Raw genomic sequence first — 114433 nt, 5'->3', positions numbered from 1 at the left:
GGCGTACTCGCGGCACGCGGCGGCGAAGCTCGACCCGCTCTCCGAAGAGCTGCGCGCCGAGGCCGGCAGCCGCGACGAGGTCGGGGAGGGCGCCAAGTGAGCCACGAGACCCTGTCCACGATCCTCTTCGTGGTCTTCGTCGCCCTCACGCTGGGGATCACGTTCTGGGCCAGCCGCAACACCAAGAGCGCGGCGGACTTCTACGCCGGGGGCCGCTCGTTCAGCGGCCTGCAGAACGGCCTGGCGATCGGCGGCGACTACATGTCGGCCGCGTCGTTCCTCGGCATCGCCGGCATCATCGCGCTGTCGGGCTACGACGGCTTCCTCTACTCGATCGGCTTCCTCGTCGCCTGGCTGGTCGCGCTGCTGCTCGTCGCCGAGCTCATGCGCAACTCCGGCAAGTACACGATGGCCGACGTGCTGGCGTTCCGGATGTCCCCGCGCCCGGTCCGTACGGCGGCCGGCGTCTCGACGATCGTCGTCAGCATCTTCTACCTGCTCGCGCAGATGGTCGGCGCCGGCTCCCTGGTCGGGCTGCTGCTGGGCGTCACCTCGCAGGCCGGCAAGATCTGGACGATCATCGCGGTCGGCCTGCTTATGATCGTCTACGTCGTCTTCGGCGGCATGAAGGGCACCACCTGGGTGCAGATCGTCAAGGCCGTCATGCTGATGGTCGGCGCCGCGCTCATCACCCTGCTCGTGCTCGGCAAGTTCGGCTTCAACCTGTCGGGCCTGCTCGGCGACGCCGCCGGCGCGAGCGGCAAGGGTGAGGCGTTCCTCAAGCCCGGCCTCAAGTACGGCACCGAGGCCCAGGGCATCTGGGGCAAGATCGACCTGATCAGCCTCGGCCTGGCCCTGGTTCTCGGCACCGCCGGTCTGCCGCACGTTCTCATCCGCTTCTACACCGTGCCGACCGCCAGGGACGCCCGCAAGTCGGTCCTGTGGGGCATCGGCATCATCGGCGTCTTCTACCTGCTGACGCTGGTCCTCGGCTTCGGCGCGGCGGCCCTGGTCCACGGCAAGATCGACAAGTCGGGCAACACGGCGGCGCCGCTGCTCGCCCAGGAGATCGGCACGCAGGTCTTCGGCGACGTCGGCGGCACGGTGCTGCTGGCGGTCATCGCGGCGGTCGCGTTCGCCACGATCCTCGCGGTCGTCGCCGGGCTCACGCTCGCCTCGTCCTCCAGCTTCGCCCACGACCTGTACGCCCACGTGTTCAAGCGCGGCCAGGTGACCGACCGACAGGAGGTCGTGGTCGCCCGGATCGCCGCCTTCGTGATCGGCGCGGTCGCGATCGCGCTGAGCATCTTCGCCCAGTCGCTCAATGTGGCCTTCCTCGTCTCGCTGGCCTTCGCGGTCGCCGCCTCGGGCAACCTGCCGGCGATCCTCTACAGCCTGTTCTGGAAGAGGTTCAACACGGCGGGCGCGGTCTCGGCCATCTACGGCGGCCTGATCTCCGCCGTGGTGATGGTGATCTTCTCGCCGGTCGTCTCCGGCGCGAAGACGGCGATGTTCCCCGACGTCGACTTCCACCTGATCGCGCTGTCGAACCCCGGCATCTTCTCGATCCCGATCGGCTTCCTGTGCGGCTACCTCGGCACGATCCTGAGCAAGGAGTACAACGCGTCGAAGTACGCCGAGATCGAGGTCCGCTCGCTCACCGGCATCGGCGCCGAGCAGGCCACCGGTCACTGACGCGAGCCACTGAGGTGAACCGCTGAGGTGAACCACTGACATGGGACGCCGGCCGCACCCCGCCGGCGCCCCCGTACGCCCGGCCGCGGGCCACCCGCCCGCGGCCGGGCGTATGACTGCCCTGTCCCTCGCGTCATGGTGCTGGAGCACCCGCTCTGGTTAGGGTTCGGTCCGTGGACCACCCCCTCCAGACCGCCAAGGCCTGGTCGCGTACCCGGAGAAGGGCGCGCCCGCAGGACGGCGACGCCCGCACCCGCATCCTCGACGCGGCCGAGGAACTGTTCGCGGGCGGCGGCTACGAGGCGACGCCGACGGCGCGGATCGCCGAGCTCGCCGGTGTGCCCAAGGGGCTGGTCTTCCACTACTTCCCGCGCAAGATCGACGTGCTGGTCTCGCTGGTGGACGAGCGCACGGTCGTCACGGAGGAGGAGGTCGAGGCTCTGCCCGGCGACGCGGCGGGCACGCTGTCGCGGCTCGCCCGCCGGTTGCCGCTGCGGGCGTCCCCCGCGATGCGGCGCATCCTGTTCCGCGAGGCCGACACCCATCTGTCCGTACGGGAGCGGCTGGGCCGCCTGAACAGCGAGATCATCCGCAGGGCCAGGTTCGCCCTGGAGCTCGCCCTGCCGGGCGGGCGCGGTGACGCCGCCCGAGTGGAGGCCGCCGCCGCCACCTTCGCCGCGGTCCTGCTCTACCAGGAGAGCATCTGCCTGCTCACCGGGCACCACATCGACCCCGACGCGGTGGCGGAACTGATCGCCAACGCGCTGCACTGATCAGACAGCGACCAGCCGCTGGTCTGTCGTCGGCCGGTCACCGGTCAGCGCACCCCTAAGCCGCACCAGTCGCCGGCCCAGATCAGCGGTATCGGCCGATCGCACCGGACGGCCCTCAGGCGGGCACCTTCTCCTCGCGCTCCTCCACCTGTTCGAGCTCCTCCGGAGACTCCCGCTCGCGGTTCCCGCGCGGTGGCGCCTCGTCGAGCAGCGTGACGAGCTCGTCCATCGCCTCGCGCAGGTGGCCGGTCACGCTCCACACGTCCGGCACCCGGGTGGGGCACACGACGACGCCGAAGTCCAGCCGGTCGTCGTACGACGCGCAGGTGATGCTGATCCCGCCGGTGGCGTCGGTGACCACCGACAGCGGGTGATAGGAGAGCATCCGCGCCCCGCACAAGTAGAGCGGCACGCGCGAGCCGGGCACGTTCGACACGATGAGGTTCACGCCCGCCCCCGCCACTCCCGCGAGCCGGAACACGAGCGGCGTGGCCAGCGCGGCGAACGCGTTCGGCACCAGCGCGCACACGTCGTCCAGCCAGCTGCGGTGGGAGACGGCGAAACGCCGCTTGGCGGCGGCCAGCGCGGACCGTACGGCCGCCAGGCGCTCTCCGGGACGGGCGACGTCGGTGGCGAGCGGCGTGATCATCGCCGAGATGCGGTTGCCGACCCGCCCGTCCGCGGGGCCGGGCGACGATCCCGCGGTGCGCAGCGCGACCGGCACGGCGGCGACCAGTGGCCGGTCGGGCAGCGCGTCGTGCGCGAGCAGCCAGCGTCGCAGCGCCGAGGCGCACAGCGTCATGACGACGTCGTTCGGGCCCATGCCGAAGGCCCTGGCCACCCTCCTGACCTCCGTGAGCGGCACCGACCCGAAGGCGACCGCACGCGCCCCCGAGATAGGGCCGTTGAACGGCGTGCGCGGCGCGGCCAGCGGCGGCGTCTCCGGCAGCGTGCGCGAGTCTCCGGCGAGCGCCCGGGCGGCCTGGGCCACCAGCCGCGCATCGGGCAGCGCCGACACCACCGGGATCGTGTCCAGGTCGGCGGCGGCGCGGGCGAGCGAGCACAGCGCCTCCACCGGCTGCACGATCGTGCGGGTGAGCGCCCCGGCGAGCATCGCGAGCAGCCCCGGCGGCGTGGGCGGCTCGGGGCGCGGGCAGGCGGGCGCGGGCGCCGCCTCCGCGAGACGCGGCTGCGGCGAGGGGTCGAGCAGCGCCGTCAGGATCTCCGACCCGGTCACGCCGTCGATCGCGCAGTGGTGCACCTTCATGTAGAGGGCGACCCGCCCGCCCGCGAGGCCGTGGATGAGGTGCGCCTCCCACAGCGGACGTGTCCGGTCGAGCCGCCGCGCGTGGACGTCCGCCACATACGCCGCGAGCTCCCGTTCGCCGCCCGGCGCGGGCAGGGTTGTCTCGTGCACGTGCGCGCCGAGGTCCACGTCCGGGTCGTCGATCCAGTACGGCCGGTCCAGGCCGAGGGGCACGTCGGCCAGCCGCATCCGCAGCGGCGCGGCGAGGTGCAGCCGCTCCCGCAGCAGGGTGAGCAGGGCCTCGCGGGTCAGGCCGCCGGAGGGCGAGGTCGACGGGTCGAAGACGGCCACGCCCGCCACATGGGCCGCGGTCGTCGCCGACTCCACGGACAGGAACTGCGCGTCGAGTGCCGTCAGCTGGCGCATCTCGTCATCCTCCTGGCACCCCTCCCCGGCGCTCGGCGATCGTCCGCCTGCGCACCGTGACCATCATGGCAGCGGCGCGTTACCGCCGCATTTCTCCCCCGTGCCGCCGGGGGATGTCGAGGTGCGGCCGTGACCCGCGCCAGACGATCGCCGCCGGCCCCGTTCCGATGCAACCGGTTGCATCCGGCACCCCACGAACAGTGATCCGATGTGGCATGGTGTTCGAAAGCGTGTACAAGCGCATCACTTGACCATGAACCACATGTGAACCGAGGAGAGGACAGAGATGATCTCGGCCGGAGCGGGGTCTGCGACCTACCCGGACGGACGACCGGGGCAGCCGCGGGGCGGACCGACGGTTCTGCGCATCATGCTCGGCGGGCAGTTACGCCGGCTGCGCGAGAGCAGGAACATCAGCCGGGACGAGGCCGGGCGGGCGATCCGCGCCTCCAACTCCAAGATCTGCCGGTTGGAGCTCGGCCGCATTCCGTTCAAGCAGCACGATCTGGCCGAACTGCTCACCCTCTACGGCGTCACCGACAGCTCCGAGCGGGAGGCGATGCAGGCGCTGGCGCGGCAGGCCGGCGTGCCCGGCTGGTGGCACCAGTACAACGACCTACTGCCCAGCTGGTTCGGGCCCTACGTCGGGCTGGAGGAGGCCGCGTCCACCATCCGCACCTTCGAGGCGCAGTTCGTCCACGACCTGCTGCAGACCGAGGAGTACGCCCGCGCGGTCTTCCGTGTACGCCACAGAAGGGCGTCGGCGTACGACATCGAGCGCCGGGTGGGCCTCCGCCTGCGGCGCCAGCGGCTGCTCGACCACCCCGACGGGCCCCGGCTGTGGTCGGTGATGGACGAGGCGGCGCTCCGCCGCCCCGTCGGCGGCCGTGCCGTGCAGCGCGGCCAGATCGAGCGCCTGATCGAGGTCGCCGCGCGCCCGGACGTCACCCTGCAGATCCTGCCGTTCCAGGCCGGTGGTCACGCCGCCGCCGGCGGCTCCTTCACGATCCTGCGCTTCGCCGAGCCCGATCTCTCCGACGTCGTCTACCTGGAGCAGCTGAGCGGCGCTCTCTACCTCGACAAGCAGGAGGACGTCGACGACTACACCCTCGTGATGAGCGAGCTCAGCGTGCAGGCCGAGCCGGCCAGGAACACCGAGTCCCTGCTCCACGCGATCCTCCGGGAGCTGTGAGAGCGCGTTCCGGAAAATGTCGGTGGCGCGCGGCAGGATCGAGGGATGACGCACTTCCTCATCTCCTTCCCCAGCGCCGCCATGGTGGTCTCGGACGAGGATTTTCCTGACGTGGTTCGCGAAGCTCACGCGGTCATCCAGGAGGCCAAGGATGCCGGTGTGTACGTCTTCGGCGGCGGGATAGACGAAGACGTCGCCCCCGTCCTCGTGGCCGGTGACGGCACGGTGACGCAGGGCACCTATCCGCAGGCCACGCGGTTGGACGGCGGATACACCATCCTGGACCTGCCCTCCCGCGAGGCGGCGCTGGAGTGGGCGAAGAAGATCGCGGCCTCTTGCCGCTGCGCGCAGGAGGTGCGGGCGTTCCAGTACGACCCGCTCGCCTGACGGCGTAGGGCCACCCCCGCGCCGTCCGCATGCTCTGGCTTCTCCCGTCCGGATGCCCCGGTTGCTTTCGGTCGGGCGGCGCGGACACGGTCGGCGGCGCCGACGCGGCCGAGGCGTTCGTTCAGGGCGAGGAGGTCCTCCAGGGCGAGGAGGTCCTTCAGGGCGTCGCGTGGTCCCCGCCGAGACGGGCCAGCAGCCGGTCGAGCGGCCAGGTGTTGACGACGTCGTCCGGAGTGAGCCAGGCCCGCTGGGCGATCCCCACGCCGAACCTCTGGTGGGCCAGATGCGGGATCGCGTGGGAGTCGCTGTCGATGGAGAACGTCACGCCGTGGTGGCGCGCGAGCCGCACGAGGTCGGAGGGCAGATCGGCCCGGTCGGGATAGGAGTCGATCTCCATGATCGTGCCGGTCCGGGCGGCGGCGCGGAAGACGGCGTCCCAGTCGGCGTCCACGGGGGGCCGCTTGCCGATCTTCCGGGTGGTGGGGTGGCCGATGACGTGGACGTGCGGGTTCTCGCACGCCGCGACGAAGCGGCGGGTCATCTCCTCCCGCGACTGGGTGAAGTGCGAGTGCACCGAGGCCACGCAGACGTCGAACCCGGCCAGCACCTCGGCCGGCCAGTCCACCGAGCCGTCGGGGGCGATGTTCAGTTCGCTGCCGTGCAGCAACCTCATGTCCGGATATTTGGCCTGAAGGTCGGCGATGCGGGCCCGCTGGGCGAGGGCCTTGTCGAGCGTCATCCGCTGCATGACCAGGTCGGGCGCGTGGTCGGTGACCGCGTAGTAGGAGTAGCCCCGGGCGGCCGCGGCGGCGACCATGTCCTCCAGCGAGGCGATCCCGTCGGTGAGGTCGGTGTGGGTGTGCAGGTCGCCCCGCAGGTCGCCCAGCTCCACCAGGCGTGGCAGCCCGCCGCGCAGCGCGGCCTCCACCTCGCCGCCGTCCTCACGCAGCGCCGGAGGCACCCACTCCATGCCGAGCGCCTGGTAGATCTCCTCCTCGGTTTCCGACGCGATCAGCCGCTCGCCGTCGAACAGGCCGTACTCCGACAGCTTCCAGCCCTTCCTGACCGCCATCTCCCGGATGCGGACGTTGTGCTCCTTGCTGCCGGTGAAGTAGACCATCGCGGCGCCCCACGACTCGGCGGGGACCAGCCGCAGATCGACCTGCAGGCCGCGGTCGGTCCGCACCGAGGTCTTCCGCTCGCCCTTGGCGATGACCTCCGTGACGTACGGCTGCCGCGCGAACAGGTCCATCAGGCCGGGGTCTCCGACGGCGAGGACGTCGATGTCGCCGATCGTCTCGCGCATCCGCCGCAGCGAGCCCGCGACGGCGATCCTCTCGGCGGGCAGCGAGCCGACGACCCGCTCGGCGAGGTCCGTCGCGATGCCGAGGTGGACCCGGTCGCCCGACCGCTCCATGTGCTCGATGCCCTTGAGCAGGTTCTCCTCGGTCCTGGCGCCGAAGCCGCGCACGCCGCCGAGGCGGCCGGCCCGGATGGCCTCGGCCAGGGCGGCGGGGGAGTCGATGCCCAGCTCCTGGAACAGGAACAGCGCCTTCTTCGGGCCGAGCGAGGGGATCCGGGTCAGCCTGCGCACTCCCTCCGGCACCCGCGCACGCAGGTCGTCGAGCTGCCGGAAGCTGCCCCGCGCGAGGAACTCCTCGACCTTCTTGGCGATGGCCTCGCCCACCCCGGGGATCGACCGGACGTCGGTCTCCCCGAGGTCGCCGGGGAACCCCGCGATCGACTTGGCCGCCTTCTGGTAGCTGCGCACCCGGAACGCGTCCCCGCCGTTCAGCGCGAAAAGCTCGGCGTACTCCTGCAGCGCCGCGGCTGCCTCGTCATTGGCCCGTCCCATGAGTCTCAGGGTAGGAGAAGCGGCAGCGCGCGTTCGAACGAACGTATCCAGTACGGCCAGGTGTGGGTGCCCTTTCCGTAGAAATCCGTCGTCACCTTCACCCCGGCCTTCTCCGCGGCCCTGGCGAAGTTCCGGTTCTGCCGCATGATCGCGGCCTCGGTGCGATCGATCGCCCCGTCGCCCCGGTCCAGCGGACCGGGCTCCCCGTCGCCTGAGGACGCGTAGAGGCGCACACCCTTCAACCGCCCGACCAGGTCGGCGGGATTGTGCTCCGGCCAGGCGCCCGGGTCGCCCCACAGGTCCTCGGTGTCCACGCCGTTGTCCGCCATGAACGCCCGATATCCGGGGACGTCCTCGCGGGTGTCGAGCACCCCGGAGAACGACGCCGCGGCCTCGAACACACCCGGATGCCGGGCCGCGTAGCCGAACGCGCCGAGGCCGCCCATGGAGAAACCGGCGACCGCACGGCGCGTCCCGACGCCGTACCGCGGCTCGACCAGGCGGGGCACCTCGGTCATGTGGAACGTCTCCCAGGCGAGGCCGTCGCGCCAGTCGGCGTACCAGCCCATCGAACCGCCCTCGGGGACGATGACGACGGCGTTGAGCCGGGAGGTCAGCCGAGCCACCTCTCCCGTCCTGAGCCAGTCCCAGCCGCCGCCGGCGCAGCAGCCGTGCAGCAGGTACAACGCGCGCCAGCCGGTGGAACCCGGTTTCCAGGCCGCGGGTTTCAGCACCCACACCGATCGCCGCCCGCCCGTGGCTGGGGAGTCGATCACGAGTTTGTCCGTGCGCCCGTCCACGGCCTCCTGCTCGACGACCTTGGCCGGGTAGCCGGCGGGCACCGGTGTCGCGGACTCGGCGGTGCTCTGGCAGCCGGTCACCGTGACGACGAGGACGAGCCACGTCAGGATCTTCTTCACGAGGAGCTGCATGTCATACCGATCACCCGCCGTCAACCCTGGAAAAGGGCTCCGCGTAGGTGAAAGGCCCGCGCGGCGCGGACCGCTCGAAGACGCGCACCTGGAAGAACTCGCCCCAGGACGGGTCCGGCGCCGCGACGCCGTGCGCCGAGGCGGGCTCGAAGCCGAACCGCCGGTAGTAGGCGGGGTCGCCGAGCAGCCCCACCAGCGGCTCGCCGAGCGCCTCCGCCGCCCCGAGCGCGGCGTGCACCAGCGCCGACCCCACTCCCCGCCGCTGGTGGGCGGGATGCACGGACAGCGGGCCGAGGCCGACCACGGGCACGGTCCCCACGTGGGCCCTGGTGCACAGGACGTGACCCGCGATCCCGCCGTCCGGCGCCGGCGCGACGAGCGACAGCTCCGGCAGCCAGCCCGGGTCCGTACGCAGCTCGTCGAGCAGGACGACCTCGACCGGCGGCACCTGCGGCCGGCCGGGGTGGCGGGCCTCCTGGTGGGGAGCGAAGGCGGCGGTGACCACCTCACGCACGGCCTCGACGTCGCCGGGGTTCTCACGTCGGATCAGCACCCGTACAGCCTGCCGCCCGCCCCCGGCCCGGGCAACGGATTTAGGTCACGACCCGCACGCCGCTCCGGGACGGGCTTCAGTACTGCGGCGACCTGGCCTGGTACGGCTCCTCCAGGAAGGCGATCTCCTCCTCGGTCAGCGTGAGGTCCACCGCGGCGAGCGCGTCGTCCACGTGGTGCTCCTTGGTCGCGCCGATGATGGGGGCGGTCACGCCCGGACGGCTGAGCAGCCACGCGAGGGCGACGGTCGCGGGGGAGACGCCCCTGTCGGCGGCGGTCCGCGCCACCCGGTCCAGGATCGTCTCGACGGCCGGCCCGCCGTACAGCTGCCGCTGCCGGGCGCCGTCGCCGGTCTGCCGCGCGGTGTCGGCCGGCTGGCCGGCGCGGGCGAGCAGGCCGCGGGCGAGCGGGCTCCACGGGATGAGCCCCACGCCCTGGTCGAGGCACTGGGGGATCATCTCCCGCTCCTCCTCGCGGTCGAGGAGGTTGTAGTGGTTCTGCATCGAGACGAAGCGGGTCCAGCCGCGCCTTTCGGCGATGTGCTGGGCCTTGGCGAACTGCCAGGCCCGCATGCTGGAGGCGCCGATGTAGCGGGCCTTGCCTGCCTTGACGACGTCGTGCAGCGCCTCCATCGTCTCCTCGATCGGCGTCTCGTCGTCCCACCGGTGGATCTGGTACAGGTCGACGTGGTCGGTGCCCAGGCGGGTGAGGGAGGCGTCCACGGCCGACATGATGTGCTTGCGGGACAGGCCCCGGTCGTTCTCACCTTCGCCCATCGGGAAGTAGACCTTGGTGGCGAGCACGTAGTCGTCGCGCCGGGCGAAGATCTTGCGCAGCAGCCGCCCGGTGACCTCCTCGCTGACACCGGCCGAGTACATGTCGGCGGTGTCGAAGAACGTCACCCCGCCTTCGGCGGCCCTGCGGACGATGGGCTCGGCGAGATCCTCCTCCAGGGCCCAGCCGCCCCACTTGGAGGCCTCCCCGTAGCTCATCATGCCGAGGCAGAGCCTGCTGACCTTCAGACCAGTGGTGCCAAGTCGTCCATATTCCATGGCAGCACCTTATTGCTCCGGCCTGACCTCACCTGGAGGCGTTCCAGATGTTCGACGGGCCCCGGCCGGTCGGCACGGTCGGGCTGAACCGTACGGGCAGGGCCTCCAGGCTGCGAACCCACAGCGAAGGGCGCCACCGCAGCGCGTCCGGTTTCACGGTGAGATAGACGTCGGGCAGCCGGTCGAGGAGGACCTCCACGGCCGTCTTGGCGATGATCCCGCCGAGCTCGGGCGCGGGGAAGGGACAGCCGTACTCGCCGTGGCCGAAGGCCAGGTGCGCCCGGTTGGCGCCGGAGCCGGCATGGGCGGCCGGTTGCACCTGCGGATCGGCGTTGGCCGCGGCGACGCCGAGCACCAGCATGTCGCCCCGGCGGATGCGCCGCCCGGCCAGCTCGCAGTCCTGCACGGCCCAGCGTGAGGGCATGTTCGGCGTGGGCGGATCCTTCCACAGCACATCGTTCAGCGCCTCGCCGACGCTGCTGCGGCCGCCCTGCAGGCTCATCGAGAAGTGGTCGTCCATCAGCATCAGCCGCAGGGTGCTGCCGATCCAGTTGGAGCAGTTGTCATGGGAGGAGATCATCGTCATGATCAGGTCCTGGACGATCTCCTCGTCGGTGATCCGCGCGTGGTGTGCCAGCATGTGCGAGGTGAGGTCGTGGCCGGGCAGGGCGCGCTTGTCGGCGATGAGCCGGCTCACCTTCTCCAGAATCCGGGTGATCGCCGAGGGGGCCTCCTCACCCCCGCCCAACACGATGTTGACGTCCTCGACCAGCTCCGGCAGGTCGGTCTCCGCCAGCCCGAACAGCCGGGTGATGACCTGAGCCGGAATCCGGTCGGCGTACTGGGAGATCAGGTCGGTCTGGCCGTCCCCGGAGATCTCGTCGATCGCGCGGTCGGCGATCTGCTCGCAGATCAGGGCGAGCTCGGTGCGGTCGACGCTGTCCAGCGCGTCGCTGATGGCGCCGATCCGCCGCTGGTGCTCGGCTCCCTCGGAGTACATCACGGACGGTTGCCATGTCACGTACGGGCGCGCCGGCCAGTCCGGGGGGAGGTGGTCCTGCAGGTTCCAGCGCCTGGGGTCGCGGCCGAACAACTGCGGCTGGCTGGTGACATGGTGCAACTCGCGATAGCCGATCACGTACCAGACGGGCATGCCGTCGAGGAGAACGGGGACGACGGGGCCGTGCTCGCGGCGCATCTCCTGGAACAGCGCGGTCGGGTCGTCGCCGATCAGTGACGCGTGCAGTCGTACGGCATCGGCGTGGTCGTCGTATCCCTCCAGCGGCTCCCGTCTCCGCTCGGGATGCTGCGATGCGGGCGCGGCGGACGGGTCTGTGGAGTCGGGCAGGGGAGGGGAGTTCGTCACGGCATGCTCTCTCGGGCGGGCAACTGGTCGTAGGTGCGGGTGAGGTGCTCGATGAGCGTGATCAGCACGTGCTTGGCCGAGGACCGCTCTCTCGCGTCGCAGTCGATGAGCGGGACCTCGGGCGACAGTGCCAGCGCCTCGCGCACCGCATCCAGGGTGGGCCCGTCGGTGAAGCGGTTGACCGCGACGACGAACGGGGTCCGGTGGTGCTCCAGCCGGTCGATGGAGTACCAGGAATCCTCCAGGCGGCGGGCGTCCACCAGGACGACCGCGCCCAGGCTGCCGGCGAACAACTGGTCCCACAAGAACCAGAACCGCTGCTGACCGGGCGCGCCGAACAGGTAGAGCACCCTGCTCGCGTTCAGCGTGATCCGGCCGAAGTCGAAGGCCACCGTGGTGGTCGACTTGGTCCGTACCCGGCTGGCGTCGTCGATGCCCACGCTCGCCTGGGTCATGACCTCCTCGGTGCTCAGCGGGCGGATCTCGCTCACCGAGCCGACCATGGTCGTCTTTCCCGCTCCGAACCCGCCGACGATCACGATTTTCAGGGCGTCCGCGGCGGTCGTGCGTAGCGGCGTTCGCATGGTGTCCGCTGTCTGGTCAGAGGTTGTGGAGGGCAACGAGCACCTGCCTCAGGATTTCGGGATCCGGTCGTCCGGCCTGCGCGGCGATCGACGGATGACGGACGGTGATGCGACCGGTGTCCAGCAGGTCGCACAGCAGGATCTTCACCACGCTGACCGGCAGGCGCAGTTCCGCCGAGATCTCCACCACCGCCGTCGGCCGCTGGGCCATCCGCAGGATCTTGATGTGCTCGGACTGCATACCGGGGGTGGGGGCGCTCTCGCTGACGATGAGGGAGACGGAGTCGAAGGTCTTCTCATCGGCGCTGGTGCGCCCACCGGTGACCGTGTAGAGCCGGTCAGGGTCTTCTTGGTCGATGGCTCGCCGTGTCATCCGCGGTCGTCGCTGTTCTCCGTCTGCCGCGGCGCCGCAGTGAGGTACACCCCGATCTGCTCCACCAGTTCGTTCATGTTGTGCGCGATGAGCCCCACCTCGCCGTCCTCCTCGGCCACCACGGCCAGGTGGGCGCCGTCCCCGGCCGGCACGATGAGCAGCAGTCCGCCGGCGAACTCCACCATCGCCTGCCCTGCTCCGATGCCGTCCCCGAACTCGGCGGAGGCGCTCAGCGAGAGGCTCTGGATCCCGGCGGCCAGAGCGGAGAGCTGGTCGGCCCCGTCCCGGCCGAGGCCGGCGGTGAAGCTCATCTTCAGGCCGTCCCTGGTCAGCACCAGCACATGCCTGATCCCCGGGGTCTTCTGCTTGAGGTTCTCCAGCAGCCAGTCGAAGTCACGATCGGTGGTGTGCGAAGCGTCGGTTGTGCTCATAGAAACGACGGGGTGCCCCTTCGGCGCGGGAGGGACGCCCCTGCCTCCTCGTCTGTGAATCCAAAGATGTCCGGTGGTCGGCGGACGCGTGTCAGGAGTCGCCCGGGGCCGGGGGAGGGGCTGAAGAGGAAGTACGCCCACGGCCGCCGGCTTGGCGGAACGCGGCGAACCTCGCAGCCGAGTCAGGCCCCTCGCGCGCGGGCTTGGCCGGCGATGCCTGCCGCGCCCTGGTCGCCTCGGCCAGCGTCTGCCCCCGGCGCCGCCTGGGCAGCAGACCTTCGGACTCGTCGGCCGGCCCCTCCTGCGCGGGTACGGCCGGTGCCTGCACGGCGGTCCGTACGGCGGCCTGCACGGGGTGGCGGACCGACGCCTCGGCGCCGGGCGGCACGGTGGCCGGCAGGGGCTGCGTGATCAGCAGGCGCGGGATCAGCATCACGACTCCCGTGCCACCGCGGGCGGACGACCGGAAGCTGACCGTCAGGCCGTACTTGTCGACCAGACGTCCCACGACCGCCAGGCCCAGGCGGGTACCGGACAGCGTCCGCAGGTCGAGCGGCTCGGACACGAGCCTGGTGGCGTGCTGCCGCTCGCGCGGGCGCATCCCCAGGCCGCCGTCCTCGATCGTGATCACGACGCCGGCGTCCTCCTCGTCCACGTACACGTGGACCTCGGTGCCGTGCGCCGAGAACGTGGCGGCGTTGTCCATCACCTCGGCCAGCGCGTGCATCACGCCCTCGGCCGCGTACCCCGCGACGGCGACGGTGCTGGTGGAGTGCAGCCGGATGCGCCGGTAGGCGCTGATGCGGCCCATCGCGCCGCGCAGGACGCTCTCCATGACGATCGGCCGGGTCCATCGCCGCCCGGAGCGGCCGCCGCTCAGCAGCGCGATGTTGTCCGCCAGCCGGCTCATCTGGGAGACGCGGTGGTCCAGGTCCAGCAGGTCGGCGAACACCTCCTCATGATCGCCGTACTGCTCCTCCAGTTCGCGCAGCCGGGCGAGCAGGCTGGTGGCCTGTGCCTGTACCCGGGCCGCGGCCCCGGCGCACGCCGCCATCACGGCGGTGCCCCTGCGCTCGCTCTCGGAGAGCTGCCGCGCCGTCTCGCGCAGCAGGTCGCGTAGCGGGTCCTGCTCCGGCTGGCGTATCTCGGCCAGTGCGGCGCTCACCGGCATCCGGTCCGTCTGGATCCGCCGGAACAGCTCCGGCAGCGTTTCGTCGATCAGCCGGGAGATCTCGTCCTCGGTCGCATCGCGCGACACCTGGGCGACGGCGCGCTCGCGTTCGAGCAGGTCGAGCTCGTGCCCGGCCGCTTCGAGCAGGTGCCGCAGCGGGCCGTCCGGAGGCTGCGGCATCCGGGAGAGCGCGTCGGCGACCGAGGCGCCGTCCCGCACCTGACGTCCCAGCGAGGGCAGCGACTCCTCGGCCGTTCGCAGCGTTTCCCGCTCCAGCCAGGTGAACCGCGCGCCGGCCCACTCGGCCCGCTCACGCAGCCGGCGACCGGTGCCGGAGTAGTGGACAGCGGTCGCGACGGCGCCGGACAGGAGTACGGCCGAGACCCCGCCGACGAGCGCCATCAGCGCTCTGGCCTCATAGGGGGCGGCGGACATCGCCCACAACCACGCGCAGGCTGTGATGATCAGGGTGCCGAGAGAGGCGAGGGCCGCCAGTTCCCTCGGTGAAAACCTTCTCCGCGCCCGGTGGTGTACATCTACTGACATCGGCGTCCTCGGGGTGGCGGCAGAGCATGACAAGGCCGCGTCGAACCTGCTGTTCTCCCTGTAAGGCGGGACGGCCACGTGGTGCCGTTTCACAGCAGGGCGTGAACAGGCAGACACCGTAGCACCATGCCTACGACTAAGAACAGACAGTCACTCTGGAACCATGTGTTTCAGCTTTAATCAACCACGAGTCAATGCATCCATTGACTAATACTCACTTTCTGGACATTTATGGATTTATAGTGACGATTTTCCGTCGTGGAGATAGGGTACGGTGAGTACCTAATAAGGTGGCGTTCGGAGGGCTTCATGCGCGTGTTCGGCATCAACTACGACGTCGGCTTCTCGACCGGCGGGACGACAACCCACGAACCCTTCGATCCGGACGTCGTGCGCCGCGAGATGCGGATCATCCGCGAGGACCTGCGCTGCGACGCCGTACGCGTCACCGGGGCGGACCCGGACCGCCTGGAGATCGCGGCACGTCACGCCGCCGAGGCCGGGCTGGAGGTCTGGTACTGCCCGTTCACCAACGGGCCGACCTCCGACGAACTGCTGGAGCTGCTCGCGGACGGAGCCGAGCGCGCGGAGCGGCTCCGCCGGGAGGGGGCCTCCGTCGTGTACCTCACCGGCTCCGAGATCAGCCTGTTCAACGGCGGATTCCTCCCCGGTGACACCCACGAGGAGCGGCTACGCGCGCTGACCGACCCGGAGCGCAGGACGGTCACCATCCCCGAGGCGCGTGCCCGCGTCAACGCCTTCCTCGCCCGGGCCGTCGCCGAGGTCCGGCGGCGGTTCGGCGGCCCGGTGAGCTACGCCTCTCTGCCGTTCGAGGGCGTGGACTGGACCCCGTTCGACGTGATCGCCACCGACGCCGGTTATCTCGACGGGGCCGCCGACCCCGGTTTCCGTGCCGGAGTGCGCGCGCAGGCCACGCAGGGGAAGCCCTTCGCCGTCACCGAGTTCGGGTGCGCCCCCTACCTCGGGGCCGGCGACCGCGCCTCTCGCGGTTACCAGATCGTCGAGTACGACGAGCGCGCGCGCCCGGTCCGCCTCACCGAGGTGGTCGTACGGGACGAGGACGAGCAGGCCCGCTACGTGCGGAGACTTCTTGAGATCTACGACCAGGAGGGCGTGGACGCGGCGTTCGTCTACACGTTCGCCCGCTGGGACCTGCCGACCTCCGCCGACCCCGAGCGCGACTTCGACCTGGCCGGTTACGGCGTCGTCAAGGTCCTCGGAGAGGGCCGCACCGGGACGGCCTATCCGGGACTGCCGTGGGAGCCGAAGGCGGCCTTCCACGCCCTGGCCGAATACGGAAGCGCCAGGGCCGCCACCCACGGAACGCGAACCGCGTGACGTGAACCGGACCTCTGCCGCTCCACCGGCTCCGGCGCGCGGGCCGTGACGCTGTCGCGCGTACCGCCCGCCCGTCGGATCTTGTCGTCGGCGGACGGGGATGGCATCGTGTGCGGCATGAACGAGAGAATCGAGTTCGTCTCCGGCCGGTGAGCCTGGCCCCCGAGCGCAGGGCGCTCGGCAACCGGCCGTCTCTTTTCGACCACGCGTCCCGCCTGCACGCGCTGACACCCGACGCGCCCCTTCCCGACGGCGGACGCCCCTATCCCGACGACGCCGACCACCGGGGTCCCCGGCCCAGTGGCGGCTCCTTCTCCGTCGAGCAGGCCAGAGCCGCGCTGGCCGCGGTGCTCCGCGCCCGCTTCGACGACCCCGGCCGCTCCCTCGACGAGCTGCACGAGGACCTCCGCGCCCTGGACGTCCCCTCGTGGGCGATCAGGCCCGACGTCCTGGACGGCCTGCCGTGGCTCGCCACCGAGCCCGCCCGCGAGACGGGCCTCTGGCTGGCCCGGCACGCGAAGGACCGCCGTCCCGCGCTGACCGGCCTGTGCCTGCTGGCGGGCAGGGCACGCCCGGAGGACGTCCCCCTGGTCCGTACGCTCGGCCTGCTGCGGTGTCTCGGGCCCGTGGCCGTGGACGTGCTGGAGACGATCCCCGGCTCGGCCGGGGCGCTGGTCTGGCTGGCGGAGCGGTCGGCACAGCTCACCCTCAGCCGTGCCATCGAGGCGATGTGCCGGGCGGAGGATCCCGTCGCCGTCGCCTGGCTGCTCCGGCACGCCACCGACCCGGGCCCCACGGCCGGTGGGCACGCGCAGCGGGTGGCCCAGGCCGTACGCCTCGCGGACGTCCTCGAGGACGGCGAGGCCGACGGCGGGGTGGTCCTCCTGGCGGGCCGGCTCCTCCAGGCGATGGCCGGGGAGGACTTCTCCGCGCTGTGCGACTACGACGACGCCTGCCGGGCCCTCGCGGCCTTCGCCGTACGCGCGGGGGCCGTGCCTCCGGTGCTGGACTCGCTGGCCTCGGCCGTCGCTCTCGCGGAGGACCTGACCAGCGGTCACGCCGCGTGCCTGCCGTGGCGGCCGGGCGTCCGGGAGACGACGCTGGAGCGGCTGCGCCGCCTGCTCACCTCGGCGCGCGCGGCGGAGGCACTCGCGGAGGCGGCACGGTCGCCCGACCCGGTGACCCGCCGCCGGGCGGCCTGGGCGCGCCGGGCGATCGCCGCCCTGCCGGTCGTGTCGCGGTTCCCCTCGCGGCTCCCCGAGGACGGGCGGGACCGGCTGGCGATTCACGTGGTCGTCTCCGATCCGGCGCTTCCGGGCCGCGTGGAGACGAGGCCGCTGGTGAACGGCCGGCCGGTCGTCGCGCGGGCGTTCCGCAAGGGCCGGCCCCACCCGCCGGAACACGTGCTGAGCGATCTGGCGGCGTCCGGGGAGCCCCGGGAGGTACGGCTGGCCGAGGCGTACTGCACCGAGGGGTGCTGCGGGGCCCTCTACGTCACGGTCGTCCGTGACGGTGACACGGTCGTCTGGCGCGGCCGGCGCGACCCCGATACGACGGCGGTCGGGCTGGAGCCGTTCCGCTTCGCCGCCGGCCCGTACGACGAGGTCGTCGCCCGGGCCGTGGACGATCACGGCTGGGAGTGGCCCGCCCGTACGGTCGCCCGTGAGGTGCGCCGCTCGCTGCGCGAGGATCCCGGCCTCCTGGCGGCCTGGGAGTGCGAAGCGGGCTTCGTCTACGCGGAGGCCGATCGGCAGGACGAGACGCACGTGGTCTTCTGGCATCCACGTGAGCCGTCGTCCGACGGGGAGGACCGGCCGGACGACGAGCCGTGGGTGCAGCTTCAGTGGACCGTCCCCATCGACGACACGGACCCGGGCGGCCAGGCGGCGCGCGTGCTGGACTGGCTGCGCCACAACGACCCCAAGTCCCACGCCGAGGTCGTCGGCGGCAGCCGGGAGCTGGTCGAGAGGCTCGGTCTCCCCTGGCCGCACTGGGGCGACGACTACGAGGAGTGAGCGGGGTCCGGGGTGCACCGGTGGGGTGTCAGGTCGGGGGTGGCGGATCCCGGCGAGGCGGCATGGAGCACCAGATGGCCGTCACGGTCGTAGAGCTGCTCGTAACCGCAGTCGCGCAGCAGCCGTACGTCGGCCAGTTGAGCCGGCCGCGACGCGATCATCGGCTGCGGGCCGCCGGTGTCCGCGATCACCCACGGGGCGCGTAAGCGCCGCCCGGCCTGCCACCGCTCGAAGAGCAGCGCGGTGAGCAGCGGCATGAAGGCGAACTCGTGGAACTGGAACGCGGCCGCCTCGGCGATCGGCCGGCTGAGGGCGTAGGCGCACGCCATCGCGTAGGCGCACGTGGTGCCCAGCATGCGCCGCCCCACGACCCACAGAACGGGGACCGCGGCGGCGAACAGCACGGCCTGGGCGACGAGCAGCGTCGCGGGCCCGTCGTGTTCCAGTACAACGGCCCCAGCAGGGCGAGAATCGGCGAGACGTGGTCACTGAAAATCGGCAGGGGAATGCCGATGTGGTTCCACTGGCCCTTGACGAGCGACCCGGGCAGCGCGAACTCCGCGACGGGCCCAATTTTCAATTGTCAGCAGGACTGATAACCGTGCCGGGTTAGGCGGCGGTGCAGCTGATGGGGGACGGGACCCGGTTGGCGCCGGACCAGCTCGCGTTGAAGCCGGCAGTCGTCGAGGCATTCGGGGCCAGTGCGCCGTTGTAGGTCTCGTTCGCGACGGTCACCGTGGCGCCCGACTGGGTGAAGCGGCCGCTCCAGGACTGCGTGACGCGCTGACCGTCGGGGAAGGCGAAGGTGACGGTCCACGAGGTGATGGCCGCCGTCCCGGAGTTGCGCACCGCGAGCTCGCCCTGGAAACCGCCCTGCCACTGGTTCACGATCCGGTACGTCGCGGAGCACGCGCGGGGGCCGGCCGACGGGCTCGCGGACGGGCTGACAGACGGGCTCGGCGACGCCGAGGGGCTGCGCGACGGGGAGGCCGACGGGCTGGGCGAGGCGCTGGGAGAGGGGCTGGGTGACGAGCCGCCGGCCGGCGGGACCCGGAGGATCCGGTCGTCGCTGGAGGCGGGGGTCCCCCTGCCGTCGCGGTTGCTCGTGCCGACCCAGAGCCAGCCGTCCGGCCCGACGGCCACGGCGCGCAGCCGGCCGTACGTGCCCTGGAACTCGGCCACCGGGTTGCCGGTCCTGCTGCCGCCGCTGACCGGCACCGTCCAGAGCCGCTTCCCGGCCAGGGCCCCGGCGAAGAGCGTGCCGTTCGCGTACGCCAGGCCGCTGGGCGACGCCTCGGACGTGCTCCAGGTGACGATGGGGTTGCGGAAGCGCGAGTCGGTGCACACGCCCTCGCAGGTGGGCCAGCCGTAGTTGCCGCCGGGGACGATGTAGTTGAGCTCGTCCCAGGTGTTCTGGCCGAACTCGCTGGCGTACATCCGGCCGCCCTCGTCCCAGGCGAGCCCCTGGACGTTGCGGTGGCCGTAGCTGTACACGCGGGTGCCGTACGGGTTGTCCGGCGGAACGGTGCCGTCGGGCCGCATCCGCAGGATCTTGCCGGCGAGGCTGTTCAGGTCCTGCGCGTTGGCGGAGGTGCCGGCGTCGCCCGTGGAGAGATACAGCATGCCGTCGGGGCCGAACGCGATCCGCCCGCCGTCGTGGAACTGCGCCTTGGGCACGCCGGAGAGGAGCACCTGCTGGGTCTGCGGAGCGCTCAGCCTGAACCTGACCAGCCGGTTGTCGGAGGCGCCGGTGAAGTAGGCGTAGATCCACTGGTCCTGGGCGTAGGTGGGGGAGACCGCGATGCCGAGCAGGCCGGCCTCTCCGCCGGGGGACACGTTCGGGACGGTCGCCACCCGTACGGGCGACGAACCGGGACGCACCTGCATGATGTTGGCCGTGTCTCGTTCGGACACCAGGGCGCTGCCGTCCGGGAGGAAGGTCAGCCCCCAGGGCGTCTGCAGGCCCGTGGCGGCGACCTGGGCCCGCGTGAAGTCGAACCCGCCGGTCGCGGCCACGGCCGCCGTCGGGCGGGCCGTGGCGAACGCGGCCCCGGCGGCGAGCGCGGCGACGGCGGTCGCGAGCGCCACGGCGGGACGTACCCGGAGACGCGCCGCGAGACTCGCGGTGAGGTGCTTGGACATCGATGCTCCCGGGACGGCGGGCCGCCGTGCGGCTCGTGAACCATGCGACCGCCTCCGACTCCCTGCGGCCGCCTGTCACTGCGGGACCATGGAATCCAGACCCTCGCGCCCGGATCAACCGCGACGCGGATGTCTTTCGGTATCGCCCCCTCTGATCAGCGCCTACGATGGGCGCTTCGCCCACGTGACGCCCTGGGCGCGGGAAACTTTCATGAGAACACAAGGCTCCGGCAAGTCCCCCACAAGTCACGACACGTACAAATGCGATGTGAACGACTACGAAATCCGGCGACCGGCGGTCGCCGACGCGGCGACCGTGCACGAACTGGTCGCCGAGCACGACATCGAGGTGACCGGGGGACCCGACTGGACGCTCGACGACATCGCCGACACCCTGAAGGAGCTCGACCTGGACCGCGACAGCTGGCTGGTCCGCTCGGACGGGCGGCTCGTGGGCTGGGGCTACGCCAGGCGCAACGGCTCCAGCGAGAACGTCGACATCGACGTGCAGGCGCGGGAGCCCGGCGCGGCGACCCTGCTGTGGGACATGGTGCTCGGCCGGGCCGCCGATCTCGCCCGTGAGGCGGGGCACGACCACGCGGTGGTGGACATCAGCCTCTACGAGCAGGACAAGCCCATGCGCGAGGCCGCCGAGCGGCGCGGCTTCGCCCCGGCCACCAGCTTCCACCGCATGCGGACCGACCACTCCGGCGTACGGCCCGTCTTCGTGCCCGGGGTCGAGGTCGAGGCCGGCTCTCCCGGGCAGGACGGTCACGAGGAGGTGCTCCGGGCGGCGCACCGGGTTCACCAGGAGGGCTTCGCCGAGCACTTCGGGTTCGTGCCGAAGACGTTCGATGAGTGGACCGCCGAGATGGAGTCGTCCAGCGCGAACGACTGGGGGCAGCTTCTGCTGGCCCGCGTCCACGGCGAGCCGGCGGCGATGCTGCTCGGGACCGACCACTTCGTGTCCGACGAGAACTGCGGATACGTCCGCACGCTCGCGGTGCGGCCCCGCTTCCGCGGCCTCGGCCTCGGGAAGCTGCTGCTCACCAGGGCCTTCGCGGCCGACGAGCGGCGGGGGCGGGTGGGGACGATCCTGCACGTCGACTCCAACAACGTCACCCCGGCGCTCGGCCTGTACGAATCCGTCGGCATGCGGCCGGTCCTGGTCATCGACGTCTGGCGGGCCGTCGTCCGTCCCAGCGGATGAGACGGTCATTCTCACAGCTTTGACATCGTTACAGTGAGAAGGGATAAATCAGGCACAAACGAGGAGCGGTCGAGTGCTGCACGAGAGGCTCGAGGGCGTCTACGAGAACATCTTGCGGCGCAACCCGGGGGAGGCCGAGTTCCACCAGGCCGTACGCGAGGTGCTGGAGAGCATCGGTCCCGTCCTCGGCAAGCATCCGGAGTACGCCGAGCACAAGATCATCGAGCGCATCTTCGAGCCCGAGCGGCAGATAATCTTCCGCGTGCCCTGGGAGGACGACCAGGGTGAGGTGCACATCAACCGGGGCTTCCGGGTGGAGTTCAACAGCGCGCTCGGGCCGTACAAGGGCGGGCTGCGCTTCCACCCGTCGGTCTACCTCGGCATCGTCAAGTTCCTCGCGGTGGAGCAGATCTTCAAGAACGGCCTGACCGGCCTGCCGATCGGTGCGGGCAAGGGCGGCGCGGACTTCGACCCGAAGGGCCGCTCCGACCGGGAGATCATGCGCTTCTGCCAGAGCTTCATGACCGAGCTGTACCGGCACCTGGGCGAGCACACCGACGTGCCCGCGGGGGACATCGGCGTCGGGCGGCGGGAGATCGGCTACCTGTTCGGCCAGTACAAGCGCATCACCAACCGGTACGAGTCCGGCGTCATCACCGGCAAGGGGCTGAGCTACGGCGGGGTGCAGGTGCGCACCGAGGCCACCGGCTACGGCTGCGCGTTCTTCGTCGAGGAGATGCTGAAGGCGAAGGGCACGTCGTTCGACGGCAGGCGCGTGGTCGTCTCGGGCTCCGGCAACGTCGCCGTGTACGCGATCGAGAAGGTGCGCGAGATGGGCGGCGTCGTCGTGGCCTGCTCCGACTCCTCGGGCTACGTGGTGGACGAGAAGGGCATCGACCTCGACCTCCTGAAGCAGGTCAAGGAGGTCGAGCGGCGCCGCCTCAGCGCCTATGCCGAACGCCGCGGCGCCGAGGCGACGTACGTGGCCGGGCGCGGCGTGTGGGAGGTGCCCTGCGAGGTGGCGCTGCCGTCGGCCACGCAGAACGAGATCACCGGCAAGGACGCCGAGGCGCTGGTGCGGGCCGGGTGCGTCGCGGTCGGCGAGGGCGCCAACATGCCCACCACGCCCGAGGGCATCCGGGTGTTCCAGGAGGCCGGAGTGGCCTTCGGCCCCGGCAAGGCCGCCAACGCGGGCGGTGTGGCCACCAGCGCCCTGGAGATGCAGCAGAACGCCAGCCGCGACTCGTGGACGTTCGAGTTCTCCGAGCGGCGGCTCCAGGAGATCATGAGCGACATCCACGCCCGCTGCCTGGAGACGGCCGACGCGTACGGCATGCCGGGCGACTACGTGGCCGGCGCCAACATCGACGGCTTCAGGAGGGTGGCGGACGCGATGCTCGCCCTCGGCCTCGTCTGAGCACTCGCCGAGTGCTCATCGGTTGACCCGGCGGGTGCGCAGGAGGGGAAGCGCGCACCCGCCCGCGGCCAGCGACACCGCGGCCAGCCACAGCGATGTCACCGTGGCGGCGTGCGCGGACGGGGCGAGGCTGAGGAACAGCGTGCCGAAGACGGCCACGCCGACGACCTGGCCGAGCTGGAGCATCATCGCCAGCAGGCCGCTGGCGTCGGCCGCGTCGGCGGGCGCGACCCGGGCCAGCGCCACCGCCATGAGCGGGCTGAACGTGCCCGCCATGCCGGCGCCGACGGCCACGAAGCTGATCTCCAGCAGCGGCTCGCCGTGGCCGCCGCCGGCCAGCGCCGCCGCCAGGGCCAGCTCGCCCGCGGCGGTGACGACGGCGGACGCGACGATCACCGGCCGGTGCAGGCCGGCCGGCAGCCGCTTCCAGTTGAGGCTGGTCAGCCCGAAGGCGGCGGCCGCGGGGACGAACAGGCAGCCCGCCCGCAGGGCGCTGTCGCCGAGGCCGCCCTGCAGGTGGAGGGCCATGGCGAACAGCCAGCCGCCGTACGCCGCCATCACGAGGAAGATGCTCGACGCGGCGACGGCCACCCCGGGGGCGTGCAGCAGGCGGCCGGGGACGAGCGGATGCGCCGCACGCCGCTCCACGAGCAGGAACGCGCAGAACGCGAGCACCGACAGGCCCATCGCGATCCACCCCCACAGCGGCCAGTCCTCCTCGTGCCCGAGCACGAGCGGCACGACCAGCAGGCAGACGGCGAGCGACAGGGTGACCAGGCCGGGCACGTCGAGCCCCCGCTCACGCCGCACGTGCACGGCGGGCAGCGCGCGGGCGCCGACGGCCAGCAGCGCGAGCCCGATCGGCACGTTGACCAGGAAGACCGGCCGCCAGGCCGTGCCGAACAGGTCGGCGGTCACCAGCAGCCCGCCGAGCACCTGACCGACGACCGCGCCGGCCGAGATGACCGTGGCGTAGACGCCGAGCGCCCGCCCCCGCGCGGCGCCGTCGTAGGTGACCTGGATCAGGCTGAGCACCTGGGGCACCATCAGGGCGGCTCCCGCGCCCTGCATCAGCCGGAAGGCGATCAGCACACCGGCCGAGGTGGCGAGTCCGCACATCAGCGACCCGGCCGTGAACACCACGAGCCCGGTGAGGAACAGCCGCCGGTAGCCGAACAGCCCCCCGAGGCGTGCCCCGGTGATCAGCAGCATCGCGTACGCCACGGTGTAGCCGGAGATGACGAGTTGCAGTCCGGAGCCGGTGGCCCCGAGGTCGGCGCGCATCGTGGGCGCGGCGACGTTGACGATGGTGGCGTCGAGGACGGCCATGAACTGCCCCGCCAGGATGACGGTGAGCAGCAGACCCGGCGAGGTTCGCCGCGCGGCCGGCGCGCGGGTGGTGACAGTGGTCATGGCGGCAACGATGCGGCCGTCGCGATACCGGTAACGAGAGCCTGCCGATACTGGTACTGACACCACCTGGCAACGCGGTCACGCACTCGCCAAGATGGGGAGGTGACGACGGGGACTCGCACCAGGAACACCAGGCGTGAGGAGCTCGCGGCCTTCCTGCGCAGCAGGCGCGAGCGCATCCGGCCCGAGGACGTCGGCCTGCCGCCGGGCCTGCGCCGCCGTACACCGGGCCTGCGGCGGGAGGAGGTGGCCCAGCTCGCGGGCGTGGGCGTGACCTGGTACACCTGGCTGGAGCAGGGCCGCCCCATCAACGCGTCGGTGCAGGTGCTCGACGCCATCGCCCGTACGCTGCGGCTGGACGCGGCCGAGCGGGAGCACCTCTACCGGCTCGCGGACCTGCCGGAGATCGCCGATCCGGCGGGCGACGGGGAGGGCCTCGACGCCGAGGTGCACACGATCCTGGGCCAGCTCGACCCGCTGCCCGCCTGCGTCTACAGCGGGCGTTACGACCTGCTCGCCTGGAACACCGCCTACGGGACGATCTTCGCGTCCGTGGTCGACCGGCCACGGCTCGAGCGTAACGTCCTGTGGCGGGTGTTCACCATGCCGGACTGCTGCTGCCCGCTCGTGAACAAGGACGAGGAACTCCCGCAGATGGTCGCGATGTTGCGGGCCGCCTTCGGCAGGCATGTGGGAGAGCCGGCGTGGACGGGCTTCGTCACCCGGCTGTCGGCGGCCAGCCCGGAGTTCGCCCGAATGTGGGCGATGCACGACGTGGCCAGACCGGGCGTCCGGATGAAGCTGTTCAAGCACTCGTCGGTGGGCCTGATCCGCCTGGCGTCCACCAGCATGGCGCTGGCCGCGCCGCCGGAGACCCGCATCGTGGTCTACACGCCCATGGACGACGAGAGCAGGCAGCGGATCGAATGGCTGGCGCTCCATCCGGAGGTCGCCCACTGCCCGCTGCATGGGGAGCCCGTCCGCGGGTAAAGCCGCAGTCATGGCCTGTCGTATCAGTGAGCTCGTCGTCGACTGTCACGATCCCGAGCGGCTCGCCGCCTTCTGGTGCGAGGTGCTCGGCTTCGAGGTCATCCAGCGTACGGACGGCTGGATCGAGATCGGCCCGCCGGGCGTGGGCTTCGGCGGCCTCCAGCCGACGCTCATCTTCGCGCCCGTGCCGGAGCGCAAGCGCGACAAGCTGCGCCTGCACATCGACGTCAACCCCACCGACCGCGACCAGGAGGACGAGCTCGACCGCCTGCTGAAGCTCGGCGCCGTACGGGCGGACGTGGGCCAGACCGGCGAGGAGCAGTGGCACGTGCTCGCCGACCCCGAGGGCAACGAGTTCTGCCTGCTGCGCCGCCGCCTGTGACCTTCCGGCGGGCCGATGCGGTAGCGTCCGGAGCGTGGCGAGGATCTTCACGCTGGACGAGGCCGGATCGCTGATGCCGGAGGTGCTGGAGCACGCCCGCGCGTTCGTCGCCGTCCGCGCCGACCTCGCGGAGCTCACCCTCGACCTGCGGCAGGCCGGGACCTCCGCCCTGGGCGGTCTCGCCGAGGCCAAGGGCCTGGAGGCGCGGATGGACGAGATCCTCAGCTGGTTCGACGCCGAGGAGATCGAGATCAAGGGCGTCGCCCCGCTGCTCGTCGACTTCCCCGCCGTGCTCGGCGGCGTGTCCGTACGGCTGTGCTGGCTGGAGGGGGAGACCGCCCTCGGCTGGTATCACCGCAGCGACCTCGGCTTCCCCGGCCGCCGCCCGCTCCCCTGAGCCCACCCGCCGGACGAACTCGGTGAGGAGTTCAGTCCGACAGGTCGTCGAAGCCGTCGAAACCGCCGAAGGCGGCGCCGTATCGGACGCAGACCATGCGGGCCACCGACTCGTGGGCGCCGAGGGGCTCGGCGCAGCCGGCGCCGATGGCCTCGGCCGCCGTCGTGATCCGCTCGCGGTCGGCCTCGGGACCGATGACGTACGGCACCACGGCGAGGCGGTTGGCCCCGATCTTGCGGAGCCGCTCGGCGGCGTCGCGCACCGTCGGCACGCCGTCCAGCGCGGCGGGGACGACGGGAAGCGTCAGGCGGGCGGCCAGCAGGACGGCCGTCGCGTCGGCCCCGCGGGCGGCCTCGTCGCCCCCGGCGGTCGCGACGATGATCCCGTCGACGGGCGAGGAGACGTTGAACAGCCGCATTCGGTCGGCGCGGGCCAGGCCCGCCTCGGACAGCCGCACGTGCAGGGCCTCGGCCAGCAGCGGATGCGGGCCGAGCGGCTCGGTGATCCGCACGGCCGCGCCGCTCTGCGTCACGGCGTCCCGTACGGCGCGCCGGACGCGGGGATGGGGTCCGGTGACGAGCGGCACCACCACCGCCGCCGGTCCTCCGGCCGGTCGCTTGGCCGCGATGTCGGCGAACTCCTTGGTCAGGTCGGTGCCGCCGTCGGCCAGCGAGACGATGCGAAGGTCGAGTTGCGGGTTGTCGATCCGGACGATGGAGGCGACCTCGGCGGCCACGTCCGCACCCTGGCCCGCCGGATCTCCGGCCCTGCCCGGCACGGCCAGGACCAGGGCGGGGGCGTCGGCCGGCAGGTCGGCCGGCAGCGGCCGTCGGTGGCGGCCGGTCCCGGGCCGGGAGGATCGCTCCCGGGTGGGGAGCTTGGGCGGGTCCTCGTGACCTTCGTTCACATCGGCGGATTCTAGGGCGAAACCGGTCGAAGAGCAGAACCAACGCGCGGCTTGTTGCGGCTTGGTGATCTAGATGTTTTACGTCGCGGTCACTTGACGCTGCTGGTGGCCGTCGCTTTGATAAGGGCCGTCCACGCTGAAAACGTTTACAGCTCCCGCGTGCTGCGACGCGTGGACGACTACACGAGAGTCTCCCCAGAGTGAGGTGGCCGTGACCGAGGGTCCCACGATCACCACGATCGCGCAACGCGCCGGCCTGTCGATCGCCTCGGTGTCGCGGGTGCTCAACGGGCTGCCGACGCGAGAGGACACGGTGCGCCGGGTCATGCGCGCGGCCGACGAACTCGGCTACGTGCCCAACTCGGTGGCCCGTTCGCTGCGCAACCGCCGCACCCACCAGATCGCCTTCGCGCTGTCCGACATCGGCAACCCCGTCTACGTGGCGATGGTGCGGGAGATCCAGGCCGTGCTGAAGGCGGCCGGATACCGCCTGCTGCTCCACTCGACCGAGGGTGACCCGGAGGACGAGGTGTGCGTGCTGCGCGGGCTGCGGGAGCGCTACGTGGACGGCCTCATCATCAGCCCGCTGCGCGGCGTCGGGGAGGAGCACATCGAGGCCGTCACCACGGCGCGGGTCCCCGTGGTCGTCGTCGGCCCGGTGCCGGAGGGCACGCCGGTGGACACCGTGCGGGGCGACTCGCGGACCGGTGTCCTGCTCGCGATGGACCACCTGCACGGGCTCGGCAGGCGGCGGATCGGCCTGCTCAACGGCCCGCTCGGCACGGCGCCCGGCGCGGCCCGCGCCGCCGCCTACCGGGAGGCGCTGGAACTGCTCGGCCTGCCGTACGACGAGAGCCTGGTCGAGGTGGGCGACTTCACGCGCGACCGCGGCGCGCGGGCCGCGCGGGCGCTGCTGGCCCGCGCTCCCGGTCTCGACGCGCTGATGTGCGCCAGCGACCTGATCGCGCTCGGCGCCCTCGACGTGCTACGGGAGCAGGGCAGGGATGTCCCCGGCGACGTCGCCGTGGTCGGCATGGACGACACCGAGCTCGCCTCGGTCGCGTGGCCGTCGCTGACCAGCGTCTCGCTCGGCTGGGCCGAGCGCGGCAGGGCCGCCGCGAGGCTGCTGCTCGACCGCCTGCGGGACGGCTCGCTGCCGCCGCGTGTGGTGACCGTCGAGCCGGGCCTGATGGTCCGGTGCTCGACCGGAGGCGGACCGAGGACCGCGTTCGCCACCCGTGCCCTCGCCCGCGCCAGTGCCCGCGCGCTCGCGCTCGCCGGGGGCGACCGGCCGTGATCTCGGTGTTCGGCAGCGCCAACATGGACTTGGTCGCGTACGTGACGCAGGCTCCCAAGCCGGGGGAGACCATCACGGGCCGGGCCTTCCGCACGATCCCCGGAGGCAAGGGGGCCAACCAGGCGATCGCCGCCGCGCGGGCGGGCGGGCGCGTCGCGTTCCTCGGCGCGGTGGGCGACGACGCGTTCGGGCCGGGGCTGCGCGCGGCGCTCGCCGGGGCGGGCGTCGACACGAGCGGGGTGCGGACCGTCCCCGGCCCGTCCGGTGTCGCCCACATCGTCGTGCAGGACGACGGCGACAACTCGATCATCGTCGTGCCGGGGGCCAACGGCGCGCTCACCGGCCCCTCGGCGGAGGACGCGGAGACGATCGGGCGGTCCCGCGCGCTGCTCCTGCAACTGGAACTCCCGATGGAGGCCGTGGTCGCCGCCGCGCGCCTGGCCGGCGCCGTGACCGGTGCCGTGACGGGGGCGGAGGTGATCCTCACCCCCGCCCCGGCCGTGCCGCTGCCCGCCGAACTGCTGGCCGCGGTCGGCGTCATCGTGCCGAACGAGCACGAGGCGGCGGTCCTCACCGGCCGGGACGACCCGCGCGACGCGCTGGAGGCACTGCTCGAACTCGTTCCCGAGGCCGTCGTGACGCTCGGCGCCCGGGGCGCGTTGTACGGCTCCCGCGACGGCGTCCGCCTCCACGAGCCCGCCGTGCCGGTGCGGGCGGTGGACACCACGGCGGCGGGGGACACCTTCGCCGGCGCGCTCGCGGTGGCCAGGACCGAGGGACTCGGCCCCGAGAGGGCGCTCCGCTTCGCCTCGGCGGCGGCGGCGCTGTCGGTCCGGCGCGAGGGCGCGAGCACCTCGATGCCGCACCGGCCCGACATCGACCGGCTCGTCCGGGACCGAACGTAAAATCTCTGCATACGGAGTGTGATTGAGGGGTAGCTCTGCGTTGCATTCGTCAACGCTTCGCAGAGAAGAGGTATCCGTTGATCAGATCACTGGAGCGCGCCGGGATCGCGGCGTTCGCCGCCGCCCTGTTCGCGGCCCCGGCGGTTCTCACGGCGCCGGCCGCCCACGCCGCCGCCGGACGCCCGGCCGGAGACGACGTGTACCGCACCTGGTTCACGAGCCACGCGCGCTGCGTGGCGGAGGGCCAGGGCGGGATCGACCGCGGTCACTGGGAGCACTACACCTGCTCCGAGGGCGACTGGTTCTGGCATCTGTGGACCAACCGCTGAGCTGAGACGCGATCCGGCCCCGGCACCCACCCCGCCGGGGCCGGCCCGCGAAATCACCGGGCCGGATCACGCTGCCAGATCACGGGGCCGGATCACGGGGCCGGATCACGGGGCCGGATAACGGGGCCGGATCACGGGGCCGGATAACGGGGCCGGATCAAGAGAGCGGAGACCGCAGGGGAGGATGAGGGGCGACCGGCCGACATGATTCTCAAGGAGTGCGCATGCAGGTCCACGACCTGTCCGGCGGCGGAGACGTCCTCATCCGCGTCGAGGGGGTCGCCCGCCGTGCCCTGGAGCGGTACGGGCTGCCCCCCGACGCCGCCGTGACGTTGCTCAACGTGTCGGAGAACGCGACCTTCACCGTGGACGTCGGCGGGACGGGGAGCGGGGCGCACGGCGGTGTTCCCGGCGGTTTTCACGGCATTCCCGGCGGTTTTCACGGCATTCCCGGCGGTGTTGACGGCGTGACGCGGGCGATCCTGAGAGTGCACCGGCTCGGCTACCAGTCGCCGGCCGCCATCGCCAGCGAGCTCGCCTGGCTGGAGGCGCTGCGCGAGGAGGCGGGCGTCGTCACGCCCCGCGTGATCCCGGCCCGCGACGGGTCCCGTGTCGTCACGGTCGAGGACCCGGGCGCCGAGCCCCGCCACTGCGTGATGTTCGAGTTCCTCCCCGGCGCCGAACCGGCCGAGGACCGGCTGGTGGAGGAGTTCGGGCGGCTGGGCGCGCTGACCGCCCGCATGCACCGGCACGCCCGGGGCTGGACGAGGCCGCCCTCCTTCACCCGCTTCCACTGGGACCTCGACGCCGCCTTCGGGCCCACGCCCCGCTGGGGCCGGTGGCAGGACGGCGTGGGGGTCGACCGGGAGGCGCACGCCGTGCTCGCCCGCCTGGAGGCCGAGCTGCGCCGCAGGCTGGAGCGGTACGGCACGGGCCCGGACCGGTACGGGCTCATCCACGCAGACCTCCGCCTGGCCAACCTGCTGGTGGACGGCGAGACGGAGGCCAGGGTCATCGACTTCGACGACTGCGGCCTCGGCTGGTACCTGTACGACCTCGCCGCCGCCGTCAGCTTCATCGAGCACCGGCCCGAGGTGCCGCACATGGCGGAGTCGTGGGTGCGCGGCTACCGCACCGTGCTCGACCTCCCGGAGGAGGACGAGGCCGAGATCTGGACGTTCATCCTGTTCCGCCGCCTCCTCCTCGTCGCCTGGATCGGCTCCCACCCGGCCGCCGCCGGGGCCGCCCGGCTCGGCGCCGGCTACACGCGCGACAGCTGCGAACTGGCCGAGCGCTATCTGAGCGGCTCACTGAACGGATCACTGAGCGGATCACGCTGAGGAAAGTATTCGAAAAGGAACCGGTCAGTTCGGGCGAATCTGGGATCAGAAGGACATTGCGCCGGGTACGGGGAGCGTCGTTCACACATCGTCACCGCGGAGGTGCCAGGTGCTGGACCGGATCGCCGATCCCAGGGGGCGGCGCACGCCGTACGGACCTCCCGACGCGGTGGAACGGCTGGCCGCGGCCCTGCCGGGACGCATGCGCGACGCGCTTCCCCCGGTCATCCGCCTGGGCAGCCCGTGGCCGGTGCGGGTCGACGTGTTCCTGGAGGACGGCGTCGCGGAGGACGACGTCGAGTGCTGGGTTCCCGCGGCCTCGGCGGCCGGTTCCCACGGGGAGGCCGTCGACCTGGCGGTGCGCGGCGGGCGGGTGGTGGGCGTACGCGGCCGGGCCGGTGACCGGGTCAACCACGGCAGGCTGGATCCGCGCGAGTGGCCCGCCTGGCAGCCGCGCCCGGGACGGCTGACCCGCCCACTCGTACGCGAGGGCGGGCGCCTCGTCGAGTCGACGTGGGACGTCGCGATGGACCGCGTCGTCACCCGGTCGAGGCACCTGCTCGCCGCGCCCGGCGGCTGGGGCCGGATCGCCTTCCATACGGGCCCCCGGCTGTTCCTGGAGGAGCACTACACGCTCGCCGTGATCGGCAAGGCGGGCATCGGCACCCCGCACATGGACGGCGACACCCGCGGGTGCGCGGCGGCGGCAGCGGCCGCCCTCGCGGCGAGCTTCGGCACCGACGGCCAGCCCGGTTCGTACACCGACGTGGACCACTGCGACGCGCTCGCGCTGTGGGGGCACGACTGCGCGGCCTGCCACCCCGTGCTGTGGGAGCGGATGCTCGACCGGAGGCTCGGCCCCGGGCCGCCCGCGATGATCGTGGCCGATCCCGACCGGACGCCCGCCGCCAGGGAGGCCGACGTCCACCTCGCCGTGCGCCGCGGCACCAACGTGGCCCTGCTCAACGGCCTGCTGCACGAGCTGCTCGCGAACGGCTGGCACGACGCGGCCTATGTCGCCGCGCACACCGTCGGCGTCGAACGTCTGTGGCGCACCGTCGAGGCGTACCCGGCCAAGCGGGCGGCGGAGATCTGCGGGGTGCCGGTCGCGCGGATCGAGCAGGCCGCCGAGATCCTGGGCGCCGCCGAACGGCTGGTGTCGACCGTCGGCCCGGCCCTTCTCGGCTCCAACCAGGCGACGGCCGCGGCCTGCCAGGTCGACAACCTCCACCTGCTGCTGGGCATGCTGGGCAGGCCCGGGGCCGGGCTGTTCCAGCTCGGCGGGCCGGGCTGCGACGCGCTGGAGACGGGCTCGGCCGGGGACCTGCCCGGTCTGCGCAACTGGGCCGACCCGGGACACGTGCGCGAACTGGCCGCGCTCTGGAACGTCGACCCCGCCGTCATCCCGCACTGGGGGCCGGCCACCCACGCGACCCAGATCTTCGGGTACGCCGAAGAGGGCTCCGTCGGGCTGTTGTGGATCACCGCGTCCGACCCCGTGAGCGCGACTCCCGGGCTCGACCGGGTGCTCGCCCGCGAGGACCTGTTCGTCGTCGTCCAGGATCCGTACCTCACCGAGACCGCGCTGCTCGCCGACGTCGTGCTCCCCGCGGCCGCCTGGGGGGAGAAGACCGGGACGGTCACCGGCGCCGACCGGACGGTGCACCTGTGCGAGAAGGCGGTGGAGCCCCCCGGGGAGGCGAGGGCGGACCTCGCCGTCCTGCTCGACTACGCGCGGCGGATGGACCTGCGCGACCGCGACGGCCTGCCGCTCGTCGGCTGGACCGACGCCGAGTCGGCGTTCGAGGCGTGGAAGGCGTGCTCCGGGGGCCGTCCCTGCGACCACACCGGCATCACCTACGACCGGCTGCGGGCCGGCGGCGTGCAGTGGCCCTGCACGCCGGCCGGCTCCTACGGCGCGGAGCGCCTGTACGCCGGGGGGAGGTTCGCCACCGAGCCGGGGCGCTGCCAGACGTTCGGGGCCGACCTGGCCACCGGCGCGGAGTACGGCGAGGAGCGGTACCGCGCCGACGGACCCCGGGGGCGGGCGTTCCTCCACGCCGCCGATTATGAGCCGTCTCCTGAGGTGGCCGACGACGAGTATCCGCTGGTTCTCCTCGTCTGCCGGGCGCCGCGCCTCTCACCCGCTCCGCCGTACCTGGAGGTCCATCCGGGTGACGCCGCGGCGTACGGCGTGGAGGAGGGCGACCTCGTGCGGGCCGAGTCGCCCCGGGGCGCGCTGGAGGCCGTCGTGCGGCTGTCGGGCGTACGCCCCGGAGCCGTGGTCCTGCGGCTCGGCGGCCGGTCCGAGGCCGAGGCGCGGGCGGCGGCGGAGCTCACGCTCACCTCGTGGGACCCGGTGTCGCGGCAGCCGCTGCGCACCGCGGCGGCGGTGCGCCTGGTGCGGGTCGCCCCCCGGCCGGGGGAGCCCGCCGAGGAGCTCACGCCCGTGGAGGGCGTCTGCTCCGCCGCCACGCCCCTCGGGCACGGCGTCGCCGTACGCGAGCGGTACGAGGAGGTCTGACGTCCGCGATCACCGGAGAGGGGTGGGGGCCATGGGCACTGGCACCGCGCGTACGGCCGGCGGGGAGGCCGCCCCCGGGTGGGCCGATCGGTGACCGTCCACCTGGCGGACTACCTGGCGCTCCTGGTACGGACGGAGCAGGAGCTGTCCGGCGGGTTCCACGCGCTGTGGCGCGCCCATCCCCGGGAGCCGGACCTGTGCGGCGTGTGCGAGCGCCTGGCCGCGCAGTGCCGGGCGCACGCGGAGCGGCTTGAGCCGTACCAGCGGCGCTACCGGGGCCCTCAGCAGGGGGAGCGCCAGATGGAGCATCGGATGGAGCCGTGGGTGCCGGATCCGGTCATCCTGGACGCGACGAGGACGGAGCTCCAGCGGGCGGGCCCCGAGGGGGTGGGTCTCGTGACGTCGGCGCGCCCCAGGCTGACGCCCGCGGGCGCCGCCGGGAACGGCGGGAACGGCGGCGGTCTGGTCCTGCTGCGCGAGCTGCACCGGTTGTATCTTCTCGCGACCGAATGCGATCTCTCCTGGAGCGTGGTCGCACTGGTCGCCCGCGGCCTGAAGGACGACGACCTCCTCGACCTGGCCGGCCGGTGCGCTCCCGAGACGGCTGTGCAGTTGCTCTGGCTGCGGACCCGGATGCGGCGGGCCGCGCCGCAGGCCCTCGTCGTCGCGTCCTGGTGAGGTCCGTATATCGCGCGGATTCATACAAACGCGGAGAAGAATCGTCCGGAGGGCGCGGTCTCGTTCTCGTCTGTCGTCATTGTCGCGATTCACGACAGGCGTGGGCAGGGCTGATTCACCGACAAATGTCGCCATGTAGACAATATTGAGATCATGTCGCGGGATCGTTGCAGAAATTAGATTGTGCCCGGATGGTAGTAATTGATAGAAAATGATTACGACGAGGGATGGGTGCGCCCATCGACGACGCCGGTGCTCATGGCGGGGGCCGCACCGGCGGTGCGGAACGCCGGGAAATCGGGTCCGGCGCCGCGGGTCGTTCACATATATCGGTGCCGACGCCTGCCGCGGCCGGCGTCGGCACCACCGATTTCCGCACCGTGAGCGCGGTTTCCGCGAGGTGAGAACCATGAGCGGTGTAAGCACGGCACCCCTGCCGCCTGCCCGGCGCGGCCACCCGTGCCACTGTGCGCGCCTGCTGCTGTGTACGGGCGTCGCCGCGTGGATGCCACGGTTGGGAAGTCGCCGTGCGGATGTCTCGCCGTACGGATGCCGCTGCCTGGGATCGGCTACCTGTGAGGTGGGATGACGGCCCGCGCGGCCGATGAGGCACCACTGCATGGGTGCCGGGATGGGGTGGTGGGCGATACTGGGATTGAACCAGTGACCTCTTCCGTGTCAGGGAAGCGCTCTCCCGCTGAGCTAATCGCCCGTGCCCGGATGTCGTCCGGGCTCCGAGCGGAAGACGGGATTCGAACCCGCGACCCTCACCTTGGCAAGGTGATGCTCTACCACTGAGCCACTTCCGCAGCCATCGCTCGGGTTTCCCCGGCGACGCGTGCTCAACTCTAGCGGATCCCCGGGGGTACCGGTGCCATCTGTTCCCACCCGGAGAGCGATCCGAGAGCGCCCGGCGCGGCCCAGGGCCGCCGCGAGGCGTTGACCCGCCGGAGAGGGCGTGCACAGGATGGGGCGCGACCGTACGTGCGAGAGGAGTTACCCACCATGACGAAAGTGCTCATCATCACGGGCGACGCGGCCGAGGACCTGGAGGTGATGTATCCGTACCAGCGGCTTCTCGAGGAGGGCTACGAGACGCACATCGCGGCGCCGTCGGTGAAGAAACTCCAGTTCGTCGTGCACGACTTCGTCGACGGCTACGACACCTACACCGAGAAGCCGGGCCACGCGTGGGCGGCCGACGTGGCCTTCGCCGACGTGAACCCCGAGGAGTACGACGCGCTGGTGATCCCCGGCGGGCGCGCGCCCGAGTACCTCCGCGGCGACCGCGACGTCCAGGAGATCGTGCGGCACTTCGCCGGCGCGGGCAAGCCGATCGCCGCGCTGTGTCACGGTCCGCTGATCCTGGCCGCGGCCGGGGTGCTGAAGGGCCGGGAGAGCAGCGCGTACCCCGCCTGCGCCACGGACGTCGAGAACGGCGGCGGCACCTGGGTCGACAGCGAGGCGCACGTCGACGGGAACCTGGTGACCGGGCGGGCCTGGCCCGACCACCCCGCCTGGATGCGCGCGTTCATGAAGGTGCTGCGTTCCTGAAGGTGCTGCGTTCATAAGGCGCTGCGGGCCGCCGCCACCGTGGGCTGAGTCTTCCGCCGGCTCGTGGACACCGCTCCTCCACGAGCCGAGCGAATCGGCGGAGTCGCTTCCGCACTTATCCTGCCCGAAAACGGGCAGGAAACTTGTTAGTCGACATCCGCGCTGCGTTAGGGTCCTGCTCTGTGTCCACGGCACGGCATCCCTTCGAGGATCTGATCGGCCACCTCACCCGGACCACCTCGCTGGGCCCGGGTGAGGCGGCCCGCGTGGTGGCCGACGTCCTGGCGTACTTCGGCGAGCCCGCGGAAGAGTACGTGCGGCGCCGCCACGGCGAACTCAAGTCGAGGGGGCTGACCAACGACCAGATCTTCCCCAGGATCTCCGCCGAGCTCGCGGGGAGGCGTGTCGCGGCACCGGAGCTGACCCTGCGCCAGCTCCGGAGGATCGTTTACGGATAGGAGCGGTTATGTGCGGAATCGTCGCTTACGTCGGGCCGAAGGACGCGGCGCCCATCCTGCTCGAAGGTCTCCAGCGGCTGGAGTACCGGGGCTACGACTCGGCAGGCCTCGCCGTCGTGAACTCCAGGAGTCTCAAGACGCGCAAGGTCAAGGGCCGGGTCGCCGACCTGGCGGCGGCGGTGCCCGCGAAGTTCAAGGGCGGGATCGGGATCGGGCACACCCGGTGGGCCACCCACGGCGCGCCCAGTGACGTGAACGCGCACCCGCACCTCGACCAGGAGCAGCGGATCGCCGTCGTGCACAACGGCATCATCGAGAACGCCGACGAGCTGCGCCGCCGCCTGGAGGGCGACGGCGTGAAGTTCGAGAGCGAGACCGACAGCGAGGTGCTCTCCCACCTCGTCGGGCGGATGGTCAAGGAGACCGACTCGCTGCGGGAGGCCGTGCTGCGGGCGCTGAAGAGCGTGGTCGGCACGTACGGCATCGCCGTCGTCGACGCGCAGCGCCCCGGCGAGATCGTGGTCGCCCGCAACGGCAGCCCGATCGTCCTCGGCCTCGGCGAGAAGGAGATGTTCGCCGCCTCCGACGTCGCCGCGCTCATCCGCTACACCCGGCAGGTCGTCCACCTGGAGGACGGCGAGCTCGCGGTCATCAAGGCCGACGGGTTCAACACCTTCACCAGCGACGCCCGGGAGACCGCCAAGGAGCCGTTCACGGTCGACTGGGACGCGGGTCACTACGACAACGGCGGCTACGAGCACTACCTGCTCAAGGAGATCTCCGAGCAGCCCGACACGGTCGCCCGCACCCTGCGCGGGCGCATCGACGACCGGTTCCACATCGCCCACCTCGGCGGCCTCAACATGGACGCCCGCGAGACCCGGTCCTTCCGCCGCGTGAAGATCATCGGCTGCGGGTCCGCGTACTACTCCGGGCAGATCGGCGCGCAGCTCATTGAGGAGCTGGCCCGCATCCCCGCCGACGCCGAGCCGGCCTCGGAGTTCCGCTACCGCAGCCCGGTCGTCGAGCCCGACACGCTGTACGTCGCCATCAGCCAGTCGGGCGAGACGTACGACACGCTCGCCGCCGTGCAGGAGCTCAAGCGCAAGGGCGGCCGGGTGCTCGGCATCGTCAACACGGTCGGCAGCGCCATCGCCCGGGAGACCGACGGCGGCATCTACCTGCACGCCGGGCCCGAGGTCTCGGTGGCCTCCACCAAGGCGTTCACCTCCACCGCCGTGGCGTTCGCGCTGCTCGCCCTGCACCTCGGCCGTGTACGGGACCTGTCGCCGGCCGACGGCCGCAGGATCTGCGACGGCCTGCGGCGGCTGCCCGAGCAGATCAAGGAGATCCTCACCCTGGAGGACCAGATCAGGGAGCTGGCCAAGAAGTACGCCGACGCTCCGGGCATGATGTTCGTCGGCCGGGTCCGCGGCTACCCGGTGGCCCGCGAGGGCGCCCAGAAGCTCAAGGAGATCTCCTACGTCCACGCGGAGGCGTACCCCGCGAGCGAGCTCAAGCACGGCCCGCTGGCGCTGATCAGCCCCGAGCTGCCGACCGTCGCGGTCGTGCCGGACGACGAACTGCTGGACAAGAACCTCACCACGCTGGGCGAGATCCGGGCCAGGGACGGCCGCATCCTCATGGTCGGCCACCGCACCTCGGAGGCGGCCGACGACTGCATCGTGGTGCCGAGGAACGAGGTGGAGCTGGACCCCATCCTGCTCACGATCCCGCTCCAGCTGTTCGCCTACCACGCCGCCGTCGCCCTCGGCCGCGACGTCGACCGCCCCCGCAACCTCGCCAAGAGCGTGACGGTCGAGTAAGCCCGTACGGCACCCACGGCTCGCGTCCCGGCGACGCGAGCCGTGCTCGCGCGAGCCGTGCTCGCGCTAGGCGTTGAGGAGGGCGTGGACCTCCATGTCGTGCCAGCCGTCGGCGTGCAGAAGCGCCGCTCTGAGGACTCCCTCGACGGCGAAACCGGCCTTGTCCGCCACCCGGCAGGAGGCGTGGTCGCGCGTGGAGTGGTGCAGTTCGAGCCGGTGCAGCCCGAGTTCCTCGAAGCCCCACCGTACGGCCGCCGACACGGCCCGCACGGCGACGCCCCGGCCGCGCGCCCGTGGCACCGATTGCCGCATCCGTAACGTCCGTTATGTCCTGACATGGGGTGGTTGCTCATAGTCTGTCCGCATAAGGGACTCTTCGGGGGGAGGGTGCCGCATGCGACGCCGTACGGTTCTCGCACTGGGGGTCCTGGCCCTGGCGGGCGGGTGCGGCACCCCGGCGCCTCGGTACCGCGGGGAGATCTCCCTCCTCGTCCCCGGCCCGCCGGAGTGCTGGGGGGACGGCGTCGCCCGGAGCCTGAAGTCCCTCATCGAGGCCCGGCGCTGGGCCCGGAGGGTGCTGATCACGCGGGACGTCCGGAGCGGCGCGCCGGCCGTCGGCCGCTTCGCCATGGGGCGGACGGACCGGCTGCTGGTCGCCGACCCTCTCCTGCTCGCCGACTGCGCACTCGGTCACGCGCCCGTTGACACGCGCGGCGACGTGGGGTCGTTCGTCGCCCGGACTGTGCCGCTGGCCAGGCTGGCGGGGGAGTGGCAGGTGCTCGTGGCCTCCCCCGGCTCGGGTTACCGCACGTTCGAGCAGGTCGCGGCGGCCCTGCTGAACACCCCGGAGCGGGTGAAGGTGGCGGGCGGCCCCGACCGCGGGCCCGGCCACCTGCTGCTCGGCCTGACCGCCCGGGGGCTCGGGGCCGACCCGCGCCTGGCGGCGTACGAGGCCTTCGACAGCCCCGCCCGGGCCGTCGCGGCGGTGGCCGAGGGGACGACCGCGCTCGCCTTCGGAGGGCGCGGCGACGTCGCCGCCCACGTCAGGGCCGGGCGGCTGCGGCCGCTCGCCGTCTCGTCTCCCGAGCGCCTGCCCGGCCTGGACGCGCCCACGCTGGCCGAGTCGGGGGTGCGGGTGGCGTACGCGAACTGGACCGGCCTGCTCGCCCCCCTCGGGGTGACCGCCATCGAGCGCGACGCGCTGACCGATCTGTGCCGGGCCGTCGTGGACTCACCCGCCTGGCTCCGCCTGTGCGAGCGCAACGGCTGGACGCCGATGTGGCTCGCCGGTGAGGAGTTCCGGCAGTGGCTGACGGGCGAGGCGCGTCGTACGGCCCTGCTCCTCGACGATCTCGGAATCCGGTGAGCAACACAACTTGTAGGGCTGCTTGCGTGATCGCCCACTAGATGTAGGATCCATCGCGTCGCTGGTTCACCTCGGTGAGGCAAGAGGGAACCCGGTGTGAATCCGGGGCTGCCCCGCAGCGGTGAGCGGGAACGACCGCCGTCATTGGAGCACTGGTGCGCGAGCGCGCCGGGAAGCGACGGCCAGTAGGTCCGGCGGGTGTGTCCCGCCGGCCGCCCGCGAGCCCGAAGACCTGCCCGCGACCGCGCGCGGAGCCACCGCGCGCGCCCGCGCCGTGCCCCGAGGGAGGGCCCGCCGCCCGTACGCCGTGCCGTCACGAGCGTGCGCCGCGGTGTGCCCTCCCCTCCGGCCGGCCGGGTCAGGAGACGAGGAGGAGAGGGCGACCGATGACGATCACCGACCCGGTCTCCGCGCCCGCGCGCCCCGGCACCGGGGCGCGCGGCACGGAGACGGCCGCGGATGTCTGGCGGGCCATCGAGGAGGCGGCGGCGGGGGTCGTCGCCGACCCGGAGAACTCCCGGCGGGCGGCGCGGCTGCTCGCCCGGGTCATCGAGGAGGAGACGGCGGGCCAGGGGGTGCGCGCCTTCTCCGAGTCGGTCGCGGCGGCCCACGCCGCCGGGCTGCTGGGCGACACCGTCGCCGCGTTCGTGGCCGACGAGGCCGCGGCGCTGGACGCGCTGATCGACCCGGCGGCCGACGACCGGTTCGAGTACTTCGGGCTGCGCACGGTCTACGACCGCTACCTGCTGCGGCATCCGGTCACGCGGCGGGTGCTCGAACGCCCGCAGCACTTCCTGCTGCGGGTGGCCTGCGGCCTGGCGGCGAGCGTCGGCGAGGCGGCCGAGCTGTACCGGCTGATGTCCGCGCTCGCCTACCTGCCCAGTTCGCCGACGCTGTTCAACTCCGGGGCGCGCCGCCCGCAGTTGTCGTCGTGCTTCCTGCTCGACTCGCCGCGCGACGAGCTGGAGAGCATCTACGAGCGGTACGGCCAGATCGCGCGGCTGTCGAAGTACTCCGGCGGGATCGGCGTCGCCTGGACCCGGGTGCGCTCGCGCGGGTCGCTGATCCGGGGCACCAACGGCCTGTCCAACGGCATCGTCCCCTGGCTGCGCACGCTCGACGCGTCGGTGGCGGCGGTCAACCAGGGCGGCAGGCGCAAGGGAGCCGCCTGCGTCTACCTGGAGACCTGGCACGCCGACATCGAGGAGTTCCTGGAGCTTCGCGACAACACGGGCGAGGAGTCGCGCCGCACTCACAACCTCAACCTGGCCAACTGGGTGCCCGACGAGTTCATGCGCCGCGTCGAGGCGGACGGCGTGTGGTCGCTGTTCGACCCCAAGGAGACCCCCGAGCTGACCGACCTGTGGGGCGAGGCGTTCGACGTCCGATACCGCGAACTGGAGGCGGCCGGGCGGTACGTCCGGCAGGTGCCCGCGCGCACCCTCTACGCCCGCATGATGCGCACCCTCGCCCAGACCGGCAACGGCTGGATGACCTTCAAGGACGCCGCCAACCGCGCCTCCAACCAGACCGCGCTGCCGCGCAACGTCATCCACCTGTCCAACCTGTGCACCGAGATCCTGGAGGTCACCAGCGACGGCGAGACCGCCGTGTGCAACCTCGGCTCGGTCAACCTCGCCGCCCACCTCACCCCCGAGGGGGACGGCGTCGACTTCGGCCGGCTGCGCGCCACGGTCCGCACCGCCGTACGGTTCCTCGACCGCACGATCGACCTCGGCTTCTACCCGACGCCCGAGGCGGAGGCGGCCAACCAGCGGTGGCGGCCGGTGGGCCTCGGCGTCATGGGCCTCGCCGACGTCTTCTTCGCGCTGCGCCTGCCGTTCGACTCGCCGGAGGCGCTGGCCCTCTCCACCCGGATCGCCGAGGAGATCGCGCTCGCGGCGTACGGCACCTCGGCCGACCTCGCCGCCGAACGCGGGCGCCACCCGGCGTACGAGGAGACGCGGGCGGCGCGCGGGGTCCTGCACCTCGACCACTTCCCGTGCGCCCCGGCGCACCCGGAGGAGTGGGCGGCGCTGCGCGCGCGGATCGCGGAGACCGGGCTGCGCAACTCCCTGCTGGTCGCGATCGCGCCGACGGCCACGATCGCCTCGATCGCGGGCTGCTACGAGTGCGTCGAGCCGCAGGTGTCGAACGTCTTCAAGCGCGAGACGCTGTCGGGGGAGTTCCTCCAGGTCAACCGGTATCTCGTCCGTGATCTCCAGGCCCTCGGGCTGTGGACGCGGGCGATCCGCGACGCGATCAAGCTCCACGACGGCTCGATCCAGGACATCCCCGCGATCCCCGGCGAGCTCAAGACGCTCTACCGCACCGCCTGGGAGCTGCCGCAGAAGGCGCTCGTCGACCTCGCCGCCGCGCGGCAGCCGTACGTCGACCAGTCGCAGTCGCTCAACCTCTTCATGGCCGCGCCCACCATCGGCAAGCTCTCGTCGATGTACGCCTACGCCTGGCGGTCGGGCCTGAAGACCACCTACTACCTGCGCTCCCGCCCGGCGACCCGGATCGCCCAGACGACGGTGCCGGCCGTCACCCCCGAGGAAGCCGTCATCCCCGACGAGGGGGCGGTCGCCTGCTCCCTGGAGAACCCCGAGATCTGCGAGGCGTGCCAATGAGAACGATGCTGCTCGACCCGGGCATGGACCTGACCCTGCGCCCGATGCGCTACCCCGGGTTCTACGAGAGGTACCGCGCGGCGATCAGGAACACCTGGACGGTCGAGGAGGTCGACCTCGCCTCCGACCTCGCCGACCTGGCGACGCTGGAGCCGGGGGAGCGGCACCTGATCAACCGGCTGGTGGCGTTCTTCGCGACCGGCGACTCCATCGTGGCCAACAACCTCGTGCTGAACCTCTACCAGCACGTCAACGCGCCCGAGGCCCGCCTCTACCTGAGCCGGCAGCTGTTCGAGGAGGCCGTGCACGTCCAGTTCTACCTGACCCTGCTGGACACCTATCTGCCCGACCACGACGAGCGGGTGAAGGCGTTCGCCGCCGTGGAGCACATCCCCTCGATCCGCGACAAGGCCGAGTTCTGCTTCCGCTGGATCGACTCCATCAGCGAGCTGTCGCGGCTGGAGACGAGGGCGGACCGGCGGGCCTTCCTGCTCAACCTCGTCTGCTTCGCGGCCTGCATCGAGGGGTTGTTCTTCTACGGCGCCTTCGCCTACGTCTACTGGTTCCGCTCCCGGGGGTTGCTGGGCGGCCTCGCCACCGGCACCAACTGGGTGTTCCGCGATGAGTCCATGCACATGGAGTTCGCCTTCGAGGTGGTGGACACCGTACGCCGGGAGGAGCCGGACCTGTTCGACGACGAGCTGGCCGGTCAGGTCGTGCGGATGATGGAGGAGGCCGTCGCCGCCGAGCTGGCCTTCGCCCGCGACCTGTGCGGCGACGGAGCCGGCGGGATGACCGCGGAGAACATGCGGCGCTACCTGGAGTACGTCGCCGACCGCCGGCTCGCCCGGCTCGGCCTGCCCGCGCGGTACGGCACGGCCAACCCCTTCCCGTTCATGGAGTTCCAGGACGTGCAGGAGCTGGCGAACTTCTTCGAACGCCGGGTCTCGGCCTACCAGGTGGCGGTCGAGGGAGAGGTCGCCTTCGACGAAGCCTTCTGATCCTCGTTTAAAGGGGTTCCACTACCGGGCAAAGGGAACCCCATGACGACGAACGGGGGCGCCGTCACAGCGGCAGCGTGGAACTGGGCGACATTGGCGATCGCGGTGGTGACGGCGATCGTGGCGGTGGAACTGGTCCGGCGGGTGCTCAGGTCGCGCCTGATCGGCGACCGGTGGGCGCTCGCCGGGCCGTTCGCGCGCCGCTGCACCTGGCCGGGCTTCGCCTCGGCGGTGGTGGGCACCGTCAAGGCGGCCTACGACCCGGACATGCCGGGATCGGGCTCCCACGGCTTCCAGCGGGTGCTGTCGCTGCTGCTGATCGCCTGCGTGACCTGGCTGCTGATCCAGGCGGCGTACGCGGTGACGGACGTGGTGCTCGACCGGCTCACCCGGATCGAGGGCGAGCGCAACCGCCGCGCCCGGCGCATCCGCACCCAGATCGCGCTGGTACGCCGGGTGTCGGCGGCGGTCGTCGTGGTGATCGCGCTGGGCGCGATGCTGTTCACCTTCCCGCAGGTGCGGGCGCTGGGCGCGGGGCTGCTGGCCTCCGCCGGGATCGCCGGCGTCGTGGGTGGCATCGCGGCCCAGTCCACGCTCGGCAACATGCTGGCCGGGCTGCAACTCGCCTTCAGCGACGCCCTGCGGCTCGACGACGTGGTCGTGGTGGAGGAGGAGTGGGGCCGCATCGAGGAGCTGACCCTCACCTACGTGGCCCTGCGCCTGTGGGACGAGCGCAGGCTGATCCTGCCGGTGTCCCACTTCACCAGTAATCCCTTCCAGAACTGGACCCGGCACGAGAGCCGCATCCTCGGCAGCGTGTACCTCCGGGTGGACTGGTCGGTGCCGGTGGAGGAGGTGCGGACCGAGCTGTACCGGGCGCTGCGCGACAACCCGCTGTGGGACCAGAAGGACTGGACGCTCCAGGTCACCGACGTCACCGCGAACGGGCTGGTCGAGCTGCGCGCGCTGATGAGCGCGGCCGACTCGGCGAGCGCCTGGGACCTGCGGTGCGACATCCGCGAGCACCTCGTGACGTTCATCCGCGAGAAGCACCCCGAGAGCCTGCCACGCCTGCGCGTCGACGCCCCGGCTTCCTGACCGGCGTCAGGAGCCGCAGTCGCAGGAGCAGCCGTCGCCGCAGCAGCACCCGTCACCGCAGCAGCAGCCGTCGCCACTGCAGCAGCCGTCGCCACTGCAGCAGTCGCAGCATCCCGAGCAGTCCGGACAGTCGCAGCTGTCGCAGAAGCAGCGGTCGGTCCACGGCGCCTGCCGGTAGGGGCTCCACGGCGGACGGTAGAGCCCGCACGTGACGAAGGTCGCCACCCCGGCCACCGCCGTGAAGGCGACGCACGGCGGCTCGCCGTGCTCCCCGGCGGGCGACGGGAGGTGGTGGGGGCGCGTGGCCGGTGGGGGAGTTCCGAAGGCGCGGGTGACCGCGCGGCGGGTCTCGCCGCACAGCAGCGCCTCGACGAGGTGGCGCTCCTCCAGGTCGAGGTCGGCCACGGCGAGGCGCAGCCCGTGCAGCGCCTCCTCGCACACCCGCCGCGCCTCGGCCGGGGAGGTGCCGGTCGCGTCGAGCGGGTTGAACGCGCCGCGGGCCCGGTCCTCGGCGAGGTCCTCCACCGCGTCGAGCACGTGCGCGAGGCGGCCGAAGAGACGGCCGGCCTCGCGCAGGCTCTCGGCGTTGCCCGGCCGCCCCGCGAGGACGGCCGTGTGCGCGAAGGCCGCCGCCGCGGCGGTCTCGGTGGGCTCGGTGAGGCCGAGCAGCGTACGGCCGGCGGAGGCCTCCAGCAGCGCCTGGCGGCCGGCGACCTCGGTCAGGACGGTGGTGTCGAAGCCGATCGCCTCCCCGCCGCGGCGCGCGGCCGAGGTCCACGAGGCGGCGGCCACGCGCAGCGGGGCGCCGCGCACGCGCCGGCCGGCGATCCCGTCCCCGTCGGCCGCGTGGTCGCGGATCTTCTCCGCGGCGAGGGCCAGGGAGACCACCGCGGCCAGGCGGGCGCCCCGGTCGGCCGAGGGCACCACCTCCGCCGGCCGGAAGCCGCGCAGGGCGCAGGGCCCGGCGGTCCGCCGGCTCGCCCCGGGGCGCACGCCCGCCTGCGCCTCGGTCAGGACGGACAGGACGAGCCCGTCGTAGTTGGTGGCCGTCCGGGCCAGCTGCCCATGGTGGTCCCGCAGCGTCAGGCACAGCCCGCACAGGTGCGCGCGCCACGCCTCGTGGACCGAAGGGCAGGAGTGCCGGGCACACGGCCGAAGGATCCCGAACACCCATACTCCCTGAGATCGCGCGTACGGGATCGTCCCGTCGCGCGGTGATTATGCCATCAGGGGGCGGACCCCGATGGCGGGTGGAAGGGGGCGAGCCGCACAATCGAGGAGTGGACGGTACCGACGGGTACGAACTGGGTCTCGATGCGCACGTGGCCACGTTGACGATCAACCGGCCGGAGAAGCGCAACGCCATGAGCGCGGCGATGTGGCGGGCGCTGCCGGCCATCCTGGCGGACCTGGCGGCCGATCCGAAAGTGCGGGTCCTCATCCTTACCGGGGCGGGCAAAAATTTCTGCTCCGGTGCCGATATTTCGGAAATTAGTGAGCTTGGAGATAACGGAGATGACACCGGTCTGACCATCCTCGCGGAAGGCGCACTGAGCGCCTTTCCGAAACCCGCGATCGCGATGATCGAGGGCTACTGCGTCGGCGGCGGATGCCAGCTCGCGCTCGCCTGCGATCTGCGCGTCGCCTCGTCCGGGGCCCGCTTCGGCGTCACCCCCGCGAGGTTCGGGGTCGTCTACCCGTTCAGCTCCACCCGGCGGCTGGCGGAGATCGCCGGGCCGTCCACCGCGAAGCTGCTGCTCTTCTCCGCCGAGCTCATCGGCGCGGACCAGGCGTTGCGTACGGGCCTCGTGGACGAGGTCTGTCCGCCGGACGGGCTGCGCGAGCGCGTGTACGGCCTGGCGGCCACCATGGCGGGCCGGTCCCGGCTGACGCTGGCGGCGGCCAAGCGGGTCGTCGACGGCCGGGCGGACGAGGCCGAGGTACTCGCCTGGCAGCGGGAGGCCCGGGAGAGCGGCGAATTGGACGAAGGTCTTCAGGCATATCGGGAGGGGCGTTCCCCTGGATTCTCTTGGGATGCAAAATAGGCATAAACGGGACTCGCAGTGGTAATGACCCTGTGAGGTGTGAGATGTCGCAGAATCCATTCGCCAGGTTCGCCCGATGGCTGGGCCTCGACAGGAATCCGCTCCGACGCCGGTGCGACCGGGTCGAAGCGGTGGTCCGGCTTGCCGCGGTGCTGGGCGTCGTGGCCGCGGTCGTGTTCGGCGTGCTGCTGGGCGTGCGCGAGTACGGCGCCGGGCTGAAGACCGAGGCCCGGCAGGCGCACGACCGCTATCAGGTGGTGGCCACGCTGAGCGGCGACGTGGCGACGCCACGGCTGTCGGTGGCCGGAGCGGCGGTGGGCCATGCCCAGGCCGTGTGGCGGGCCCCCGACGGCACGCCCAGGTCCGGAGTGATCGAGGTCTCGCCGAGCCGGCGGGCGGGCGAGACCGTGCGCGTCTGGACCGACGCCGGCGGGGTGATCACCCCCCGGCCGCAGGACAGGGAGACCACGGTGGTCGCCGCGATGACCGTCGGCACGGGAGTGCCGCTGGCCGCCGCGGCCCTCCTCGCGCTGCTGGTGACCTGCACCCGCGTGGTCAACCAGAGGCGGGCCCGCCGGGTGTGGGAGGCCCAGTGGACCGTCGTCGAGCCCATGTGGCGCATCAACGGCCGCTGAGCGCCCCTGGCCGGGCGCGGAGCGCGGTCAGCGGTCGATGATCTCGTTCTTGCCGATCACCACGACGCCCTCGTGGGTCACCGCGAAGCGCTGGCGGTCGTACTCGGGGTCGAACCCGATGCGCGCGCCGTCGGGGATGACGACGTTCTTGTCGACGATGGCCTTGCGGACGATCGCGCCCCTGCCGACCTTGACGCAGCCCATCAGCACCGAGTCCTCGACGTGCGAGTGGGAGTGCAGGACCACGCCGGGGGAGAGGATCGAGCGCAGCGCCGTGCCGCCCGAGACGATGACCCCGGGCGACACCAGCGAGTCCAGCGCGTGCCCCACCCGGTCGCCCTCGTTGTGCACGAACTTGGCCGGAGGCAGCGGGTCGTGGCCCGAGTAGATCGGCCACCGGTCGTTGTAGAGGTTGAAGACCGGCTGGACCGAGACGAGGTCCATGCTGGCCTCGTAGTAGGCGTCCAGCGTCCCGACGTCGCGCCAGTAGCCGCGGTCGCGCTCGGTGGACCCGGGCACCACGTTGTGCGCGAAGTCGTACACCTCGGCGCCGCCGCTCTTGACGAACATCGGGATGATGTTGCCGCCGAGGTCGTGCTTGCTGCCGGGGTCGAGCGCGTCCTCGCGCAGCGCCTCGATCAGCGACTGGGTCTTGAAGACGTAGTTGCCCATCGAGGCGAAGATCTGGTCGGGCGCGTCGGGCAGGCCCACCGCGTCCTTCGGCTTCTCGCGGAACGCCACGATCCGGCGGCCTGAGGGGTCGGCCTCGATGACCCCGAACTGGTCGGCCAGTTCGAGGGGCTGGCGGATCGCGGCCACGGTCACGTCCGCGCCCGAGTCGATGTGCTGCTCCACCATCTGGCGCGGGTCCATCCGGTAGATGTGGTCCGCGCCGAAGACGATCACGTGGTCCGGCAGCTCGTCGTAGATCAGGTTGAGGTTCTGGAACAGCGCGTCGGCCGACCCGGAGAACCAGTGCGGCCCGAGCCGCTGCTGCGCGGGGACCGGGGTGACGTAGTTGCCGAGCATCGACGAGAGCCGCCAGGTGCGGGAGACGTGCCGGTCGAGACTGTGGTTCTTGTACTGGGTGAGCACCACGATCTGCAGATAGTGGGCGTTCGCCAGGTTCGACAGCACGAAGTCGATGAGGCGGTACATCCCGGCGAAGGGCACGGCGGGCTTGGCCCTGTCCGCGGTAAGCGGCATCAGCCGCTTCCCCTCACCACCCGCAAGCACGATCGCCAGGACCTTCATAGGCAGGACCTTAACCCGCCGAACGCCCAACAAACACCATGCGCACCGGCAAATAGTGAACATTTCGGTCGTGACCGGGCGTCGCATGACCTCCCGGGCACCCTGCCCGGCGGTCCCCGGCCTAAGCTCCTCGTATGCGTGTCGATCTGCTGAGCCGTGAGTATCCGCCCGAGGTGTACGGCGGCGCCGGAGTCCATGTCGAGTACCTCGCGCGGGAGCTCCGCCGGCTGGCCGACGTCCGGGTGCGGTGCTTCGGCGCGCCGCGCGAGGAGCCGGGCGTCCGGGCGTACGAGGTGCCCGGCGGCCTGTCCGGCGCGAACGCCGCCCTGCAGGTGCTCGGCGTCGACGTCGAGATGGCGGCCGGCTGCGAGGGCGCCGACGTCGTGCACAGCCACACCTGGTACGCCAACTTCGCGGGTCACGTCGCGAAGATGCTGTACGGCGTGCCGCACGTGGTCACCACGCACAGCCTGGAGCCGCTGCGCCCGTGGAAGGCCGAGCAGCTCGGCGGCGGCTACACGCTGTCGTCGTGGGCGGAGCGGACCGCGCTGCACGCCGCCGACGCGATCATCGCGGTCTCCGAGGGCATGCGCCGCGACGTGCTGACGGCCTACCCCGACGTCCCCGCCGACCGCGTGCAGGTGATCCACAACGGCATCGACACCGAGGAGTACGCGCCCTCGCGCGGCACCGAGGCGCTGATCCGGCACGGCATCGACCCGGCCGTGCCGTACGTCGTCTTCGTCGGCCGGATCACCCGGCAGAAGGGCCTGGTCCACCTGCTCCACGCGGCCCGGTCGTTCGCCCCCGAGGCGCAGATCGTGCTGTGCGCGGGCGCGCCGGACACCCCGGAGATCGCCGAGGAGGTCACCGGGCTGGTCCGCGAGCTGTCGGCCTCCCGCAAGGGCGTGGTGTGGATCTCCGAGATGCTGCCCCGGCCCGAGGTGATCCAGATCCTGACCCACGCGGCCGTGTTCGTCTGCCCCTCGGTGTACGAGCCGATGGGCATCGTGAACCTGGAGGCGATGGCGTGCGAGACCGCCGTCGTCGCGACCGCGACGGGCGGCATCCCCGAGGTCGTCGCCGACGGCGAGACCGGCCTGCTCGTCCCGATCGACCAGGGGCGGGACGGCGAGCCGCGCGACCCCGAGGCGTTCGCCGCGGCGCTGGCCGAGCGGGTGAACGCGCTGCTCGGCGATCCCGGCCGCGCGGCCTCGATGGGCGAGGCCGGCCGCGTGCGCGCGGTCGAGCACTTCTCCTGGGCCCGCATCGCCGAGCGGACCCAGGCTCTCTACGCCGGTCTGGCCTGACCGCCGTCTAGTAGGTGTAGGGCAGGAGGCCGTCCAGCCGGCATCCGTCGGTGGTCTTGCCGTTGTTGCAGTGGTTGAGCTGCAGGCTGTCCAGCACGTAGGCGAAGGTCTGGCCGGACGGGCTCACCACGGAGAGTTGCGCGGTGGCCGCGCCGCTCGGAGCGACCGCCGAGACGCTGTACTCCTGCCAGTTGGAGTTGAGGGCGTAGGTCGAGCTGTCGCTGTTGGAGATCAGCGCGTTGGAGGAGTTGTACCAGGACAGTCGGAGTTTGACGTTGCCGGAGGTGGCGGTCGTCACCCGGGCGAAGAACTTGTACCGCTGTCCCGCCGTCACCGCCGGTTTGCGGGTGAGCGACAGGACCCCCTCAGACCACGACTGGACGTTCATGGTCAGGGATCGGCGGCCGTCGAAGTACCTGGCCGACACCTGGGCGTCCGGCCCCTGTGGGGTGACCTGCATCCAGCCGCCACCGGAGAGGGTGAAGCTCGCCGGGTAGCCGGACGGCGCCACGGACTCGATCCCGCGTTCCTCGGCGGTGAGCAGGTCGTTGCTGTAGCCCACGTCGCAGCAGACGGGCGAGGTGAACCACGGGGTGGTGGCCACGTTCACCGCGAGGCCGTAGTTGGGGAACCTCGCGGTGAGCTCGCTGGGGTCGTAGTAGCTGTTGAACTCCTGGTCCAGATTCCAGTTGTCCCACTGGCTGGACATGACGTCGGAGACGTCGACGGTCTCGGGCACCTCAGTGGCCTTGGCGTGATCCGCGTCGGACAGGTGGACCAGTTCGTGCAGTATGGTGCCGCTGTCCCATTCGTCCGCGGTGGCCAGGCAGACCTGGCCGCAGTGCCCCTGCGCCGTACCCTCGCTGAAGTCTTCGAAGACCACGTACCGGCGGTTGGCGTTGTCGTAGCCCGCCGCCGCCAGGTCGTCGGCGACGACGTCGGCGGCGATCTCACTGCCGATCGTCCCGCCCTCGATCTTCTCCGGGATCACCAGGGCCTGGGCGTAGCCGGAGTAGGTGCTGGTGTTGTAACCGGTCCGGCAGCTGAAGTTGATGTGCTGGTCGTAGTTGGTCGACTCGTCCACCGACCAGTCCATCCGGTCGACGATCTTGGCGATCTGCTCGACGACGTCGTTGTAGCGGTTCCCGTACCCCTCGTGCCAGGCGTAGATCACCTGAACCGCTGGGATGCTCGCACTGGCGTTGGTGGGGTCGGACAGTGTCGTGGCGCAGCCTCGCTTCGGGACGTTCGCGTCCACCGGCTGGGCGTAGGGGTAGGCGGGCTCGGTGCCGGTGGTGGCGAAGTCGGCGTGCGCCGGCCCCGCCATCAGAACCACGAGACCCGCCGCGACCACCGCAGACGCCAAGCGGCTAAGCCGTGATAACGACAAAGAAGTTCCCTTTCCTAGATGACCGTACGGCGAACCCGGCCACGGGCCGTGGAAGTTATCCGGGAATCGCCCGCCGCGCTTACTGACGCGACTTTCGGTGACTTGTCGATGAGGAGGCCCGGCCCCGGCGGCATGGCCGTTCGGCGGGAACGGGACGTGCCCGACACTAGGGTCGGACGGGGTGTTCAGGTTCGCCCTCGGCGCCTGAACAACAAACCACGAACAAACGAACATCGGCTCTGGTGCTCGCGTGTTCACGGAAGGTGAGATTTCGAGGTCTCGCCGGCCGCGGTGAAGAATGCCCGAGGGCGATATCGGGGTGGGAAAGGGTGGCGATGCCACGTCAGGAACGCCCGCTGGGCGCTGAGGACACGCCGTTGCTCCGGTTCGCCGGCGACCTGCGGCGATTACGGCAGCAGGCCGGGCAGCCGCCGTACCGCGAGCTGGGTAGGCGGGCCCGCTATTCGGCGGCCGCGCTGTCGGAGGCCGTGGCCGGGCGGAGGCTGCCCAGCCTCGCGGTGACGCTGGCGTTCGTCGCGGCCTGCGACGGCGACGTCGACGCGTGGCGGGACCGGTGGCGGGACCTGGCCGCGTCCGACGCCACGGTGGACGAGCAGGCGCCGTCGCCGTACGTCGGGCTGGCGGCCTACCAAGTCGAGGACGCCGACCGGTTCTTCGGCCGGGAGGCGCTGACCGAGGCCCTGGTGCGCCTGGTCGACGAGCGGCCGTTCGTGGGCGTCTTCGGCGCGTCCGGCGCCGGCAAGTCGTCGCTGCTGCGCGCCGGGCTGGCCGCCAAGTCCAAGCGCACCGCCCTGGTCCTCACCCCCGGACACGACCCCGTGACGGAGGTGGCGACGGTCGTGGCCGGGCTCGTCGACGAACCGCTGGCCCCCCTGCGCGAGCAACTCGCCGCCGACCCGCACGCCCTGCGCCACCGGCTGTCCGAGGTGCCGGGCGAGCTGCTCCTCATCGTCGACCAGTTCGAGGAAGTGTTCACTCTCTGCGCCGACGACGACCGGCTGTGGTTGGTGCGGGCGCTGACGGCCGCGGCCTCTCCGCGCAGCAGGGTGGTGCTGGGCGTGCGCGCCGACTTCTACGGCCACTGCAGTCGCCACCCCGAGCTGGTCGCCGCCCTCTATCGCGCTCAGCTGCTGGTCGGCCCGATGTCGGCCGACGACCTGCGCCGCGCCGTCACCGAGCCGGCGGCGCGAGCGGGTGTTTCCGTGGAGGGCGCCCTGCTCGCCCGGCTGATGTCCGATGTCACCGGGCAGCCGTCGGCGTTGCCGCTGGTGTCGCACGCACTCGCCGAGACGTGGCGGCGCCGCCGCGGGATGACGCTGACCCTGGCCGGGTACGAGGACGTCGGTGGCGTGGAGCACGCCCTGGCACGCACCGCCGAGCAGACCTTCCAGCAGCTCGCGGGCGAGGAACGGGACGCCGCCCGGCTGATGTTCCTGCGCCTGGTCACTCCCGGCGACGGCACCGAGGACACCAAACGGCGGATCCGGCGTGACGAGCTGGCGGAACCGCGCGGCCCGCTCGAGCGGTTCGCCGCGGCTCGGCTGGTCAGCCTCGACGACCACGGCGCCGAACTGGTCCACGAGGCGCTGCTGCGCGCGTGGCCGCGGCTGGCCGCCTGGATCGCCGAGGACCGGGACATTCTCCGGTCGCACCACCGGGTCATCGAGGCGGCCGCGGCCTGGCAGGGGCATGGACGCGACCCCGACCTGCTGTGGCGTGGGGAGCACCTGGCCCTGATCCACCGCCTGCGCGACCGGCTCAACCCGATCGAACACGACTTCCTCGACGCCGGTCTGACGGCGCAGGTGCTCCGCGCGACCGAGCTCCGCCGGCGGCGACGCCGGCTGAGGATGCTCATCGCGGCCCTTTCCGCGCTGGTCGTCCTGCTGGCGGGAGCCGTCGGCCTGGGCGTTACGGCGAAACGCGAAGCCGACCGCCAGAGGAACGACGCCATAGGACTGCGCGCCGCGGATGCCGCCCGTGCCCTCCTGCTCACCAGGCCGCGCGATGCGGCGGCGCTCGCCCTGGCCGCCTACCGGATCAGCCCGACGCCCGAGACCCGTGCAGCGCTGATCCTCGCCGATGCCGCAACGGGGGCGAGCGTCCTCGGTGAGGGTTACATCGACTCGCCGGGCCGGATCGCCGTCACCATACGGGCCGACGAGTCCGCGGTGCCCCCCGGCTATCGGCTCTGGCGTCGGGACGGCACCGGCTGGCGGCCCGCCGGTGTGCTGCCTGGCGGCTCCTTCTACTACGCCACCAGCGCCGACGAGAGCCATGTGATCACCTGGAACGGGACGGCCTTCACGTCCCACCTGTGGGACGTCTCGGACCCGGACCACCCACGCGAGATCGCCCTTCCCGCCGGCCTCCCGATGGTGAGAGGCGTCACCCGGGACGGCAGCCTGGTGATGGCCACGGGAACGGACCGTACAGCCGTGGTGTGGCAAGTCGCCGGCGGAGCGGTCCGCCGGCTCTCGGCCGGCGATGTGGAGGACGCGTCGGTGGTTCCGGACGGTTCGGAGGGGGTGCTGATCCGACGCGACAGCGGGGCGTACGCCGCCGAGCTGTGGAGACTCGACGGTGTGCGGATCGCGACCCTGATGCGCACTCCGGACGTGGTGTACCCGATCGCCGGTCCGGCCGGCACGGTGGCCGTGCTCGGCAGAACGTCGGGGAACCTGACCCTGCTGAAGGCCACCGACCCGAGCTCCCCGCGTACGGTGGTCGAAGCCGGCGGCGTGAAGTTTCCCGCCAGGGTCGCCTTCGACCCGCAGGGCCGGATGGCCGCCGTGGTGGACGACGCCTCGATCCGTATGTGGGATCTCGCCTCGGGAGCGGAAGTCATGTCCCTCCGCGTCGAAGGCCTGGACCTCACCAACCCCCGGTTCCTTCCCGAGACCGGCGAACTGCTCCTCATCAGCATCCAGAAAGGCGCGCTGTGGCGGCTGGACCCCGACGTGCCCCGCGTGATCGGCGACATCTGCGCCGGCCCGGTGGAACTGGACTGGGATCGCTACCTGCCGGACACGCCGCGGTTCCCGCTGTGCCCGACCACCCCGAGCCCCACCGCCCGGCGACGTTGAGCCGGGACTTGCCGATTACAGGCGAGCACGATCTTCGCCCGCAGGGCCGGCGCCTGGGCAGAGGTAGGGCGACGCGCCCACCGCTCCAGCGTCGCCGTCGGGCGCCCCGCACATCGAGCCATGCACCCGGATAGTCATGGAATTCACGACTCAGGACACTAGGTCGCCCTGGCGGGCTGCGGGAGGATCACCGTCACGCCGGCGGACGTCCCGGGCCGGGTCAGCACCTCCGGGGCGTCCTCCAGGCCGATTGTCCGGGTCACGAGCAGGTCGGGCCGGAGCACGCCCTCCGTGATCAGCTCCAGCATCGGGGGATAGGCGTGGGCGGCCATGCCGTGGCTGCCCGCGATCTCCAGCTCGTGCGCGATCACCCGGCCCATCGGCAGCGCGGTCTCCCCGGGCAGCAGGCCCACCTGCACGTGGCGGCCCCTCCGGCGCAGGCCCCCGATCGACGCGGCGCACGTCGCGGGGTCGCCCAGGGCGTCGACGGAGATCTCGGCCCCGCCGCCGGTCGCCGCCCTGACCAGGGACGCCGACTCCTCCGGAGTGGAGCCGCCGCGGAGCAGGACGCACTCGGCCGCGCCGAACCGCCGGGCCAGGTCGAGCGCGGCGGGGGAGACGTCCACGGCGACGACGCGCGCCCCCACGGCGGCGCCGATCATCACGGCGGACAGCCCGACCCCGCCGCAGCCGTGCACGGCGAGCCACTGGTCGGCCCGCACCCCGCCCTGCTCCACGACGGCCCGGAACGCGGTGGCGAACCGGCAGCCCAGGCTCGCCGCGGTGGCGAAGGACATGCCGGCGGGCAACGGGACGAGGTTCACGTCGGCGTAATCGATCGCCACCAGTTCGGCGAACGACCCCCAATGGGTGAAACCGGGCTGGGTCTGACGCTCGCACACCTGCTGGTTGCCGCTCAGGCACTCGCGGCAGCTTCCGCAGGCGCAGATGAACGGCACCATCACCCGGTCGCCCGGCCGCCAGCCGGTCACCTCCGGGCCCGCCGCCTCCACCACCCCGGCCAGCTCGTGCCCCGGCACGTGCGGCAGCACGGTGATGTCCGCGTCGTGCCCCATCCACCCGTGCCAGTCGCTGCGGCACATCCCGGTCGCCTCGACCCTGATCACCACGCCGTGCGGCGGCGCGACCGGGTCAGCCACCCGGCGCACCTCGGGCCGCCCGCCGAACTCCTCGTACACCACCGCGCGCAATCCCGGCTCCTTCCGTCGGCCGCAAACGTACTGCCACGTTCCAAGATCCCTATCGGCGAGTCCCCCGGCGCGGGCCGTAGGCTGATGCCGTGATTGCGATCGACGGCGTCAGGATGGCCTTCACCGACCGGCACGGCGGCGTGAGCACCGGGCCGTTCGGCACGCGCAACCTCGGCGGGGCGGTGGGGGACGACCCGGCGGCGGTCGCCGAGAACCGCGCGAAGACCGCCGCCGAGCTCGGGCTCGAGCGGGTGGTTTTCATGCGCCAGGTGCACGGGACGGACGTCGCCTACGCCGGCGCGCCGTTCGGGGCGGAGCCGCCGGCTCTGGACGGGATCTTCACCGACCGGCCCGGGCTCGGGCTGGCGGTGCTGGTGGCCGACTGTGCGCCCGTGCTCCTGGCCGACCCGGTGGCCGGCCTGGTCGGCGGCGCGCACTCGGGGCGGCCCGGCACCGAGGCGGGGGTGGTGCCCGCCCTGGTCGAGGCGATGGCGGCCCGGGGCGCCGAGCCGGCGCGGATGGTCGCCGTGATCGGGCCCTCGGCCTGCGGGCTGTGCTACGAGGTGCCGGAGGACCTGCGCGAGCGGGTGGCCGCCCGGGTGCCGGAGACGTGGTCGCGCACCCGGAGCGGCACGCCCGCGCTCGACATCCGGGCCGGGATCGCGGCCCAGCTCGCCCGCGCCGGGGTGACCGACGTGCGGCACGACGCCCGGTGCACGATCGAGACGGCCGATCTCTACTCCTACCGCCGCGAGCGGGTCACCGGCCGCTTCGCCGGATACGTCTGGCTCACCGGCTCCTGACGGCCGTCCGCCCGAGGCGCTGCCGCAGGAGATCGCCCTCGGTCCTCGTCCGGCGCGGCAGGGTCGTCGCGTACGGCCCCGGCGTTTCGCACCACCTTCGACTACCGGCTCCTACCAAGGGATTCTCCGTGGACGCTCTCTATCCCCGTGTGCTCGCCTCCCGGTTCGCCGAGTGCTTCCGCTTCTACGACGGCCTGCTCACCGCGGTCGCGGGCGCGCACCTCGTGAAGGGCGACGAGGCGGGGCCGTACGCCAACTGGGACCGGGACGGGGAGGCGGTGCTTGCCCTGCTCGACCGGGAGATGCTGGCACGCGTCACCGGCGTCGCTCTCGGCACGGCTGCCGGCGGTGAGGGCGGCGGTGGGCGGGACGGGACGATGCTGGTCCTCACGGTGGACGACGTCGACCGGGCCGCGGCTGTGGCGGCCGCCGGCGGAGGCCGGGTCGTGGCGCCGCCGGTCGCCCGGCCCGAATGGGGGCCGACCTGCCGCACCGCGCACCTGCGCGACCCAGACGGCAACCTGCTGGAGATCCAGTCCTACTGAGCGTCTCCGGAGGGCGCCTGTGCGGGTGCCTCCGGGGCACTGCCGGAGGCGCTTGCTGGGCGCTTGCGGCGGCTCACGGCCGCTTCCGGCAAGCGGGTGTCAAGAGACGTGCAGGCGGGCGCGCCTATCACTGAGATGCACCCTCCCGGCGGCGACGGCCGGACCGGGAGATCCGAACAGCACCCGCATCCGGATATCTCAGGAGATTGTCATGAAGCGCACCCTGCTCGGTCTGGCCGCCGCCACGATCGCCGGTCTGGCCGTCACCGCCCCCGTCACGCTCATGGCCGGCCCGGCCGCTGCGACCGGCGACTTCGGCCCGGACACCTGCCTCCAGGGCTACGTCTGGCGAGAGGCCCGCACCGGCGACGTCGTCTGCGTCACCTCGGCGACCCGGACGCAGACCCAGGCCGACAACGCCGCGAAGGCCTCCCGCTGGACCTCCGGCGCGTACGGCCCGCACACCTGCACCACCGGCTATGTCTGGCGTGAGGCCTTCACCGGCGACGACGTCTGCGTGACCCCGGCCGTCCGGTCGCAGGCCGCCGCCGACAACAGCAGGGCCGCCGACCGCAGGGTCTCGGCGCGGCTCTGGATCAGCCGCTACACCGTGCCGCCGGTGGACAACGGCGACGGCACCTCCACCAGCACCTCCGTCGACGACATCCCGCGCCTCAAGATCAATGGTGACCACTACAACCTCGGCCAGGTGCGCCTCTACATCCGCTACAACACCGGCCGGCTCTACTGGAGCGGCACGGTGAACGCCAGCGCCCACAGCGGCTACGCCGGCGGCAGCTTCGGCAAGAAGACCGGTGTGTTCGACTGCGCCGCGGCCGGCCGGCCGGCCAACGCGTACGCCCAGGCGCAGGACGTGATCTCCGGCCGCTGGTCGCCCCGCATCGCCGTCCGGGTCGGCTGCGCCGTCCTGTGACCGTACGCCCGCCGCGGCGGATGATGTTCCGAGCGTCGTGATCGGGGTAGTCGGTGGGCCTCGGGGACCGCCGGAGGCCGGCCCGCGACCCGGCCCCCGGTGGTCCTCCCCCTGACGACGTGAGGACTCACATGGGAACCGCGACCCCGGTACCGGAGACCCGGAGCATGAGCGGCGAGGAGTTGTCGGCCGACGACGCCTACGTCGCGATGCGGCACTACGGCGGCTGGCACCTGATCCGCGACTCGTTCGTGCGGTTCAGGTACGGCGACGGCACGAGCAACGCCCGCGCGCTGGCGTTCCAGGTCTGTCTCGCGATCATCCCAGGGGCCATCGCGATCGTGGGGCTGAGCTCGGTGGTCCACCAGGAACACCTGGGACGGCTTCTTGAGCTCACTCTGCGGCGGCTGACCCCCGGTGCCGGCTCGCAGGTGATCCGGGAGACGCTCGACCAGAGCCATCACGCCTCGGGTATTGGGGGCAAGCTCGCGTTATGGTTCGGTCTGCTGACCGCGCTGGTGGCGCTGACCACGGCCATGGGCCAGTTCGAGCGCGGGGCGAACCGCATCTACGGCATGGAGCGCGACCGCCCCTTCAAGGCGAAGTACGGCCGGGCGCTGCTGATGGCGGTCACGGCGGGCGTGTTCATGAGCGTCGGGTTCGTCATCCTGGTCGGCGGCGGGGCGGTCGGCGACGCGGCGGCCCAGGTGTACCACTGGAGCGACACGACGCAGCGCCTGTTCGGCTGGCTGCGCTGGCCGATCGGCTTCCTGCTCGCCGTCCTGTCGATCTCGGTCCTCTTCGGCTCCTCGCCCCGGCGAAAGCAGCCCGGCCACACCTGGCTGGCGGTCGGCGCGACGGTCGCGGTGCTGCTGTGGACCCTCTTCACCTGGCTGCTGGCCCTCTACACCGCGAGCAGCGGCACCTTCGGCGCGACGTACGGCCCGCTCACGGCGGTCATGGCACTCCTGCTGTGGTCGTTCCTGAGCTCGATGGCCCTCTTCCTCGGCCTCGCCTTCAGCGCGCAGCTGGAGGCCTGCCGGGCCGGCTGCGGCGATCCGGCCGCTCCCGACCCCGGCACCGCCGTCCGGGCCCCGGTGCGTGAGCGGCAGCCGGTGGGGAGCGGCCGATGAACTGGTTGCGCAGGCGGTTCGACCCGCAGAGCAGGCTGGGCCTGCGGCTCACGGTGGCGGTCGCGGCACTGGCGTTGATCGGGGTGCCGTTCACGGTGCTGCTCGTCTTCGTGAAGACCTCCTTCGGCCCCCTCACCCGGATCGACGAGGGCGCGGCGCACAACCTGCACGCCTACGCGTACTCGAACCCGGGTTTCGCCCACTTCATGCGGCTGGTCAGCGACGTCTTCCAGCCGTGGACCTGGCGGATCGCCGTGGGCGCCGCGGTCGCGTGGCTGGTCTGGCGCCGCGCCTACCACCTGGCGACGTGGGCGGGCACCACGATCACCGTCGGCGGGCTGCTCGGCCTCGCGCTGAAGGTCGTGGTCGCGCGGGCCAGGCCGCACCTGCCCGACCCCGTCGCCATCGCCCCCGGCGCGTCGTTCCCCTCGGGGCACACGGTCAACGCCGCGCTCGGGGCCGGGATCCTGCTGCTGCTCGTCCTGCCGCTCGTACGGCAACGCGGGCGCGTGGTCGCGTGGACGCTCGCGGTGCTGATCCCACTGCTGGTCGGCTTCAGCCGGATCGCGCTCGGCGTCCACTGGTTCAGCGACGTCATGGCCGGGCTCGTGGTCGGCGTGGCCGTGGTCGCGGCCACCTGCGCCGCCTTCGAGACCTGGCGACGAGAGGTCGGACGCCGGCCCGCCCAGCCCCTGCGGGAAGGCGTCGGGCCGGAGACGAAGAGGGAGATCACCCCCCAAGGAGGACGAGTTGGTCACCGTTCGTGAACGCCGCCCCGCCGCTCAGACGCCGTCGTCATCGACGGCGGTCGAGGTGGCACGGCGTATCCTGCTTCCGCTCACGCTCATGGCCCTGGTCACCCTCGGGCTGGGACTGCTGTTGACCCGGGTCCTGGAGCACTCGTCGCTCATCGCGCAGGACGAGGCGGTCAGCCGTGAGATCGCCCAGGAGCGCACGCCGTTCTGGAACACGATCACCCACTACGGCTCGATGCTGTCCGACACCCCGGTGATCATCGTGGTGACGACGATCATGGTCGTGCTCTTCCGGCTCGTCTACGGGCGCTGGCGGGAGTCGGTCTTCCTGGTGGCGGCCGTCTGCGCGCAGTCGGCGATCTTCCTGCTCGCCACCGTGTTCGCGCAGCGGGCCCGGCCGCACGTGCAGCACCTCGACCCCGCGCCGCCGACGTCCAGCTACCCCTCCGGTCACACCAGCGCGGCGGTGGCGTTCTACTGCGGGGTCGCCCTCGTGCTGACCCTGCACACGCACCGGCACACGATCCTGAAGGCGCTGTGGTGGGTGCTCGGCGCGGGGGCCGCTCTCACGGTCGGCCTGTCCCGGCTCTATCGGGGCATGCACCACCTGACCGACGTGAGCTGGGGCTGGGTGCTCGGCATCTTCTGCGTGTTCGTGCTCGCCCAGGCCCTGCTGATCCGGCCGGTCATGGCGTCGCGGCGGGCCTCGTCGAAGCGGACGGCGAACGAAGCCGCCCCGGCCTGAGCCGGTCAGCCGGGCCGGAGCCGGTCAGCGGGACAGGCTGACCGGCAGGGCCAGCCGGCAGGCCCGACCGGCCGGGCATGCCGGCCGAGCTGATCGATCAGGCCGGAGTCGTGCCGGGTCAGGCGGACGGGCCGGTGAGGCGGCAGGCGTCCGCCCAGCGGACCGGGTCGACTCCCGGCCCGGCGACCGGTCCGGCCGGCTCGGCGCCTCCGTGCAGCAGAGACCAGCAGTCCTCGATCGCGTCGGCCAGCAGGTCGCGCAGCAGCGTGTCGGGGTCGGGCACGCACGCCTGCGCGATGCCCCTGACCGCGAGCTGCACCGTGTTGGGCGCGGCGTACCTGCGGAAGCCCTTGGGCGAGACGCGGACTCCGCGCCCGAAGTCGCGGGCCCAGCGGGCGGCCTCGGGCACCTGCGCCAGCGCCTCCCTGCTGCGCGGGTCGAGGTCGCGGGGCGACCGGCCCTCCACCTCGGCGAGCACGTGCTCGGCGGAGAAGATCGAGACAGCCATCGCGAGCTGACGCTCGTGCGCGACGACGGGCAGCGCCACCGTGGCGGCGCACAGCGCGATCCGCGCGTCGAGGCGCGGATCGTCGCCCGTCAGGCCGATGACGGACGGGATCAGCCCGGCCAGCCGCGGCCGGGCGGCGTCCGAGGTGTGGTCGTTGACGAGGCGGGCGAGCCCGGCGAGCAGCGGATGCGTGCACGTCGGGTGGTCGCTCCACCGTTCACCGGCGAGGTAGGACGCGAACTCCATGAAGCAGGCGCCCTTGCTGGGATTGCGATGCTTGCCACGAGACAGCATGGGCATCGCTGCTGGCATGTCACCGTGCACGGCTACTCCACCGAAATCGCCTGTCGTGTCTCTTTCAGTGTGCGCCCGGCGCCGTGCGTTGAGAAGAACCCTTGCCCGGACTTGTCTCGATGGATCGGAGCCCGGGTGGGCCAGGTAGGAACCAGAGGTGGAGACGGGATTTGAACCCGTGTAGACGGCTTTGCAGGCCGTTGCCTCGCCTCTCGGCCACTCCACCAGAGTGAGGCCCGGATGTGCGGCCCCTCGGAGCGGAAGACGGGATTCGAACCCGCGACCCTCACCTTGGCAAGGTGATGCTCTACCACTGAGCCACTTCCGCGTCCGCCTTGCGGCGACGTCGCTACTGTACCGGGTTTTCGGCTCGTGTGCGTACTCAGAACGGCCGTGCCGCCGGTCTGCGGAACGCGCGGTCGGCTCCGCGCTCGATCGCGGGGAGGGTCAGGAAGATCTCCACGATCCGGGTGAACCGGTGCACCTCGTTGCGGTGGAAGGCCGGTCCCTCGGCCCTGGCGAGCATCAGGGTGAGCGCCAGCGGAGGCAGCGGCGCGACGATCACGTGCAGGCCGGACGGCAGCGTCGAGGCCATCGGGCGGGACGGCGTCTCCTCGGGGAAGGGCACCTCCTCCGGCGCCCGCCAGCTGGAGTAGACGGTGACGCGCGGGTCCTTCTCGGTCGCCGCGGCGGCCCAGTCGGCGCTGAACAGGACCGGCATCGAGTCGATCAGGGTGCCCAGGGCGCGGTCGCCCGCGGTGCTGAGGAACTTGAGGATCTCCAGCTCCGGATAGGTGCCGGGGGCCTCCCGCGTGCTCCAGACCCCCTCGATCCGGACTCCCTCCACGTCGTCGAGGGCCCGTACGAGGTCGTCCCGGGGCGCGGAGTCCGGCCAGTAGACGGTGAGGTCGTCGAGAGCGCGGCCGTCGCCCCGGTCGAGAACGGTCACCTGGGTGATGTCGGCGCCCGCGGCGCCGAGGGCCCCGGTCACCTGGCCCAGCGCGCCAGGCCGGTCGGGCAGGGCGATTCTCAGGCGCAGCAGCATGACGACCTCCCCACGATTGGTCCAGGTCAGATTAACCGGGACAAAAGCCCTCCGTCCACGATCTTGTACGGCTCACGGCCGGCGGCGGGGAGAATGTATGGGTGAGAATCGGCGCGCTCGAGGTCTGGCCTCCCGTGGTGCTCGCTCCCATGGCGGGCATCACGAACATCGGTTTCCGCACCCTGTGCCGGGAGCAGGGCGGCGGGCTGTTCGTGTCCGAGATGATCACCTCGCGGGCGCTGGTCGAGCGGGTGCCGCTGACGTTCCAGATGATCCGGTTCGGCCCGCACGAGTCGCCCCGCAGCATCCAGCTCTACGGCGTCGATCCCGCGATCATCGGCAAGGCCGCGCGCATGATCGCGGAGGAGGACCTGGCCGATCACATCGACCTGAACTTCGGCTGCCCGGTGCCCAAGGTCACCCGCAGGGGCGGCGGCTCCGCCCTGCCCTACAAGCGGAACCTGCTGCGCGCCATCCTGCGGGAGGCGGTGGCCGGCGCCGGGCCGCTGCCGGTGACGATGAAGATGCGCATGGGCATCGACGAGGACCATCTGACGTACGTGGAGGCGGGCCGGACCGCGGTGGAGGAGGGCCTCGCCGCTGTCGCCCTGCACGCCCGCACGGCCCGCCAGCACTACGGCGGCACCGCCCACTGGGACGCGATCAAGCGGCTGAAGGACGCGGTGCCGGAGGTCCCGGTGCTCGGCAACGGCGACATCTGGAGCGCCGACGACGCGTTGCGGATGGTCGCCGAGACCGGCTGCGACGGCGTGGTGATCGGCCGGGGCTGCCTGGGGCGGCCCTGGCTGTTCCGCGACCTCGACCTGGCCTTCGAGGGGTCGCCGGAGCGGACCCGGCCGACCTTGGGCGAGGTCGGCGCGATGATGCTGCGCCACGCCGAGCTGCTCTGCGAGGTCATCGGCAGTGAGCGGCACGGCCTGGCCGACTTCCGCAAGCACGTCGGCTGGTATCTCAAGGGCTTCGTGGTCGGCGCCGAGACCCGGCGTGCCCTCACCTCGGTCACGACCTTGTCCGAGATGGCCGAGCGGGTCGCCGAGCTGGACGCCGGCCAGCCCTGGCCGGACCAGGCCGACGGCCCGCGGGGCAAGAGCGGCGAGCGGTCCAAGGTGTCGCTGCCGCACAACTGGCTCGACGACCCCGACGACATGACGATCCCCGGCGCCGGCGCGGAGGACCCCACCTCCGGCGGCTGAGCCGCACGTGGGGCGTTCGCGCCGTGCTCGTTGCGCCCGCCGGCGGGCCCGCGGCGTAGGCTCGGGGTCATGCCGAACGCGATCATCACGGCGCGCCGCGTCGCCGTGGACCTGGGCGGCGTGCCCGTCCTCCGCGACGTAGACCTCACAGCCGCTCCCGGAGAGATCGTCGCCGTGATGGGGGAGAACGGCGCCGGGAAGTCCACGCTGCTGCGCTGCCTGGCCGGCCTGCAGCCATCGCCGTGCGGCGAGATCGACGTCCTCGGCGGGCCGCCGGCGGATCTCCCCGGCTTCTGGCGGGAGGTCGCGCTGGCGGGCGACGAGCCCGCCTGGTATCCGGGCCTGAGCGTCCGCGAGCACCTGGAACTGATGGGCGCCGTCCGGCAGGACGCCCGCCTGACGGCCGGCGAGGCGCTGGCGACCTTCGAGCTGAGCGCGCGGGCCGATCTCGCCCCGCTGTCGCTGTCCACCGGGCAGCGTCAGCGGCTGTCGCTGGCGATGGCGTTGCTCCGGTCGAGCCGCCTGCTCCTGCTCGACGAGCCGGAACGCGGTCTGGACGCCGCGTTCCGGCGGCGCCTCGCGGGGATCCTGCGCGGCTACGCGGCCGAGGGCGGCGCGGTCGTGATGGCCACCCACGACGCACGGCTGGCGCAGGAGGCGGGAGCCCGCGTGGTCACGCTGCGAGCGGCCTCGTGATCCCGTCGCTCGCACGGCCGCACCCCGCGCTCGCCTACCTCCGCGCTCGCCGTCGGCGGCCGGCGACCTGGTCGGACCGCTACACCAGGGTTTTCGGCCTGCTCGTCGCCGCCGCGGTGCTCGGCCGCCCGGTCGCCGAGGCGATCGCCGGGCTGGCCCGTCACGCCGACCCCGCGCGGCTCGGCGCCGGGCTCGCGCTGGTCGCGGCGGCCTACGCGGGCCTCCTCGTCCTGGCACGGGCGCTCGGTCCCGTCGTGCTGCCGGCCGCCGACGCCTCGTGGCTCGTGACCTCGCCGCTGCCCCGCCGGGCTGTGCTCGGCCGTACGGCCCTGCTCCTGCTGTCGGCGGCGGTGCTCGCCGGAGCGGCGCTCGGGCTGACGGCGCTGTCGGTGTTCGGAGCCCCCGACCGGCTCGGGGTGCGTCTCGCGGCGGCGCTGCTGCTTGGAGTGGCGGCGGGCGTGGGCGGCATGTCCGCGGCGGTGCTCGGCCAGCAGTCCCCGGCGTCGGACGCCCGGCTGCAGGTGCTGATCGCCGGAGCTCTCTCGGTGGCCGTGCTCGCGGCCGTGCTCGGCGCCGGCCCCGGCCGCCGGATCCTCGCCGCCGTCGCCGGGGCGCCCGCGTCGATGGGCGCGGCGGTCGCTGGTGTCGCCTCCCTCGCGGCCGCCCTCCTCGTACGGCGGGCCTGGGCGGCGCTCGCCCGCATCCCCGCCCACCGGATCCTGGCCGCCTCGACGCGGACGGCGAGGGTGACCTCGGCGGCGACCACGCTGGATCCCGGGACGCTCACCTGGGTGATGGAGGACGCCCACTGGCGCGGCCGGGCGCTGCGCTCCCGTCCCTGGCCCCGCCTCGTGTCGCGGTCCGGCCCGGCGCCCGCGCTGGCCTGGCAGGAGTGGCTGCGCGTGGGCAGGCGTCCCGGCCGCCTGGCGGCGCTGCTGGGGGCGGCGGTCCTGCCCGCCGTCTGCGCGGACGCCACCGGTGGCGCGTCTGGGCCGGTCGCCGGGATGCTGCTGTGCGGAGCGCTGACCGCGGCCGCGATGTGCACGGGAGGGGTCCGGCGCGAAGGCGGCGACCCGGCCCTGGCCCGGATGCTGGCCGTGGGCGGCAGGGCGGTCACGGCCGCCCGGGCGGGGCTGCCCGCGCTGCTGGCCGCCTCCTGGGCGGCGCTCGCCCTGGCGGCCCTCCAAGCCGTGGGCGCGTTGCCCGCGGGGGCCTGGTGGCTGTTCGGGCCGGCCGCGGCGCCCGCGCTCGCGGCGGGCGCGCTGCGGATGGCCCGGCGGCGGCCGATCGACCACTCCATGCCGGTCATCGACACTCCGGGCGGTGCGGTGCCGACCGGCCCGCTCGTCTGGGCGGCGACGGGCCCGGACCTGGCACTGCTCGGGTCCCTGCCCACGCTCGCCGCGATCGCTTCGCCGCCCGTCTCGGTGGCGCCGTACCTCGCCGCGCAGGCCGCCGCCGGGGCCGCCGTGCTCACCGCCTACATCCTCCGGTCCGCCCGGAGAGCTCCCCACTGACCCCACCCTGTTCGGCAACCCAGGGGCGTCCGTAACTCGCGTGAACAGGACCACTCCGATCTTCTGCTTGTGATGGCCATCCGCAGGTCCGGTGCGCTGTCGAGGAACATCACGATCGGGTGGCGGTCCTCGTACCAGGAACCGCTCCTCTGGGCGGCCGATGCCGTCGTCGGCGCCACGACATGGTGGCTGAACGGGCGCGCGTAGTATGCATCACCGAGCGTGCCCTCGGTGATCTGTGACGTGGGTCCGTCAGAGGGCGTTACGTGAGCTTGTCCCGGCCGGTCGTGGTGGCGGGGACGCCAGCCGCGACGTGGACGCTTTGGGTGTCCAGTACGACCAGGCTCGGGTCGGCTAATCGGCCCTTCTTCTCGCGCAGGTGCCAGCGCAGCAGGTCATGGATCGCCTTGTCGGTGCCGTCGTCGCGCCATTTGGCGAAGTAGTAGTACGTCGCGCCCTTGGGCGGCGGTAACACTACAAATCCACACGATCACATAACGACATCACGGATGGAGGCTCACGTAGGTACTCTCAGGGGCTCGAGGGCGGCCAGGACGAGGTCGAGGCCGAAGATGAACTCCTTCGCCGGGTCGAAGCCGGCAGCGACGAGCGCCGCGGCGGACTCGTTGAGGTAGGGGAACTCGTCAGGAGGAAGCTGGGGCAGGTAGGCGTCCTCGATCACGTCCGCGAGCTCATCGGCGGTGTCGAACGGCAGGCTGGCCGCCTGCAGGGCGAAACCGTAGACATAGCTGTCGAGCAACCAGTTGGCGTGCGTCGCCATCAAGACCGAGAAGCCAGCCCGCCGCAGGCAGGCGGTGACCGCTTCGTGGTGGCGGAGGTTCGCGGGCCCCGGCGATGTCCGCGACTCCATCAGGCCGTTCGCCCACGGGTGGCGTGCGAGAACCTGTCGGGCGGATACCGCCCGCCGTCGCATCGCCGACTGCCAGTCGGTCCCTTCGGGCGGGAGCTCGATCTCCTCGAACACGACGTCGATCATGGCGTCCAGCAGCTCCTCCTTGCTCGCCACGTAGTGATACAGCGACATCGCGCCCGCGCCGAGCGCGCCAGCCAGCCGGCGCATGCTCAGCCCGTCGACCCCCTCGCGGTCGGCGAGCCGGACCGCCTCCACCACCACCCGCTGCTTGCTCAGCCCTGCGTTGGACGCAACCTGCCTTTGTTCCCTCCCGGACACGGGTCTCCTCGCCTGCTCGTACGGCTTGACGATCGTACAGCGTACGTTCATAGTACAGCGTACGCACTCGTACGGCGTACGACGTACGGTGTACGAGCCAGCGAGCGTCGCGGCTCGGAGGAGGAGGCTTCCGTGGGAATCGAACAGCGATCGAATGCCGGAGCCGGCCTGGTGCCGGGGGCGAGTCCGGCCGGGGCGGCGACGATGCGGGCCGCCGTCCAGCACCGCTACGGCCCGCCCTCCGTGCTCGTGGTGGCCGAGGTCGGGCTACCGCTGCCCGGTCGAGGCGATGTGCTCGTCCAGGTGGGCGCGACCTCAGTACATCCTGGCGACTACTTCATCATGACCGGTGAGCCGTACGTGGTGCGCCTGGTGTTCGGGCTCCGCCGGCCGCGCCACGGCATCCCTGGCAGGGACCTCGCTGGCGTGGTGGCAGCGGTCGGGAAGGACGTCACCGCTCTCCGACCCGGCGACAAGGTCTTCGGCTGGAGCACCACAGGAACGCTCGCGGAGTACGCCTGCGTCCCGGCGGACCACCTCGTGTCCGTGCCTGCCAACCTGTCGGACGTGGACGCGGCAGCGGTGCCCACGTCGGGCATGACGGCATTGCAGGCATTGCGCGACATCGCGAACGTTCGACCGGGCCAGACGGTGCTGATCACGGGCGCGTCGGGCGGCGTGGGCTCCTTCGCCGTACAGATCGCCAAGGCATTCGGCGCCGAGGTGACGGGTGTGTGCAGCACCCGCAACGTCGACTTGGTCCGGTCGCTCGGCGCCGACCACGTCGTCGACTACACCGAGACCGACTTCACCCGCACCGGGAAGCGCTACGACGTGATCCTCGACAACGTGGAAGCCCAGCCCCTGGCGGCTGTCCGCCGAGCGCTGACGCCCACCGGCACCCTCATCCCCAACAGTGGACGCGGCGGCCGCTGGCTCGGCCCCCTCGGCCGGATCGTCAAAGCGCGCGTGCTGTCCGGGTTCACCCGTCAGCAGTTGAAGCCCTTCACGTCGGTCGGGAAGCGCCAGGACCTGCTCACCCTGGCCGACCTGCTCACGACCGGGCAGGTCACGCCCGTCATCGACCGCACCCACCCCCTCGACGAAGCAGCTGACGCCCTCCGCTACGTCGCGACCGGCCACACCCGAGGGAAGGTCGTCGTCACCGTCTGACGACCGGACCGACGAGAACGACCCAACCCGTGCGTGTGCACGCCCAAACCTGCCGCCACTCCGGCGCAGGGGACCGCTCCTCTCGAAAGAAGAACCGATGACCATCCGAACGAAAACCCCGAACCTGCTCGACGACCCGCCGGTCCCCGTGCAGGCCAAGCTCGCCGCCGCATGGACCAGCTTCATGTTCCTCTACATCTACGTCGACTACTTCCACCTCTACAAGCCCGGCGCCATCGACGAAATCCGGGGTGGCGTCATCTTTGAGTTCGACATCAGCAGGACATTGTTGACCATTTTCCTCGCGCTCATAGGGATCCCGGCCCTGATGGTGCTGCTCTCCATGACGCTGCCCGCCCGTGTGAACCGCGCCACGAACCTCGTCGTTGCATTGCTTTACATCCCCGTCTCGGTGTTCAACGCGGCAGGGACGTCCTGGGACTGGGCCTCCTTCTACGGCCTCTCCATCGGAATCGAGGTGCTGATCCTGGCCTTCATCCTGCGCTCCGCCTGGACCTGGCCTCGAACCCCCGCCGTCCCAGCCGGTCCCGCGACGACCGACCTTCGACAGGACCTTCGACAGTAGGTATCCGTGTAAAGCCCTACGGCGTGAAGTCCGCGCCAGCCGCGCCCGTAGGCCGAACGGCGGCTGACCGACCAGCAGACCTCATCCAACCAACCGCAACGACGAAAGGGGCATTAGCTCGCTTAACGCACTCTCAGAGGCGGGTGAGGCCGGTGACGTGGAGGACGGCGTGGCCCTCCTCGTCGGAGGCGGCGAGGTCGACCTCCGCGCTGACGCCCCAGTCGTGGTTGCCGGCGGGGTCGTCGACGATCTGACGTACCCGCCACAGCTCCTTCTCCTCCTCGACCAGCAGGAGGGCCGGGCCGCGGGCGTCCGGGCCGGTGAGGATCTCGTCGTGCTCCTCGTAGTAGGCGTCGAGGGCCGCGCCCCAGTCCACGTCCGGGTAGAGCTCGGTCAGCTCCTCCTCGCGGTCGAGCGCGGCCAGCTCCACCAGGCGGAACATCGCGTTGCGCACCAGCACCCGGAAGGCGCGCGGGTTGGCGGTGACCGGGCGGGTCCGGGTCTCCAGCTGCTCCTGCCCGGAGGCGAGGGCCTCGGCCGGGTTGGCCAGCTTCTCCCACTCGTCGATGAGGCTGGAGTCGACCTGGCGCACCAGTTCGCCCAGCCATTCGATGAGGTCCACGAGGTCGTCGGTCTTCAGGTGCTCGGGCACGGTCTTCGACAGTGTGCGGTACGCGTCGGCAAGGTAGCGCAGCACCGTGCCCTCCGAGCGGGCCAGCTCGTAGAACTGGATGTAGTCGGTGAAGGTCATCGCCCGCTCGTACATGTCGCGCACGATCGTCTTGGGGCTCACGACGTGGTCGCCGACCCAGGGGTGCCCGCGCCGGTAGGTCTCGTACGCGCCGAAGAGCAGGTCGGCCAGCGGCATCGGGTGGGTGATCTCCGCGAGGCGCTCCATCCGCTCCTCGTACTCGATGCCGTCGGCCTTCATCTGCGCGACCGCCTCGGCCCTGGCCTTGTTGAGCTGGGCGTGCAGGATCTGCCGCGGATCGTCCAGCGTCGACTCGACGATGGAGACGAGGTCCAGGGCGTACGTGGGGGAGGCGCGGTCGAGCAGCTCGAAGCTCGCCAGCGCGAACGTGGCCAGCGCCTGGTTGAGCGCGAAGTCCTCCTGCAGGTCCACGGTGAGCCGGGCCATGCGGCCGTGTTCGTCGGGCTCGGCGAGCTTCTCGACGATGCCGCCGGCCAGCAGCGACCGGTAGATCGCGATGGCGTGGCTGATGTGGCGGCGCTGGGCCTTGCGGTCCTCGTGGTTGTCGGTCAGCAGCCGCTTCATCGCCTGGAAGCAGTCGCCGGGACGGTTGATGATCGACAGCAGCATGGCGTTGCTGACCTTGAAGCGGGAGGTCAGCGGCTCGGGCTCGGCCGTCTGGAGCTTCTCGAACGTGTCCTCGCTCCAGCCGACGAACCCCTCCGGCGGCTTCTTGCGGGCGTAGCCGCGGCGCCGCTTGGGGTCGTCGCCGATCTTCGCCAGCGCCCGCTCGTTCTCGATCACGTAGTCGGGAGCCTGGCAGACGACGTAGCCGACCGTGTCGAAGCCCGCCCGGCCGGCCCGCCCGGCGATCTGGTGGAACTCCCGCGCCCGCAGCCGCCGCACCTTCGTGCCGTCGAACTTCGACAGGGCGGTGAACAGCACGGTCCGGATCGGGACGTTCACCCCCACGCCGAGGGTGTCGGTGCCGCAGATGACCTTCAGCAGCCCCGCCTGCGCGAGGCGCTCCACCAGGCGGCGGTACTTCGGCAGCATCCCCGCGTGGTGCACGCCGATGCCGTGCCGTACGAGCCGGGACAGGGCCCGGCCGAACCGGGTGGTGAACCGGAAGTTGCCGATCAGGGCGGCGATCTGCTCCTTCTCCGCCTTGCTGCACATGTTGATGCTCATGAGCGCCTGGGCGCGCTCCATCGCCGCCGCCTGGGTGAAGTGGACGACGTACACGGGGGCCTGCTGAGTGGACAGCAGTTCTTCCAGCGTCTCGTGCAGCGGGGTGGTCCGGTAGGAGTAGATGAGCGGCACCGGCCGCTCGGCGTGCTTCACGACGGCGGTGTCGCGCCCGGTGCGGCGGGTGAGGTCGGTCTTGAAGCGCTCGACGTCGCCCAGGGTGGCCGACATCAGCACGAACTGTGCCTGCGGCAGCTCCAGCAGCGGCACCTGCCACGCCCAGCCGCGGTCGGGCTCGGCGTAGAAGTGGAACTCGTCCATGATCACCGTGCCGACGTCGGCGTCCGCGCCGTCGCGCAGCGCGATCTGGGCGAGGATCTCGGCGGTGCAGCAGATGACCGGCGCGTCGGCGTTCACGGTGGCGTCGCCGGTCATCATCCCGACGTTCTCGGTGCCGAACAACGCGCACAGGTCGAAGAACTTCTCCGACACCAGCGCCTTGATCGGCGCCGTGTAGAAGCTGATCTCGTCCCGGGCGATCGCCGCGAAGTGCGCCCCGGCGGCGATCAGGCTCTTGCCCGAGCCGGTCGGGGTCGACACGATCACGTTGTTGCCGGAGACGACCTCGATGAGGGCCTCCTCCTGCGCGGGGTACAGCGTGAGGCCCCGCTCCGCGTTCCACGACGCGAACGCGTCGAACAACGCGTCGGGGTCGGAGCCGGAGGGCAGGCGGCGGAGGAGGTTCATGCTGTCGGTCACGCTCCTTATCCTGCCCAAGCCGCGTGACTGTTTCGACCGGCAGGTGGTACGGCAAGCTGTGGCACAACTACGTCAAAGGGGTGTGGCGGAGCCTGGATCCGCAGGTCACACCCACAAACTGGCCGTGTGGGGGAGAATTGGGCCCGGCTCGCGGAGCGGCGCCGGGACACGCTCGGCGACGTGCTGCTCGCGCTCGCCGTGCTCGCCTTCGCCGTTCCCGCGATCCTCACCGGCCGTTCCTTCTCCCTGATGCCGGTGCCGGAGACCGTACGGCTGGCCGTGGCGTCGGCCGCGGCGGCGGCCATGCTGGTGCGGCGCCGCACGCCGTGGCCCCTGGTCACCGGCACGGCCGCGTGCGCGCTGTTCGCGGGCCAGCTCGTGCCGCTGACGCTCGCGGCGTACTCGCTGACGGCCGAGCGCGGAGGACGCCGGCGGCTCGGGGCGGTCGCCGCGCTGGCCGTGGCGTACGTCGTGGTCGACCGCGTCAGCCCCTACACCGATCACGCGCCTCTCCTGGCGGTCATCTGGGCGGCGGCGCTGGTCTGCCTGCCCGCGCTGGTGGGCCACTGGGTGTGGTGCTACCGCGCCATGATCCGGGAACTGCGGGAGCGCGCGCGGGCCGACCAGGAGCATGTGGCGGCGCTGGAGCGCCGCCGCATCGCGCGGGAGCTGCACGACACGGTCACGCACGCCGTCACCGTGATGGTGCTCAACGCGGGCCTCATCCAGGACACCGACGACCTCGGGGAGATCCGCAAGCTGGCCCGGGCCATCGAGGACAAGGGTGTGCGCGCGCTGACCGAGCTGCGCGAGCTGCTCACGGCGCTGCGCAGCAGCGACCTGCCGCCCTCGGCGGAGAGCGTGGAGGGGATCCCGCGGCTGGTCGAGGAGAGCCGGGCCACCGGCCTGCGCGTCGCGCTGCACTACGAGGTCCCGGAGGAGACGCTGTCCCGGGAGGCCGGGCACACCTGTTACCGGGTGGTCCAGGAGGGGCTGAACAACGTGCGCAAGCACGCCCCCGGTACGGACGTGCAGGTGGTCTGCGAGGCGCGCGGCGACACGCTCGACGTGTCGGTGGTCAACGGCGGTGGCGGTGGCGGGGGACGGGCGGCGCCGGCCCGGGTGCCCGCCCACGAGGGGTCGGGCTACGGGCTGACCGGCCTGAGCGAGCGGGTGGCGCTGCAGGGCGGGCGGCTCACGTACGGGTCCACCGCCGACGGCGGGTTCGCTCTCCGCGCCAGCATCCCCTACCGCCCGACCGGGGGGCCGGCGCGCTGAGCCGGGGACCTTACAGGCCGAGGTCCTCGATCTCCTTGAGGAGGGCCGGGCGGGAGCCGCCGGGAGGGGCGTCGCCTTGGGCCTTGTCCACGCTCCGCGCGCCGCGGTCGCGGAACAGGTAGCCGCCGAGGATGCCGCCGGCGAACCCGAAGACGTGGGCCTGCCAGCCGATGCCCTCGGCCGGCAGCAGACCGGTGAACTGGTAGGCGAAGCACAGGCCCATCACCAGGCCGATGACGATGTCGATCAGGTGCCGGTCGAAGGCGCCGCGGACGAGCACGTACCCGAAGTAGCCGAAGACCAGGCCGCTCGCGCCCGCGCCGACGGTGGCGGCGTCGGCGGTGAACCACGAGCCGAGCCCGCTGGCGACGGCGATCAGACCGGTGACGCCGAGGAAGCGCCGGACGCCCCGGTAGGCCGCGAGGAACCCGAAGATGAACAGCGGCCCGGAGTTGCCCTCGATGTGCGCCCAGCTCCAGTGCAGGAGCGGCGCGGAGACGATGCCGGGCAGGCGCTCGACGTCCCACGGCCGGATGCCGAAGCTGTAGCTCAGGGAGTAGCCGGAGGCCCAGTTGGCCACCTGCACGGCCCAGATCAGGGCCAGGAAGCCGACCATGACCCAGAACGCCTTCCGGGCCTCGGCGACCATGATCTCCGCGGTACGGCCGTCGCTCACGGAAGCCTCCCGATGGTGTGGATCACGGTGCTGGGGATCACGCGGGAAACATACCGCCGACGGCCGCGCGAGTCACCGGCTACCGATCCATCGGGTGCCGGTTGTGCGGTGCCGGTTGTGCGGTGCCGGGGCCGCGCCGTGACGTGGCCCCGCGTGAGAGTCAGGCACGTTCGATCACGACGATCGGGATCTCCCGGCTCGTCTTGGTGGCGTACTCGTCGTACGCGGGCCAGGCGGCGGCCATGGTCCGCCACATGTCCGGCCGCTCCTCCGCGGTCGCCGTACGGGCCCGGGCCCTGAATCTGTCTCCCTTGATCTGGAACTCCACCTCGGGGTCGGCCTGGAGGTTGAGGTACCAGAGCGGGTGCTCGTCGGCCCCGCCCTTGGAGGCGACCACGAGATAGCCGTCGCCGTACGCCTGGTAGATCAGGGGGGTGCTCCGGGGCTGCCCCGACTTGCGGCCCTTGGTGGTGAGGATGGCCGTGGTCGTGCCCTCCCACTCGTGGCCTTCCTCACCCGCGGTCTCGATGTAGCGCTTGACGTGTTCCTGTCCGAAGAGCATGCGGATCACTTTCCCACAGGGCCGGGGTCAGGCGCCGGAGGCGTCCGCCAGTTCCAGGGCGACCTCCAGGCCGGCCTCGGTCCGCTGCTGTTCGGTGGTCGACTCCTCGCGGATCAGGAACCACGCCGCGTGCATCGCGAACAGAGCCATGGAGCGCTTGAGCCGCACCGGCAGGGGGTCGTCCGGTCCGTACAGGGACTGCATCAGCGCGCCCATGCGGTCGCGCATCAGGTCGACCTTGACGTGTCCCTGCAACGCCGTCTTGTTACGGTCCATGAACTGCATGACCTCGTGGTGGCGCCCTCGGGTCATCTGCGCCGAGTAGCGCAGGATCAGCTCCCGGCGGGTCTCCGCCGCAGGGGGCTGCCCACCGGCCCACGCGATCAGCTCGTCCAGCGCGGCGATGCGGTCCTCGATCAGGCTGGCGACTATGTCCTCTTTTGTGCGGAAGTGGTAGTACAGTGCCGCCTTGGTCACGCCGAGGGCCTCGGCGATCTCCCGGAGTGAGGTCGCCTCGTATCCCTGCTCGGTGAAGAGCCCGATCGCGACCTCCTGGATGCGGCTGCGTGTGTCGGTCTGAGTGCCCATGTCCTGCTGACCCCTAATTAACTTGACGGCCGGCAAGTAAGGACAATACCTTAAGTCGGCACTAGCCTGTCGGCAAGTAAGTAACCTCTTCCAAACCTTTACTCATGGGGGCACCACGATGACCGAGGCTCCGCCCGCGCCGGGGCGGTCCAAAGAAGTGATGGCCGTACTGCCCGGCCTGATGCTGGCGATCATGCTGGCCATGCTCGACAACATGATCGTCGGCACCGCGATGCCGAGGATCGTCGGCGAACTGAACGGCCTGGAGTACTTCACCTGGGTGACCACGTCGTACGTCCTGGGCACCACGGTGTCCACGCCGATCTGGGGCAAGCTCGGCGACCTCTACGGCCGCAAGAACATCTTTCTCGGGTCCATCGTGCTGTTCCTGGTCGGCTCCGCGCTCTGCGGCATGGCCGGCTCGTCGATGTTCGGGGGCACCGAGCACGGCATGGCCGAGCTCATCGCCTTCCGCGCGCTGCAGGGCCTCGGGGCCGGGGGCCTCATGGTCAACGTGATGGCGATCATCGGCGACCTCGTGCCGCCCCGCGAGCGGGGTCAGTACCAGGGCATCATGGCCGCGATCATGTCGCTCGCGATGATCGCCGGCCCGCTCGTCGGCGGCTTCATCACCGACCACCTCGACTGGCGCTGGGCGTTCTACGTGAACCTGCCACTCGGCGGCGTCGCCCTGGTCTGGCTGTTCTTCCGGCTGCACCTGCCGAAGCACCGCACCGAGCACCGCATCGACTGGCTCGGCGCGACCGTCCTCACCGTCGGCATCACCGCGATCGTGCTGATCACCTCGTGGGGCGGGCAGGCGCACGGCTACCCGTGGGGCTCCTGGCAGATCCTGTCGCTGGCCGGGCTCGCGGTGGTCGCGCTCGCGCTCTTCATCCCGATCGAGCGGCGCGCGGCCGAGCCGATCATGCCGCTGCACGTGTTCGCCAACCGCAACTTCTCGCTGATCTCGGCGCTCGGCTTCCTGCTGGGCTTCGCGATGTTCGGCGCGATCAGCTTCATCCCGCTGTTCCAGCAGATCGTGCAGGGCTCCACGGCCACCAACTCCGGCCTGCTCCTGCTGCCGATGATGATCACGTCGATGATCGTGTCGCTGTTCGTCGGCAAGGCGATCACCCAGACCGGGCAGTACCGGATCTACCCGGTCATCGGCGGGGCGATCATGGCGGTCGGCATGTGGCTGCTGTCGCTGCAGGACGTCAACACGCCGTCCTGGCAGACCGGCGCGTTCATCGCCGTCTTCGGCCTCGGCATGGGCTTCCTGATGCAGACGACGATGCTCATCGCGCAGAACAGCGTCGAGCAGAAGGACCTCGGCGTGGCCAGCAGCGCCTCCACGTTCTTCCGGTCCATCGGCGGCTCGTTCGGCGTCGCGATGTTCGGCGCGATCTTCAACAACCGGCTCACCGACACCCTGAGCGACAAGCTCGGCCCGGTGGCGGCCAAGCAGGTCGGCAGCGGCGGCGCGGGCATCACCCCCAAGGCCCTCGAGCAGCTTCCCCCGCAGGTCAAGGGATTCTTCCTGGACGCCCTCGCCACGGCCATCGGGTCGGTCTTCCTCTGGGCGGCCGTGGTCGCCGTGCTCGTCCCGGTGCTCGCGGCGTTCGTCAAGCACGTGCCGCTGCGCACCGGCGCTCCCAGCGCGGCGGCACCCGGCAGCGAGAAGGCGGAGCCGCTGACCGCCGCCTTCGAGTGAGCCGGCCGACCGTCGGCCTGAGATTGGGCCTGAGAGTGAGCTGAGGCCCGGCCGGTACGGCCCTCGCCCCCGCGCGGGCGGGGGCCGTACCTGGTTCCGGGGCCGGTCAACCGGACCGGTCAGGCAGACCGGTCAGGCGGAGCGCTCGGCGCGGTCCGCCGACCAGTCGGTGTGGAAGACGCCCTCCCGGTCGGTGCGGCGGTAGGTGTGCGCGCCGAAGAAGTCGCGCAGCCCCTGCAGCAGCGCCGCCGGCAGCCGGTCACGGCGAAGCCCGTCGTAGTAGGCGAGCGCCGAGGAGAAGCCCGGGGTGGGCACCCCGATCGTCGCCGCCGTGGCCACGACCCGCCGCCACGACTCCTGGGCCTCGTCCAGCGCCTGGGCGAAGGTGGGGTCGACCAGCAGCGTCGGCAGGTTCGGGTCAGCGTCGTAGGCGGCCCTGATCCGGTCGAGGAAGCGCGCCCGGATGATGCAGCCGCCACGCCAGATGGTGGCCATGTCGCCGAGCCTCAGGTTCCAGCCGTACTCCGCGCTCGCCGCGGCCATCTGGTCGAACCCCTGGGCGTACGCGACCACCTTGGAGGCGTACAGGGCCCGGCGCACGTCCTCGACGAGGCCGGAGTCGCCCGCGGTGCCGGACGGGCCGGTGAGCGAGCGGGCCGCGGCCCGCTGCTCCGGGTGGCCCGACAGCGCCCGGGCGAAGACCGCCTCGGCGATGCCCGTCACCGGGACGCCGAGGTCGAGGGCGCTCTGCACGGTCCAGCGGCCGGTGCCCTTCTGCTCGGCCTGGTCGACCACCACGTCCACGAACGGCTTCCCGGTCGCGGCGTCGACGTGGCCGAGCACCTCGGCGGTGATCTCGATGAGGTACGACTCGAGGTCGCCCCGGTTCCACTCGCGGAAGACGTCGGAGAGCTCCTTGGGGTTCAGCCCGAGGGCCTGCCGCAGCAGGTCGTACGACTCCGCGATGAGCTGCATGTCGGCGTACTCGATGCCGTTGTGCACCATCTTCACGAAGTGGCCGGCGCCGTCGGGGCCGATGTGCACGCAGCACGAGACGCCGTCGACCTTGGCCGCGATGTCCTCCAGCAGCGGGCCGAGCGTCGCGTACGCCTCGGGGTCCCCGCCGGGCATGATGCTGGGGCCGTTGAGGGCACCCTCCTCCCCGCCGGAGATGCCGGTGCCGACGAAGTGGATGCCCCGCTCGCGCAGCGCGGCCTCCCGGCGGCGGGTGTCCAGGTAGTGGGCGTTGCCGCCGTCGATGATCATGTCGCCCGGCTCCATGACGGCGGCGAGCTCCTCGATCACCGCGTCCGTGGGGGCGCCGGCCTTGACCATGATGATCGCCTTGCGGGGCCGCTCGAGCGCGGCGACGAACTCCTCGATCGTGCCCGCCGGCACGAACGCGCCCTCGTCCTTGTGCTCCTCCATGAAGCGGGTGGTACGGCTTTCCGTGCGGTTGTGGACCGCGACGACATGACCGTGGTGCGCGAAGTTCCGGGCGAGGTTGCGGCCCATGACCGCGAGGCCCGTGACTCCGATGTCTGCCTTGTTCATGGCTAAAGTCATACCGCTCCCGGGTGGGGGCGCTCGGCCGCGGGGTGGCGTGTCCGCGGCCGGGCGTCGTGAGCTGGGCTTTCGTCCCGCTTGTCAGTAGCCGTAGCCGCCTCCGTGGCGGTGCGTGGCAGAGGAAGAAGGCGAGGGCGAGGGTGGGCGCGCCGCGGCGGGGGCGGGGGTGGCGCCGGCGGGGCGGATCAGGCCGAGCAGCCCGTGCCGCGCCTTCGAGATCCCGGCCGAGAACCACACCGCGTCGGTGCCGCCGTTCCCCGCCGTGCCCGGTTCGAGGTCCCACAGGCCCTCCAGGGCGATCGCCCCGCCGTCCGCGCGGCGCAGCGGGCCGAGGTAGCGGCCGGTCCGGGGGTTGTAGGCGTTGATCCACCCGTCGCCGAAGTTGCCCACGAGCAGCGCCCCGGCGTACGCGCCGAACCCCTGGGGCGCGAGGGTCATCGCCCAGGGCGCGTTGAGCGGGCCGCGGGAGGCGAGGCGCCGCACGAAGCGCCCGTCGGCGGCGAACACGCTGACGAAGCCGTTGCCCCGCCCCGCGACCGGCTTGCCGGTCCCGGGGTCGCGCCGGGCGTACGCGACCATGACGGAGTCGCCGACGATCTCCACGTTGAAGGGGGAGTAGCGGGCGGGCAGCGACGGGTCGCGGAACTGGCGGTCCGACAGCCGCACCCGCCGGAAGTCCTCGTCGAAGACGTGGACGCGGCGGTGGGAGAACGACGGCGCGAGCAGGAACGTGCCGCGGTTGGTGTTCATCAGCGCCAGGCCCTTGTAGTCGGCGCCGCGGGTGAACGCGGCGATGACCGCGTTGTCCGGGTCGGCCTTGGCGCTCCAGGCGGTGATGGCGCCGCTCGGGCTGGAGAAGACGAACGAGGCGGGCGCGGTCCCCGTCTTTCCCTTGATCGTGAAGGCGTTCCCGGTGTACGCCACCTGCCCGGTGGGGGTCCCGCCGGGGATCGCGACCGTGGTGGGGGCCTTCTTGGCCGTGCCCGCGCCGCCGGTGTAGACGGTGGCGGTGCCGGTGCCCGCGTTGGACACCCACAGGGTCGCGCCCATGGCGAGACCCCAGGGGTTGACCAGCTTCGGATCGGTGACGGCGGCCTTGCCCACGACGTCGGAGACCAGGGGGACCTCGGCGAACCGGGTGGACGTGCGAGCCGCCCGGGCGAGGGCGTGGGCGAGCGGGTGGGCCTGGTGGCCAAACCAGTTCTCCGCGTGCCGGGAGGAGCCGCCGGCCGAGGCGGGATGGGCCAGGGCGGGATGGGCCGGTGCCGCGCCGGCGAGCGCCAGCGCGAGCGGCGCGGCACAGAGCGTGACGATACGTGCCCGCATGGGGCCTCCTGAAAGTGGGTCGGACCCGAGAGGGGCCGGACTGCGAGGGGTCGGAAACGGTGTCGGCATGCCCTTACGCCCGGAGATACGCCCCCCTGCCGTTCCGGGTTCAGTCCCTTTTCCGTCGCAGGTGGGGGCGCGCGCATCGGTGTTCCTGGCCTATCCTGACAAAACCCGCAAACTAAGCGGGTTTTGTATAGAGATGGCCGTCCGATGGCGAGGACGCTTGGCCTCCTCGTCGGGCCGCTGGTAATTGAGGACAGCAAGGAAGGGACGGCGTCCGCGCCGCCCACCGTCGTCGCGCACCCACGGAGAAGAGACGTGTTCGCACCGAAGCCGGAACGGTCAGTCGTCGCGATTCCGCCACCCGGAGACGGGCCCGGCTACTGGGCGGGCGCGCCCAGCGCCGTCAGCCGGGACGGGTGGATCTATCTGGCCTACCGGCTGCGCCGCCCGATCGGCTCCGGCCGCGGGTACGCCGTGGAGATCGCCCGGTCGGCCGACGGCGAGCGGTTCGAGCGGATCCTCACGATCACCAAGGACGAGATGAAGACCGAGTCGCTGGAGCGTCCCACGCTCGTGGTGACACCCGACGGGTCGTGGCGCCTCTACCTGAGCTGCGCGACGTACGGCACCAAGCACTGGCGGGTCGAGATGATCGAGGCCGCCGACCCGGCCGAGTTCGACCCCGCCGACGCGCGGGTGGTGCTCCCCGGCGACCTCAAGACCGGCGTCAAGGACCCGGTCATCCTGCACCACGGCGGCGTGTGGCACCTGTGGGCGTCCTGCCACCCGCTGGAGGACCCCGACGAGGCCGACCAGATGGTGACCGACTACGCCACCAGCGCGGACGGGATCGCCTGGACCTGGCAGGGGACCGCGCTCGACCGGCGGCCCGGCCACTGGGACTCGCGTGGCGTGCGGGTGAGCGCGGTGACCTTCAGCGGGGAGACCGTCATCGCCTACTACGACGGCCGCGCGTCGGCGGAGGAGAACTACGAGGAGCGCACGGGCGTGGCGATCGGCCCCGGCCCGTCCACCCTCACCGCGACCGGGACCGCGCCCGTCGCCCAGGCGGAGAACGGCGCGGGCCTGCGCTACCTGTCGGTCGTGCCCGTGCCCGGCGGCCACCGGCTGTACTACGAGCTGACCCGCCCCGACGGGGGGCACGAGCTGCGTACCGAGCTGCGCTGACCACCGCCGGGCGGCTCTCCGGGGCCCCGGCGGACGGCCGGGGCGCGAGCGGGGCTCGCGCTCCGGGCCGCTGGTCACCGCCCGGCGGGCGGGCCGTCCAGGTCTCTGACGCGGCCGTTGCGGGCCTGCCGCTGGCCGTCCGGCCGGGCGCCCACCAGACCGCCCGAGCGTTCCCGGGGGCGCAGCCAGTCGCCGAAGTCCTCGTCCAGCAGGTCGCGCAGCAGCGCGATGTCGGCGGCGAAGTAGGCCAGCAGTTCCTGGCGCTGCTCCCAGGTGAGCGGCCGCCGGGGCTGCGCGTCGCGCTGCAGCACCCGCTCCAGCGGACTGGTCAGCCGCCGGCCCAGGAAGGGGTCTCCGAGCCGGGCGAGCCGGGCGAGGACGCGGTGCCTGCGGCTCTGCGGAGGATGGGCGGTGACGTTCTCCCTCGGCACCTCGCCGACGACGCCCTGTTCCACCCCGAGGAAGGCGCAGATGCGGTCGAGCGTGTCGGCGGGCCGGTCGACGAGGTCGCGGTAGCGGAAGACCAGCACCTGCTCGCGGGGGAACAGCGTGAAAAGGTGCGCGAGCTGCTCGCCGTACCGGCCGAGGCCCACGTAGTGCCAGAACGGCGACCAGCCGTCGGCGACGCGCCGCTTCTCGGCGGCGCACGCCTCGATGACGTCGCCGATCGGCTCCAGGCCGGCCGACCACAGGTGCGTCCAGTTGGAGTGCGCCCGTTCCACCGGGTCGCGCAGCGACACGATGAGCTTCGCGTCGGGGATGGTCTCCCTGATCCGCCGCTGGGCGTCCAGGTCGTACAGGTAGAAGGGGGTGGACTCGCCGCGGAGCGTCCCGGGCGGCGCGTCCGCGAAGAGCGCCTCGTAGTCGGCGCGCCGCCACACGTGCTCGCGGTAGGTCTCCGCGTCGCCCGGCCCGCCCTTGGCGGGCGGCGGGCCGTCGGTGAGGAAGAACTTCGGTTCCTTGACGGGTGACATGAACAGCCGCGGGTGACGGGCGAGCGCCGCGTGCAGGGCGGTGGTGCCGGCTTTCGGCACACCGATGACCAGGAAGTCGGGCAGAGCCATGGAAAAGTCCTCCTACTTTCCCGATTAGGTTAGTTGGTTTTTGCCCCTTCCTTGCGTGAAATCACCACAAGTGGGTCTACCCCGGTCAGCCGGCCACGAGCCGGATGCGGGCGGCCATCCATCTGCGGCGCAGAGCGGCCGGGCGCCGCCCGCCGTCGAACCAGATCTCGAACCACACCTCGTTGCGCCCGCCCTCCCGGACCAGGCCCCACCGGTCGGAGAGCATGTCGAGCAGCGGCATGCCGAGCCCGCCCTGGCTCGACGCGTTCGGCAGCGGGTGGCCGGCGCAGGGCGGCCCGGCGGAGCCGTCGTCCTGAACGCCGATGCGCACCCGGTCGGGCAGGCACGACACCGTGAGGGTGAACGTGCCGCCGTTCCCCGAGCGGGAGTGGACGACGGCGTTGGTCGCGATCTCGCTCGTCAGCAGGACGCAGTCGTCGTGTCGGGGATGGCCGCGACCCAGGGCGGCCGACACGAGCCTGCGCGCCCGCCCCACCTGGTCCCGTCCGCCCGCGAGCCGTGCCACGCGGTTCCCCGCGCCGTCCCCCGAGATCTCCATCAGCACTCCTTCAGCGTGGGAGCCGAGTCAGTCGCCGCAGAGTTGACGTTCGCGCGGGCGCCCGCGATGTCACGGGAAAGTAGGAGTGTCCTTGCCCGAATGGCCGGAAAGTGTCCGGTAACGGTGGGCGGTAAGCGGCCGGGAAAGCGGCCCGGAAAGACGCCGGCCGGGAAACGCGCCGGTCCGGGAACACGCCGGTCCTCAAAGCACAGGGCGGTTCCGGAGGCACAGGGCGGTTTCCGGAAGCCCCGTCCCGGAAAGCCCCGTCCCGGAAAGCACAGTCCCGGAAAGCACAGGGCGGCGGGACCGGTTCCCCGGCCCGCCGCCCCTGCGACGCGTACGGTCAGGAGGCGTCGTGCGCCGCTCCGGCGGAGCCGTTGACGACGAGCACACGCTCCTGCTCGGGCACCTCGATGGCCGGGAACGTGCCGGTGTCGATGATCCCGTGCTCCCGGTACGCCGCCTCGATCAGCGCGTGCGCCTGAGGCTCGAGCTTCCAGAGCGCCCGCCACTCCTTCGCCACGATCAGCGGGATGCCGACCTCCTTGGCGATGTCGGCGGCCCGGGGGACGTACTTGCGGGCGATCTGCTGGTCCCAGTACTGCCGCGCGGTGCGCAACTGGGTCGCGCGCTGGGCGGTGTCGACGACGGGCGCCGGCTCGGCCGGGAGGTCCTCCTCCTCGTCGTCGATCAGCTCCGCGATGGCCGCGGCGGGCAGCGCCACCGGGGCGGGCGGCTCGGGCTCCGGCCCCCACGGCACCGGCGGGGCGAGGTCGATCAGCGCCGAGGTGTTGTAGAGCGCGCCGATCTGCGACAGCAGCGCCTCCTGCCGCTTCTCGTCCACGGCCAGTCCGGTGTACTCGACGGCCTGGTCCATCGCCTTGTCGAGCCGCGCCATCGCGGCCCGCATCTTGCGGTCCGGCGCCCCGGCCTCGCGCAGCGCGCGGACCCGCTTGGCGGCCAGCGCCACCCGGGTCAGTCTGCGGTGCGCGTCCACCTCGCTCGCCGTACGGTCGCTCACCTCGGCGAGGCCGACCCGGACCAGGATCCGCTCAGGGGTCAGCCGCCAGTTGATGCGGCCGCGGCCGGTGATGCGGACCCGCTCGATCGCCATGCCGCGTTCCCACAGCCAGGCGGCCACGAGCGGGGCGGCGAGCCGGAACACGGCCTCGGCGACGCTGCGGGCGTCCATGCTCGACAGGACCGCGGACAGGCAGGTGAGCGCCCAGACGGCGATGCCGTCGATGCCGGCGGAGTAGTTCTCCCGCATGTTGCGCCGGGCCCGTACGGCGCTGGTGATGACGGCGACCTCGATGAAGGCGAACAGCAGGAGCCGCAGCGGGCCGTCGAAGCCGAGCACGTCGCCGGAGAAGCGCCACATGCCCTGCGCGGACACGCCGGTGGCGATGCTGGCGGCGACGATGGTGAGGACGTCCTCGGTGGGACGGCCGGTCGCCCACCGGCGGAACAGACGGATCAGGGCGCGAAGCGCGAAGAAGGCCAGGACCAGCAAGACCAGGGCGATGACGCTGATGATGACTGTTTCGACCGGATGGGCCGACACGAAGGCGGTGAGTTGGTCAATGGGGGGCATCAGTCACGGTCTCTCGATGTCCGATGGTTTTTCCCGAGATCATCCCAGAATGGCATGCCTCCGTGGGGGGAAACACGCCTGACTCGCGCCACTTGGCTCCGTTCTGGTCACAAATGCGCCTTTATTGACGCTTGTCCGCCGCGCATCACCGGACACTCAAGACGCGAGCCAGGCGTCGACGTCGCGGCGCAGCGCCCGCTTCGTCTCCTCCGGTGCGAAGGACGCGTCCGCCGAGGCGCGGGCGAGCCCGGCCAGCACCGCGTCGTCGTAGCCGAAGGCCTCGGACCCTGGCGTACTCGTCCGTCAGGGTGGTCCCGATGACGGACGGGATGTCGGTGTTCAGCGTGACGACCAGCCCCGCCTCGCGCAGCAGGGGGAGCGGATGGGCCGCGAGACCGTCCACCAGGCCGAGCGCGACGTTGGACGACGGGCACACCTCCAGGGGGATGCCCCGCTCGCGCACCTCGGCGGTCAGGTCAGGGTCCTCCAGCACCCGGACGCCGTGGCCCAGGCGCTCGGCGCGCCCCGCCGTGATCGCCTCGCGGACGCTGCCGGGGCCCTCGCTCTCGCCCGCGTGGTGCACGACGTGCAGACCCGCGTCCGCCGCGGCGGCGAAGACCTCGGCGAACGGCGCGAGCGGATAGGACTCCTCACCGGCCACTCCGACGCCGAGCACGCCGTCTCCGGCGTACCGGGTGGCGAGCCGCACCGTGCGCCGGGCGCGGTCGACCGGCCGCCGCCGCGAGTGGTCGAGCAGCACCCCGCACTCCACGCCGTACGCCGCGCGCCCCTCGGCGAGACCGGCGAGCACGGCCTCCAGCGGCATCTCCGGGGCGCCGAGCCGTTCGCCGTGCGAGGCGGCGGTGAAGGTCACCTCCGCCCACCGGGTGCCCTGCGCCGCCTCGTCCGCGCAGAACTCGACGGCGATCCGGTGGAAGTCCTCCGGCCGGACCAGGCACTCCCGTACGAGCGAACCGTGGTCGGCGAAGTCGCGGAAGCCGGCGAAGGCCCCGGCGGGGCGGGCGGGCACGGGCAGGCCGTTGGCCGCCGCGATCTCGGCCAGCGTCTCCGGGCGGATCGTGCTCTCCAGGTGGACGTGCAGGTGGGCCTTGGGCAGCAGGGCGAGATCGCGCACGGCGGCAGCGTAGGCGCGCGGACCCGGCCGGCGCACCCCGGTTTCCGGCCTCAGATGTCGAGGCCGAGGCGGGAGATGGGCTCGACGAGCTCCTCCTCCTCGTAGCGCAGGTGCGACAGCAGCACGTCCGACAGCAGGTCCACCTGCGCGCGGACGCCGTCGAGCCGGTCCGGGTCCTCGATCATCGCCACGAGGGCGGTGTCCAGGCCGGTCAGCACCTCGGCGATCACCTCGTGCTCCTGTTCCAGCCGCTCGACGACCGGCGCCAGCGACGCCTGTGCCGCCGCCAGCATCGGGAACATGTGCTCGTCCTCGATCGTGTGGTGGGTGGTCAGCAGGCGGCAGTACGACGCGCAGAACGTGCCCAGCGTCCAGTAGTTCTGCCGCATGGTGAGCTCGTTGATCAACGAGCGGAGCGCGGCGGCGTCGGAGCGGCCCGCGGCGACCTGCTCCAGGGCATCCCTGACCTGGGTCAGCTCCCGGCGCAGGTGGTCGTGGATGAGCACGAGCCGCTGCCCGGCCGCCCGCTGCTGCGGCGTCAGCGCGGCGGGGTCCCGTTTGGGCAGCCGCGGCCGGGTGGCCTCGTCCAGGACGGCCGGAGCCGAGGCCGCGGCCCGGTGGCCGGCGGAGGCCACCGCGTCCTCGTCCGCCCGTCCGGCCCGGTCGGCCCGGTCGGCCCGTCCGCGCTCCCGCGCCACGGCCTCCCGTACGGCGGGGGCGACCTCCTCGGCGAAGACCTTGAGGTCCCTGTCGTCGTCCACGGCGAGCACGAAGACGCTCATGCCGTGGTCGCGCACGAGGCCGGCGAGTTGTTCGGCCCACACGGCGGGCGGCCCGTTCAGGAACCCCTCCCCGGCCGCGCCGGAGAACCGGCCCTCGATGTTGTAGACGCGGCGGATCCCGGCGGGGTCGCGCCCGGCCCGTTCGGCGGCGGCGTCCAGGATCGCCGTCATCGCGCCCAGATCCTCCGGCGCGGCGTACCCGGACGAGGGCACCCAGCCGTCGCCGAGCCGCCCGGTCAGCTCCAGCATGCGCCGCTTGTACGCGCCGATCCACAGCCCGATCGGATGCGGCGGGAACGGCCCGGGCCGCGCGCCCTCCAGCCGGTAGTGCCGGCCGTCGAGCCGCACGCCCTCGCCGGGCGTCCACAGCGCGCGCAGGACCGCGACGGCCTCCTCCAGCGCCTCGACCGCGTCGCCGGGGTCGCGGCGCGGGCCGCCCATGGCCGCGACGCCGTCCCAGAACGCCCCGGCCCCGAGCCCCAGCTCCACCCGGCCGCCGCTGAGGATGTCGAGCGACGCGGCGGCCCTGGCCAGCACCGCGGGCGGCCGCAGCGGGAGGTTCGCCACGTCGGGGAACAGCCGCACCCGCTCTGTGCGGGCCGCGAGCACCGACAGCAGCGTCCAGGTGTCCAGGAACGACGGCTGGTACGGGTGGTCCTGGACGCCGATGACGTCGAGCCCCAGCTCGTCGGCCAGCACGGCCTGCCGGACGATCCGGTGGTGCCCCGCCGCGTCCGGCCTGAGGAAGGCCCCGAACCACAGGTCATGCCCAAAATCGGCCATTAATTCGCTACCTTTCCGCGTCCCGACCCGGGAGCCTACCTTTGTGACAAGATCCGGCGACATGACCCTGGCGGCCCCCGCGGGCAGCATCCTGTCCGTCGTCGCCGGCTCGCGCGCGTACGGGCTGGAGACGGGGGAGTCGGACGTCGACCGGCGCGGCGTGTTCGTGACGCCGACGGCGAGGTTCTGGCGGCTCGACAAGCCGCCCGACCACGTGGAAGGCCCGCTGCCCGAGCAGTTCTCCTGGGAGGTCGAGCGGTTCTGCGTGCTCGGGCTGGACGGCAACCCGGCCGCGCTGGAGTGCCTGTGGTCGCCGCTCGTCGAACTGGTCACCCCGCCGGGGGAGCGGCTGCTGGCGATCCGCCGCGCGTTCCTGTCGCGCCGGGCGGAGCGGGCCTTCGCGGGCTCCGCCGACCGGCAGTTCCGCCGCCTCCGCCCCGACGACCCGCTACGGCCGGGCGACGGTGACGCGAGGCGGTGGAAGATGGCGATGCACATGATCCGGCTGCTGCTCGGCGCCTCCTTCCTGGCCCGGCACGGGGAGCCGCTGGTCTGCGTCGGCGCCCACCGCGACCGGCTGCTGGCCGTACGGCGGGGGGAGACGCCCTGGCCCGAGGTCCTGGAGTGGCGCGGGCGCCTGCTCGCCGAGCTGGCCGAACCGGCCGGGCGGCCCGGGAGCGCGCTGCCGGACCGGCCGGACCGGACGGCCGTCGAGGAGTTCCTGATCGAGGTGCGGAGGTCGGCTCTGTGATCGTGCCGAAGGTGATCGTGCCGAAGGTGAACGCTCCCAAGGTGAGCGCTCCTGGGGCGAGTCTGGCGAGAGGGGAGGCGCCGTGACCGTCGTCCTGCCGTCCTGGCTGCCCGAGGTGGCCGCGGGCGAGCGGCATCCGCTCGCCTTCGCCACCGTGAGCGGCGCGCACCTGTACGGATTCCCCTCGGTGGACTCCGACGTCGACCTGCGGGGCGTGCACGTGCTGCCCGCCGAGGAGGTCGTCGGCCTGCGCACGGGTGAGGAGACCGTGATCAGGTCGTGGGTGCGGGAGGGCGTGGAGGTCGACCTCGTGACCCACGACCTGGCCAAGTTCTGCCGCCTGCTGCTGGGCCGCAACGGATACGTGCTGGAACAGCTCCTGTCGCCGCTGGTCGTGCGCACGTCCCCGCTGCACGAGGAGATGCGCGCCCTCGTCCCGGCCTGCCTCACCCGCCACCACGCCCATCACTACCTGGGCTTCGCCCGCACGCAGCGGCGGCTGTTCGACCGTACGGGAGAGCTGAAACCGCTGCTCTACGCGTTCCGGGTGCTGCTGACGGGCATCCGCCTCATGCGCAGCGGCGAACTCGTCGCCGACCTGACCCTGCTCCTCGACGGCGCTCCGCCCTACCTGGCCGGTCTGGTCGCGGCCAAGCGCGCGGCCGAGCACGGCGCGCCGCCGGGCGACGCGCCCGGCCGGGAACGCCTCACGGCCGACCTCGACGCGCTCACCGCGGCCCTGGAGGACGCCGGTGCCTCCTCCGCGCTGCCGGACGCCCCCGCGGCCCGCGACGCCCTGCACGACCTCGTCGTACGGACCCGCCTCGCCGGGCGGTGAGAAGGGCCCGGGGAAGGCCGGGAAAATCAAGAAAAGGGCCGCCGAAACGGGAGGGGACACGCGAACAATGCGGGGTGCCGCCCCGCGTCACGGACCCATCACGGATAATGGGTCAAGCCGCCATCACACCAGGAGAACGCTTTGACCACCCAGACCGGCAAAGACAACCTCGACCTGGCCGCGAGCGCGGAGGCACTGGCCGACAGCGCGCCCACCGGATCGCTGCGCCACGCGGCCGCCAAATCGGTCGCGATCACCTTCGCCACGACCCGCGACGCCGCCCAGGCGCGCGACACCTTGAACGGCCTCGCTCCCGACGACGTACGACGGGCCGCGCTGGAGCTCTTCGACGAGCTCTTCGCCCGGGCCGACTGACCCGCGCGCCTTCGGAGAGCGGCCGTCCGGGGCCCGGCCGGTCGTCCGGTTCGCCGTGCCCTCCTGCCGCCTTCCGGCTGCCCTCCCGCCGCCCTCCGGGCTGACGGAGGCCGCGCATGGACAACCACATCGTCACGGGCCTGCCGGCACCGGGGAGCACCGCCGGGAGTGAGCCGGCCATGGCCTCCGTGACGCTGCTGACCTTCGGGCACGGCACCGCGCCGCGCGGGCAGCTGATCCCGCTGCTGCGCGGCGCCGGAGTCCAGCAGGTGGTGGACGTCAGGACCGCCCCCGGCAGCCGCCGCAATCCCGACGCCGCCCGCGCGGCGCTGGCGGGCTGGCTGCCGGACGCGGGGATCGGCTACCGCTGGGAGAGCCGGCTGGGCGGGTTCCGCAGGGCCGCTCCGGACTCGCCCGACGTCTTCTGGCAGAACGCCTCGTTCCGGGGATACGCCGGATACACCCGTCATCCGGACTTCCTGGCCGCCGCCGGCGATCTGCTGGCAGGGGCGCGTACGGCCCGGACGGCCGTGATGTGCGCGGAAAGCCTCTGGTGGCGCTGCCACCGGCGGATCATCGCCGATTTCGCGGTCCTCGCGCGGGGCGCCCGGGTGCTGCACCTGTCACACGACGGACGGCTCACCGAACACGTGCCGGCCTCCGGCGCCCGCCTCCGCGACGACGGTCTCCTCGTCTACGACCAGACCTGACCCCTCCTCGTCTACGACCAGACCTGACCCGCCGGTGCGGGGCGCACCCACGAGGGGAAGGGGCGCGCCGCTCACCCGTACGTCTGCCACCTGACGTTCAGGTCACCGGCCCTGAAGCTGCGCATCCGGTGCTCCCACTGCGGACGGATCGCCGGATTGCTGCGCAGGATGGGCAGCACGCTGGTGACCAGTTTGAGCTCACGAAGCCGCCGCAGGACCGGAAAGCCCTCCCATCGGGTCACGTCGAAGCCGTACTCCTTGGACAGCGGGCCGTGGTCGTCCTCCGGATAGTCCATGCGCAGGCTGCCGACCGCCACCGGGGCCAGGTCCCATTCGCGCGGGCCGATCGTCGTGCCGTCGAAGTCGCACAGCGCGGGCCCGTGCGGGCCGGCGATGACGTTCCCGAGGAACGCGTCCCCGTGGATGACCCCGGGCTTGAGCACGTAGCGGAGATCGGCGAGCCGTCCTTCGACCTCGTCGCACTCGTACAGCAGGAAGGCGTGGTCGTCGGCGGACAGGTCTTCCGGCTCGGCGAGGCGCTGGCGCACCTCCGCCATCGGCCGCCACTGGAGCAGGTCCGGCGGTGGATCGGTCAGGGCGTGCAGGCGTCGCAGAAGAGCCCCGAGATCCCTGCCGTCCGGGCGCGGGCCGATCTCCGGCAGGTACTCCCACAAAGTGATCACATGGCCGTCCACGTGCAACGGCTGTTCCACGCCGGACAGGAGCCGGACCGCCGGGAAGTCGTGCCGCGCCAGCCAGCGGGCGACCCGGACCACCGTCGGCACGCGGGTGCGGGCGGCCGTGGACCCGGCGACGCGCACGACGACGGACGCCTGACGAAGGCGGAACACCGCGTTGTTGGTGAACTTGACCAGTTCGGCGTCTCGCGAGGAGAGCCCCGCGCGGTCGCAGACGGACTCCAGCAGCCCGTTGAGCCGTTCGCGCGTGAGCGCACCGGCGGCGGAGGTCGTTGTCATGCCGCCCGCAGGGCCGAGATGCGCTGCGCGAGGTCACGGGCGTCGGAATGGCGGGCGGCCCGGGCCATGGCGGCCTCCTGCAGGGGCGCCAGGCGGTCGATGATCCGTGTCGACCGGATCTCCGCCGCCAGCGTGACGGCCTGGTGGCCGGTGTCGACTCCGCTGGTCATCTCTCCTGCCTTCAGATACACCGTGGCGAGGGCGGTCAGCTCGAACGTACGGCTGCGGGTCATGCTCATGTCGCGGCCCGCGAGCGCCTGGGTGAGGTGCTCCACGGCGGCCTCCAGGTGCGCGCTGCCCAGGTCGGCGTGAACCATGCCCATGCTGGCGGCGAGATCGGCGTGGCCGAAGAAGCTCACCCAGGGCGCGGGACGCTCGTGGGCGCGATCAAGCTCGTCGCGGGCCCGGGTCATCGATTTGAGCGCCAGTTCGGCGTTGCCGAGCAGGGCGTAGGCGCAGGCCTCGTTCGCGCAGAGCATCGCCACCGTGCGTTCGCAGTTGGCGTCCTGCGCGCAGAGCTGTCCCAGCTGGAAGAACCGCAGGGTCTCCTGGACGCGGCCGCGGTGCAACTGGACGCGGCCCATCCGGTAGAGGATGTTGGCCATCAGCGAGGGGTCGTCGGCGTGTTTAGCCTGTTCCAGAGCGCGGGCCAGGTGGTCGATGGCGGAGCCGTACAGGCCGACGTCGAAGGACGTCCACCCCGCGAGGTTGTGCTGGTCGGCGAGCGCCCTGTGCAGGCGGCGCACGACATCGGGTGAGCAGGAGGTGTGGAGCAGTCGCTGTGACCAGGCCAGCTGCGCCACCACCGCGTCGCGGCAGACGCCGCCTCCCTGCTGGTAGTCCAGGGCGCGCAGCGCGCGGGTCACCGACTCCACCTGCGCGACGTCGGCCATCCCGATCCGCCCGGGCAGGGGGGTGGCGACATCCGGCAGGGGCTCGGCCCACTGCTCCACGTCGCCTTCGATCGCGCCGACGGTCACCTGCGCGGCGTGCGCCAGCAGGCGACGCGCCTGCTCGTCCTCGTCGCCCTGCCGTGGGGCGGGCGCGGCGGGGCGCGCCGAGGAGACGTCGAAGGCCAGGCCCATGTACCCGCGCGGAATGCCGAGGCCGTCGGCGATGCGGCTGAGCACGTCGTAGGCCATGACCTGCCGGCCGTTGGCGACGATCTCGGAGACCTCCGACTGCGACTGCCCGGTGCGTGCCGCGATCGCGCGCTGAGACAATCCCCGCTGACCCAGAATCCGGAAAACGGTGGAAATATCTCTGACGGCAAGGACCTGTCGCATTGTGGGCTGTTCCCAGACACCGGGATCAATATCGTGTCCGCTTTGGGGGCTGACGTTCATCGGCGACCTTTCCCAGCCACATGCTTTTCGGTCACCCTAACGGCGCACCTGACCTGGTGAAGAGACATCGCCCGAGCTGATCGGTCAAGCTGATCGGCCGCGCCGATCGGCCCGTGAACTGGCAAGGGTATCGGGGCCGCGACTCGCTCTCCGGCTGTCTGACCGTTCACCATGACAGGCACGTCAGTACGCCTTGGCCCGCCGGCTCCTCACCCCCTGCCAGCTGAGCGGTCACTTCTCCATCGACCCGCTCCGGAACCAGGTCCCATCATGCAATCACCGTTCAGCCCGGCTTCTGGCCGCGTTTCCGAGGAGCTGCCGCTCGCCGCGTGTCCCGCCGTGATTTCCCGGGCTCGCCAATTCGTCCGGTCGATCCTGACCAGGTGGCAGCTTTCGGACATGGCGGACGACGCGGAGTTGCTCACCTCCGAAGTCGTCACCAATGCGGTGCAAGCGATACAGGCCGCCACGGCATCCGGCCACCGCTCGCATTCTGTCGTCATGCGTGCCCGGCTGGCCCGGGAGCACCTGTACGTGGAGGTGTGGGACGGCGTCGGCACGCGCCGGCCCACCCCCGCCGGCGCACTGCCCGGCGAGGAGGACGACATCGCGGAGTGCGGCCGCGGGCTGGTGCTGGTCGAGCTGCTCAGCCATGCGTGGGGCGTCGTCCCCGGACGGCGCGACGGCAAGGTCGTCTGGTTCTCCATCGCCCTGCCGCCCGCCCGCCGGCCCGTCCCCGAACATCCGCTCCCCACGACCACCCCCGCGGTCGCCGCGGCGGGGCGGCGGGATCGCCAGGTGTGAGGTCCGGATACGCCGATGGCCTCCTCTGGTGAGGAGGCCATCGATGATGGTGGGCGATACTGGGATTGAACCAGTGACCTCTTCCGTGTCAGGGAAGCGCTCTCCCGCTGAGCTAATCGCCCTTGGACGAACCAAGAGGTGGAGACGGGATTTGAACCCGTGTACGCGGCTTTGCAGGCCGCTGCCTCGCCTCTCGGCCACTCCACCGTGTAGATCTCCGAGCGGAAGACGGGATTCGAACCCGCGACCCTCACCTTGGCAAGGTGATGCTCTACCACTGAGCCACTTCCGCGTCCCGGCTCTCGGCCGGACTCACGCGAAGCACTTTATCCAATCTCCGGCGACTCCCCAAATCAGCGGCGTTCGCCCTGCTCACGCCGGGAGTCCGGGCGACCGTCCGGCATCGCGGGAGCGGAGCTCCGGCGGACGGAGCCGGGGCGCGAGGGACTGGAGGGGGCCCATGGATGTAAGGACCTAATCTAGAATACGGTGGTTACCAAAGGGATGGTGAAGGAGGGGGACGATGCACGACGACGAGGTCGTGGCCGTCGGTCCCGGGCCGCTCGCCTTCGCCGACGTGGTCCGCGTCGCGAGGGACGGAGCGCCGGTGCGGCTGACGGACGACGCGATCGCCGAGATGGCCGCGTCGCGGGGGAGGATCGAGGAACTGGCCGAGGCCGACACCCCGGCCTACGGCGTCTCCACCGGCTTCGGCGCGCTCGCCACCCGGCACATCGACCCCTCGCTGCGCGCCCGGCTCCAGCGCAGCCTCGTCCGCTCGCACGCGGCCGGCTCCGGGCCCGAGGTGGAGCCAGAGGTCGTCCGGGCCATGATGCTGCTGCGGCTGCGCACGCTCGCCACCGGGCACACCGGCGTACGCCCGGTCACGGCCCGGGTGCTGGAGTCGCTGCTGAACGCGCGGCTCACCCCGGTCGTGCACGAGTACGGCAGCCTCGGCTGCTCGGGGGATCTCGCCCCGCTCTCCCACGTCGCCCTGACGATCATGGGCGAAGGGGTCGTGCGGGACGCCGCGGGACGTTCGCGGCCCGCCGCCGAGGCGCTCAAGGAACACGGCGTCGAGCCCGTCGAGCTGGCCGCCAAGGAGGGGCTGGCGCTGATCAACGGCACCGACGGCATGCTCGGCATGCTCGTGCTGGCGCTGCACGACCTGTCCGCGCTCCTCACCACCGCCGACATCGGCGCGGCCATGAGCGTGGAGGCGCTGCTCGGCACCGACCACGTGTTCGCGGCCGAGCTTCAGGCGCTGCGGCCCCACCCCGGCCAGGCCCTGGCCGCGGCCAACATGCGGGCGCTGCTCGCCGGGTCGGGCGTGATGGCCTCGCACCGCGACGGCTCGTGCACCCGCGTCCAGGACGCCTACTCCCTGCGCTGCGCGCCGCAGGTCGCCGGGGCGGCCCGCGACACCCTCGCCCACGCCTCGGCCGTCGCCGCCCGGGAGATGGCGAGCGCGATCGACAATCCGGTGGTGCTCGCCGACGGCCGGGTGGAGTCCAACGGCAACTTCCACGGCGCTCCCGTGGCGTACGTGCTCGACTTCCTGGCCATCGCGGCGGCCGACCTCGCCTCGATCTCCGAGCGGCGCACCGACCGCATGCTCGACGTGGCCCGCAGCCACGGCCTTCCGGCGTTCCTCGCCGACGATCCGGGCGTCGACTCCGGCCACATGATCGCGCAGTACACCCAGGCGGCGATCGTGTCCGAGCTGAAGCGGCTGGCGGTCCCGGCGAGTGTGGACTCGATCCCGAGCTCCGCGATGCAGGAGGACCACGTCTCGATGGGCTGGTCGGCCGGGCGCAAGCTGCGCCGCGCCGTCGACGGGCTCACCCGCGTGCTCGCGATCGAGGTGCTCACCGCCGCGCGGGCGCTCGACCTGCGCCGGCCGTGCGAACCGGCGCCGGGGACGGGCGCGGTCGTCGCGGCGCTGCGCGAGGCGGTGGCCGGGCCCGGGCAGGACCGCTTCCTGGCGCCGGAGATCGAGGCGGTCGTCCGGCTCGTCGCGAGCGGCGCCGTGGTCGGCGCGGCCGAGTCCGCCGTCGGCCCCCTGGCCTGACCGGGCCCTTACAAGGGAGCCGTCACGCCTGTTCGGGCGAGGAGCCCGCGCCCGAGACGAAGGGGAAGACGGCCGTGAGGTCGTCGCCCCCGAGGCCGGACGCGACCGCCTCCGCCAGCCGGTCGCGGGCCGCGGCGGCCACCGACTGGACCACTCCCGGCCCCTCGGTCGCGAGCCGCAGGTCCTTGGCGGCCAGGCCCAGGGCGTACCGCGTCTCGAACGGGCCCGACTCGGCCACGGGCCGCAGCCGCTCCGCCAGCCCGGCCAGCGGGGTCGCCCCGAGGACGTCCAGCAGGGCGGTGCGGCCGACGCCCAGCGCGTCCGCGTACGCCAGGGTCTCGGCCAGGTTCACCTGGGCGGTCACCACCATGCTCATCACCGCGAGCTTGGTCGAGGCCCCCGCTCCCGGCCCGCCCGCCTCGTGCACCCTCCCGAACACGGGCAGCACGTCCGCCACGCGGTCGAGGTCCTCCCGCCGCCCGCCGGCGAGCACGACCAGGGTCCCTTCGGCGGCGGGGCCCACGCTGCCGAGCACGGGCGCGTCGACCAGCCCCACGCCGCCGGGGAGCAGCCCGCGCAGCCGCCGCACCGCGTCCGGGCCGATCGTGGACATCTCCACCAGGACCGACCCGGCCCGCAGCCCCGGCAGCGCCGCCCCCACCACCTCGAAGACCGCCTCGGGGTCGCTCAGTATGGTGATCACGATGTCCGCCCCGGCGACGGCCTCGGCCGGGGAGGGGGCCGCCTCCGCGCCCGGCACGTCCCGTGGCGTACGGTTCCACACGGCCACCTTGTGACCGGCGGTGACGAGGCGTCCGGCCATCGGAACACCCATGCGCCCCAGGCCAAGAAAAGCAATCATGTCCTGGGACGTTATGGGAGAAACAAGCCATTCCACCAGCGACTAGAGTGCATGGCACTCATTCCCCCGGCTCATGGATCGGAGCATGTTCGACACCGACGCGCTTGTGCTGCTCGACGTCGTGGCCCGCACCGGGTCGTTCACCGCGGCCGCCCTGCAGCTCAACTACACCCAGTCAGCCGTGTCCCGGCGCATCGCGACCCTGGAGGCGCAGGCGGGCGGCCCGCTGTTCGCGCGGCTGCCCCGGGGGGTACGGCTGACGCCCGCGGGCCGGACACTGCACCGCTACGCCCGTGAGGTGCTCGAACGGCTCGGCCGGGCGGGGGAGGAGCTCGCCGCGATCCACCAGGGCACGGGCGGGCGGCTGCGCGTCGGCGCCTTCGCCACCGCCAACGCCGTGCTGGTGCCCGCCGCCCTGCGGGAACTGCGCGCGGCCCGGCCGGAGGTCACCGTCAGCATGGTGGAGGGCCTCAGCACCCACCTCATGGACGGCCTGGGCCGCGCCGAGATCGACATCGCGGTGGTCAGCGACTACCCCTCCGGGCTGGGAGCCGGGCCGGAGGTCGAGGTCACCCGCCTGATGGAGGACGAACTGCTCGTCGCCCTCCCCGGCGACCACCCGCTGGCCGGCCGGGCGACGGTCGACCTGCGCGACCTGCGTGACGAGAGCTGGATCGAGGGCGCCCCTCCCGGCACGGTGACCATGCTCGGCGCCGCCTGCGCCCGGGCGGGCTTCGCGCCGAGGATCGACCTGCGGATCGCGGAGTGGACCGGCAAGCTCGGCTACGTGGCGGCCGGGCTCGGGGTGACGCTCGTCCCGGCCATGGCCGCGCCCGCCGTACGGCCCGACGTGGCGCTGCGCTCGCTCGGCGGGTTCGCCCCGCGGCGGACGGTCTACGCTGCCCTGCCGCGTACCGCGCCCCTGCCCGCCGCGTCCGCGCTGCTCGGCCTGCTGGGCGCGGGCGCCGGCCTTCCGGCGGCGGGACGCGCCTGACGGACCCGCGGAGGGGCGGGGCAGGGGCGGGGGATTGCGACAATGGAGACGTGCACGACCCTTTCGCCCACATCGGGGGACGCCTCGCCACCGGTCTACGGGAGGTGACCACCGACCTGGCCGCCCTCGACGGCTCCGGCTGGTGGGCGGTGGTGGTGTCGTACGAGGGGAAGGTCGTCTGCGCGCGGTTCGACTCCGTGCGGCCCGCCCCGCTCCCGGCGCCGAGCCGGCCCTGGCGCGGTCCCGCCCGCGACGCCTGGACCACCTCGCTCGACCGGGAGGGCTACGAGCGGGGCGTGCGGCGGATCAGGGACCACATCGAGCGCGGGGAGGTCTACCAGGCCAACCTGTGCCGCGTCCTGTCCGCGCCGCTGCCCGTCCCGGGCGCCGACCCCCTGGCCCTCGCCGTACGGCTGGCCGAGGGCAACCCCGCGCCGTACGCGGCGGTGGTCGACGTGCCGGGTCTCACGGTGGTGTCGGCCTCGCCCGAGCTGTACCTCTCCCGGCGCGGCCCGGTGATCGAGTCGCGGCCGATCAAGGGGACCGGGGTGACGGCGGACGACCTGCTCGACAAGGACTACGCCGAGAACCTCATGATCGTCGACCTGGTCCGCAACGACCTCGGCCGGGTGGCCGAAGTAGGCTCGGTGACCGTGCCCTCGCTGTACGCGGTCGAGGAGCACCCCGGGCTCGTCCACCTGGTCTCCACGGTGCGGGCGCGGCTGACCGGCGGCGCCGGCTGGCCGGAGCTGTTCGCCGCGACCTTCCCGCCCGGCTCGGTGACCGGCGCGCCGAAGTCCTCCGCGCTGCGGATCATCGGTGAGCTCGAACCAGAGCCCCGGGGGCCGTACTGTGGGGCCGTGGGCTGGGTCGACGCCGACCGGCGCGAGGGGGTGCTGGCGGTCGGCATCCGCACCTTCTGGGCGGAGCACGAGACGATCCGGTTCGGCACGGGGGCGGGTATCACCTGGGGCTCCGACCCACGGCGGGAATGGCAGGAGACGGAGCTGAAGGCCGCGCGGCTCATCGGGCTCGCCTCGGGTGACGGCGGCAGCGGATAGGAACGAACGGAGCGGGGAGATGGCTGTACCGATCTGGGTGAACGGGGACCTGTACGAACCCGACAAGGCCGTGGTCTCGGTCTTCGACCACGGGCTGATGGTCGGCGACGGCGTGTTCGAGACGATCAAGGCGGTGAACGGCGAGTCCTTCGCGCTCACCCGGCACCTCGACCGGCTCGCGCTGTCGGCCAAGCGGATGGACCTGCCCGAGCCCGACCTGACCGCGATCGCCGACGGGGCGCGCCGCGTCCTCGCGGCCGCGCCCAAGTGGGCGCTGGCCCGGATCAGGATCACCTATACCAGCGGGCCGGGACCGCTCGGCTCCGACCGCGGGACCGCCGGGACCAACGCGATCGTCATCGTGGGCGAGCAGGCGCCCTTCCCCGCCACGGCCGACGTCACCGTCGTGCCGTGGCCCCGCAACGAGCGCGGCGCGCTGGCCGGGGTCAAGAGCACGTCGTACGGCGACAACGCCAAGGCCCTGGCGTACGCCAAGGAGCGCGGCGGCGCCGAGGCGATCTTCGAGAACCTCGCCGGGAACCTGTGCGAGGGCACCGGGAGCAACATCTTCGCCGTCGTCGGCGGCCGCCTGGTCACCCCGACGCTCGCCTCCGGCTGCCTGGCCGGGGTCACCCGCGCGCTCACGCTCGAATGGTGCGGCGGCGAGGAGGCCGACCTGCCGATCTCGGCGCTGTACGAGGCGGAGGAGGCGTTCCTCACCTCCACGACCCGCGACATCCAGCCGATCAGGGCGGTGGACGGCAGGGCGCTGCCGCAGGCGCCCGGGCCGGTCACGCTGGAGGCCATGAAGGTCTTCGCCGAGCGCGCGGCGGGCGACCTCGACCCGTGACCGCGTGATGGTCAGTAGGACCGCTGGCTCTGCGCGTTGAGCTCGGTGAGCCGCACCTTCCTGGCGGGATCGGTCAGCGGGTCGTCGAGGCGCAGGACGTCGAGCCCCTTGGTGATGTCGCTGGAGTAGACGTAGCCGTTGTAGTAGTAGGCCGACCACGACCCGCCGAGCTGGAGTTCCGGCGCGAGCGGGCCGCGCTCGAAGTAGGCGATCTCCCGGGGACGGGCGGCGTCGGTGAAGTCCCAGACCGACACGCCGCCCATGTACCACGCCTGGACCATCACGTCCCGGCCCGGGACGGGCACCAGCGCGCCGTTGTGGGCCACGCAGTTCTCCTTGGCGCCCTGCATCCGGGGGATCTTGAAGTAGCCCCGGCGGACGAGTCTGCGGTCCGGCGTCAGCGTGTAGACGGCGTCCGCGCCCCGGGTCGGGCTCACGGAGGACAGGCAGGTGGGGGCCGCGCCGCCGCCCATCTCGTCGCTGAAGACGACCTTGGTCCCGGCGTTGTCGAAGGTGGCCGAGTGCCAGATGGAGAAGTTCGCCTCGTCCCGTACGGTCTGGAGCACCTTGGGGCGTACGGGGTCGGAGATGTCGAGCAGCACGCCGTCGCCGAAGCACGCCCCGGCGGCGAGGCCCTTCTCCGGGTAGGCCGTGATGTCGTGGCAGCCGCCGGCGAGGTCGTCGTCCGCGCCGTCGTCCGCGCTGCCGGGCTCGCCGCCGGGCTCGCGGGCGGCGAACAGTTCGGGCGTGGCCACCACCCGCGCCTTGCCGGGGTCGTCGACGGGCACCTTCACGATCGAGATGTTCTGGTGCGGCGGCGGGCAGTTGACCGAGCCCGGCTCCGGGCCGGGGGAGGAGACGTAGAGGTACAGCGTGCGGGCGTCGCGCCCCGGCACGATCGTGTGCGTGTGCGACCCGCACTCGGTGCGCACGGCCTTCAGGTATCGCGGGTGGGCCTTGTCGGAGATGTCGAAGACGCGGATGCCCTCCCACTCGTCCGCGGCGAGCCGGTCGCCGGCCTCGCTCTCGCAGGTGTCGTCCGTACGGGCCTGGTCGACGGACAGGAAGAGCAGGTCGCCGGAGACGGAGATGTCGTTCTGCCCGCCGGGGCACACGACCCGGGCGACCACCCTGGGATGCGCCGGATCGCCGATGTCGTGCACCGTGAAGCCCCGGTAGTTGCCCACGAAGGCGTACCGGCCCTGGAAGGCCATGTCGGTGCCCCAGTCCTCCGGCCCGTCGAACGGTGCCGTCAGGGGGACGTTCGCGATCACCGTGATGTTGGGGCTGTGGCGGATCTCGTCCTGCCCGGGGAGCGTGGAGGGAGCCGCCTGCCCGGGCCCGCCTCCGCCTGTGCAGGCAGCCGTCAGGAGCAGGAGGACGGACGCCGCCAGCGCGGCCATCGGCCGTGACGCCCGTACGGCGTCCCTGAGCCCGCGGTAGATCTCCACGTATGGACGCTATGTCGTACGCGCGGCTCGTGCGGACCGGTTCGGTAACGGGTTGGGGTGGGTCAGGGGGCCTCGCGTGCCCCGGGGGTGGTTCAGGAGCTCCAGAGCATGTTGGTGAGCTCCTCGTCCAGGTCCATGAAGTCGGTCTCACGGCCGGCGGGAACGAGCTCGTAGGTGCGGTGCAGGAACTCGGTGAGGGGGGCCAGCGGCACCTCGAAGAGTGCCTGCCCGAAGGGCGAGGTGAGGCTGATGTTGAGCGTGCGCTCGCCGTCCGACCGGGCCGGCCACACCTGGACGTCCCCGTCTCCGACGCGCCGCACGATGCCCACGGTCAGCAACTCGCGGGCGAAGATCCACTCGACCGGCTCGTCATTCCCCACATGGAAGGCCATCCGGATGGCGTACGGATCTTCAGCCGTATAGCTCAGGCCGGCGAGCAGGGGGACGGTCGTACGGTCGGGGACCACAAGCCGAAGGCCTAGCTCGGCAGAGACGGTGGTGCTGTTCATCGTCAGCCAAACCTTTTCGTCGTCGGGTCCCCTGTCAAGGGGCTATCACTGCGTCTCACTGTTGATGCGGGGCCTCACCGCGCGCTCACGCTACGAGGACGAACGAAGAGACCCGTAGGAAAGATTCCGCCTCCAGGCACTTCTGTAACGCACATCACAGCTTGACATTCGGTCATCTACCAGCTCAAACATCACCAACAGGCTCGTCCTTACCTCTGGTTTGCGTGTCGGCGGGGCCCCGCGGGCGATGCCGTTGCGGGAGATTGATCTCAGGTCGTGCGTATGGGTCGAGCATGGAGCATCACGATGCTATGACACCACACCCCCACGCTGGGGATGGTCTGGGGAACCTTTCGAAGGTGTTGACGAAGGCGGGACGATCCGGCCCGCCCGGGCGCGGCCGTCCCCGTCCTTTCGCCATCACCCCCTCGGGTGCGGTATGGTTTTCCCCGTCGGCGCCGCGAGGCGCGGACGATCCCGGGCGATTAGCTCAGCGGGAGAGCGCTTCGTTCACACCGAAGAGGTCACTGGTTCGATCCCAGTATCGCCCACCACGTTAGTGCAGATCAGAAGGCCGGGCCGCTGTCCAGCGGTTCGGCCTTTCGCATTCCATGGGTGACGATCGTTCTCAGTGCTGGGCGTCCGCCTGGATCGGTTGCGCTCCATCAGTCCATCCAGTGGAACCAGACGTCGAAGATCGAGTAGAGCGGCCCGTCGCCGAGTTCCGTATCGATCTTCAGGTGTGGCAGGGCCGGTCGGCTGAGGAGGCGAGGGCCGACGAGCATGATGCGGTGTCGATGCAGGACCTGGGAGATCTGTTCGCAGCCTTTCTCCCATCCGAGGATCGGTGTTTCGGCGACGGTATCCAGCGATGGCATGGAGTGGTGCCCGTGACCGGCGGGGTGATGGGAGCGCTCGGCGGGAGACAGGATGCATGCGATCGGGGCGAGGCGGCACAACGCCACTGACAATCCTTCAACCGTCGTATAGCCGTCTGGATCGACGCGGCGGGCTGATCCGTCTCGCCGGGTCAGGAGGACGTCGACGAATGACGCGTAGCCGGAGCCGTAGTGTCCGAACTCCGCGTGCTCGACGACCAGTTCGGGGATTCGGTTGAGATCGGCGACCACCCGGCGCAGGTGGCCCTCCACGGCCTCGGCCCCACTCGCCCAGGCGCTCTCACGGCCTGCCAACTCGTCCCGGGAGGCGCTGATCTGCGAATCGCGATCGAGGAGGAGGGCCTCGACGTCCGCAGGTACGTGATCGTCCTTGCGCATGCCGACAGTCTGCCGGGAACGACGTGAGTTGCTCGATGTGGCGGAACATTCCGCTTCTCGCGTTTGTGGCGCGGTTTCTTCTGTGCCGGCGGGGAATCTGGGAGATCACGAGGGGTGGCTTGGCCCTACTGGCGGGTCCGGCGAAGCACGCTGGCGTACGCTGACGGCATGAGCCAGACCATCTCCTTGACCGCGACCGTCACCCCCGACGAAGAGGGTTGGTACGTCGCGCGCTGCGTCCAGGTTGAGGTGGCCAGTCAGGGCCGGACGGTTGACGAGGCCCTGGCCAGCCTCCGCGACGCCCTGGAGCTCTACTTCGAGGACGAGCCCCTTCCCCAGACCCCGCAGCAGCCGATCGTGGCGCCGATCGAGATTCGTCGCTCGGCATGAGCCCGCGCCAGTTTCCGGTCTGCTCCGGCACTGATGTCGTGCGCGCGCTGGAGAAGTGCGGCTTTGAGGTGGTGGCCACCAGGGGCAGCCATTGCAAGCTGCGCCAGCTCGCAGAAAACGGGACTCGCACAGTGATCGTGCCATTGCACGACACTCTGGCCGTCGGCACGCTTGCCTCAATCGTGCGGCAGGCCGGCCTCACTTCCGAGCGCCTACGCGATCTGCTCTGATCACGCGGCCGCCGCCGCGTTCCGTCGGCAGTCCCTGTCACCTGTGCGCGACGGACCATTGGGTGACGAAGTGAGTGACAACAACCACGGACGCCCGTAGAACCGTACGGACGTCCGCGGACGGTCAGCCCAGGTCAACGCCGCTTCAGTGGCACGTCGGCGGTGTGGCCGATCTGCTTCACACCGAAGAGGTCACTGGTTCGATCCCAGTATCGCCCACCACGTTCGTGCAGATCAGAAGGCCGGGCCGCTGTCCAGCGGGTCGGCCTTTCGCTTTGCCTGGATGACTACCGTTCCGGTCGCCCGGCACTTCATGGGATCGATCGCGCCAGGGCCGGACGGTTGACGAGGCCCTGGCCAGCCTCCGCGACGCCCTGGAGCTCTACTTCGAGGACGAGCCCCTTCCCCAGACCCCGCAGCAGCCGATCGAGATCCGCCGCTCGGCATGAGCCCGCGCCGGTTTCCGGTCTGCTCCGGCACCGACGTCGTGCGCGCGCTGGAGAAGTGCGGCTCTGAGGTCGTGACCACCAGGGGCAGCCATTGCAAGCTGCGCCAGTTCGCCGAAGACGAGATTCGCACGCGATCGTCAAGTTGAGATCAGAGGGTGTCGATTGATGCGCCCTTGACATCAAACTCAACTAAGTTGATCATCTTTGTGTTAAGCCTTCGCACCGATCCGGGCCGTCGGCTCGGTGGAGTATCGAGCCCGCCAATGCCGCGGAAATAGACCTTCCTTAAACGCCTCGAACGATCAGCCGCCTCTGCGGCGTGCACCCCCTCCAGCCGGCTCTCCTGAGAGCTCCGGCCGGTGGAATCACCTACCCATCACTCCGGGAGGAACCAGTGAACATCGTGAGGGACGACGACCTGGTCGTGCTGGGCGACGAAGAGCTGCAGCTGTACGCCCCGGTCGAGCACGAGGCGAATTTCCAGTACCAGGAAATATTCGAGCACGAATGCTACGACCAGTTTTCCCTCTCAGAGAGACCCACGATCGTCGACGTCGGCGCGAACATCGGCCTGTTCACGGTCTTCGCCAAGCGGCAGTGGCCGGGCGCCTCGATCCTTGCCTTCGAGCCGGTGCCGCGGACCGCCGACTACCTGTGCCGCAACATCGAGCTGCACGGGCTGACCGGGGTCCGCGTCGTCCGGGAGGCCATCGGTGAGCGTGTCGAGGACACATCCTTCGTGCACTACCCGAACATGCCAGGCAACTCCACGCGCTATCCCGAGGACAAGGAGTTGCAGGTCAACGTGGTCCGGCAGCGGCATCCCGACTGGGATGTGACCGCGCAGTACGAGCCCGAGTACCTCACCGTGCCGGTCCGCCGCCTGGAGAGCTACCTGTCCGGCCTGGCGAACATCGACCTGATGAAGATCGACGTGGAGGGCGCCGAGCTGGAGGTGCTGCGCGGCATCGCCGACAACCAGTGGGACCGCATCGACAACATGGTGATGGAGGTCCAGGACCTGCATGGCCGGATGGCCGAAATCAGCGAGCTGCTGAAGGCGCGCGGCTTCCGCTGCGAGATCCAGCCGTCCCCCTTGGTCTACCCGGAGATCTTGACCTACCTGCTGCTGGCGCAGCGCGGCGCCTGACCCCGGTGAGATCACAGGGGTTCACGCCCGGCCATTACCGGCAGCGCTGACCGTCGCTCACGCCCTATTACTGGTCCTATCAGGTGACGTAGGCCGTGCGCATGAAGATAGGTCTCTATGGCGGCGGAGCAGGTGTCGCGGCGGTGCCTTCGCCAGAATCACTACGCTCGCGGCCGAAGGTATCGGCCCGCGCGAATTCGCTGATTATGCGTACGGCCCGTCCTCGGCGCGTTGACAGCTATGAGGAACTGCAGGTAGTTCTTTGTGGTTCGGGCCTGGGAAAACACACGAAATCGGGGGGACGCGTGGTGCAGCCATGATCGGGGCGGATCGTCTCGCCGCATTCCTGGCCGTGGTCGTGGTGCTGATCGCGGTGCCGGGGCCCAGCGTCGTGTTCATGGTGAGCCGGGGGGTCGCGCTCGGGCGGCGGGCGGCCCTGCCCACCGCGCTGGGCAACGAGGCCGGGCTCATGGTGCAGCTCGTCCTGGTCGCCCTCGGCCTGGGCAGCATCGTGGAGCGCTCGCAGGTCGTCCTCTCACTCGTGAAGTTCGCCGGCGCCCTCTACCTCGTCTATCTGGGCGTACAGACGTGGCGGCACCGCAGGGAACTGGCCGGGGAGTTGAACGCCGGGCGGCACACGCCGGCCGGCGCCGGCCGCATCTTCCGCGACGGCTTCCTGGTCGGCGTCAGCAACCCGAAGGGGCTGCTCATCTTCACGGCGGTCCTGCCGCAGTTCGTCGACGCCGCCTCGGGCAACATCCCGCTCCAGTTGCTGGTGCTCGGAATGATCTGCGTCGGCGTCGCCCTGATCTCCGACGTCTCCTGGGGGCTGTTCGCGGGGAGCGCGCGGACCTGGCTGGGAAAGTCGGCGCGGCGCCTGGAGATCATGGGTGGGGCCTCGGGCGCCATCATGATCGGTTTGGGTGCCGAGCTGGCGCTCAGCAGCGAGAGCTGACCGGTGGAAGAACGACACGACACCCGGGGAAGGTCATCGGCCCCCGGCGTCGCGACACTGAGTTATCCCCACCTTGTACGCCGGAGCGACGGCGCTCGCCCTGCTGCGTAGTCCAGCTTTTCGGGCCCTCCTCGGCCGCAGCTGGTGAAATATTCATCCGCCGTGAATCGACCGTGAGCGAGGCGGAGGCGGAGTCACCAGTGGCTACCGCAGCGAATCACGGAGCGTGAGGGAATAGGGGCGATCACTCCATGGCCCGGGGTGTGTCCACATGTATCGCGCCGTTGCCTTGTGGCCGGTGCGGTAGGACGTTGTGCGCATGCTGAGCGCTGTGTCGAAGCGGTGGGGCGTGGCCGGTGTCGTGGCCGCGCTCGTGATCGTAGCGGGTGCGGGGTGGCCGGGCGGCTCCGCCACGGCCAGGGCCACGCCCGGGCTCGCCGCCAGCCCGACACCGTATCCCACGGCCAGTCCGACGCCGTACCCCACCGGAGGCCCGGAGTTCGTCTACGTGGCGAACGCCCACGGCCCGGTGACGGCCTATCCCACCGGTAGCACGGGCGCCGTGTCTCCGGTACGGCAACTGGCCGACCCGGGCGACCCCAACACCTACTGGGGGCCGTGGGGGATCGCCTTCGACATCAGCGGGAACGCGTACGCGCAGAGCTTCCTGTCGGACGCGACCACCTTCGTCTACTCACCGGGCGCCACGACGCCGGGCCGGATGTTCCGCGTCGCGGGGCCGGACTCCCGGGCGGTGGCCGTGGACACCGCGGGGTACGCGTACGTGACGACGGGCCAGGCAGAGACGGCCATCTCGGTGGCCGCGCCGGGCGCGAGGGGCACGGCGGCGAACCTCTACACGGTGCCGGAGGTACGCCGCATTCCGCTGGACGAGGGGTTCCACCCGTGGCCGGGCGTCCTGACCACGGACACGTCCGGACATGTGATCGCCGCAGTGGTGCGCTCGAACGGCAACGCGGTGGAGTTCTTCACCGGCGGCCCGTCCGGCAGCGCCACACCGGTACGGGTCATCGCCGGGCCGCACACCGGCCTGGGCAGCTGCTCCAGCACCTGCGACCAGCTCGCGGTCGCCTACTCCGCCTTCACCGGCCGGCTCTATGTCGCCGTCAGCCAGGGCCAGCAGACCCGCATCAACGTGTACGCCGGCAACGCGAGCGGGGACGCCGCCCCGGTACGCGTGATCTCCGGCCCGGCGACCGGCCTGGCCGGAAAGGTTGTCACCGGCATCGCCGGCAGCCAGGTCGACGGCACCATCTACGTGCTCACCAAGGCGGCCGCGTTCAACAGCCCGGGCAGCATCCTGGCCTTCGACCGGCTGGCCGGCGGCAACACGCCGCCGCGGCGTACCTTCACCGACAGCGGCACCGGACTGCTCGACGGACTCGGCATCGCGGTGTCGTTCGTTCACTGACCCCGACAGGATCCGGCCCGGCGACCTGCTCCTGCCGCCGGGATCAGCAGGTGATGGTGTAGACCGGGGTCGTATAGCTGGCGTAGTCCCCGTAGCCGGAGGTGCTGTACGCCTGGAACTGGGCGGACGCCTGGTAGGAGCCGGCCTGACAGGCGACCCCGGCGTCGCAGGAGACCGACCTGTCGGTGGTCCCGCAGACGTTGCTCGCCACGGTGCTGCCGGAGCGGCGGAGCTGGACATCGGCCTGGAGGTAGTCGACCGATGAGGAGCAGGTGATGGAGGCGTTCACCGCGACGGCGGCGCCACCGGTCTGGGTGAAGTAGAGGCTCGGCGAGCAGCTGCCGCCGAGCAGGTTGACGGATGCCGCGGATGACGTGGCGGCCCCGGCAGGCGCGCCGGGCACCGCGGCGAGCAGCGTCGCGATGCCGGCGGCGAACAACATGCCCATTGGCTTCATCGAGATCTCCTGACGCAGAGGGGAAGGGCGGACGGCTCCGCCCACATAGACCCGGCAATCGCAGAGCCCGTCGGCTGGCGATCCGAGGTGTGGGAGAAGGCCGGTCCGATGTGAGGCGGACCGGCCTTCTTCAGGTGGGTGACGTCATCGGCACCCGGGCGGGCGGTGGACTCAGACGCGGGTCCACTTCTGGTTGTTGGCGCCGGTGCAGGACCAGATCTGGACCTTCGTGCCGTTGGCGGTGCCGCTGCCGGACACGTCGAGGCACTTGTTCGCGCCGACGGCGGTGATGCTGCCGTCGGAGTTGAAGCGCCACTTCTGGTTGTTCTGGCCGTTGCAGTCCCAGATGATGACCGCGGTGCCGTCGGCCGTGCCGGCGCCGTTCACGTCGAGGCACTTGTTGCCGTAGACGCGAAGCTCAGACGCGCTGGTGGAGGTCCACTTCTGGTTGTTCTGGTTGTTGCAGTCCCAGATCAGCACCGTCGCGCCGTTCGACTGCGAAGCGCCGTTCACGTCGAGGCAGCGGTTCGACGCCACGCCCCTGAGGGAGTTCGTGCCGCCGGGGGGCGGAGTGTTCGTCGGCGTCGAGGTGGGGGTGGAGGTGGGCGTCGCCGAGGGCGACGACGTGCCGCCGCTGAACTGAGTGAAGAAGTTCCACGTCACGGCCCGGGTCCAGGAGTTCTCGCCCGGCTCGTAGTCGCCAGACTTTCCGTCCACCGGGTTGGGCGTGTGGCCCGCGTCGAACGCGGCCCACGCGACCGGGTAGCCGGCCCGGCATCCCGAGTAGTAGGTGACGATGTGCGTCAGGCTGCCCTGCGCCGGCTCCGGCGGGTTCTGGGCCGTGCAGCCGTTGTTCCTGACGAACCTGTCCCGCAGCGACCTGCCCTGGGAGATGTTGAGCACCGGGTCGCGGAGGCCGTGGAAACCGAGGTACGCGACGGGCTCGGTGCCGCCGCTGCACCCGCTGAGCTGCCCGCCGGAGTAGACCGCCACCGCGCGGAACACGGTGGGCCGGGAGCAGGCGAGCGAGTAGCTCATGCCGCCGCCGTAGCTGAAGCCCATGGCGAAGCGCTGGGTGGTGTCGATGCAGAGGTCTGCCTCGAGCTTCCGGATCATGTCGTCGACGAAGGTCACGTCCTCGCCGCCCGAGTTGGCCCAGCCGTTGTTGAAGCCCTGGGGCGCGACGAAGATCGCGGTGTTGTTCGACAGCGCCCTGGTCCCGTAGTAGGACCAGACGTACCCGCTGGTGCCGCCCGAGTCGACGTCGTTGGCGGTGCCGCCGTTCCAGTGGAACCCGAAGACCAGCCGGTACGGGTTGGTGTTGTTGTAGTTGTCGGGGATCCGCAGGATGAAGCTGCGGTTCTTCCCGCTGGTCGTGATCGACTGCGTGCCGCTTCTCAGCGTCGGAGTCTTGCCACATCCGGCCGTCGTGGCGGCGGCGACGGCGCTGCTGCTGGACGAGGAGGTGCCGCCGAGCGCCACACCCGCCGTTCCCAGGGTGAGAAGCGCCGCCGCGGTGACCGCGGTGAAGATGGATTTGTACCTCAAGTCACGCAACTTTCTGTGCGGTGTCGAGTGTGGATGAGGTGTCCCGGAGCCTCAGGCACATTACGGTCTCAGTCGACAGATCAGTCAAGAGCATAAGAATGCTCTTCGTGGCGCTGACAACACCGGATCTTCCGGCCTGAGAGGCCGTAAGTCTTGGCTTGTCGGCTGATTGAGCTGGGAGTCCGCCTCAGTTGTGTGATTCCGCCGTGATCACGATGAGTGCTACTCATCTGTCAAGAAGGGTGGTCGTCCGAGTGAAACTAAGTCGTACTCTTTCAGGCCGCTCTGAGGACGGACCGCCGTGGCCCGGGACCGGGCCACGGCGGGACGGGGGGACCGGGGGTCAGCGGTAGCCGGCGGCCACGATCTCGGCCTGTACGGCGTTCTCGGTGGCGTCGGAGGGGTAACCGGCGACCATGGCTCCTTCGTAGAAGGTGCCCGCGCTGAGGTTGGCGCCGCCGTCGGGCTTGCAGCAGTCGCCGCCGCTGCCGAGGATGATCGCGCCCTGCTTCTTCATCGGGCTGTAGCCGCCGGGGAGCGAGCCGTCGTACAGCGTGTAGAGGCTGCCGGACTGGGCGTTGCTGCCCTTCATCGCGAACCGGGACGTGCCGTTGTTCTTCAGCGTGGCGGTGACGAACTTGCTGGTGAAGGCCCGCTGGTTGGGGTTCCACGACTGGCTGCCGCCGGGGAACAGGCCCCATTCGAGGTCGGCCTGGACCCATGGGCCGCTACCGGAGCAGCCGCCGAACCAGCACTGCTTGCTGAAGTTGATGGCGTCCATGGCGCCGGCGGCGTCGGCCTTGCGGGTGGTCTCGCTGTTGCCGTAGTCGAAGCAGCAGCCGCTGTTGACGTGGGTGCCGCTGGTCACCATGTACATGCCCTCGGGTGCGCTGCCCGTGGGGACGCCGGTCAGGTGGCCGTCCCTCCAGTAGCTGTTGCCGGGGTTGATGTAGAGCGAGTACGCCTTGTTGCCTCCGACGGTGAGCGACTCGGTGGTCGCGACCGCGGGCTTGCTCTGGGGGGAGCCGGGGACCACGCTGGAGCCCTGGTACCACAGGTCGTTGCCCCGCCCGGACTGGTCGTACACGACGGTGACGACGCAGGTGGTGCCGGAGCAGAACGAGTCCTGCGCGGCGGCGTTGGCGACGCCGCCCGCGGTCAGGACGGCGATGTTCCGGGTCGTGTTGTCCGAGGAACGCCGCACCTGGTACAGGTTGCCGTTGTACGAGCCGTACAGCGCCCGCGTCGTGCTGTGCGCGGCCACACAGGGCGTGCCGCCCGAGGCGTAGATGTCACACGGCCGCGCGCCGGGCGGCGGCGGTGTGGGCGACGTGGTGGGGGTCGCGCTCGGCGACGCGCTGGGCGACGTGGTCGGCTGCGTTCCGGTGCTCCACTTCTGGTTGTTGGCGCCGGTGCAGGACCAGATCTGGACCTTGGTGCCGTTGGCGGTGCCGTTGCCGGACACGTCGAGGCACTTGTTCGCGCCGACGGCGGTGATGCTGCCGTCGGAGTTCAGGCGCCACTTCTGGTTGTTCTGCCCGTTGCAGTCCCAGATGATCACGCTGGTGCCGTCGGCGGTGCCGGCTCCGTAGACGTCGAGGCACTTGTTGCCGTAGACGCGAAGCTCAGACGCGCTGGTGGTCGTCCACTGCTGGTTGTTCTGGCCGTTGCAGTCCCAGATCAGCACCGTGGCGCCGTTCGACTGGGAGGCGCCGTTGACGTCGAGGCACCGGCCCGACCCCACGCCCACGAGCGGCGTGGTCGCCGCCGAGGCGGGCGCCGACCAGCTCAGGGCGGTGGCCAGGAGGGTCGTCAGCACCGCCACGGCAGACGCGACGACGGCCGCCCGGGAGCGCCGTCCACGCGGCGCGCGGTCCGGTAAGGGAACGGATGAGGGTTCCATCGTGGGGACTCCTTGGGGGGATGGGACCGATGCGGCCCCGCGCTCGGAGAACCGCGGGGCCGCATCGGAGACCGCGTGAGCAGTGAGCAGGAAAGCAGTGAGCAGGCAGGCAGCAGGGTGCGATCCGCTCGCAAGCCGTCGGCGTCACGACGGATGCGAATCGGCGGATGCGAATCGATTCGCCATCGCACCGGGTCCGCTGGAAGGTGGTGCGGTGTACAGCGAAGCACACACGACACACAGACCGCCTGTCAAGGCCGGTCCGGGCGGCTCGTCGGCTGCCGGGTCAGTCGGAGGAGAAGAGGCGCTGCTGGATTTCCCTGCGGTAGTCGTCCAGGGTGTTGTCGATGTGCGTGGCGGCGGCGTGGGCCGCCGCTTCCGCGTCACCTGCGCGAATCGCCTGGTAGATGGCGTCGTGTTCCTCGACGGCCTTGGCGGCGTGCCCGCCGACCGTGCCGCGCAGCCCGATGAGGCTCGACTGGGCCTGGAGCCGCCGGGCCTCGCGTACGGCGATCTGGAGGAACATGTTGTGCGAGGCGGTCGCGATGGCGGTGTGGAAGGTGTCGTCGCCCTCGTCGAACAGGTCCTGGCGCCCGGTCTCGAAGCCGTGGCGGCACACGGCGGCGGCCTCCTCGACGGCTCTGAGCTCGGCGGGGGTGGCGCGGCGGGCGGCCAGCCGGCTGGTCTCCATCTCCTGGGCCCGACGGAACTCGAACAGCATGTAGACGTGGTCGAGGTCGGTGGGCAGGAAGAACGACGCCAGTCGCCCGGCGCCGAGCATCCCCTCGTCGTCGGCGACGTACAGGCCCCGGCCCTTCTGGGCGCGCACCCGGCCGAGCGCGGACAGGATCTTCACCGCCTCGCGCACGACGGTGCGGCTGGTGCCCAGCTGCCCGGCCAGGTCGTTCTCCGTCGGCATACGGTCGCCCGGACGCAGGCCCAGCCGGGCGATCAACTCCAGCACCTGCTCCGCGGCCACCTCGTAGCCCGGCCGGTATCCGCCCTCACGCGGGGTCTCGGTCACCGCGCCTCCTCCTCGCCATCCCCTGCAGAAGTATGACCGATCGGGGCGGCCCTTCCGGCCCCTTCCGGCGCGGGCCCGATCAGTACGACACATGTGAACGGTTCATTTTTGTCGGTCGCGTACGGAGCGTAGGCGGAGGCAGCGTCACCGCAGGTGAGCGAGGAAAGATGGTTCACCGTGCCCCGGGCCTGGATGTGCGCTGTGTGAAATGAGTGGGCTTAAGGTCTTGACGGTTCCTCGGTGCTCCGATCGTAATGGGTCCGGATCCGCACAGCCGGCCGTCGTCGTACACCTCCGCGTCCGACGACGGTCTCCTCCTCAGGAGGGCGTCACCTGCCGGAGGAGGGCGTGACCTGACCGCACCCCTACCCCCCAGAGGAACCACCGTGCAACGATCTTCGCCCGTCACGGCGCTGAGGCCGGTCCTGACCGGCATCGTCGCCGCGGCGCTGGCTGCGGCGTTCGCCCTCGTCGCCCCGGCCACCTCGGCCTTCGCGGCCACCACGACCCTGTACGCGTCCCCCTCGGGCACCGGCACCGCGTGCACCTCCGCCCAGCCGTGCTCGCTGCCCTCGGCGCAGACGGCGGTGCGGTCGCTGAACGGCTCGATGTCCGGCGACATCGTCGTCGAGCTGGCCGACGGGGTGTATCGGCTCTCCTCTCCGCTCCGGCTGACCGCCGCCGACTCCGGGAACAACGGCTACACGGTCAGGTGGCAGGCGGCGGCGGGCGCCCATCCCGCCGTCAGCGGGGCCCGGGCGGTCACCGGCTGGACGCAGGCCGACGCCGGGAAGAACATCTGGCGCGCCAACGTCGGCACCGGGATCGACACCCGGCAGCTGTACGTCAACGGCGCCCTCGCCACGCGCGCCCGCACCCAGGTGAACCGGAACGACTTCACCGCGACCACCACCGGGATGCGGTTCAGCAGCAGCGCGCTGAGCTACCTGAACAATCTCGCCAACCAGAACCGGGTCGAGATGGAGAGCGTCGGCTCGTTCACCGACCGGTACGTGACGGTGCAGAGCATCAGCGGCAACTTCATCACGATGCAGCAGCCCGGCTGGAACAACAACACCTTCGGGTACGACACCTTCAGCCAGCCGCACCGGGCGGGCGCGCTCTACCTGGAGAACGCGTACGAGTTCCTGGACTCACCGGGTGAGTGGTACATCAACCCCGGGACCGGCGTCCTGTACTACATCCCGGCGTCCGGGCAGAACATCAACAACGTCAGCGTCGAGCTGCCCGTGCTGCAGTCGCTGGTCGACGTCGGGGGCACCTACGACTCGCCCGCGCACCACATCACCTTCAGCGGCATCACGTTCACCGGCACGACGTGGCTCGGGCCCAGCAGCAACCAGGGCTTCGCGGACCAGCAGACCGGCTCCTACATCGCGGGCAACTACAACTGGCCCGCCGACCGGCTGACCTCCTGCCAGGAGGGCTGCCAGGCGTTCGAGTCCGCGCGGCCGAACTGGTACCAGATGCCCGCCGCGGTCCAGGTCTCCGCCGCGAACAACATCACCTTCACCGACTCGCAGTTCGTCAACCTGGGCCAGACGGCCATCGGCATCGGCAACGACGCCAACGCGCACGCCAGCGGTGTGGGCCTGGGCGCGAGTGACATCACGGTCACCCGATCCGAGATCGCCCGCAACTCGGCCGGCGGCGTCGTGGCCGGCGGGGTGCGCGCCGACGCGCACCACCCGAGCGACCAGCGGATGGTCAACCGGAACATCACGGTCAGCAACAACCGGATCCACGACCTCGGCCTGGACTACCGCGGCATCGTCTCGGTCCTGACCACCTACGTCACCACCTCGAACGTGTCGCACAACGAGGTCTACAACCTGCCGTACACCGGCATGTCGATCGGTTACGGCTGGGGCGCCAACGAGCCCGGCGGCAACACCAGCTACACCAACCGCGGGCTGTACAACTACCAGCCGCGGTACACCACCGCCACCACCGCGTCCGGCAACAAGCTCGTCGGCAACTACGTGCACGACGTCATGCAGCAGATGACGGACGGCGGGTGCATCTACACGCTGTCCTGGAACCCCAACGCGGTGATCAGCGACAACTACTGCCTGCGGACCAACGGCTGGTTCGGCATCTACTTCGACGAGGGCTCGAAGTACTACACGGTCAGGAACAACGTCCTGTCGAACACCGGCACCTGGGCCACGGCCAACTACTGGGGCGGTGAGAACATGGGCAACTTCACCGTCACCGGCAACTGGTCGACCAACAACAGCACCAACATCACGAACGGCGACCGCGGCAACGTCGTCAACAACAACGTCGTGGTCTCCAACAACAACTGGCCGTCCGGTGCGCAGGCCGTGATGGCGGCCGCAGGGCCCCAGAGCGGCGGCACGTCGTCGCCGTCGGCCTCGCCGTCCGCGTCGCCCACTCCGCCCGCCGGGAGCACGAGCGCACTCCGGGGTGTGGCGTCGAACCGCTGCCTGGACGTCAACGGCGCCTCGCAGACCAACGGCGCGACGGTGCTGATCTGGGACTGCAACGGCGGCAACAACCAGAAGTGGACCTCCACCAGCGCGTCGGAGTTGCGCGTCTACGGCAACAAGTGCCTGGACGTGAACGGCGCGGGCACGGCGGACGGCACCGCGGTGCTGATCTGGGACTGCAACGGCCAGAACAACCAGAAGTGGCGCCTCAACTCCGACGGCAGCATCACCGCCGTCGGCGCGAACAAGTGCCTTGACGTGTCCGGGAACGGCACCGCCAACGGCACCAAGGTCCAGATCTGGTCGTGCACCGGCGCCAACAACCAGAAGTGGACCCGGGTCTGACCCCCCGCGACACTGCCTGACGCCTTCCGGCGCACCCGACCGCCGTGCTCCGCCGGGGTGATCGACCCCTCACCCCGGCGGAGCACGGTACGGCGGGTGCCCTCGATCGGGCGGCGCGGCCCCCTCCCGTTCCCGGCCGCCCTCCGCCTCACTCCTCGAACGCGACTCCCCCCCAGCCCGCAGGAGCAGCAGTGTCCTCACAGCGAACCCCGGAGACGGTTCCCCGCCGAACCCTCCACAGGCACGACCTCAACCCGCGGCGCTTCGGAGCCGCCGTCCTCGCCGGGGTCGTGGCCGTCCTCCTGGTGGTGGCCGGCGCGGCGGGCTGGCCGTCCGGCGCGTCCGCAGCCGACAACCCCTACCAGCGCGGGCCCGCGCCCACCGCGGCGAGCATCGCCGCGGACCGCGGTCCCTTCGCCACCGCACAGGTGACCGTCCCCCGGGGCAACGGATTCGGCGGCGGGGTCATCTACTACCCGACCGACACCAGCCAGGGCACCTTCGGCGCCATCGCGATCGCTCCCGGCTTCAACACCGCCTGGAGTTACTACGCCTGGCAGGGCCCGAGGCTCGCCTCGTTCGGGTTCGTCGTGATCGGGATCGAGACCAACACCCTGAACGACTACGCCGACGCCCGGGCCGCCCAGTTGCTCGCCGCGCTCGACTACCTCGTCAACAGCAGTTCCGTACGGGACCGGGTCGACCGCAACCGTCTGGCGGTGGGCGGGCACTCGATGGGCGGTGGCGGGGCCATCCTCGCGGCCGGCCAGCGGCCCTCGCTGCTGACCGCGGTCGGGCAGGCGCCGTACGTGCCCGACGGCAGCCTGACGGGCATCAAGAGCCCCACGATCATCTTCGCCGGCCAGGCCGACGGAACGGTGACCCCGCAGTACGCCCAGAACGCGTACAACACGATTCCCTCCGGGGTCGAGCGCGCGTACGTCGAGATCGCGAACGAGGGGCACGGCTTCCCCGCCGGGGGCGGCGGCGGCAACTCGGGCGCCTTCGCGCGCACCATGATGGTCTGGCTGAAGCTGTTCGTCGACAAGGACACGCGTTACGCGCCGTTCCTGTGCCCGTCGCTGACCAACGCGAACGGCATCTCGAAGTACATGGCCAGTTGCCCGCTCGACCCGCCCGGCGGCGGCCCGACCTCGACCCCGACCACCTCACCCACCTCCACACCCAGCTCGACTCCCACAGGCACTCCGCCCGCTGGGGGCACGAGCGCGCTCAGGGGTGTGGCGTCGGGCCGGTGCCTGGACGTCAACGGTGCTTCGCAGTCGAACGGCGCGACGGTGCTGATCTGGGACTGCAACGGCCAGAACAACCAGAAGTGGACCTCCACCAGCGCGTCCGAGCTTCGCGTCTACGGCAACAAGTGCCTCGACGTGAACGGCGGCGGCACGGCGGACGGCACCGCGGTGATCATCTGGGACTGCAACGGCCAGAACAACCAGAAGTGGCGCTTCAACTCCGACGGCAGCATCACCGCCGTCGGCGCGAACAAGTGCCTGGACGTGTCCGGCAGCGGCACCGCCAACGGCACAAAGGTCCAGATCTGGTCCTGCACCGGTCAGAGCAACCAGAAGTGGACCCGCGTCTGACCACGAACCGAACCGGAGGCGGCACCCCTCCAGGAACCTCGTCCACCGGCAACGGCGCGGCGGCGCGCGCCTTGCCCGACTGCATGTCCCATGTCAGGAAGGAATCCTTGTTATGTCCCGACGTCCGTGGCCGGTGATGCTGGCCACGCTGGCGCTGCTGGCTCCTGTGCCGATGGCGCTGAATGTGCCGGCGGCGAACGCGTTGACGATCCCGGCC

The 114433-nt window shown here is 71.6% G+C and carries 104 protein-coding genes, 8 tRNA genes and 1 riboswitch (1 of these 113 cut by a window edge); of the genes, 61 read left to right on the top strand and 51 right to left on the bottom strand.

Going from position 1 to position 114433, the window contains the following annotated elements; translation table 11 throughout:
- The 3 genes from F5972_RS04695 to F5972_RS04685 form a co-directional block, all read left to right on the top strand.
- On the top strand, positions 1 to 100 hold the final stretch of the coding sequence (locus F5972_RS04695) for a DUF485 domain-containing protein (protein WP_150931481.1). The gene continues 245 nt to the left of window position 1, outside the view; the window shows 100 of its 345 coding nt (coding positions 246–345); its start codon lies off the left edge, out of view; its stop codon occupies positions 98 to 100.
- Positions 97 to 1695: a solute symporter family protein gene (locus tag F5972_RS04690; RefSeq protein WP_150931479.1), complete on the top strand. Its 1599-nt coding sequence runs from the start codon at positions 97 to 99 to the stop codon at positions 1693 to 1695. Before F5972_RS04695 ends, F5972_RS04690 begins: the two co-directional genes overlap by 4 nt.
- A 173-nt stretch (positions 1696 to 1868) precedes the next feature.
- The gene (locus F5972_RS04685; protein ID WP_150931477.1) at positions 1869 to 2468 is read left to right on the top strand and encodes a TetR/AcrR family transcriptional regulator; all 600 of its coding nucleotides are present in this window, start codon (positions 1869 to 1871) and stop codon (positions 2466 to 2468) included.
- Between the two features lie 115 nt (positions 2469 to 2583).
- On the opposite strand, the gene F5972_RS04680 is transcribed toward F5972_RS04685, so the two are convergent.
- The gene (locus tag F5972_RS04680; protein ID WP_150931475.1) at positions 2584 to 4140 is read right to left on the bottom strand and encodes a wax ester/triacylglycerol synthase family O-acyltransferase; all 1557 of its coding nucleotides are present in this window, start codon (positions 4138 to 4140) and stop codon (positions 2584 to 2586) included.
- A 286-nt stretch (positions 4141 to 4426) separates the two neighbouring features.
- Between F5972_RS04680 and F5972_RS04675 the strand changes: the two genes are divergently transcribed.
- On the top strand, positions 4427 to 5332 hold the full coding sequence (locus tag F5972_RS04675) for a helix-turn-helix domain-containing protein (protein WP_150931473.1): 906 nt from the start codon (positions 4427 to 4429) through the stop codon (positions 5330 to 5332).
- 45 nt (positions 5333 to 5377) lie between these two features.
- A complete protein-coding gene (locus F5972_RS04670; RefSeq protein WP_150931471.1) occupies positions 5378 to 5719 on the top strand; it encodes a YciI family protein in 342 nt (113 codons plus the stop codon).
- Between the two features lie 157 nt (positions 5720 to 5876).
- On the opposite strand, the gene polX is transcribed toward F5972_RS04670, so the two are convergent.
- The 9 genes from polX to F5972_RS04625 all read right to left on the bottom strand — a co-directional run bounded on the left by polX (position 5877) and on the right by F5972_RS04625 (position 14470).
- Positions 5877 to 7574 carry a DNA polymerase/3'-5' exonuclease PolX gene (polX, locus tag F5972_RS04665; protein WP_150931469.1) on the bottom strand — a complete coding sequence of 566 codons (1698 nt, stop codon included), beginning with the start codon at positions 7572 to 7574 and terminating at the stop codon, positions 5877 to 5879.
- Positions 7575 to 7579: 5 nt separating this feature from the next.
- Entirely contained in the window at positions 7580 to 8506 is a 927-nt protein-coding gene (locus F5972_RS04660) for an alpha/beta hydrolase (protein WP_150931467.1), read from the bottom strand.
- Positions 8507 to 8516: 10 nt separating this feature from the next.
- Positions 8517 to 9059: a GNAT family N-acetyltransferase gene (locus F5972_RS04655; RefSeq protein ID WP_150931465.1), complete on the bottom strand. Its 543-nt coding sequence runs from the start codon at positions 9057 to 9059 to the stop codon at positions 8517 to 8519.
- Positions 9060 to 9135: 76 nt separating this feature from the next.
- On the bottom strand, positions 9136 to 10110 hold the full coding sequence (locus F5972_RS04650; protein ID WP_150931463.1) for an aldo/keto reductase: 975 nt from the start codon (positions 10108 to 10110) through the stop codon (positions 9136 to 9138).
- 28 nt (positions 10111 to 10138) lie between these two features.
- On the bottom strand, positions 10139 to 11476 hold the full coding sequence (locus F5972_RS04645; protein WP_225311169.1) for a cytochrome P450: 1338 nt from the start codon (positions 11474 to 11476) through the stop codon (positions 10139 to 10141).
- Positions 11473 to 12060: a GTP-binding protein gene (locus tag F5972_RS04640; RefSeq protein ID WP_150931461.1), complete on the bottom strand. Its 588-nt coding sequence runs from the start codon at positions 12058 to 12060 to the stop codon at positions 11473 to 11475. Before F5972_RS04640 ends, F5972_RS04645 begins: the two co-directional genes overlap by 4 nt.
- A 16-nt stretch (positions 12061 to 12076) precedes the next feature.
- Positions 12077 to 12433: a DUF742 domain-containing protein gene (locus tag F5972_RS04635; RefSeq protein ID WP_150931459.1), complete on the bottom strand. Its 357-nt coding sequence runs from the start codon at positions 12431 to 12433 to the stop codon at positions 12077 to 12079.
- Positions 12430 to 12864 carry a roadblock/LC7 domain-containing protein gene (locus F5972_RS04630; protein ID WP_150931457.1) on the bottom strand — a complete coding sequence of 145 codons (435 nt, stop codon included), beginning with the start codon at positions 12862 to 12864 and terminating at the stop codon, positions 12430 to 12432. The genes F5972_RS04635 and F5972_RS04630 overlap by 4 nt, the downstream gene beginning before the upstream one ends.
- A 91-nt stretch (positions 12865 to 12955) precedes the next feature.
- Entirely contained in the window at positions 12956 to 14470 is a 1515-nt protein-coding gene (locus F5972_RS04625; RefSeq protein WP_150931456.1) for a sensor histidine kinase, read from the bottom strand.
- Positions 14471 to 14890: 420 nt separating this feature from the next.
- Here F5972_RS04625 and F5972_RS04620 point away from each other — a divergent pair, with 420 nt between their 5' ends.
- On the top strand, positions 14891 to 15940 hold the full coding sequence (locus F5972_RS04620; RefSeq protein WP_150931454.1) for a hypothetical protein: 1050 nt from the start codon (positions 14891 to 14893) through the stop codon (positions 15938 to 15940).
- 149 nt (positions 15941 to 16089) lie between these two features.
- Positions 16090 to 17955 carry a hypothetical protein gene (locus tag F5972_RS04615; protein WP_150931452.1) on the top strand — a complete coding sequence of 622 codons (1866 nt, stop codon included), beginning with the start codon at positions 16090 to 16092 and terminating at the stop codon, positions 17953 to 17955.
- On the opposite strand, the gene F5972_RS04610 is transcribed toward F5972_RS04615, so the two are convergent.
- Positions 17943 to 18377, bottom strand: a complete 435-nt coding sequence (locus F5972_RS04610) for a DUF2079 domain-containing protein (protein WP_225311254.1) — start codon at positions 18375 to 18377, stop codon at positions 17943 to 17945. The genes F5972_RS04615 and F5972_RS04610 overlap by 13 nt on opposite strands.
- Before the next feature lie 187 nt (positions 18378 to 18564).
- The gene (locus tag F5972_RS04605) at positions 18565 to 20097 is read right to left on the bottom strand and encodes a PQQ-dependent sugar dehydrogenase (protein ID WP_150931450.1); all 1533 of its coding nucleotides are present in this window, start codon (positions 20095 to 20097) and stop codon (positions 18565 to 18567) included.
- Between the two features lie 268 nt (positions 20098 to 20365).
- Here F5972_RS04605 and F5972_RS04600 point away from each other — a divergent pair, with 268 nt between their 5' ends.
- Both F5972_RS04600 and gdhA read left to right on the top strand, forming a co-directional pair.
- On the top strand, positions 20366 to 21307 hold the full coding sequence (locus F5972_RS04600) for a GNAT family N-acetyltransferase (protein WP_225311168.1): 942 nt from the start codon (positions 20366 to 20368) through the stop codon (positions 21305 to 21307).
- Between the two features lie 73 nt (positions 21308 to 21380).
- Positions 21381 to 22724, top strand: coding sequence for an NADP-specific glutamate dehydrogenase (gene gdhA / locus F5972_RS04595; protein ID WP_150931446.1), 1344 nt, complete (start codon positions 21381 to 21383; stop codon positions 22722 to 22724).
- 15 nt (positions 22725 to 22739) lie between these two features.
- Here the strand turns inward: gdhA and F5972_RS04590 are convergent, their stop codons facing one another.
- Positions 22740 to 24137, bottom strand: coding sequence for an MFS transporter (locus F5972_RS04590; protein WP_191909947.1), 1398 nt, complete (start codon positions 24135 to 24137; stop codon positions 22740 to 22742).
- Between the two features lie 102 nt (positions 24138 to 24239).
- Here F5972_RS04590 and F5972_RS04585 point away from each other — a divergent pair, with 102 nt between their 5' ends.
- From F5972_RS04585 to F5972_RS04575, 3 genes are read left to right on the top strand one after another with little or no spacing between them, the layout of a single operon-like run.
- Positions 24240 to 25127 carry a helix-turn-helix transcriptional regulator gene (locus F5972_RS04585; RefSeq protein WP_150931442.1) on the top strand — a complete coding sequence of 296 codons (888 nt, stop codon included), beginning with the start codon at positions 24240 to 24242 and terminating at the stop codon, positions 25125 to 25127.
- Between the two features lie 10 nt (positions 25128 to 25137).
- Positions 25138 to 25509: a VOC family protein gene (locus F5972_RS04580; RefSeq protein WP_150931440.1), complete on the top strand. Its 372-nt coding sequence runs from the start codon at positions 25138 to 25140 to the stop codon at positions 25507 to 25509.
- A 34-nt stretch (positions 25510 to 25543) separates the two neighbouring features.
- Positions 25544 to 25906, top strand: coding sequence for a DUF2203 domain-containing protein (locus tag F5972_RS04575; RefSeq protein ID WP_150931438.1), 363 nt, complete (start codon positions 25544 to 25546; stop codon positions 25904 to 25906).
- 31 nt (positions 25907 to 25937) lie between these two features.
- Here F5972_RS04575 and F5972_RS04570 read toward each other — a convergent pair whose 3' ends face one another.
- Positions 25938 to 26813 carry a sirohydrochlorin chelatase gene (locus tag F5972_RS04570; protein ID WP_150931437.1) on the bottom strand — a complete coding sequence of 292 codons (876 nt, stop codon included), beginning with the start codon at positions 26811 to 26813 and terminating at the stop codon, positions 25938 to 25940.
- Positions 26814 to 27024: 211 nt separating this feature from the next.
- Between F5972_RS04570 and F5972_RS04565 the strand changes: the two genes are divergently transcribed.
- From F5972_RS04565 to F5972_RS04540, 6 genes are all read left to right on the top strand, one after another.
- Positions 27025 to 28110: a LacI family DNA-binding transcriptional regulator gene (locus tag F5972_RS04565; RefSeq protein WP_150931435.1), complete on the top strand. Its 1086-nt coding sequence runs from the start codon at positions 27025 to 27027 to the stop codon at positions 28108 to 28110.
- Complete coding sequence (locus F5972_RS04560; RefSeq protein WP_150931433.1) at positions 28107 to 29015, top strand: ribokinase; 909 nt, start codon at positions 28107 to 28109, stop codon at positions 29013 to 29015. The genes F5972_RS04565 and F5972_RS04560 overlap by 4 nt, the downstream gene beginning before the upstream one ends.
- 77 nt (positions 29016 to 29092) lie before the next feature.
- The gene (locus tag F5972_RS04555) at positions 29093 to 29344 is read left to right on the top strand and encodes a hypothetical protein (RefSeq protein ID WP_150931431.1); all 252 of its coding nucleotides are present in this window, start codon (positions 29093 to 29095) and stop codon (positions 29342 to 29344) included.
- 224 nt (positions 29345 to 29568) lie between these two features.
- The gene (locus F5972_RS04550; RefSeq protein WP_191909946.1) at positions 29569 to 30684 is read left to right on the top strand and encodes a phosphotransferase enzyme family protein; all 1116 of its coding nucleotides are present in this window, start codon (positions 29569 to 29571) and stop codon (positions 30682 to 30684) included.
- Between the two features lie 109 nt (positions 30685 to 30793).
- Positions 30794 to 33208 carry a molybdopterin oxidoreductase family protein gene (locus tag F5972_RS04545; protein WP_150931429.1) on the top strand — a complete coding sequence of 805 codons (2415 nt, stop codon included), beginning with the start codon at positions 30794 to 30796 and terminating at the stop codon, positions 33206 to 33208.
- Between the two features lie 78 nt (positions 33209 to 33286).
- Positions 33287 to 33886, top strand: coding sequence for a hypothetical protein (locus tag F5972_RS04540; protein ID WP_150931427.1), 600 nt, complete (start codon positions 33287 to 33289; stop codon positions 33884 to 33886).
- Positions 33887 to 34523: 637 nt separating this feature from the next.
- Here F5972_RS04540 and F5972_RS04535 read toward each other — a convergent pair.
- A tRNA-Val gene (locus F5972_RS04535) sits at positions 34524 to 34598 on the bottom strand.
- A 25-nt stretch (positions 34599 to 34623) separates the two neighbouring features.
- Positions 34624 to 34695 (bottom strand) — tRNA-Gly (locus F5972_RS04530).
- A gap of 196 nt (positions 34696 to 34891) precedes the next feature.
- On the opposite strand from F5972_RS04530, the gene F5972_RS04525 reads away from it, so the two are divergent.
- The 3 genes from F5972_RS04525 to glmS all read left to right on the top strand — a co-directional run bounded on the left by F5972_RS04525 (position 34892) and on the right by glmS (position 37724).
- Positions 34892 to 35440: a DJ-1/PfpI family protein gene (locus tag F5972_RS04525; protein WP_150931425.1), complete on the top strand. Its 549-nt coding sequence runs from the start codon at positions 34892 to 34894 to the stop codon at positions 35438 to 35440.
- Positions 35441 to 35622: 182 nt separating this feature from the next.
- Entirely contained in the window at positions 35623 to 35898 is a 276-nt protein-coding gene (locus tag F5972_RS04520; protein WP_030505148.1) for a hypothetical protein, read from the top strand.
- An 8-nt stretch (positions 35899 to 35906) separates the two neighbouring features.
- Positions 35907 to 37724, top strand: coding sequence for a glutamine--fructose-6-phosphate transaminase (isomerizing) (glmS, locus tag F5972_RS04515; RefSeq protein WP_150931423.1), 1818 nt, complete (start codon positions 35907 to 35909; stop codon positions 37722 to 37724).
- Between the two features lie 66 nt (positions 37725 to 37790).
- On the opposite strand, the gene F5972_RS04510 is transcribed toward glmS, so the two are convergent.
- On the bottom strand, positions 37791 to 38036 hold the full coding sequence (locus tag F5972_RS04510; protein WP_150931421.1) for a GNAT family N-acetyltransferase: 246 nt from the start codon (positions 38034 to 38036) through the stop codon (positions 37791 to 37793).
- 82 nt (positions 38037 to 38118) lie between these two features.
- Between F5972_RS04510 and F5972_RS04505 the strand changes: the two genes are divergently transcribed.
- From F5972_RS04505 to F5972_RS04490, 4 genes are all read left to right on the top strand, one after another.
- Positions 38119 to 39090 carry a Bug family tripartite tricarboxylate transporter substrate binding protein gene (locus tag F5972_RS04505; protein ID WP_150931419.1) on the top strand — a complete coding sequence of 324 codons (972 nt, stop codon included), beginning with the start codon at positions 38119 to 38121 and terminating at the stop codon, positions 39088 to 39090.
- 45 nt (positions 39091 to 39135) lie between these two features.
- Positions 39136 to 39344, top strand: a riboswitch (cobalamin riboswitch).
- Positions 39345 to 39476: 132 nt separating this feature from the next.
- Positions 39477 to 41723, top strand: coding sequence for a ribonucleoside-diphosphate reductase subunit alpha (locus F5972_RS04500; protein WP_150931417.1), 2247 nt, complete (start codon positions 39477 to 39479; stop codon positions 41721 to 41723).
- Positions 41720 to 42724: a ribonucleotide-diphosphate reductase subunit beta gene (locus F5972_RS04495; protein WP_225311167.1), complete on the top strand. Its 1005-nt coding sequence runs from the start codon at positions 41720 to 41722 to the stop codon at positions 42722 to 42724. The genes F5972_RS04500 and F5972_RS04495 overlap by 4 nt, the downstream gene beginning before the upstream one ends.
- Before the next feature lie 42 nt (positions 42725 to 42766).
- A complete protein-coding gene (locus tag F5972_RS04490; RefSeq protein ID WP_150931415.1) occupies positions 42767 to 43822 on the top strand; it encodes a mechanosensitive ion channel family protein in 1056 nt (351 codons plus the stop codon).
- A 6-nt stretch (positions 43823 to 43828) separates the two neighbouring features.
- Here F5972_RS04490 and F5972_RS04485 read toward each other — a convergent pair whose 3' ends face one another.
- Entirely contained in the window at positions 43829 to 44992 is a 1164-nt protein-coding gene (locus F5972_RS04485) for a DUF5685 family protein (protein WP_150931413.1), read from the bottom strand.
- Between the two features lie 110 nt (positions 44993 to 45102).
- Between F5972_RS04485 and F5972_RS04480 the strand changes: the two genes are divergently transcribed.
- The gene (locus F5972_RS04480) at positions 45103 to 45867 is read left to right on the top strand and encodes an enoyl-CoA hydratase/isomerase family protein (protein WP_225311166.1); all 765 of its coding nucleotides are present in this window, start codon (positions 45103 to 45105) and stop codon (positions 45865 to 45867) included.
- Between the two features lie 44 nt (positions 45868 to 45911).
- A complete protein-coding gene (locus F5972_RS04475; protein WP_150931411.1) occupies positions 45912 to 46502 on the top strand; it encodes an Rv1733c family protein in 591 nt (196 codons plus the stop codon).
- A 27-nt stretch (positions 46503 to 46529) separates the two neighbouring features.
- Here the strand turns inward: F5972_RS04475 and glgC are convergent, their stop codons facing one another.
- On the bottom strand, positions 46530 to 47819 hold the full coding sequence (gene glgC / locus F5972_RS04470; RefSeq protein ID WP_263641803.1) for a glucose-1-phosphate adenylyltransferase: 1290 nt from the start codon (positions 47817 to 47819) through the stop codon (positions 46530 to 46532).
- A gap of 71 nt (positions 47820 to 47890) precedes the next feature.
- On the opposite strand from glgC, the gene glgA reads away from it, so the two are divergent.
- Entirely contained in the window at positions 47891 to 49066 is a 1176-nt protein-coding gene (gene glgA / locus F5972_RS04465) for a glycogen synthase (RefSeq protein WP_150931409.1), read from the top strand.
- Between the two features lie 7 nt (positions 49067 to 49073).
- Here the strand turns inward: glgA and F5972_RS04460 are convergent, their stop codons facing one another.
- The gene (locus tag F5972_RS04460) at positions 49074 to 50393 is read right to left on the bottom strand and encodes a hypothetical protein (RefSeq protein ID WP_150931407.1); all 1320 of its coding nucleotides are present in this window, start codon (positions 50391 to 50393) and stop codon (positions 49074 to 49076) included.
- 398 nt (positions 50394 to 50791) lie between these two features.
- Here F5972_RS04460 and F5972_RS04455 point away from each other — a divergent pair, with 398 nt between their 5' ends.
- Positions 50792 to 53563 carry an nSTAND1 domain-containing NTPase gene (locus F5972_RS04455; RefSeq protein WP_404803037.1) on the top strand — a complete coding sequence of 924 codons (2772 nt, stop codon included), beginning with the start codon at positions 50792 to 50794 and terminating at the stop codon, positions 53561 to 53563.
- Between the two features lie 158 nt (positions 53564 to 53721).
- Here F5972_RS04455 and F5972_RS04445 read toward each other — a convergent pair whose 3' ends face one another.
- Positions 53722 to 54765, bottom strand: coding sequence for a zinc-dependent alcohol dehydrogenase family protein (locus F5972_RS04445; RefSeq protein WP_225311253.1), 1044 nt, complete (start codon positions 54763 to 54765; stop codon positions 53722 to 53724).
- A gap of 122 nt (positions 54766 to 54887) precedes the next feature.
- Between F5972_RS04445 and pgeF the strand changes: the two genes are divergently transcribed.
- The 6 genes from pgeF to F5972_RS04415 all read left to right on the top strand — a co-directional run bounded on the left by pgeF (position 54888) and on the right by F5972_RS04415 (position 59689).
- On the top strand, positions 54888 to 55577 hold the full coding sequence (pgeF, locus tag F5972_RS04440; RefSeq protein ID WP_150932517.1) for a peptidoglycan editing factor PgeF: 690 nt from the start codon (positions 54888 to 54890) through the stop codon (positions 55575 to 55577).
- Positions 55578 to 55705: 128 nt separating this feature from the next.
- Entirely contained in the window at positions 55706 to 56122 is a 417-nt protein-coding gene (locus tag F5972_RS04435; protein ID WP_150931399.1) for a VOC family protein, read from the top strand.
- A gap of 211 nt (positions 56123 to 56333) precedes the next feature.
- Entirely contained in the window at positions 56334 to 57056 is a 723-nt protein-coding gene (locus tag F5972_RS04430) for a hypothetical protein (RefSeq protein ID WP_150931397.1), read from the top strand.
- Between the two features lie 131 nt (positions 57057 to 57187).
- Positions 57188 to 58189, top strand: coding sequence for a YihY/virulence factor BrkB family protein (locus F5972_RS04425; protein WP_150931395.1), 1002 nt, complete (start codon positions 57188 to 57190; stop codon positions 58187 to 58189).
- Complete coding sequence (locus tag F5972_RS04420) at positions 58186 to 58956, top strand: phosphatase PAP2 family protein (protein WP_150931393.1); 771 nt, start codon at positions 58186 to 58188, stop codon at positions 58954 to 58956. Before F5972_RS04425 ends, F5972_RS04420 begins: the two co-directional genes overlap by 4 nt.
- The gene (locus tag F5972_RS04415) at positions 58940 to 59689 is read left to right on the top strand and encodes a phosphatase PAP2 family protein (protein WP_150931391.1); all 750 of its coding nucleotides are present in this window, start codon (positions 58940 to 58942) and stop codon (positions 59687 to 59689) included. The genes F5972_RS04420 and F5972_RS04415 overlap by 17 nt, the downstream gene beginning before the upstream one ends.
- A gap of 118 nt (positions 59690 to 59807) precedes the next feature.
- On the opposite strand, the gene F5972_RS04410 is transcribed toward F5972_RS04415, so the two are convergent.
- The 4 genes from F5972_RS04410 to F5972_RS04395 all read right to left on the bottom strand — a co-directional run bounded on the left by F5972_RS04410 (position 59808) and on the right by F5972_RS04395 (position 61536).
- Entirely contained in the window at positions 59808 to 60497 is a 690-nt protein-coding gene (locus F5972_RS04410) for a hypothetical protein (protein WP_150931389.1), read from the bottom strand.
- A 149-nt stretch (positions 60498 to 60646) separates the two neighbouring features.
- A tRNA-Cys gene (locus tag F5972_RS04405) sits at positions 60647 to 60717 on the bottom strand.
- 30 nt (positions 60718 to 60747) lie between these two features.
- Positions 60748 to 60819, bottom strand: a tRNA-Gly gene (locus F5972_RS04400).
- A gap of 54 nt (positions 60820 to 60873) precedes the next feature.
- Positions 60874 to 61536 carry an ACT domain-containing protein gene (locus tag F5972_RS04395; protein WP_150931387.1) on the bottom strand — a complete coding sequence of 221 codons (663 nt, stop codon included), beginning with the start codon at positions 61534 to 61536 and terminating at the stop codon, positions 60874 to 60876.
- A 101-nt stretch (positions 61537 to 61637) separates the two neighbouring features.
- On the opposite strand from F5972_RS04395, the gene dusB reads away from it, so the two are divergent.
- The 4 genes from dusB to F5972_RS38710 all read left to right on the top strand — a co-directional run bounded on the left by dusB (position 61638) and on the right by F5972_RS38710 (position 65170).
- The gene (dusB, locus tag F5972_RS04390) at positions 61638 to 62750 is read left to right on the top strand and encodes a tRNA dihydrouridine synthase DusB (protein ID WP_225311165.1); all 1113 of its coding nucleotides are present in this window, start codon (positions 61638 to 61640) and stop codon (positions 62748 to 62750) included.
- Positions 62751 to 62819: 69 nt separating this feature from the next.
- Positions 62820 to 63446, top strand: a complete 627-nt coding sequence (gene ccmA / locus F5972_RS04385; RefSeq protein WP_150931385.1) for a heme ABC exporter ATP-binding protein CcmA — start codon at positions 62820 to 62822, stop codon at positions 63444 to 63446.
- On the top strand, positions 63443 to 64963 hold the full coding sequence (locus F5972_RS04380) for a DUF6297 family protein (RefSeq protein ID WP_225311164.1): 1521 nt from the start codon (positions 63443 to 63445) through the stop codon (positions 64961 to 64963). Before ccmA ends, F5972_RS04380 begins: the two co-directional genes overlap by 4 nt.
- 72 nt (positions 64964 to 65035) lie before the next feature.
- Entirely contained in the window at positions 65036 to 65170 is a 135-nt protein-coding gene (locus F5972_RS38710) for a hypothetical protein (protein ID WP_263641792.1), read from the top strand.
- Positions 65171 to 65225: 55 nt separating this feature from the next.
- On the opposite strand, the gene F5972_RS04375 is transcribed toward F5972_RS38710, so the two are convergent.
- Positions 65226 to 65438, bottom strand: a complete 213-nt coding sequence (locus tag F5972_RS04375) for a hypothetical protein (RefSeq protein WP_225311163.1) — start codon at positions 65436 to 65438, stop codon at positions 65226 to 65228.
- Between the two features lie 42 nt (positions 65439 to 65480).
- Entirely contained in the window at positions 65481 to 66155 is a 675-nt protein-coding gene (locus F5972_RS04370) for a TetR/AcrR family transcriptional regulator (RefSeq protein ID WP_150931383.1), read from the bottom strand.
- A gap of 132 nt (positions 66156 to 66287) precedes the next feature.
- Here F5972_RS04370 and F5972_RS04365 point away from each other — a divergent pair, with 132 nt between their 5' ends.
- Both F5972_RS04365 and F5972_RS04360 read left to right on the top strand, forming a co-directional pair.
- Complete coding sequence (locus F5972_RS04365) at positions 66288 to 67328, top strand: NAD(P)-dependent alcohol dehydrogenase (RefSeq protein WP_150931381.1); 1041 nt, start codon at positions 66288 to 66290, stop codon at positions 67326 to 67328.
- Positions 67329 to 67425: 97 nt separating this feature from the next.
- Positions 67426 to 67914: a DUF6326 family protein gene (locus F5972_RS04360; protein ID WP_150931379.1), complete on the top strand. Its 489-nt coding sequence runs from the start codon at positions 67426 to 67428 to the stop codon at positions 67912 to 67914.
- Positions 67915 to 68047: 133 nt separating this feature from the next.
- On the opposite strand, the gene F5972_RS04355 is transcribed toward F5972_RS04360, so the two are convergent.
- On the bottom strand, positions 68048 to 70540 hold the full coding sequence (locus F5972_RS04355; protein WP_150932511.1) for a DEAD/DEAH box helicase: 2493 nt from the start codon (positions 70538 to 70540) through the stop codon (positions 68048 to 68050).
- 138 nt (positions 70541 to 70678) lie between these two features.
- Between F5972_RS04355 and F5972_RS04350 the strand changes: the two genes are divergently transcribed.
- On the top strand, positions 70679 to 71830 hold the full coding sequence (locus F5972_RS04350; RefSeq protein ID WP_150931377.1) for a sensor histidine kinase: 1152 nt from the start codon (positions 70679 to 70681) through the stop codon (positions 71828 to 71830).
- Between the two features lie 10 nt (positions 71831 to 71840).
- On the opposite strand, the gene F5972_RS04345 is transcribed toward F5972_RS04350, so the two are convergent.
- From F5972_RS04345 to F5972_RS04335, 3 genes are all read right to left on the bottom strand, one after another.
- Positions 71841 to 72506, bottom strand: a complete 666-nt coding sequence (locus F5972_RS04345; RefSeq protein ID WP_225311162.1) for a rhomboid family intramembrane serine protease — start codon at positions 72504 to 72506, stop codon at positions 71841 to 71843.
- Positions 72507 to 72666: 160 nt separating this feature from the next.
- Positions 72667 to 73068, bottom strand: a complete 402-nt coding sequence (locus tag F5972_RS04340) for a nitroreductase family deazaflavin-dependent oxidoreductase (protein WP_150931375.1) — start codon at positions 73066 to 73068, stop codon at positions 72667 to 72669.
- A gap of 27 nt (positions 73069 to 73095) precedes the next feature.
- Positions 73096 to 73656, bottom strand: coding sequence for a TetR/AcrR family transcriptional regulator (locus F5972_RS04335; RefSeq protein ID WP_150931373.1), 561 nt, complete (start codon positions 73654 to 73656; stop codon positions 73096 to 73098).
- Between the two features lie 118 nt (positions 73657 to 73774).
- On the opposite strand from F5972_RS04335, the gene F5972_RS04330 reads away from it, so the two are divergent.
- A complete protein-coding gene (locus tag F5972_RS04330) occupies positions 73775 to 75373 on the top strand; it encodes an MDR family MFS transporter (RefSeq protein ID WP_150931371.1) in 1599 nt (532 codons plus the stop codon).
- 132 nt (positions 75374 to 75505) lie between these two features.
- On the opposite strand, the gene gndA is transcribed toward F5972_RS04330, so the two are convergent.
- On the bottom strand, positions 75506 to 76927 hold the full coding sequence (gene gndA / locus F5972_RS04325; protein WP_150931370.1) for an NADP-dependent phosphogluconate dehydrogenase: 1422 nt from the start codon (positions 76925 to 76927) through the stop codon (positions 75506 to 75508).
- 93 nt (positions 76928 to 77020) lie between these two features.
- A complete protein-coding gene (locus F5972_RS04320; protein WP_191909944.1) occupies positions 77021 to 78265 on the bottom strand; it encodes a TIGR03118 family protein in 1245 nt (414 codons plus the stop codon).
- 321 nt (positions 78266 to 78586) lie between these two features.
- Between F5972_RS04320 and F5972_RS04315 the strand changes: the two genes are divergently transcribed.
- Positions 78587 to 79459 (top strand): hypothetical protein, encoded by an 873-nt coding sequence (locus F5972_RS04315; RefSeq protein ID WP_150931366.1) that lies wholly within the window; start codon positions 78587 to 78589, stop codon positions 79457 to 79459.
- Between the two features lie 74 nt (positions 79460 to 79533).
- On the opposite strand, the gene F5972_RS04310 is transcribed toward F5972_RS04315, so the two are convergent.
- The 5 genes from F5972_RS04310 to F5972_RS04290 form a co-directional block, all read right to left on the bottom strand.
- Positions 79534 to 80523 (bottom strand): sulfotransferase family protein, encoded by a 990-nt coding sequence (locus F5972_RS04310; protein ID WP_150931364.1) that lies wholly within the window; start codon positions 80521 to 80523, stop codon positions 79534 to 79536.
- Positions 80524 to 80608: 85 nt separating this feature from the next.
- On the bottom strand, positions 80609 to 81082 hold the full coding sequence (locus F5972_RS04305; protein ID WP_150931362.1) for an ATP-binding protein: 474 nt from the start codon (positions 81080 to 81082) through the stop codon (positions 80609 to 80611).
- Positions 81083 to 81425: 343 nt separating this feature from the next.
- On the bottom strand, positions 81426 to 82676 hold the full coding sequence (locus F5972_RS04300) for a hypothetical protein (RefSeq protein ID WP_150931360.1): 1251 nt from the start codon (positions 82674 to 82676) through the stop codon (positions 81426 to 81428).
- Positions 82677 to 82821: 145 nt separating this feature from the next.
- On the bottom strand, positions 82822 to 83811 hold the full coding sequence (gene add, locus F5972_RS04295) for an adenosine deaminase (RefSeq protein WP_225311161.1): 990 nt from the start codon (positions 83809 to 83811) through the stop codon (positions 82822 to 82824).
- Between the two features lie 50 nt (positions 83812 to 83861).
- Complete coding sequence (locus tag F5972_RS04290) at positions 83862 to 85376, bottom strand: LLM class flavin-dependent oxidoreductase (RefSeq protein ID WP_150931358.1); 1515 nt, start codon at positions 85374 to 85376, stop codon at positions 83862 to 83864.
- Positions 85377 to 85419: 43 nt separating this feature from the next.
- Between F5972_RS04290 and F5972_RS04285 the strand changes: the two genes are divergently transcribed.
- The 4 genes from F5972_RS04285 to F5972_RS04270 all read left to right on the top strand — a co-directional run bounded on the left by F5972_RS04285 (position 85420) and on the right by F5972_RS04270 (position 88050).
- Entirely contained in the window at positions 85420 to 86127 is a 708-nt protein-coding gene (locus F5972_RS04285; RefSeq protein ID WP_225311160.1) for a nucleotidyltransferase domain-containing protein, read from the top strand.
- Positions 86128 to 86209: 82 nt separating this feature from the next.
- On the top strand, positions 86210 to 86965 hold the full coding sequence (locus tag F5972_RS04280) for a nucleotidyltransferase domain-containing protein (RefSeq protein ID WP_150931356.1): 756 nt from the start codon (positions 86210 to 86212) through the stop codon (positions 86963 to 86965).
- 141 nt (positions 86966 to 87106) lie between these two features.
- Positions 87107 to 87340: an RNA-binding protein gene (locus F5972_RS04275; RefSeq protein WP_138460151.1), complete on the top strand. Its 234-nt coding sequence runs from the start codon at positions 87107 to 87109 to the stop codon at positions 87338 to 87340.
- Between the two features lie 116 nt (positions 87341 to 87456).
- Positions 87457 to 88050 (top strand): DUF488 domain-containing protein, encoded by a 594-nt coding sequence (locus F5972_RS04270; protein WP_225311159.1) that lies wholly within the window; start codon positions 87457 to 87459, stop codon positions 88048 to 88050.
- A gap of 71 nt (positions 88051 to 88121) precedes the next feature.
- Here the strand turns inward: F5972_RS04270 and F5972_RS04265 are convergent, their stop codons facing one another.
- Both F5972_RS04265 and F5972_RS04260 read right to left on the bottom strand, forming a co-directional pair.
- Positions 88122 to 89027 (bottom strand): phosphotransferase enzyme family protein, encoded by a 906-nt coding sequence (locus F5972_RS04265; RefSeq protein ID WP_150931354.1) that lies wholly within the window; start codon positions 89025 to 89027, stop codon positions 88122 to 88124.
- Positions 89024 to 90250, bottom strand: coding sequence for a helix-turn-helix domain-containing protein (locus F5972_RS04260; RefSeq protein ID WP_263641791.1), 1227 nt, complete (start codon positions 90248 to 90250; stop codon positions 89024 to 89026). Before F5972_RS04260 ends, F5972_RS04265 begins: the two co-directional genes overlap by 4 nt.
- A 294-nt stretch (positions 90251 to 90544) precedes the next feature.
- Here F5972_RS04260 and F5972_RS04255 point away from each other — a divergent pair, with 294 nt between their 5' ends.
- Complete coding sequence (locus F5972_RS04255; protein ID WP_150931350.1) at positions 90545 to 91177, top strand: ATP-binding protein; 633 nt, start codon at positions 90545 to 90547, stop codon at positions 91175 to 91177.
- A gap of 47 nt (positions 91178 to 91224) precedes the next feature.
- Here the strand turns inward: F5972_RS04255 and F5972_RS04250 are convergent.
- The 3 genes from F5972_RS04250 to F5972_RS04240 all read right to left on the bottom strand — a co-directional run bounded on the left by F5972_RS04250 (position 91225) and on the right by F5972_RS04240 (position 91469).
- Positions 91225 to 91299, bottom strand: a tRNA-Val gene (locus tag F5972_RS04250).
- 14 nt (positions 91300 to 91313) lie between these two features.
- A tRNA-Cys gene (locus F5972_RS04245) sits at positions 91314 to 91384 on the bottom strand.
- Positions 91385 to 91397: 13 nt separating this feature from the next.
- Positions 91398 to 91469: transfer RNA gene (locus F5972_RS04240), tRNA-Gly, on the bottom strand.
- 231 nt (positions 91470 to 91700) lie between these two features.
- Between F5972_RS04240 and hutH the strand changes: the two genes are divergently transcribed.
- On the top strand, positions 91701 to 93248 hold the full coding sequence (hutH, locus tag F5972_RS04235; protein WP_150931348.1) for a histidine ammonia-lyase: 1548 nt from the start codon (positions 91701 to 91703) through the stop codon (positions 93246 to 93248).
- Between the two features lie 22 nt (positions 93249 to 93270).
- Here the strand turns inward: hutH and F5972_RS04230 are convergent, their stop codons facing one another.
- A complete protein-coding gene (locus F5972_RS04230) occupies positions 93271 to 94110 on the bottom strand; it encodes an NAD(P)-dependent oxidoreductase (protein ID WP_150931346.1) in 840 nt (279 codons plus the stop codon).
- A gap of 85 nt (positions 94111 to 94195) precedes the next feature.
- Here F5972_RS04230 and F5972_RS04225 point away from each other — a divergent pair, with 85 nt between their 5' ends.
- The 3 genes from F5972_RS04225 to F5972_RS04215 are packed head-to-tail and all read left to right on the top strand — an operon-like array spanning position 94196 to position 97015.
- Positions 94196 to 95104 (top strand): LysR family transcriptional regulator, encoded by a 909-nt coding sequence (locus tag F5972_RS04225; RefSeq protein WP_150931344.1) that lies wholly within the window; start codon positions 94196 to 94198, stop codon positions 95102 to 95104.
- 50 nt (positions 95105 to 95154) lie between these two features.
- A complete protein-coding gene (locus F5972_RS04220) occupies positions 95155 to 96165 on the top strand; it encodes a chorismate-binding protein (RefSeq protein WP_150931342.1) in 1011 nt (336 codons plus the stop codon).
- Between the two features lie 19 nt (positions 96166 to 96184).
- A complete protein-coding gene (locus F5972_RS04215) occupies positions 96185 to 97015 on the top strand; it encodes an aminotransferase class IV (protein WP_150931340.1) in 831 nt (276 codons plus the stop codon).
- 11 nt (positions 97016 to 97026) lie between these two features.
- Here the strand turns inward: F5972_RS04215 and F5972_RS04210 are convergent, their stop codons facing one another.
- Both F5972_RS04210 and F5972_RS04205 read right to left on the bottom strand, forming a co-directional pair.
- Positions 97027 to 98418: an LVIVD repeat-containing protein gene (locus tag F5972_RS04210; RefSeq protein ID WP_150932503.1), complete on the bottom strand. Its 1392-nt coding sequence runs from the start codon at positions 98416 to 98418 to the stop codon at positions 97027 to 97029.
- 140 nt (positions 98419 to 98558) lie between these two features.
- Complete coding sequence (locus tag F5972_RS04205) at positions 98559 to 98975, bottom strand: SsgA family sporulation/cell division regulator (RefSeq protein WP_036329836.1); 417 nt, start codon at positions 98973 to 98975, stop codon at positions 98559 to 98561.
- Between the two features lie 479 nt (positions 98976 to 99454).
- Here F5972_RS04205 and F5972_RS04200 point away from each other — a divergent pair.
- A tRNA-Val gene (locus F5972_RS04200) sits at positions 99455 to 99529 on the top strand.
- 111 nt (positions 99530 to 99640) lie between these two features.
- Here F5972_RS04200 and F5972_RS04195 read toward each other — a convergent pair.
- On the bottom strand, positions 99641 to 100252 hold the full coding sequence (locus tag F5972_RS04195; protein WP_150931338.1) for a hypothetical protein: 612 nt from the start codon (positions 100250 to 100252) through the stop codon (positions 99641 to 99643).
- Positions 100253 to 100420: 168 nt separating this feature from the next.
- Here F5972_RS04195 and F5972_RS04190 point away from each other — a divergent pair, with 168 nt between their 5' ends.
- The 5 genes from F5972_RS04190 (at position 100421) to F5972_RS04170 (ending at position 104858) form a co-directional block, all read left to right on the top strand.
- A complete protein-coding gene (locus F5972_RS04190) occupies positions 100421 to 100642 on the top strand; it encodes a type II toxin-antitoxin system HicB family antitoxin (protein ID WP_147944106.1) in 222 nt (73 codons plus the stop codon).
- The gene (locus F5972_RS04185) at positions 100639 to 100872 is read left to right on the top strand and encodes a type II toxin-antitoxin system HicA family toxin (protein ID WP_150931336.1); all 234 of its coding nucleotides are present in this window, start codon (positions 100639 to 100641) and stop codon (positions 100870 to 100872) included. Before F5972_RS04190 ends, F5972_RS04185 begins: the two co-directional genes overlap by 4 nt.
- An 843-nt stretch (positions 100873 to 101715) precedes the next feature.
- Positions 101716 to 102471 (top strand): FkbM family methyltransferase, encoded by a 756-nt coding sequence (locus F5972_RS04180; RefSeq protein WP_191909942.1) that lies wholly within the window; start codon positions 101716 to 101718, stop codon positions 102469 to 102471.
- 316 nt (positions 102472 to 102787) lie between these two features.
- Entirely contained in the window at positions 102788 to 103426 is a 639-nt protein-coding gene (locus tag F5972_RS04175) for a LysE family translocator (RefSeq protein WP_191909941.1), read from the top strand.
- Positions 103427 to 103757: 331 nt separating this feature from the next.
- Positions 103758 to 104858 (top strand): hypothetical protein, encoded by a 1101-nt coding sequence (locus F5972_RS04170; protein WP_225311156.1) that lies wholly within the window; start codon positions 103758 to 103760, stop codon positions 104856 to 104858.
- A gap of 43 nt (positions 104859 to 104901) precedes the next feature.
- On the opposite strand, the gene F5972_RS04165 is transcribed toward F5972_RS04170, so the two are convergent.
- The 4 genes from F5972_RS04165 to F5972_RS04150 all read right to left on the bottom strand — a co-directional run bounded on the left by F5972_RS04165 (position 104902) and on the right by F5972_RS04150 (position 109790).
- The gene (locus F5972_RS04165; RefSeq protein WP_150931330.1) at positions 104902 to 105315 is read right to left on the bottom strand and encodes a hypothetical protein; all 414 of its coding nucleotides are present in this window, start codon (positions 105313 to 105315) and stop codon (positions 104902 to 104904) included.
- Positions 105316 to 105486: 171 nt separating this feature from the next.
- Positions 105487 to 106863 carry a lectin gene (locus tag F5972_RS04160; RefSeq protein WP_225311155.1) on the bottom strand — a complete coding sequence of 459 codons (1377 nt, stop codon included), beginning with the start codon at positions 106861 to 106863 and terminating at the stop codon, positions 105487 to 105489.
- A 343-nt stretch (positions 106864 to 107206) separates the two neighbouring features.
- The gene (locus F5972_RS04155) at positions 107207 to 108766 is read right to left on the bottom strand and encodes an arabinofuranosidase catalytic domain-containing protein (protein ID WP_150931328.1); all 1560 of its coding nucleotides are present in this window, start codon (positions 108764 to 108766) and stop codon (positions 107207 to 107209) included.
- 286 nt (positions 108767 to 109052) lie between these two features.
- Positions 109053 to 109790, bottom strand: coding sequence for a FadR/GntR family transcriptional regulator (locus F5972_RS04150; protein ID WP_204287161.1), 738 nt, complete (start codon positions 109788 to 109790; stop codon positions 109053 to 109055).
- Between the two features lie 386 nt (positions 109791 to 110176).
- Between F5972_RS04150 and F5972_RS04145 the strand changes: the two genes are divergently transcribed.
- Together F5972_RS04145 and F5972_RS04140 are read left to right on the top strand one after the other, a co-directional pair.
- On the top strand, positions 110177 to 112609 hold the full coding sequence (locus F5972_RS04145; protein WP_225311154.1) for an RICIN domain-containing protein: 2433 nt from the start codon (positions 110177 to 110179) through the stop codon (positions 112607 to 112609).
- A 191-nt stretch (positions 112610 to 112800) separates the two neighbouring features.
- Positions 112801 to 114216, top strand: coding sequence for an RICIN domain-containing protein (locus tag F5972_RS04140; RefSeq protein WP_150931322.1), 1416 nt, complete (start codon positions 112801 to 112803; stop codon positions 114214 to 114216).
- Positions 114217 to 114433 lie beyond the last annotated feature (217 nt).

Origin of the sequence: Microbispora cellulosiformans (assembly GCF_008728085.1) — a bacterium.
GTDB classification, from domain to species: Bacteria; Actinomycetota; Actinomycetes; order Streptosporangiales; family Streptosporangiaceae; genus Microbispora; species Microbispora amethystogenes.
Note: the sequence above shows the minus strand (reverse complement) of the source record. Positions and strands in the feature narration are given on the sequence as shown.

Coding starts and splice junctions, on each gene's coding strand:
- F5972_RS38710 (WP_263641792.1), top strand. CDS start 65,036: ATGGCCATCCGCAGGTCCGGTGCGCTGTCGAGGAACATCACGATCGGG.
- hutH (WP_150931348.1), top strand. CDS start 91,701: ATGCACGACGACGAGGTCGTGGCCGTCGGTCCCGGGCCGCTCGCCTTC.
- F5972_RS04215 (WP_150931340.1), top strand. CDS start 96,185: ATGGCTGTACCGATCTGGGTGAACGGGGACCTGTACGAACCCGACAAG.
- glmS (WP_150931423.1), top strand. CDS start 35,907: ATGTGCGGAATCGTCGCTTACGTCGGGCCGAAGGACGCGGCGCCCATC.
- F5972_RS04360 (WP_150931379.1), top strand. CDS start 67,426: ATGACCATCCGAACGAAAACCCCGAACCTGCTCGACGACCCGCCGGTC.
- glgC (WP_263641803.1), bottom strand. CDS start 47,819: ATGTTCACTATTTGCCGGTGCGCATGGTGTTTGTTGGGCGTTCGGCGG.
- gndA (WP_150931370.1), bottom strand. CDS start 76,927: ATGAACAAGGCAGACATCGGAGTCACGGGCCTCGCGGTCATGGGCCGC.
- F5972_RS04475 (WP_150931411.1), top strand. CDS start 45,912: ATGTCGCAGAATCCATTCGCCAGGTTCGCCCGATGGCTGGGCCTCGAC.
- glgA (WP_150931409.1), top strand. CDS start 47,891: ATGCGTGTCGATCTGCTGAGCCGTGAGTATCCGCCCGAGGTGTACGGC.
- F5972_RS04185 (WP_150931336.1), top strand. CDS start 100,639: ATGAGCCCGCGCCAGTTTCCGGTCTGCTCCGGCACTGATGTCGTGCGC.
- F5972_RS04640 (WP_150931461.1), bottom strand. CDS start 12,060: ATGCGAACGCCGCTACGCACGACCGCCGCGGACGCCCTGAAAATCGTG.
- F5972_RS04550 (WP_191909946.1), top strand. CDS start 29,569: ATGCAGGTCCACGACCTGTCCGGCGGCGGAGACGTCCTCATCCGCGTC.
- F5972_RS04355 (WP_150932511.1), bottom strand. CDS start 70,540: ATGAACCTCCTCCGCCGCCTGCCCTCCGGCTCCGACCCCGACGCGTTG.
- F5972_RS04580 (WP_150931440.1), top strand. CDS start 25,138: ATGGCCTGTCGTATCAGTGAGCTCGTCGTCGACTGTCACGATCCCGAG.
- F5972_RS04425 (WP_150931395.1), top strand. CDS start 57,188: ATGGGAACCGCGACCCCGGTACCGGAGACCCGGAGCATGAGCGGCGAG.
- F5972_RS04430 (WP_150931397.1), top strand. CDS start 56,334: ATGAAGCGCACCCTGCTCGGTCTGGCCGCCGCCACGATCGCCGGTCTG.
- F5972_RS04340 (WP_150931375.1), bottom strand. CDS start 73,068: ATGCTCTTCGGACAGGAACACGTCAAGCGCTACATCGAGACCGCGGGT.
- F5972_RS04650 (WP_150931463.1), bottom strand. CDS start 10,110: ATGGAATATGGACGACTTGGCACCACTGGTCTGAAGGTCAGCAGGCTC.
- pgeF (WP_150932517.1), top strand. CDS start 54,888: ATGGCCTTCACCGACCGGCACGGCGGCGTGAGCACCGGGCCGTTCGGC.
- F5972_RS04155 (WP_150931328.1), bottom strand. CDS start 108,766: ATGGAACCCTCATCCGTTCCCTTACCGGACCGCGCGCCGCGTGGACGG.
- F5972_RS04230 (WP_150931346.1), bottom strand. CDS start 94,110: ATGATTGCTTTTCTTGGCCTGGGGCGCATGGGTGTTCCGATGGCCGGA.
- F5972_RS04205 (WP_036329836.1), bottom strand. CDS start 98,975: ATGAACAGCACCACCGTCTCTGCCGAGCTAGGCCTTCGGCTTGTGGTC.
- F5972_RS04500 (WP_150931417.1), top strand. CDS start 39,477: ATGACGATCACCGACCCGGTCTCCGCGCCCGCGCGCCCCGGCACCGGG.
- F5972_RS04495 (WP_225311167.1), top strand. CDS start 41,720: ATGAGAACGATGCTGCTCGACCCGGGCATGGACCTGACCCTGCGCCCG.
- F5972_RS04175 (WP_191909941.1), top strand. CDS start 102,788: ATGATCGGGGCGGATCGTCTCGCCGCATTCCTGGCCGTGGTCGTGGTG.
- F5972_RS04190 (WP_147944106.1), top strand. CDS start 100,421: ATGAGCCAGACCATCTCCTTGACCGCGACCGTCACCCCCGACGAAGAG.
- F5972_RS04625 (WP_150931456.1), bottom strand. CDS start 14,470: ATGTCCGCCGCCCCCTATGAGGCCAGAGCGCTGATGGCGCTCGTCGGC.
- F5972_RS04225 (WP_150931344.1), top strand. CDS start 94,196: ATGTTCGACACCGACGCGCTTGTGCTGCTCGACGTCGTGGCCCGCACC.
- F5972_RS04510 (WP_150931421.1), bottom strand. CDS start 38,036: ATGCGGCAATCGGTGCCACGGGCGCGCGGCCGGGGCGTCGCCGTGCGG.
- F5972_RS04210 (WP_150932503.1), bottom strand. CDS start 98,418: ATGGCCGCGCTGGCGGCGTCCGTCCTCCTGCTCCTGACGGCTGCCTGC.
- F5972_RS04270 (WP_225311159.1), top strand. CDS start 87,457: ATGGACAACCACATCGTCACGGGCCTGCCGGCACCGGGGAGCACCGCC.
- F5972_RS04420 (WP_150931393.1), top strand. CDS start 58,186: ATGAACTGGTTGCGCAGGCGGTTCGACCCGCAGAGCAGGCTGGGCCTG.
- F5972_RS04165 (WP_150931330.1), bottom strand. CDS start 105,315: ATGAAGCCAATGGGCATGTTGTTCGCCGCCGGCATCGCGACGCTGCTC.
- F5972_RS04305 (WP_150931362.1), bottom strand. CDS start 81,082: ATGGAGATCTCGGGGGACGGCGCGGGGAACCGCGTGGCACGGCTCGCG.
- F5972_RS04310 (WP_150931364.1), bottom strand. CDS start 80,523: ATGGCTCTGCCCGACTTCCTGGTCATCGGTGTGCCGAAAGCCGGCACC.
- F5972_RS04620 (WP_150931454.1), top strand. CDS start 14,891: ATGCGCGTGTTCGGCATCAACTACGACGTCGGCTTCTCGACCGGCGGG.
- F5972_RS04460 (WP_150931407.1), bottom strand. CDS start 50,393: ATGGCGGGGCCGGCGCACGCCGACTTCGCCACCACCGGCACCGAGCCC.
- F5972_RS04660 (WP_150931467.1), bottom strand. CDS start 8,506: ATGCAGCTCCTCGTGAAGAAGATCCTGACGTGGCTCGTCCTCGTCGTC.
- F5972_RS04255 (WP_150931350.1), top strand. CDS start 90,545: ATGACAGGCACGTCAGTACGCCTTGGCCCGCCGGCTCCTCACCCCCTG.
- F5972_RS04505 (WP_150931419.1), top strand. CDS start 38,119: ATGCGACGCCGTACGGTTCTCGCACTGGGGGTCCTGGCCCTGGCGGGC.
- F5972_RS04265 (WP_150931354.1), bottom strand. CDS start 89,027: ATGACAACGACCTCCGCCGCCGGTGCGCTCACGCGCGAACGGCTCAAC.
- F5972_RS04590 (WP_191909947.1), bottom strand. CDS start 24,137: ATGACCACTGTCACCACCCGCGCGCCGGCCGCGCGGCGAACCTCGCCG.
- F5972_RS04675 (WP_150931473.1), top strand. CDS start 4,427: ATGATCTCGGCCGGAGCGGGGTCTGCGACCTACCCGGACGGACGACCG.
- F5972_RS04630 (WP_150931457.1), bottom strand. CDS start 12,864: ATGAGCACAACCGACGCTTCGCACACCACCGATCGTGACTTCGACTGG.
- F5972_RS04490 (WP_150931415.1), top strand. CDS start 42,767: ATGACGACGAACGGGGGCGCCGTCACAGCGGCAGCGTGGAACTGGGCG.
- F5972_RS04670 (WP_150931471.1), top strand. CDS start 5,378: ATGACGCACTTCCTCATCTCCTTCCCCAGCGCCGCCATGGTGGTCTCG.
- F5972_RS04410 (WP_150931389.1), bottom strand. CDS start 60,497: ATGCCCATGCTGTCTCGTGGCAAGCATCGCAATCCCAGCAAGGGCGCC.
- polX (WP_150931469.1), bottom strand. CDS start 7,574: ATGGGACGGGCCAATGACGAGGCAGCCGCGGCGCTGCAGGAGTACGCC.
- F5972_RS04290 (WP_150931358.1), bottom strand. CDS start 85,376: ATGGCCGATTTTGGGCATGACCTGTGGTTCGGGGCCTTCCTCAGGCCG.
- F5972_RS04680 (WP_150931475.1), bottom strand. CDS start 4,140: ATGCGCCAGCTGACGGCACTCGACGCGCAGTTCCTGTCCGTGGAGTCG.
- F5972_RS04320 (WP_191909944.1), bottom strand. CDS start 78,265: ATGCGGGCACGTATCGTCACGCTCTGTGCCGCGCCGCTCGCGCTGGCG.
- F5972_RS04395 (WP_150931387.1), bottom strand. CDS start 61,536: ATGCTGCTGCGCCTGAGAATCGCCCTGCCCGACCGGCCTGGCGCGCTG.
- F5972_RS04335 (WP_150931373.1), bottom strand. CDS start 73,656: ATGGGCACTCAGACCGACACACGCAGCCGCATCCAGGAGGTCGCGATC.
- F5972_RS04635 (WP_150931459.1), bottom strand. CDS start 12,433: ATGACACGGCGAGCCATCGACCAAGAAGACCCTGACCGGCTCTACACG.
- F5972_RS04525 (WP_150931425.1), top strand. CDS start 34,892: ATGACGAAAGTGCTCATCATCACGGGCGACGCGGCCGAGGACCTGGAG.
- F5972_RS04605 (WP_150931450.1), bottom strand. CDS start 20,097: ATGTCCAAGCACCTCACCGCGAGTCTCGCGGCGCGTCTCCGGGTACGT.
- F5972_RS04195 (WP_150931338.1), bottom strand. CDS start 100,252: ATGCGCAAGGACGATCACGTACCTGCGGACGTCGAGGCCCTCCTCCTC.
- F5972_RS04330 (WP_150931371.1), top strand. CDS start 73,775: ATGACCGAGGCTCCGCCCGCGCCGGGGCGGTCCAAAGAAGTGATGGCC.
- F5972_RS04455 (WP_404803037.1), top strand. CDS start 50,792: ATGCCACGTCAGGAACGCCCGCTGGGCGCTGAGGACACGCCGTTGCTC.
- ccmA (WP_150931385.1), top strand. CDS start 62,820: ATGCCGAACGCGATCATCACGGCGCGCCGCGTCGCCGTGGACCTGGGC.
- F5972_RS04300 (WP_150931360.1), bottom strand. CDS start 82,676: ATGCCCCCCATTGACCAACTCACCGCCTTCGTGTCGGCCCATCCGGTC.